Genomic DNA, 83955 nt, shown 5'->3' on the forward strand with positions numbered 1-83955 from the left:
TTGATAGAGATAAAAATGCAAGTATAAATTTATACAACTATGGTAAATCAATAGCTTAATCATCTAAACGATACTATTGATATGTACCGATACGTTAGTCGGGAATTTACGCCTTTGGAAAAGTAGAGAACCAAAATCTTAGATTTTGTGTGAATCACTTTTAGCTTTTAAGCTAGTATTATATCAAATGTGAGTAGTAATAGAATTTTCTATTATCAAAGCAGATACATTGAAAAAGGAATGAAACATAAGATTTTATAATTTTTTATAGATTTTTATAAGTTTTCAGTAACGGTTATTCTAGTGATAACAGTAAGGAAAATTAAATTACTCAAAAAGTTAAAAAAGATTTTAGTGCTTCTTTAAAAAATGGTTTAGCAAAAGGCGAGAGAAATGCAATCAATTATAAAAGAACATTTCCATTAATGACTAGAGGAAGAGATTTGAAATTTAGATATTCTGATGATGGAAAGGAAATATTAATAGGTTGGGTAAATAAAATACAGTTTAAATGTGTTTTAGGAGATCATAAAAATAGAAGTGAACTTGAACACACTTTAAGAAAAGTAATAAATAAAGAGTATAATGATAAGCCCTTTAGCAATGCGAAAGGGCTTTTTTAAATTGTGATTTAAATAAAAATATAGTAAATGTAACAGCTAAGAAATCAGCAATAGGCTCAGCTAAATATACCGCATATGTTTGATTACTTGTATAAATATGTGGCAATATAAAAATAAGTGGTAGTAATAAAACAAACTTTCTCATAATTGCTACAATGATAGAAGCTTTAGCGTAGCCTATTGAGGTAAATGTCATTTGACAAGCTATTTGAATTCCAAATAAGAAAATTGAAGCCATATATATACGTAATGCTTTTTGCGCAAAAGTAATAAGTGTAATATCTGAAGTAAACATTTTAACAAATATTTGAGGGAATAACATTACTAGAGCCCATAATATTATTGAAAATGTTAAATTTGCTTTTAGAAGAAGTTTAAAAGTTTCCTTAACACGACCTGCATTCTTCGCACCATAATTATAGCTTATAATAGGTTGTGCACCTTGACCTAAACCTTGTAATGGCAACATTGCAAATTGCATAACACTAGTTAATATAGTCATTGCTCCTACTGCAATATCTCCACCATATTTTAACAAAGATGAATTGAAGCATACAGATATTATACTTTCACTAGCTTGCATTACAAATGTTGATACACCAAGAGCTAAACAAGGCAATATTATTTTGCTTTCTAATTTTAAGTTGGTTAATTTTATTTTTATAAATGTTTTTTGGCCAAATAGGAAAGTAAGAATCCAAATACATGAAATTGCTTGAGATACTATAGTTGCTAGTGCAGCACCTTGGACACCCATATCAAAAATAAATATAAATATTGGATCTAAAATTATATTACATATTGCTCCTATTAGGACAGATAACATACCAGTTTTGGCAAATCCTTGAGCTGTTATAAACATATTCATTCCTAAAGTTAGTTGCACAAATATAGTACCAATTGCATATATATTCATATAATTAGTAGCATAATCTATGGTATTTTTACTGCCACCAAATATAAGTAACATATCTCTATTAAATATTAATAAAATTGCAGTAAGTATAATAGATATTATAATTTGAAGAGTAAAACAATTACCTAAAGTCTTTTCGGCACTTTGTATATCATTTTTTCCCATAAATATAGAGGCACGTGGACCACCACCACTACCAATTAATGCTGCAAAAGCTGATACTATCATAATTATTGGAAGACAAATTCCTACACCTGTTAATGCAAGAGAACCAATTTCTTTTATGTGGCCTATATATATACGATCTATTATGTTATATAACATATTTATAATTTGAGCTGTTAATGTTGGAATAGCTAGTCTAAATAGAAGTTTTTTTATTGGATCTTTTCCTAAAAAATCTTTATCTTGTGTCATATGTAAATATCCTTTCTATATATTTTAATTACGATATAAATTATATTATTTATAATATTTATGGTCAAGAAAACAAGGTAATAAGCAGTATTAATGGTAAAGTTAAGGGAATGTTTACTTTGAGTTAATGTAATATACACCTTGACTTTATATAATAAATTTAAACAAGGGATTATATAAGAAGTGAGGGATGACTTATGGAAAATGTATATACGTTAGAACAAGTTGAAGAAAATCTTAAAATAAAATTTCCAGAATTATTTCATAAAATTTATGATAAAGGTGTAATGGATTATTTAAAACATTCAGATGAATGGATAGAAAATAATAAAGAGAGTTTAAAAAATAGCCCAGAAGCATTCTTTTACAATATTACGGCAGAATATGAACCTTTACCATTTTGCGATATAAATGATGAAATTGAATATTTTGAAGATTTATTAAACTATGATGATGATTATTCTAATGGATTGTGTAAAATAAATCCTACATATAGATTTATACCATTTGGGACAGAAGGTGGAGGAGATATTTTCTGTTTTATGTTTACTGAAGGAAAAGTAGAAGTTCCTATAGTTGTATATGAACATGATACAGGTAATATGAAGATATATGCAAAGGATTATGAAGAATTTATTTTCTTACAATTGGCTTTGGCAGCATTAGAATGGGATCAACCAATTGATTTAAAGAGTTTTGAATTACATTTACAATATATATCTGAAGAACATAGAAGAATGTTTGTTAATAAAGATAGAAAAAGTATACGAGATAAAATAGAAATATTGGGGCATATGGAAAATGTAGATTTTTTAGTATGTACTTGTTAGCTTTAATCGGTTATAGATAATGCTAGAATATATAAGGCTAACAAGTTTAAAATCTATAAAATATTATCGAAAATACACTATATATAAGGCTTGAATTCATACTTTGTTTTAATTTTTAAATGAATACTATAATTAGAAATACTTATAAAGTAAGATATATAGGGCGTTAGAAGGATTTTTAAATGTGTAAACTGTTTACAATAACAAATAAACTTGGTTTTAAAAAAATCTTACAACTAAGGACATAAAATTGTAACAACTGTTTTGTATAATAAAGCTATAGAAAACGTAGATGTAATAAGATATTTGAGGTTTAATACATATGAAAGGATGGGGTGATTAAGATGACATTGTTAAGTAAGAATAATGATTCTATATATGAAAAAAATTACAACAAGAAAAAGAAACAATACAATAAGAAAGATAACATAGTATCAATAGAAGTTAAACATATATATTTTGCAAAAAAGATGTTAATTATCTCAGCCATATTAATTGTACTTAGTGGAATTTTCATTTTTAGCAAAATATGAGTAAGATATTAGAAGCACTTAAATAAGTGCTTCTTTTTTGCTTTATAGTACATTAGATAAAATAGCTAGGCAAAATCTAAAGTTTCAGAATTGCTTTAATGATTTTATAAGGAATATAAGAAAAAACACTTAATTGAAAATTATTTTCAATTAAGTGTTGACAAAGTAGGAAATAATATGTATTATAATACTTGAGAATAGTTATCAAGTAAAAAATTTCACAAACTTCTGATTATAGATATTAAGGATATTAATTATAATTTTAAATAACTAGCAACCTCAAATAAAATTATGATATTACATCAAATTAACCAAATATCAACTTCCTAAATTGTTTGTGAAAAGTGAAAATTTCCTGTTTAAAGAGACTGTCTTTTAGATTGTATCTAAGAGGCAGTTTCTTTTGCTTATAGGAAGTTGATAGTATAATTTTTAAGAGGTAAATAACATTTTGTAATATAGATATTACTTAGAAAAGGAATATAACAATAATAGGGAGAAAAATGATAATTAATTTCAATTAGGTGTTGACAAAAGATACAAAAATATGTATTATAATACTTGAGAATAGTTCTCAAGTAAAAATTTCACAAACTTATTATTAAGATATTAATTATAATTTTAAATAACTAGCAACCTCAAATAAAATTATGATATATTACATCAATTATAGATATTACATCAATTTACACAATATCAACTTCCTAAATTGTTTGTGAAAGTGAAAATTTCCTGTTTAAAGAAACTGTCTTTTAGATTGTATCTAAGAGGCAGTTTTTTTGACTTACAGAAAATTATATTAAATATAAATCTAGCAAAAAGTAGCATAACTTATAAGTAATTAAAATATAAATGGCTTATCAGAGTTAAGAAAGAAAATTAATAGCAAGATTAGTGGTTGGGTACTCGTTTATTAATAATATGTTCATGAATATATTGAGAATACATAATATAATATATTAATATAAACATATTATTCCTTAGGTACTTAAGCATAATAAAAATATTTATCACATATTATAATCTATAGCAACTAAAAAGGGGGAGGTAATGTGAGAAATGCTTTAAAAAAGTTTAGTGAAGCATTTAAGGAACATAAAATATTTTATATGTTAGTATTGTTATTTTTTTGCATAGGAGTAGTTATAGGAGTATATACTGTTATGTATATGAATGAAGTAGACAGAAAGGATGTTACTTCTTATTTTAGTACTTTTGTTTCTTCTGTATGCGAAAAAAAAATTAGTTATGGTAAATTACTACTGAGTGTATTAAAAAAGAATTTATTGTTAATAATACCTATTGTGCTTATTAGTTTTACTTTTCTAGGTAGTCCTATTATATTGTTTATTGATTTGATAAAAGGATTTGTAATAGGATATACTTTTGCATTTATTTTTAACAGTTTTGAAGGCAGAGGTTTACTTATGGCTATTGTTTCAATTATACCTCAGAATCTTATATATATTCCTTGTATAATTATCCTTAGTGTACTTGGATTAAATATATCATTAGGTATAGTTAAGAATAAGATACAGAAGAATCAGAATAATTATAGAATAGAATTTATAAGAGAGAGAGGAGGAGTATATTTTTTAACATTATGTTTATTAGTAGTGGGAATTTTATTTGAAACATATATTTCACCCAGTATAATAAGATTAATTGTCACTAAGTTTTATATATAGAATATGAGCTCTACTGATTAATAAGATATAGACATCTTATAGAGACACTTTGAGGAAGAAAAATTTTATAAATATATCTAATAATTAATGACTAGGAGAGAGAAATATGGTAGAGATAATTAATAATTATAGAGATTACTTGTTACGCAATGACAAGAGTGAGAATACAGTTTATGCTTATGTAACAGATGTTAACCTATATTACAAGTATGTGATGGCAAAAGAAATGGATTTATATAGAAGCGATAATGTGGCAATAATGTCTTATATTCAACATTTATTAGATGAAGGTAAATCAGAGAGATCTATTAATAGAATTGTAATTAGCTTAAGAAGTTTTTATGGTTTCTTAAAGAGTAAAGAAATTATTAAAGAGATTCCTAAGATTACTTATAAGAGTAATAGATTAGAGAAAAAGTTACCAGAGATTTTAACAATAGAAGAAGTTGATAAGATTATAAAGTCAGTAGATAAAGATGGAGCTAAGGGAATAAGGGATACAGCTCTTCTTGAACTTATGTATGCAACTGGTATGAAAGTATCAGAACTTATAAATCTTAAGGTTTCAGACGTGAACTTTGATTTATCATTTGTAAGATGTACAGATAATAAACATTATGAGAGGCTTATTCCAATTGGTAGAAGTGCATGTAGGGCTATTGAAGAATACTTATCTATAAGAAGTACACTTGCAGAAATTGGTGTGGATAATTTATTTGTAAATCTAAACGGTAATAAACTAACAAGGCAAGGAATATGGCGAATTGTAAAAGAATATTCTCATAAAGCTGGTATTAGTAAAGATGTAAACCTAAACACTTTTAGACACTCTTTTGCAGTTCATATGTTGCAAAATGGTGCAAATGTTAGGGCAGTACAAAAATTATTAGGTAATCAGGTATTAACTTATATGGATACTTACTACGAAATAATTAATAGTGATAAAATAAATTTAATTTATAGAAAAACTCATCCAAGAGCATAAATTTATAATTTATAAACAAAATTGAAGATGAAAGGAGATAATTTAGATGAGTAAAAGATGTATTTTAATAGTTTTAGATAGTGTTGGAATTGGTGAAATGCCAGATGCAAAACAATATGGAGATGAAGGAAGTAATACCTTAGGGAATATATATAAGGTTTGTGGTGGTATGGATATACCAAATCTTATTTCTCTTGGTTTAGGTAATATAGAAGGTGGAGAGATATTAGGACATACAACATCTCCTAAAGCTTCTTATGGAAAGGCTAAAGAATTATCTAAAGGAAAAGATACAGTAACAGGTCATTGGGAGATATCGGGAGTAGTACTAAAGACTCCGCTTACTACTTATCCAAATGGATTTCCAGAAGATATAATAGTAGATTTTAAGAAACGAGCTAATGTAGCAGGAATATTAGGTAATAAAGTAGCTTCAGGAACTAAAATAATAGAAGAATTAGGAGAAGAACATATAAAGACAGGATATCCTATAATATACACTTCTGCAGATAGTGTTTTTCAGATAGCAGCTCATGAGGAAGTAATAAAGTTAGACGATTTATATAATATGTGCAAGGCCGCTAGAGAGCTTCTAGTAGGAGATAGAACTGTAGGGCGAGTTATTGCTAGACCATTTATAACAGAGAATGGTAAGTTCAAGAGAACTGCGAATAGAAGAGATTATGCTTTAGACCCATTTGGAAAAACTATATTAGAATATATAAGTGAAGATAATAAGCATGTAGCATGTGTTGGAAAAATAGAAGATATTTTTAACAAAAAAGGTGTTACAGAAGCTATTCATATAAAAGATAATATGGATGGTGTAGATAAAACAATTGAATATATGAATAATATAGATAATGGACTTATATTTACTAATTTAGTTGATTTTGATATGCTTTACGGACATAGAAATGATCCAGAAGGTTATAAAAAAGCATTAGAAGATTTTGATAGGAGACTTCCTGAAATTATTGATAACTTAAAAGAAGAAGATATGCTTATAATAACAGCAGATCATGGATGCGATCCAACAACAGCAAGTACAGATCATTCAAGGGAGTATATTCCTATTTTGGTTTATGGAACAAATATCAAAAGTGTTTCTTTAGGAATTAGAGATACTTTTAGTGATATAGGAAAAACTATTTTAGATTATTTAGAAATAGATAATGAATTAGAGAATGGAACATCATTCTTGTCAGAGATAAAATAATAATATATACGAAAGGAAAAAGCTATTCCTATTAAATAATAATGTTTTGTAGGTAAAATATAGCTAATGGTGTGAATTTATGAGAATGATCGATATTATATTAAAGAAGAGAAAAGGATTAGAATTAAGTACACAAGAAATAGATTTCTTTGTTCAAGGTTTTACCAAGGGAGAAATACCTGATTATCAAGTATCAGCATTGCTTATGGCAATATATTTTAATAAGATGAATGCAAGAGAAACAGCTGATTTGACTATGTCTATGGTTAATTCAGGAGAAAAATTATCACTAGCAGATATAAAAGGCATAAAGGTTGATAAGCATTCCACTGGTGGAGTAGGAGATAAAACAACTATACTTCTTGCACCTATGGTGGCTGCATGTGGTGCCCCTGTTGCCAAGATGTCTGGAAGAGGCTTAGGCCATACAGGAGGAACTATAGATAAGTTAGAAGCATTTGAAGGCTTCTCTGTAGAAATTCCTAAAGAACAATTCATAAAAAATGTAAATGATATCGGAATAGCATTAGCTTCACAGAGTGGACATTTAGCACCAGCTGATAAGAAGATATATGCTTTGCGAGATGTTACTGGAACTGTAGAGAATATGTCTTTAATTGCATCAAGTATAATGAGCAAAAAAATTGCATCAGGTGCAGATGCAATTGTATTAGATGTTAAGGTTGGAGATGGAGCTTTTATGAAAAACATAGAAGATGCTACAGCTTTAGCAGAAGAGATGGTTAATATAGGAAAGAGTGTTAATAGAGATACTATTGCAGTTATTTCTGATATGGATCAACCTTTAGGATATGCTATAGGAAATTCATTAGAATTGATAGAGGCTATAGAAACATTAAAAGGTAATGGGCCTAAAGATTTATATGAATTATGTATGGTACTAGGTAGTAATATGCTATTGTTATCCCATGTTGTTTCTAGTGTGGAAGAAGGAAGAAGATTATTACAAGAAAACTTAGAAAATGGTAAAGCATTAGAAAAATTAAAAGAATTTGTAGCAGCTCAAGGAGGAGATACATCTTTAATAGATGATACTAATAATTTCAAAAAAGCAAAATATATAGTTGAAGTAAAGGCTAAAAAGTCTGGATATATTAATAAAATTCATGCAGAAGCATTAGGAATTATTGCTATGAAGTTAGGTGCAGGTAGAGCAACTAAGGATAGCATAATAGATTTATCTGTAGGAATAGTATTATCTAAAAAAAGAGGAGATAAGGTAGAATGTGGGGATGTATTAGCTACAATTCATGCAAATGATATAGATAAAGTTAAAGAAGCTACTAATGATCTATTACAAAATATAGACATATCAGAAAAATTCAATAATGATATTCCTCTTATATATAAAATAATAAAATAAATAATTTATTTGGTGAATACTTTCAGGGTTATTTGTAAATAATAACTCTGAAGGGAGCTGAAGATGATGATTAGATTTAAGAAACAGATGATATCGATGACTTTATTGTTGTTATTAGTATTCTTTGTATCTATGCCTGCTCTAAGTGTTTATGCAGAAGATAAGGCAGGTACAGTTGACAATATTGAAGCAAGATCAGCGTTATTAATGGAACCTATTTCAGGGAAGATTATATATGAGAAGAATATTGATGAACAGTTTGCACCAGCATCTGTTACTAAGGTCATGACTATGTTGTTAGCAATGGAAGCTGTAGATAGTGGTAAGATAACATTACAAGATAAGGTAACCTGTAGTGAGAATGCTAAGAATATGGGTGGAAGCACTATGCTTTTAGACACAGGTGAAGTTAGAACTATGGAGGACTTACTTAAAGGAGTTGCTATTGCATCAGGTAATGATGCTGCAGTAGCTATAGCTGAATATTTAGGAGGCACTGAAGGCGATTTTGTAGTTATGATGAATAAACGTGCCAAGGAGCTTGGAATGAAGAATACTACATTTAAGAATTGCAACGGATTGCCTGCAGAAGGGCATGTATCAACTGCAAGAGATATAGCTATTATGTCTCAAGAGTTATTAAGACATCCAACTATTTTAAAATATTCTGGAACGTATATGGAAACAATATCTGAAGGCAGAAAAGAACCTATTGAATTAGTCAATCACAATAAATTAGTAAGATTCTTTGAAGGATGTGACGGCCTTAAGACTGGCTTTACTAATGAAGCAAAATATTGTATATCGGCAACAGCAAAACGTGATGGAGTAAGAATGCTAGCAGTTATTATGGGTGCTCCTACATACAAGATAAGGAATAGAGATGCAGGTATTCTTATGAACTATGGTTTCTCGAAATTCCAAGGTAAGACTTTAGTTAAAAAGGATGAACAAGTAGATAAAGTTTATATGGGTGAGAAGACTGATAGATACTTTATAGCTAAAGCAAAAGAGAATCTAGATGTAGTTATTCCGAAAGGTGCTGATGGCGAGTTTAATAAGAAGATAGTTATTAAGGAGATAAAAGATAGTTATAAAAAAGGTGATACTGTTGGTAAATGTGAAGTATATTTAGGTAAAGAAAAAGTAGGAGAAGTAGTGATATATAGTGACAGAGATATAGAAAAGGGCGGAATGTTAGAAAGTATAAAATATAATATTAAACATATTTTTGATTAGAGATAATAGAGTTGTAGTATATATTTATTATAATACTGCAACTCTTTTTAATGTGTTGTAAAGTATAATTTCAATTCTTATTTATTTTTGTTTTGTGAAGTTAGGAGTTATGATATAATGGTGTAGAATTGTTATAATTAGAGGTGGAATATATGGAATTTCCGAAGATAAAGGTTGCAGATTTTGAAGGACCTTTTGATTTATTATTGCATTTAATTCGTAAAAATAAAATGGATATATATAATGTTGAGATATACAAAGTTACTAGTCAGTATTTAGAATACTTGGATAGGATGAAAGAAATGGACCTAGAAGTCACATCAGAATTCATTGTAGTAGCTGCAACACTTATAGAGATTAAATCAAAAACACTATTGCCTAAACCTAAAGTAGAGGAAGAGGAAGATGAAGAAGATATAGAGAAGAAGCTTATTGAAAAGCTTATTTTATATAAAAAGATAAAAGAAGCAACATCATTTTTTAAGGATAAGTATGTTGCAGCAGGTGACATTTATACTAAGAAACCTGAGATAATAGAAGAGGTAAAGACAAAAGAATCTAATGAAGATTTGTTATTAAATGTAACGTTAATAGATTTATACAATATGTATAATAACTTATTAGAAGTGTATTTAAATAAACAAAATAAAGCTAATGTTATACAAAAGAAAATTTATGTAGATAAATATAAAATAGAAGATAAATTCGATTACTTATCTAGTAAGTTAGAAGTTGGACATGTATGTGAATTTTCAGATATAATTAGTGAATGTGAATGTAAAATAGAATGTGTTGTAACATTTTTAGCACTTTTAGAAATGATTAAACAAAAAGTGGTTAAAGTATATCAAAATGATAGTTTTGGAGAGATACTTATAGAAAAGTTGGAGGAAAAACATGAAGAAGGATCAGGAGATAGAAGTGGGACAATTTGAATTTAAAGGTGCTTCAAAAAAAGAAAAATTAAAACCTATAATAGAAGCAATGCTATTTGTTAGTGGAGAGCCTTTATCTCTAAGAGATATTGCAGTTAACTTAGAAGAAACACCTAAATATATTGAAGAAGTTCTAGCAGAAATGATGTTAGAATATGAAGTTGAAAATAGAGGAATAAAACTAATATCTATTAATGGAAATTATCAATTAGTTACAAAAGCCGAACATTCTGAATATATACAAAAGTTACTTAAGAAGAATAAGAGACAATCTCTATCACAAGCATCTCTAGAGAGTCTTGCAATAGTAGCTTATAAGCAACCAATAACAAGAGTTGATATAGATGAAATAAGAGGAGTTAAATCAGATAGTGCTATTCAGAGGCTTATAGAAAAAGAGCTTATAAGAGAAGTAGGTAGACTAGAAGTTCCAGGGAGACCTATACTATATGGTACAACTGAAAATTTCTTGAGGCAATTTGGGTTACAAGACCTTAAAGAATTACCATCTCTTGACCTTTTTGCAGTATCTGAAACTGACATAAAAGATGAACTTAATGAGTACGATGAAGATGATGAGTAAAAGTAAATTATAGATATAGTTGTTAATGAAAAAAGTAAGGCTAGAAATAGACTTACTTTTTTAAGTTGATAGAATTATCAGTGCTATCCATAGTTGATGAATTTGTTTTATTTTTCTCAGATGATTTATCTGAGAATTTTGAAATAGTGTTTTTTATTGTTTCAATAAAGTTAGGTATAGATTCAAAAAGCTTGTCATAGGTTCCATCAAACTCCACAGGTAATAATTTAACACTATCATTATGAATAACTAAAAATGCTACTGGCTTGACAGAAATACCAGCTCCACAACCACCTCCAAAAGGGTATTTTAAGTCTTTTAAGTTATGTTCGCTAGGAAACTCACTTCCGCCAGATGCAAAACCTAAGCTGACTTTTGATATAGGAATTATTAATGTTCCATCATCAGTTCTAACTGTATCTCCAATTATTGTATTAGCATCTACCATACTTTTGATTTTTTCCATTGAGTTATTAAGTAAATCATTCATAGGATTATCAATTGTCATATATAGCCTCCTCATAATTAATAAATGTATTGAATAAAACACATATCATATATATAATTTGCCCAAGAGAAACAAAAATTATACATCGTAATTTTAAATTAATTATTAAGTTATCTCTGTACAAAGGTTTAATAGAAATCTCTTTTTTCATAATGTGAAATAATATTTTAAAGATTCTATCTATAAAAGGTATAAAAGAATATAGACAGCCATACATAATTGCATCTATTGCGGGATCTTTTAATGAATAGGCTAAAGAACCTTTTATTAATATAATAGGTTTAAATTTTAAATTATCTATAGAATATATTAGCTTTAAATAAGGAATTTTTTTCTTAGTAATTTTCTTTTTTTTAGGTGATTTATTTATATTAATTTTAAAATTAAATAATTTAATATAATAATTTTCAGGAGAAAAGTAAATACTAGTTATAAGTGGAATGGGGAATAAAAAAATCAATATAATTATTAAAATACACTTCATAGGAAACCTCCATTCATTGTTTTCTAACAATAATGATTATTGCCATAAGTCATAAAAATAATACAATTACAAAATAAATTAGATAAAAAATAGAAGGTGAAATATATGAAATTAAAAAGATTTATCAATATATTTTTATTATGTAGTATTTTAACTAGTATAACTTTCGGAGTTACCCAAGCTTCAGAAATTAATAAAGTAACCAATAACGATATAAGGGTCGATGCAAGAAGTGCAATAGCAATAGATGGAGAAACAGGAGAAGTACTATTTGAGCAAAATGGATATGAGTTAGTTCCTATGGCTAGTACTACTAAGATACTTACAGCTTATATCGCAATAGAACGAGAGGATTTAGATACAATATTTACAGTTACCAAGAATGCAACTGCAGTTAGAGGTTCTAAGGTGGGCTATAGTGAAGGGGAAAAGGTTACAGTGAGAGAATTATTATATGGATTAATGTATAGATCTGGTAATGATGCAGCTATAACAATTGCTGAAAATATATCAGGATCTATTGAAGAATTTTCAAACCTAATGAATCATTATGCAAAATCATTAGGTATCATAGATTCACATTTTGAATCTCCTCATGGCTTAGATTCTCAGAACCATTATTCTACAGCTTATGATTTGGCAATGTTAACTAAAACATGTATGAAGAATAAAATATTTAGAGAAATAGTAGGTACTAAGGAAATATCTAGGGATAAATATGGATTTACAAGAGATTATTCTAATATTAACAAAATCTTATATAAAATCCCTAATGCAAATGGTGTAAAAACTGGATATACAGGGCAAGCTGGCAAATGTTTGGTTTCATCTGTTAATAAGAATGGTAGAGATATAATAATAGTAGTATTGAATTGTTATGATAGATGGAATGTAACGGAGAGTATATACAATCATATAATAGAAACTGTAGCTTTTCAAATGAATGAAAGTCAGTATTGCTGATTGCAATTAACTATGAAGGATTATTTCTTATAGCAAAAGAGCATCTAAATAATTAGGTGCTCTTTTACTATAAAATAAAAAGACCTCTCTAAATTATTAATGTTAGATAGGTCTTTTTATTTAGGTTATTGAGGAGTAAAAGTCTAAGATAATCAATAACAAAACATAAAAATGAAAATCTTAAGACTATATAATGAATAACTTCATATTTTTATATTACATGAAAAGTGTGTCAGTGATGTGTCGATTATTAAGAAAATATTATCTAAAAACATGTAATTTAATTGCTTGTTTAAAAAGATGTAAACTAAAAAAAAACAGTCTATAAAAGTACACGAAAACCCAGTGTTCAAGCCGTTTATAAATGTTTACGAATTAGTGCTAATGTTTACTGTATGTTAACTGAAATTAGCATTTTTAGGTGGTATCATAAAAGTATCAAGAAGATACATAAAACAAACATAAAAATTTAAGTAAGGAGAGTGTGGTACATATGAAAGGTAAAATAGTTACAAAAAGAAAAGTTATTGATTTAATACTTACAGGCGTAGTTATATTTCTAGCAGTTAGCATTATTGGATTAGAATACAAGTCATATTATAGTGATGATAATTCACCTAAATATGTTGCTAGCTCTGCAGCAACTAATGATAAAGCAAAAGAATCTAAAGAAAAATCTACAGATAAAAAAGATGCTTCAAAAGAAAAAGACGCAGAGAAAAAGGAAGAAACTAAAAAAGATGAATCAGAAAATAAGGCAGAGGCTAATAAAGCTGCTGAATCACAACAAGCTACTAAAGAACAAGTAGCACAACAACAACAGGTAGCACAACAACAAGCAGCAGCTCAGCAACAACAAGCTCAACAAGTAGCTCAGCAGCAACAAGCAGTTCAACAACAACAAGCTCAACAAGCTGCACAACAACAGCAACAAGCAGCAGCACCTACATCAGTAGGACGTGTTAATATTAATGGTAATGTTTCAGTGGATAGAGCAACTTATTTAAATAATGTTTTTTCTAGTATGCCAGGTAAATTACAAAATGCTTTCGATACTATAGGATTCAAACTTGAAATAGGAAATTATGGACAAGGTTGGGCAGGATTATTTAGTAGTAGTAGAGGATATATATATGTTGATAATAGTACTTCAATGGATTTAACTTATGTTGTATCTCATGAATTAGGACATTTCGTTGATTTATTAGGATATAATGCAAGTAGTGCAACTGAGTTTCAAGATATATATAATAGTGAAAGATTGAATTTAGCTCCACGTTATTCTGGTAATTATAATTATTATACATCTGATATAAGAGAATATTTCGCAGAGTGCTTTAGCCAATATTTATTAAATAGTGGAACTCTTGCAGCAAATAATCCAAGAAGTTATGAATATGTTGGTAGAATATACAATAATATATCTAGTTCATCAATAAACCAAATAAGTTCAATGCTACACAGAGCATGGGGAAGATAAAAGACTAAAATATAATGTTTGTTAGTGATTTTTAAGTATATATAGTTTATAAATATAATGTTAATTCCCTATAGAAATAAAAAAGGTCAAGGAAAATAATTAATCCTTGACCTTTTTTTGTAATACAAATAATAATATTAAAAGAGAGATTATCTTAAGTATAAGCTAGAAATATTACAGTTTTATGTCAATATGGCAAAAAAGTAAAAAAAATATTATAATATACTAGAGTTAATGGAAAAAATGATTAAATATGCTTATGGATAGGAGAAATAATATGATTTTTAAATGTGTAAATTGTGGAGGAAATGTTGTTTATAGTCCTGAAAAGCAAGTTATGTTCTGCCCATATTGTGAAGGAGAAGAAAGTCAAAAGGAAATAGATCAAGATAATTGTACATGTTGTGTGAATTGTGGTGCTGAAATAAATGTTAAAGAATTTACATCTGCTACAAAATGTGATCATTGTGATACTTATGTAATTATGGATAATAAGATTTCAGGAAAATATAAACCAGACCTAGTACTGCCTTTTACTATATCTAAAGAGAAAGCTAGAGATATTTTAAAAAACAAGTTTAAAACTGCAATTATTGTTCCATCAGATTTTTTAGCTACTAAAACTTTAGAAAATTTTAAAGGTTTTTATGTGCCGTATTGGTTGTATGATTATGACACTAAAGTAAATTATAGGGGGATTGGTGTAAAGGTTAAACATTGGAATTCTGGAGGATATGAATATACAGAAACTACAAAATATATGGTTCATAGAAATTTTGAAGTAAATTATGAAAAGGTTCCAGTAGATGCTTCAAATGATATGGACAATATTACAATGAACGAAGTAGAACCATTTAATTATGTTGATTTAATAGATTTTGATCCTAAATTTTTATCTGGATTTTATTCTGAAGTTTATAATCAAAGTGCAGAAGAACTACAGCCATTAGCACAAAAGAAGGCAAATTTATTTACAGATCAATGGATAAACTCTACAACAAGTGAGTACACTAGAATTGAAAATGAGCAAAAAGAAATTAATAATATAGAACTTAAAAACAGTTTTGCATTGTTACCAGTATGGGTATACACATACAAATATGCAGGAAAAAATTATACTTATTATGTTAATGGACAAACAGGTGAAGCAATAGGTAAGGTCCCAATAAGTATAGCAAGAGCTATTAAGTATACAATACTAGTTTTTGCTTTGATATTTTTGGCACTAGTATCAATAATTAGTTTCTTGGAGGTTTTATAGGATGAATAAGAAATTTAAGAACTTTGTAATAATAGCTGTAATTGTTATTGTTGTGTTTTTTGGACTGACAACAGCAATAAAGATTATAAGAAAGACTAGCAAATATAATAGAACCAATACTCAATGTTTAACTGAAGAAAGAGTATTTGATTATGCGGATGTATTGACAGACGAAGAAGAAAATAAATTAAGAGATTTAATAAAAAAAGATGAAAATAAAATAGGTTGTGATATTGTTATAGTAACTACTAATGAATACATATCTAGTATGATGAACTATGCAGATGACTATTATGATGAAAATAAATTTGGATATAATAAACCATGTGGAGACGGAGTATTACTTCTTGATAATTGGTATTCTGAGGAGATGTGGGTGTCTACAACTGGAAAAGTTATAAAAAGGTATAATACAAATTCAAAGATGGATAGGTTACTTGATGAAATTTGTGATGGTATTAAAACAAGTCCTTATGAAGGCTATAAAACATATGTTGAATGTGTAACTCGTGATATGCAAGATTCAAAAAGGTTTGATTCTTATGTTACTACTAGAGTTGCTTTTTGGTTTGCATTAATTTCTGCAGGAATATTTCTTGTTGTTAACTTAATTAATAAAGGTGATGAAATAAAACCTGAGAAAAACACATATGCCAAGGGATTAGGAATAAATATGAAAGAAAAAGAGGATAGTTTTTTATCGACAAATACAACTAAAAGAAAAATTCAAAGTTCATCTAGTGGTAGCCATCATAGTGGTGGAACTCATAGATCTAGTAGCGGAACATCACATGGGGGCGGTGGAAGACACCACTAAACAATTTTAATATTAAAGGTATATTTGCTAACCTAAATGAACAACATATTTTTAAGGAGGAAATATAATTATGAACAATGAAGAGATTTTAAGTAGAGTTGATCATACTTTATTACAAGGTAGATACTACATGGGAAGATATAAGAGAATTGTGTGATGATGGAATAAAATACAATGTAGCTTCTGTATGTATACCAGCAAGCTTTGTAAAAAGAGCAAAAGAATATGTTGGAGAAAAGCTTAAAATATGTACAGTAATAGGATTCCCCAATGGATATAGTACTACTAGAGTAAAAGTTTTTGAAGCTAGTGATGCTGTTTCAAATGGTGCTGATGAAATAGACATGGTAATAAATATTGGGGATCTTAAAGACAAGAATTACACTAATATATTAAAAGAGATAAATGAAATAAAAGATGCATGTAATGGTAAAATTCTTAAGGTTATAATTGAAACTTGTTTATTAACTCAAGAAGAAAAGATTCAAATGTGCAAGATAGTATCTGATTCAGATGCTGATTATATAAAAACATCTACAGGATTTAGCACTGGAGGTGCAACTAGAGAAGACATTGAATTATTTAAAGAAAATGTCTATAATAACACCAAAATAAAAGCAGCAGGTGGAGTTAGGGATTTATCTACGGCTGAAGATTTTATTAATTTAGGTGCAGATAGACTTGGAACTAGTTCCATAGTTAAGATAATAAAGGGACTAGAGGTATCGGATTATTAAAATTAGTTATGAAATAAAATTTTTAAGATGATTATGAAGTTTTAGATTTTGTTTAGTCATTATTACAGAATTTAAAACTTTTCGTGTGTTCTGTAATGGCATTTATAGAGTAAAAAACTATTGTAATTTATATTTTGAGTAGTATAATAGAGATAAAAAAAGATGAAAATAAAGGGGAGCTTATTTAAAGTAGGCTGAGAGGAAACTGGTATTGTTTCGACCCATAACCTGATTTGGATAATGCCAACGTAGGACGACAGATATAATAGTTAATTATTTGCGGATATGTTATAGGCATATCCGCATTATTTTTTGGAGGGGATACAGATGCGAAACTATTCAACACAGATGGAAGCTGCTAGAAAAGGAATAATTACAGAAGAATTAAAAAAGGTTGCTAAAAAAGAAAATTTTGATGTGGAAGAACTTAGACAATTAGTGGCAGAAGGAAAAGTGGTAATATGTGCTAACAAGAATCATAAATGTATAGATCCAGAAGGAATAGGATCTATGTTAAGAACTAAGATAAATGTTAATTTAGGTATTTCAAAAGATTGCAAAGATTATGATATAGAGATGGAAAAGGTTAATGAGGCTGTAAAGATGGGAGCAGAAGCTATAATGGATTTATCATCTCATGGTAATACCATTCCTTTTCGTAGAAAATTAACATCAGAATGTAAAGCAATGATAGGAACTGTACCTGTATATGATTCAGTTATACATTATCAAAGAGATTTAAGTACATTAACAGCTAAAGATTTTATTGATGTTGTAAGATTGCATGCTGAAGATGGTGTGGATTTCGTAACTCTTCATTGTGGTATTACAAGAAAAACTATAGATCAAATTAAAAATCATAAAAGAGAGATGAACATAGTTTCAAGAGGTGGTTCTTTGGTTTTTGCATGGATGTGTATGACAGGAGAAGAAAACCCATTCTATGAATATTATGATGAAATATTAGATATATGTAGAGAATATGATGTAACTATATCATTAGGAGATGCTTGTAGACCAGGATGTTTAAAAGATGCATCAGATGTATGTCAAATAGAAGAGTTAGTTAGGTTAGGAGAGCTTACTAAGAGAGCTTGGGCAAAAGATGTACAAGTAATGGTAGAAGGGCCTGGTCATATGCCAATGGATCAAATAGCTGCTAATATGAAGATTCAACAAACAATATGTCAAGGTGCACCTTTTTATGTGTTAGGACCATTAGTAACTGATATAGCACCAGGTTATGATCATATTACATCAGCAATTGGAGGTGCAATAGCAGCAGCATCAGGAGCAGCATTTTTATGTTATGTAACTCCTGCTGAACATTTAGCATTACCTAATGTAGATGATGTTAAGCAAGGAATAATTGCATCTAAAATCGCAGCTCATGCAGCAGATATTGCGAAGGGAATAAAAGGTGCTAGAGATATTGATGATAAGATGGCTCAGGCAAGAAGAAAACTTGATTGGGAAGCACAGTGGGAATGTGCATTAGATCCTGAAACTGCACGAAAAATAAGAGATGATAGAAAACCTGAACATGAAGATACTTGTTCAATGTGTGGAAAATTCTGTGCTGTAAGAAGTATGAATAAGGCATTAAATGGAGAATATATAGATATACTTTAATTATAATAAGCTTGCAATTATGCTATATTTTTCTGTGTGAATTTTTATTTTACATTTATTTAGATATTTTAGTCTTTTCCATGAAAATGTTGATGCATAGGTATAGAGCTTTTGACTATTATTATGTATACTAGTTATTGTAAAAAGTATCAACATTCTTAGGGAAAAGACAGCAAGCATTATGAGAAATTAACTGTTTGCGTAAATTTATAATATTGTTAAGAATTTCTAAATATAATAAATGTAATTCTGTGGGGAGAAAACAATGGAAGAAAAAAATAGATATGAGAAGTTACTAGAAAAAATAATAGAAGAAAATGAATATTGCAATATGCTTGGAATAGAAGTAATTGAAGTAAAAGAAGGCTATTCAAAGGGAAGAATGAAATTTGACAAAAAATTATGTAATCCTTATGGATATATTCATGGAGGTTGTTTATATTCATTTGCTGATGTAATATCTGGAATTGCTTCTTGTAGTTATGGTAATTATGTATGTACTATAAGTGGTAATATGAATTATTTAAAACCAGCTATTAACACTAATTATTTATATTGTGAGGCTGAAGTTATTAAACATGGTAAATCAATTTCATATTGTAATATTACAATTACAAATGACGATGGTGATATAATAGATAATGGAACTTTTAATTTGTATGTATTACCTCAAAAGGTGGAGTAGGATTACATATAATAACATTACGTATTTCAACATTTATATGGAAAAGACCACAATATAACAAAAGAACTACTTTTCTTTTAAAGTAGTTCTTTTGTTATCACAATGTTATTTTAGTAAGTAAGTACTTCAGGACCATCTTCAGTTATTAAAACAGTATATTCCCATTGAGCTGATGGATATCCATCTTCAGTAAGTGCAGTCCAATCATTATCTTCATCTATAAATATATGTTTAGTTCCCATATTAACCATTGGTTCTATTGTAAATACCATTCCAGGAACCAATAATAGTCCAGTGCCTTTAGTTCCAACATGAGCAACAAATGGATCTTCGTGGAATTCTAATCCGACTCCATGACCACCAAATTCTCTTACTATAGAGTATCCATTTTTAGTTGCATGTTCATTTATTACAGCTCCAATATCACCAAGAGTTGCATATGGTTGTGCAGCTTTTAATCCTAAATCTAAGCATTCTTTAGTTACTGTAACTAGCTTGTGTAGGTCTTCGTGCACATTACCTATTTCAAACATTCTAGATGCATCAGAGAAATATCCGTTATATATTGTTGAAACATCAACATTAATAATGTCTCCATCTTCAAGTATTATGTTTTCATCAGGAATACCATGACAGACTTCATCATTTATAGATGTGCAACATGATTTTGGAAAGCCTTCATAGTTAAGTGGGGCTGGAATAGCTCCTTGAGAAACAGTAAAGTCATGTACAAGTTTATCAATTTCAGCAGTTGACATGCCTGCCTTTATATTTTGTGCAACTAAATCTAATACAGCAGTATTGATTTTTGCACTTGCTTTTATACCTTCTATTTGTTCTGGTGTCTTTATATAGCTATGGTCAGGTACCATAAATCCTTTTAATCTGTAAGATTCTAATTTTTCGTCAAAAGCCATGTGGCACTTCTTGTATTTTTTACCGCTGCCACACCAACAGACATCATTTCTACCTAAATTCATTTTTATTATTATCTCCCTTCAAGTATATATAAAATATTATATATCTATTGATATTAATTAGGCAAATTATTAATAAGTAAGTATTTCATAACCTGTTTCAGTAATAAGTATGGTATGTTCAACTTGAGCTGATGGTAAGCCATCTTTTGTAGTAACTGTCCAACCATTTTTAGGATCAACCTTAACATACCTTTTACCCATATTAACCATTGGTTCAATTGTAAAAGTCATACCTGGAACAAGTAACATTCCAGTTCCTTTTTTGCCTACATGATGAACATCTGGTAGATCATGAAACTTCTTACCTACACCATGTCCTATGAATTCACGTACAATTGTGTATCCATTTTCTTTGGCATGCTTATATATTACTTCTCCTATATCACCAATAAATCCCCAAGGTTTACATTCATTTATTCCTAGTTCAAGACATTCCTTGGTAACCTTAACTAACTTCTTAACTTCCTCTGGTACATTGCCAATCATAAAAGTTCTAGAAGCATCAGAATAATATCCTTCATAGATTGTAGATACATCAACATTAATAATATCTCCATCCTTTAATATAATATTCTTATTAGGAATTCCATGACACACTTCATTATTAATTGAGGTACAAACACTTTTAGGAAAACCTCCATAATTAAGTGGTGCGGGAATTGCACCATTTGAAATAGTTGTGTTATGTACTATTTCATTGATTTCTTCAGTAGACATACCTTCTTTTATATTAGCAGCAACTGTGTCTAGTACTAGAGTATTTATCTTAGAACTTTTTCTTATACCAGCTATATCTTCAGGGGTATTTATTAGTCTAGCAGGTGGAACTACGTGTCCTAATTTTTTATAATATAATATTTTATCTTTTATATCTTTGTCTAAATTATTGTATAAGTTATTAACCTTCATAAAATTTCACATCCTTAATAGCACTAGTAATATTATAATACAAATCATCATAAATTGTATAATAAAATCTAAATTGTAGATATGCAATTATTATCATTAAATGCATATTCTATTTTAGAGAATATTAGCTAAGAGGTGTAGCTTTTGAAAAAAGAAAAAATGGATTGTATAGATTGTGGTACTGAATATTGTCCTTGCAAACTCGCAGAATCAGGAGAGTGTATTATATGTTCTCAGCTTCAAGGAGAATGTTTTTGTGATTGTTTAAACTGGAAAGGTGTATGTATACTTCAAGAATTCTACAATAATGGAAATAAGGCTAAAGAAGGGAGAAAAACATATAACTGTAGAGTTAATTACAAAGAAGAGATAGAAAAAGGATTAACAGTTTTAAAGTTTAAGGCACCTCACAAATTAGTATTAGACTTAAATAAGCCAGGCAGTTTTTTATTTATTAGGACTGATAATAATAAGTTTTTTGACATACCAATATCAATAATGGATTCAGATCCGGAGAGCGATACTATAACTGTTGTGGTAGAAATAAGAGGAGTTAAAACAAAACGAATTAATAATATAATTGAAGGAGAAAACATAGAAATAAGAGGACCATATTTTAATGGAGTATTCGGATTAGATAATATATATAAATCACATAATAAGAATGTATTAGTATTAGCAAGAGGAATAGGTATGGCACCAATGCTGCCAGTTATAAAAAAATTAATATCTAATGAAAACGAAGTAGATGTTTATGTTGATACAGCACCTTTTGCAGTTAATTATAGCAAAGATTATCTAAATAGATATGATTTATCTCTCAAGGAAACTAATTTACTGACAAAAGGTCAATTATCAGAAGAAGGTAGATTTATTATATCTAATTCTATTAAAGACAAAGGTATATCACTTATACATTTAGCTGGAGCAGATATCTTGACTTATAGTGTTATTGAATATTTAGATGAAATAGGCAGAAAAGATATATTATTGTCATGTTGTAACAATTTCAAGATGTGTTGTGGAGAAGGTGTATGTGGAGCATGTACTGCTAGATTCTCAGGACATAGAGTTAAGCGATTCTGTAAAATGCAACAAGATCCAAGAAGTATATTTGAAGGGAGAAGATTCATATGAAAATTGTTATAGTTGGTGGCGGATGGTCAGGTGTTGCAGCTGCTATTAGTGCAAAAAAAGCTGGAGCAGAAGTTCATTTATATGAGAAAACAGACCTTTTATTAGGATTGGGAAATGTAGGCGGAATAATGAGAAACAATGGAAGATATACAGCTACAGAAGAACTTATTGCATTAGGTGGAGGGGATCTTTTTAATTTAACTGATAAACATTCAACTCACAAGAATATATCCTTCCCAGGACATGAACATGCTTTTTTATATAATGTAAATACTATAGAAGGTGTTGTAAGAGATTATTTAGTTAATATGGGGGTACATCTCCATATGGAAAGTAGAGTAAGAGATGTTAAAGTGATTAAGCATAGAATTCAGGGAATATATTTAGCTGATGATACTTATGTAGAAGGGGATGTATTCATAGAGACAACAGGAACAACAGGACCTATGGGAAATTGTTTAAGATATGGTAACGGATGTTCAATGTGTATATTAAGATGTCCTGCATTTGGGCCAAGAATAAGTATAAGTGAAAGATGTGGTGTGCCTGATTTACAAGGTGAAAGGGCAGGAGATGGTTTAGGGGCATTTTCAGGATCTTGTAAATTATCTAAAGAAAGTTTATCAGATTCAATTCGACAAGAATTAGATGAAAAAGGGGTTGTTGTACTTAAGATTCCAGAAGAGGATGTTAATTATGATAAATTGAAATCTAAGGTATGTCAACAATATGCATTAAAGGAATTTGCAGAGAATATAGTTCTGTTAGATACAGGCCATGCGAAATTAATGACTACTTATTATCCATTAGAAAAACTACGTAAGATAAAAGGATTAGAGCATGCAAAATATATAGATCCATATGCAGGTAGTAAAGGCAATTCAATAAGATACTTATCAGTTGCACCTAGAACTAATGATCTAAAGGTAATTGGAGTAGATAATTTATTCTGTGGTGGTGAAAAATCGGGACTTTTTGTAGGGCATACAGAAGCAATTTGGTCTAAATTGACATCTTTTTAAGTTACTAATATCGTCAATTAGTTTTTTTTTACATTAAATTTCAGATGAAATTTCTTACCATCATAAATAATAGATTCTAATAAATCATTTAATGCTATTTTTTTAGTATCAAAATCTAAATCATCATAAACACTATTAAAATTATCAAGTCTATTAATAATATTCATTATTTCAGCTTGAGTTAATACTATTTCAGATTGTTTATCTACTGCAATAGATTTTTTCTTTTCTAAATATTTAATCTTATCTTTTAATGATTTAATTTCAGTTAATATAATTTTAGAAACTTCTTCATCATCTATTAATGATAATTTGGATAATAATTTTTTGATAGAATCATTAGTAGTATTTATATCATTATCTATATTTGAAATTCCCATATCATCCTCTATTTTTTTAGATTCATTTAGAACATCTGTTAATGATTTAATTAAAGTATCTTTATTATAGGTTTTAAGATATTCAATTAATTTATTTTCTAACAATTCTCCATTAATATTTTTAGCATTACATCTAGATCCTGAAGAATTAACTTTCATAGTACAAAGATAATAATGTGACTTAGTACCATCTTTTCTAGGTCTACCATATCTAACTTGCATACCAGCTCCACATTTACATTTTAATAAACCAGTTAATAATGCTTGTTTAGATTTACCTATACTTGGAGCTTTCTCACTATTAGATTTAATTATTTGTTGGACTTCTAACCAAGTATCTGCATCAATAACACCTTTATGTGCAGCAGTGGCAATTATTTTTTCATCATCTTTAGCATATCTTAATAATCCGTTTCCGTTAGCTTTGCCACACACTTCATAACCTTCGTTTTTAAGATATGAAAATACATTATCATTAGATTTTACGTATACTGGATTTTGTAATATAACATTAATGGCAGATTTATCTATATTGCCACCATTTTTACCTTTAAAATTATTAATTAATGACCATTTACCAACTTGAGATAATGATTTTTCTTCAATATATTTTTTATATATTAATTTAACAATTTTAAGTTCTTCAGTATTTGGTTTTAATTTTGTTACAGATCTTTCTTTTCCACTTTCATCTATATAATATTCTCTAGTACCATTATATCCAAGGGGACATTGACCGCCAAGCCATCTACCCATTTTAGCAAGAGTATACATATTGTCTTTAACACGTTCAGCAAGCTGTTCACGCTCTAGTTGTGCAAGACTAGCTAATATACCTATAATAGCTCTACCAAAGCTAGTGGAACTATCAAATCCTTCTGTAGCACTATAAATAACACATCCTAAATCTTCACACATTTGCATAGTGTTATGAATATCTCTAGCATTTCTACCAAGTCTATTAAGTTGATATATAACTACTTTATCAATTTCTTTATTTTTAATTTTTTGAAGCATGTCTTGATATCTAGGTCTATTTTCATTTTTACCTGAAAATCCTTCATCAATAAATATTTCTACATCATCTGGAGTAACTTCAAATTTGAATTGAATAAATTGTTTACATTTTAAAATCTGATTTTCTATAGATTCACCTTTACCAGTAAATTTACTTTTTCTGCTATAAATTGCTATTTTATTCATGCTTTTACCTCCATTTTGACTTATGACTTATAACGTGACTTAAAACTCGTAAGTCACCCTCTAAGCATTGATATTACTAGGTTTAATGTGAAATTTCACACAAAAAAGTGACTTATAATATATATAAATTCTTATATTATATACTATTTATTTTTTTTATTTAGTTTATATAAAAGAAGTTAAAAAAATGTAAGACACGTAAGTCACAAGTGCTTTAATACGTTGGTATCACTTGCTTAATAGGTGTCTTACGAGTGACTTTTTTTGACTTTTTTGACTTACGCATTATTTTATTATTTTTAAATGACTTTGAATTTTATATACATCTTCTTCAGTAGAATTAAGTTTGTGCTTTACAAAACCAAGGTCTGTTTTAATATCATCTATTTGACTTGAAATTCCTTCAGCAATATCTTTGGACACTAGATTGCTTATATCAGAAGTAAGCTCATCAAATCTTTTATTCATAGTATTTTCTAGATTATCTACTTTGTTCTCTAAATTATCTACCTTAGTTTCCACATTATCAATCCTATTATTGATAGAAGAAAAACCTTCTTTCATTTCAGTATACATTTTAGTTATAAGATCTATTAAATCATTATTATTTTCCATAAAATCAACTCCTATTTGATAATTTTTAAATGGTCTTGAATAACAAATACATCTTCCTCGGTATCTTGTACCTTGCGTTTAACAAATCTAATATCTTGCTTAATTGATTGAATATTACCAGTTGTAGTGGTAGTAAATTCAGTTAAGTTGGCAGTTTGGTCAAATACTCCATCAAGTTTCTTTTCCATTCTTTGTTGACCATCTTTTAATGTATTAATATCGCTTTTCATAGAAGTAATATCATCTTGCATTGATGTAATATCATTTTTCATAGAAGTAACATCACTTTGTATTAATTTCAATAATTCTAATATTTCATTATCCATCTATATCAACTCCTTTAGCTATGTACTAATTTAATTTCACCATATGTTTTGCCTATGATATATCAAGAACTCTGTTAAATTATTAAGTTCTTTAATGGAGTTCTCATGTGCAATAGCATTTTCTTCGCCAGCACCATATCTAATATGATATAGTTCGTGTAATAGTTTCTTTAAATTATATTCAAGTGAATATCTTGAATTGAGTATTATTAAATTTTGGTTATTCTTGCAAAGACTAGCCCCAGTAAATGAAACATCTAAGTCTCGAAACACAATTCTTAAATCTCCACTTTGGGTTTGCTTAATTGCATAGTTTAGCATATCATCCAAAGCCTCATCCCCTTATAATGTATTAATCTTGTGTTTCATCCTCGAAAGTTTCTATTATCTTTAGGAGCTGCTTTTTAGCAGTATCATTTAAATTTTCATATTTAGAAAAAAATAATTTATCTTGTTCTGTATATTTATTAATCTTATCTTCAGCTTTTTGTAGTTCGGTATCAGTATCCAAACCTAGTAAGTAATCTAAAGATATATCAAAAAACCTTGCTAATATTCTCGCATATTCCATAGATGGCTCAGCTTTATCGTTTTCCCATCTTGATATCATAGATTTTGAGGGATTTACACCGTATGATTTTAGTCTATCTGCCATTTCATCCATTGTTAATCCTGTCTTTTCTCTTAACTCTTTTATTATTGTTCCAGTTGTTTTCAATTTATATCCCTCCTTTTTTTTTTTGAACTAATTAGATTATATCATATAATTGTAATAATTCCAAATACGGAACAAAAAATTCAAATATATTTCAAAAAGTTGTTGACATAGGAACAAAAGAGTATTAATATTAAACTTGTAAAGTTGCTAAAAAGGAACAAAGGAGGTGCGAAATGGCGGGATATCCAAAAGTAAAGGGATATCTAGTTGAACATGGTATAAAACAAAAAGATGTTGCAAAATTACTAGGAATAACAATAACTACAGTCAATAACAAGCTTAATGGAGTTGGTGATTTTTCAATGGAAGAAGTTAGAATTATGTGCAGAAAACTAGGTATCAATAGTGAATTTTTTTTTACACACAATGTTCCTAAAAAGGAACTAAAAACACGCGAGAAAGGAGATGAAATCAATGAGTTCTGAAGAGTATTTAATAAATCGCATAAAACAACTTGAAGTTGAAAACATATTATTGAAAAATCAAGTTAAAGAGCTTAAGAGAAATACATTTGGTTGGGACAATTTGCTTCATTTAATAAATGATAAATTGAAAATTCTTAATTTAAAAGAAAATAGACCATATGGAAATTTTGAAGGAAAATTAACAGATTCAATAAGTCAAATAATAAGAATAACTTTTAATTTGAAATTTATTAAAAATTTAGATTCTGAACATTATGATAAAGCTAAAGAAATTACTGAAACAGTTCTGAATTTTGCTATTGATAATTTTGTTAAAGATGAATTTTGGGCATCAAAATTTAGAAAGGAGAATGATTAAAAATGTTTCTTAAGATATTGTTTATAACCATTTTAATAATAACAGTAGTACTAAGTTTTACATTCTATTGCTCAACTTTGGGATTGCTTTATTATTTAGCAGATAAGCACAATGATTATTTATCATCAAAAAAAGCCCAAGAACTTACTTCAATGGCTATGAAGAAAACCATTAAAGAGTTCTTTGGGGAAAATTAATATCCGAGTTGTTTGTTAATTATTTGGTTTAATACACCGGTTGATATTTTAACTAATACATCAAGAGAAGTTGAACCAATTTTACTTGCAACTGATTTAACATCATTCCAAATGCTATCTGCACGCACATTAGCAAGGAATTCATGACCAGTTGGAGATAGAAAACTTGCTGAACACGAATCGTCTTTATACCATTTTACATTGAATAACAAATTAGACAGTTCACACTGCTTAAGGTGATATAGGACTTCGTCAATGCTGTATTTTTTCAATAATTCGTAGTCGTTGTGTTTATCACAACATGGGTGACTTTCGTTATAAAAAAGAAAATGATTTCTTAAATCGGTTTCTAGTTCTACAGTTAGTAAGATATCTCTAATACAATCAGGATTTAATTTCATAAAAACACCACCTTTCTTATCAAATTTCAGCTCGCAAAGCTGATAAGTAAATTATAGGTGGGAAATCATAACAAATCAAATAAGGAGGAAAAATTAATGAGATATTATATCGGAAATAAAGAAAGAATAGGATTGGATTTTTATTGTGACATAGCTATAAACATTGTTGATAAAAGAAAAAAATTAAATTTAACTCAAGGAGAATTAGCTAAAAAATCAGGAATAAATTTGAATAGATTACGTAACATTGAAAATGTTAAAACTCGTATAAAGCTTATTGAAATTGAAAGTATTGCAAGAGTATTAGATGTAACTGTAAATAATTTAATAAACGCACAATTAGATACGCAAGTTACAGATACATTAGGTAATATACGTGATTGCTTATATACCATTTGTATTGGAGAAGAAGAAAAAGATATTTTTAAAATATACCAAGAAGCTACTAGTAAAAGAATGGCTTTATTAAAACTTGAACAAAAAGTTAACGCTATTGGAAGTTCGCTTTTTAGTAATGCTAGAAGTAGATGTATTGTCGAATTAGTTGGCGTACCTATGACTAATCAAGAATTAAAAGATAAACTTCCAAAATATAAAGAAGATTTAGAAGCAGAATAAGGGAGGAATAAAAATGTTTCTCAAGATACTAGGAGGGAATAAATGAATAATCAAATTGAAATTTTTAAGAGTGAAGAATTTGGAGAAGTTAGAACTTTGGTAATTAATAATGAACCTTATTTTGTAGGAAGAGATGTTGCTGAAATTTTAGGTTACGATAAAGCATATTCGGATGTAATAAAACAACATTGCGATGAAGAAGATTATTATTTACTTGATAAAACTCATCACCAAAATGGGGTTGAGTTAGATTATAAACAATTAGGGCAACGTGGTGGTTATTTAATTAATGAATCTGGACTTTATAGTTTAATTTTATCTTCAAAATTACCAACTGCAAAGAAATTCAAAAGATGGGTAACTTCAGAGGTGTTACCTTCTATCAGAAAACACGGAACTTATATGACAGAAGACACATTAGAAAAAGCCTTAACTAGTCCAGATTTTCTTATAAAGCTAGCAACTGAATTAAAAACAGAAAAAGAGCAAAGGCAAGCTTTAGAAGAAGAAAAGAAGGTTAATGCTCCGAAAGTTATATTTGCAGATGCAGTAAGCACAAGTAAGACAAGTATTTTAGTAGGAGAATTAGCAAAGATATTAAAACAAAATGGTGTACAAACTGGTCAGAATAAATTGTTTGCGTGGCTTAGAGATAATAAATATTTAATTAAAAGATCAGGTAATGATTACAATATGCCTACTCAAAAATCAATGGAACTTGGTTTATTTGAAATAAAAGAAACTTCAATTACTCATTCAGACGGGCATGTAACAGTTACTAAAACACCAAAAGTTACAGGTAAAGGTCAACAATATTTTATCAATAAATTTTTAAATAAATAAAAATAAGTTTTCTGAATAAATTAAGAAAGATTAAAAATGTACAAGCACAAAGACATATAAATAAGAATAATCTAATTATTATGGGAGGGATTTTAAATGAAACAAGATTTTGAATTTGTTATTGATGTTCCACCAGATGATTATTGTATTGAAAAATTTAACATTACATTGGCACGTGGACTTATAAAAAAGTACGGTGTTGAAAATATTAAAAAAATTTTAGAAACAATTGAAAAGCAGGCTGAATAGCCTTAAATTAATCAACTTAACATAAGGAAGTGATAAATATGAAAGAAGGTATTATCGCAGGAGAAATAGTTTTTGTAATTGAAATAGCTGCAATGATTATTGTAGATATTAGATTAAAAAAACGTATAAGAGAAGAAGAAGGTGAATAATAATGCTATTTATGGAAGAAGTAGAGAAAGAACGTTTTATGAAACGTATTAGAGCAGAACGTAAAAGGAAAGAATATCAAAGAAAGTTAATATTTAAAGCTAAGGTACTTAGTGCAATATTAATAATTTTATTAGCGGTAATAGGAGTAATGATATGAATTGTATAAATTTATTACCACATCAAAAAGAAGCCTTACAACTTACAAAATCACATAATAAAACAGCATATTATTATGATATGGGTTTAGGAAAGACATTTATTGGATCAGAAAAATTAAAAGCACTCAATGCCAAACACAATTTGATAATCTGCCAAAAATCAAAAATACAAGATTGGTATGAGCACTTTAAAAATTATTACTCACAGTATAACACTAAAATTTATAAAAATGCAAATGATTTAAAAGCTGATGTAATAATTATCAATTATGACCTTGTATGGAGAAGATCAGAATTATTAAATTTAAAAGATCTTACGTTGATGCTTGATGAATCATCATATATAAAAAATGAAAAATCTAAGAGATCAAAATTTATTCTTAAGATGAAACCAACTAATGTGATTTTACTATCTGGTACACCTTGTAGTGGAAAATATGAAGAATTATATAGTCAGTGTAAATTACTTGGATGGAACATTTCAAAGAAAGCATTTTGGGACACTTACATTAAAACTAAAAACATGGAACTTAATGGTTTTAAGATTCCAATAGTAATTGGCTATAAAAATGTAGATAGACTAAAAGATAAGTTAAGAGAGCATGGAGCTATATTTAAGAAAACTGAAGAAGTTTTAACACTTCCAGAGCAGATAGATAACATAATAAAAGTTAATTGTATTCCGGCTTATAAGAAGTTTAAGAAGAATAGGCTTGTAACTATATGTGGTGTTGAGCTTGTTGGAGATACAACGCTTACTAATATGCTTTATCAAAGACAGTTAGCTGCTATGTATAACAAGAATAAATATGAAGTATTACAAGACTTACTTACTAGTACAGAAGATAGATTATTAATATTTTATAACTTTGATTATGAATTAAAAGAAATCAAGAAAATGTGTGAGAAATTAGATAAACCAACATCCGTTGTAAATGGAAAAACCAAGGATTTACGCAACTATGAAAATAAAGATAATAGTATAACATTACTTCAATATCAAGCTGGGGCCATGGGATTAAATCTTCAGTTAAGTAATAAGATTATATATTTCAGTTTACCACTTAGTTCAGAGTTATTTGAACAGAGTAAGAAGAGAACTCATAGAATGGGACAGAAGAAGACTTGCATTTATTATTACTTAATTACTGAAGGCACTATAGAAGAAAAGATATTTAATATATTAGGACAACGTAGGGATTTTACAAATAAGTTGTTTGAGGAGGAAAACTAAAGATGGAAAATTTAAAAACAGTAGAAGAATATAGTCAAGAAATGACTAGGAGGGAATTTGACAGATTTACTGAAGATAATGAGTTATGTCCTAGACATTTTGGATTAAATGATACTTTCGTTGATGATAAATGTTCAATAACAATGTGTAAAGAGTGTTATGATAAAGCACTTGTGGGCATTAAATTTAAAGAATCATTGCTAGTGTTACCAGAGGAAAATATGCCAGTAATAGAACAAATACAAAATTTAGAGATTAAGGCTAAGGAAATAAAAGAGAAGGAAGAAGAATTAAAAGCAATTTTATTAAAAGCTATGGAAGATAACAATATAAAAAAATGGGAAAATGATGTATTAACAATTAGTTATATAGCTCCAACTATTAGAAATAGCATTGATAGTACTAAATTAAAAAAAGATATGCCAGAAGTTGCTGAGAAATATACTAAAACTTCAAATGTTAAATCGAGTATAAGAATTAAATTAAAGGAGAGTAAATAATGGAGACAGGCTACACAATAGATTTTATTGAAAACAATGATGTTATTTATAAAAGTTTATTAGAAAATGGTTTTTTACCAGTAGAGGATGAAGAACACTATGGCAGCAGAGAAACAATTTGAAAATAAGATAAAAAAATTTTTAGATGGATTACCTAATACTTATTATTTTAAATATTGGGCTGGTCCATATAGTAAGTCAGGAATACCTGATATTATCGCATGTATTAATGGACATTTTGTAGGAATAGAAGTAAAGGCAGAGACTGGACATCCTAGTGAGCTACAGAAACGCAATATAAGGCTTATACAGAGTGCTAAAGGTTATGCTCGTATAGTTTATCCTAAAGATTTTGAAAGCCTTAAAAATGAACTTAATGAGTTATTAAAGTAGTTATTTAAATTATATATGGTAAGAGCGTCAATAAAATAACTACTTTATATATAAATAAATTTTATTAGGGAGGAATAAACAAATGACAAAAGAAAAGTGGAATGAACTTGCAGATGAGTTAATTGACAACATATTAAATGTTAAGGAACAAATAAAAAATTTACAAGATGAATTAGATTCAGACAAAAGTGAATTAGTAGACTTACTTGAAGAACATGGCCAAACAGAATATAAAGGTCCAAATGGAAAAGCTAATTTTGTAGATTTTCAAAGAGAAGGGCTTGTTAAAGACGCAGTCGTAGAAACTGTAGATGATGTGAATAAAGGTAAAATAAACAAAATTAATATGAAAGATTTAACTAAGGAAATTAAAGTAACTTTTATCAATGTAAGGGGGAACTTATAGATGATAAAAGTAGAGAAAGTTAAAGACAACTTATTAGTAAGCTTTGATTATGATGCTGATATAGTTGATAAAATAAAATCTTTACCAACTAGAAAATATATAGCTGATATGAAATCATGGCAAATACCACAACATGAAATTAAAGATTTAATAAAGCTATTTGGGGATGATTTAGATATAGCTGAAGATGTAGATGTTAATTATGAAAAACCTAAATATGATTTTAAAACAGAATTAGATACTATTACTACACCACAACTTAAGGCGTTTGCTAAATGGTGTTTAGATGTGTTACCAGATTATTTTTATAAAGTACCTGCATCAAGTACTGGTAAATATCATCCTAAGTATGCTTTGGGTGATGGTGGATTAGTAAGACATACAATTGCTGCAGTTAGAATAGCAAATGAATTATTTAATAACCATACTATTCAAAACTTCACAGATGAAGAAAAAGACATAATAAGAGTTGCTCTATTAATACATGATGGAGTTAAACAAGGTGTTGATGGTACTGGTCATACAACAACTACGCACCCTTTAGAAGTAGTTGAGTATATAGAAGATAAGTATTACGAAGTACCTGAAGAAACACTTCCAGATGAAGTACTAGACCTTATGGAAGATAGATATCTTTGGGAAGACATAAGTAATTGTATTAAGTCTCATATGGGTGAATGGAATACGGACTATAAAACTAAAGAAGAAGTACTTCCAAAGCCTAAAACTGAAATGCAGAAATTTACTCACTTATGTGATTACTTAGCAAGTCGTAAAATGCTAGAAGTTAATTTTGATGTGGAAGGGTGATTAAATGAGATATAGTCACTCAAGAGTAGAATGTCATAATAATTGCCCTTATCAATATAAATTACGTTATGTGGACCATATTAAGACTATTTCAGCACCAGAGTCTAATGATGCATTAATATGTGGTAACACAATTCATAAAGGTGCTGAAACAAATTTAAAGACAGCCATAGAGTTCTATTACAGTAATTATCCAATAATAAATGATAATCACATAAATGAGGTCATAAAGTTTGAACATTTAATACCTAAAATTCATGAGATATTAGCTGATGTTAATGTTTATAAGAAAGAATTTAAAGTTAATACACCTAGATTTATTGGAATAGTTGATTTGATTACTAAAAATGATGATGGTTCAGTTGATGTATTTGATTATAAGTACAGTAATAATTATGAGCATTATAACCAGTCACCACAACTTCACTTATATAAATACTTCCTGGAGCAAATAGGATTTAAAGTTAGAAAGTTAGGATTTATATTTATTCCTAAGATTTCTATAAGGCAGAAACAAGAAGAAAATTTATATCAGTTTAGGAGACGATTAACTGAAGAATTAAAAAATTCAAAAATAAAGATTATGGAAGTTCAATATAATGCGGAAAAAGTAGCTAAATGGATGAATGACATAATAAATATTACTGAAGATGATGAATTTAAGAAAAATCCAACTAATTTATGTGGTTGGTGTGAATACCAAGAATATTGTTTAAAAGGAGAAGATTATATGTTATTACCAAAGAATGAAAGAAGAGAAAAGAAAATTGATAAAAATCCTGATTTATGGATTTATGCGCAAAGTTATGTAGGGAAAAGTACTTTTATAGATCAATATGATGATTTATTATTTCTAAATACTGATGGAAATACAGATAATACAACATCACCAGTAATACCAATTAAAGATGAAATAACTGTTACTGGTAGAATTACTAATAAAAAATTTGCATGGGAAGTATTTAAAGAAGCAATATCAGAACTTGAAAAGAAAGATAATGATTTTAAGAGAGTTGCTTTAGATTTAATTGAAGATCTATGGGAACATTGTAGATTATACATGTATGATAAAAATGGCTGGGAACATGAATCAGATGGTGGTTATGGAAAAGGCTGGGACATGATAAGAACTGAGTTCTTAAGTACCATGAAGAGATTAAAAGCATTAGGATATCAAATAATTTATATAAGTAAAGAAGTTGCTACAGAAGTAACTTTTAAAAATGGAACTAAATATACAACTTATAAACCGAATATAAATGATAAAGTTGCAAATGTATTAGCTGGTACAGTTGATTTAACAGTTAGAGCTTATGTAGATGGTGATAAAAGATATATTCAATTATCTAAAGATGAAAATGTATTTGGTGGAGGAAGATTTAACTTTACTGAAAAGAAATGTGAATTACACATGGAAGATTTCACTAGAGCATTAGTTGAAGCTCAACAGCTAGTTGGAAATGTTACTGATAAAGTGGATGAGTCTAAGCCTGAAAAAACAAGTAGAAGAAGTAGAAATAAAGTTGAAGAACCTAAAGAAGCTACTAATGAACCTCAAACTGATGATGTACAAGCTCCAGTTGAAGAAAATCAAGAAGATGATGAAGAAAAGTCTAAAGATGAAAAACCAGTAGAACCTAAAGAGGAAGAAAAACCTCGTACAAGAAGAACTAGAAGATCTGCAAGAGAAGAATAGTTAATTAGGTATGAGGGAGCCTTTAAAATCCCTCAAATAATCTAAAGATAAAATGGAGGAATTAATAATATGGCAAAAGAAATATGGGAAGAATTTGATGAAAAAATTGATACTGAAGGATTAGCAAAGGATGCTAAAGAAGCAGCAGAAAATGGTGGTAATTTTGAAACAGTACCACATGGAACATATGAAGTAGAAGTAAATAAGATGGAACTTAAAAAGTCTAAAAAGGGAGATCCAATGTTAAGCATATGGTTCAAGATAATTAATGGACCACATAAAGGAAGTTTAATTTTCTATAATCAAGTTCTTACAACTGGATTTGGATTGCACAATGCAAATGAAATGTTAAGATCTCTTGATTCAGGAGTTGAGATAGAATTTGTAAACTTTAAACAATATCACAATATGATTTTAGATGTTTATGAAGCAGTTAACGGACAACTTGAATATGCACTTAAGTATACTGAGAATGCTAAAAATAAAGATTTTAGTGACTATGAAATAACAGACGTGTTTGATGTTGAATAAATAATTATGGAGAGTGTAAAAGCTCTCCTATTTTAGAAAGTGAGTAACTTATGGATAAAATAAAAAGAATACCTAGCAAGATAGAAATAAAAGAATTTTTAATAACTTTTGATTATGAAACATGGAAGAGCCGTAAAAGGAAAACAGATCAGAGAAGGATAAAAAGTTTTGATTCAGAAAATGCAAAGAAACTATTCAAGAATTGGTCAAAAACAGTAAGAACAATGTCTAATGTAACAATCCTAGACATTAAAGAATTAGAAGAAAATAAACAAGAAATTGTTTTATAGTAACAAAAGTTCAATTCAATCAAATCCTCTGTAAACAGAGGTTGTCTAGTAATAAATAAATTAGCCATTTGTTTATTATCGAAAAAGCTATGAGTAAAGATGTAAAACGCACTCACTGGGGAGTACGCTCCGAAAGTTATAAATTAAGCCAGTAAAGTCACTCATGAAGAAACTTAATACCGTTTCCTAAATAGATCAGGCAATTTGATTTATTTAGGTGATTGGATTGAATAACAATGAATTAAAAATGCTACAAAGCTTACCTTTAAATGTAAAGGTGGGAAAAAGTATTTTAAGGATAAAAGAGTTTACAAGCTATTATGGAATTGATGGTGTGTATGTAAGTTTTAGTGGTGGTAAGGATAGTTCAGTTTTATTAGATATTGTATGTAAATTTTGTGTTCTTTATGGATATAAAAAGGTTTATGTAGCTTTTAGTGATACTGGATTGGAATTCCCAGAGTTAAAACAATTTGTAGGTAATTATGTTAAGTATCTAAGTCTTAAACATAAGATAGATGTAATTTTAGATAGAGTAAGACCTAATATGAGTTTTAAGCAAGTAGTAAGTAAATATGGTTATCCTGTAATAAGTAAAAAAGTTAGCAGATCACTACATGATTTACAAAACCCTACAGAAAGAAACAAAAACATAAGGAATTTATATTTAACTGGTATTACATCTGTGGGTAGAGAATGTAAAAGTAGAAAACTTGCAAAGAAGTATTATCCGTTAATTAATGCGGATTTTAGAATACACAACAGATGTTGTGACAAGATGAAAAAAGAGCCATTACACAAGTATGAGAAAGACACAAATAGAAAACCTATTATAGGAATGTTAGCAGAAGAAGGTGAAGAACGTAAAAAAGCTTATATGCAACATGGTTGCATAAATTGGAAAAAGGAAAGCTGTAATCCATTAGGGTTTTGGAAAGAACAAGATGTGTTGCAATATATATGGAAAAATAAAATACCGGTAGCATCAATATACGGAGAATTAATAATAATAGATGGTAAATTTAAATTTACTGGCGAACAAAGAACTGGGTGTATTTTCTGTATGTATGGATGCCATTTAGAAAAAGGTGAAAATAGAAGATTTATAAGGTTATCTAAGACACACCCACAATTATATAACTATTGCATTAATGGTGGTGAATATGACGAAGAAGGCAAGTGGGTACCAAGTAATAAAGGTTTGGGCTTGGGGCATGTTTTAGATCAAATAAATGTTGATTATACAGAAGGTGATTAAAATGAAAGATTATTTAAATTCAGATGAACGTAAAGAATTAATTACTATATTACACTTAATGAGTTCAGCACAACATTTAATTGATGGTAATACATTAACAAATGTTGAAAAAGGAAATATGAAAAGAGGTTTTAGTTTTACTAAAAATGCGATTGAAAGTTTAAAAGAAAGATTAAATGAAGTAGCACAAAAAGCATTTGCTAAAGATGCTAAAAAATCAACAGTTTATGTAGATATATATGGAGCAAGGGAAGAATTTGCTAAAAAAAAGAAAACAGAAATTGATGCTGCATATGAAGAAAATAAAGATTATTACAGATTAATTGAATTAATTTTATATTACAACTGCAGGAATTGTGAAAAGCATTGTACTGAATGTGAAATTTACAAAGAGTTTGAGGAACATTGTATACCAGAGTTCTCAGGTGCAAAAAACACTGGAGAATGTAGATATAGTTATAAAGAAGGTGATTAATTTTGAGACATTGGACTAAAGAAGAAACAGAGTATCTTGAAAATAACTGGGGAGTAATTTCTATCCCTGGTATTGCAAAGAAATTGAATAGAACCATTAATTCTATAAGACTTAAAGCTAATAAAATGGGATTAGGAAACTTTGTGAATCAAGGTGATTATGTAACATTTAATCAACTTATAAGTGTGATTGGATATAAAGGAGCATACAGTTATTTAGAAAAAAGATTAAGAAAATTACATTTTCCAATTAAAACTAAAAAAGTAGTTAACCAAAGAATAAAAATAGTTTATCTAGATGAATTTTGGGAATGGTCGGAAAAAAATAAACAAAGTATTAACTTTGCGAATTTCGAAAAGAATTCTCTAGGACTTGAACCTGCTTGGGTCAATGAAAAGAGAGAAATTGATAGAAAAAACTCAAGTAAATTAAATCACAATAGAAAATGGACAAAAGCCGATGATAATTTGTTAATCACATTAACAAAGAGTTACAAGTACACATATGAAGATTTAAAAAATCGTCTCAACAGAACTGAAAATGCAATAAAAAGAAGACTTTATACTTTAAAAGTACCTTATAGACCTGTACCAAGAAATAATCACACAAAGTGGACAGAAGAGGAAAACAGACAACTTGTTGAACTTTATAACAAAGGATATGATTCAAATGCAATATCTCAAATTCTTAACAAATCCCAATTGAGCATTAGCGACAGATTAAAGAAGGTGAATTAACATGCTATTCTACGATTTTGAAGTGTTTAAATATGACTGGTTAGTAGTTATTAAAGATACAGAAACACGAACTACAACTAATATTATTAATGATGCTGTATCTTTAAGAGAATTTTATAAAAAACATAAAGAAGATATATGGATTGGATTTAATAGCAGGTCTTATGACCAATACATTTTAAAAGGTATTTTACTAGGACTTGATCCAAAAGAAATAAATGACCACATTATAGTTAAGCATAAAGGTGGATGGGAATACAGTAGTTTGTTCAATAGAATACAACTTTACAATTATGACATTATGACAGATAGAAATAGAGGTCTTAAACAACTTGAAGCTTTTATGGGAAATGATATAAGAGAAACAACAGTTGATTTTGATATTGATAGAAAACTTACTAAAAAAGAAATAGAAGAAGTTTTATTTTATTGCAATCATGATGTTGAACAGACTATGTATGTATTTATGAATAGAAAAGAAGAATTTGAAAGTCAGATGGGATTAATTAAGACTTTTAAATTACCACTTAAATATATAAGTAAAACTAAAGCACAGTTATCAGCAATAATTTTAGAGACAGAAAGAGTTCACAATAGGAAGGATGAATTTAACATCACTTTAGTTGATAGTATTCACTTAAATAAGCACATTGACATATATAACTGGTATGAGAACACTAGAGATAATTTACTAGCTGATACAGACTTATTAGAGTCATTATACAAGGATGAAAGTAAAAAGCGAAAATGGTATAAATCTAATCAGTTAAATGTAGATATCATGGGAGTACCTCATACATTTGCATGGGGTGGTCTCCATGGTGCTAGAACTAATTATATTGGAACCGGAATATTTGTTAACTCAGATGTTACAAGTTTTTATCCAAGTTTAATGATTGAATATGGATTTTTAAGTCGTAATGTATCTGAACCTGAAAAGTTTAAAGAAATTTATGATATTAGAGTTGGACTTAAAAGAGAAGGCAAAAAGAAAGAGCAACAACCATATAAAATTGTACTTAATAGTACTTATGGAGCATCTAAAGATAAATACAACAATTTATATGATCCATTACAAGCTAATAATGTATGTATCAATGGGCAATTGTTACTCCTAGATTTAATTGAACACGTTGAAACTCAATTACCTGGAGTTGAATTAATACAAAGTAATACAGATGGTGTAATGTTTAAACTTCCAAATGAGGAAGCTTTAGAGAAATATAAAGAAATTGCTAATGAATGGTCAGAACGTACTAGAATGGGTTTAGACCATGACATTATAGAAAGAGTAGTACAAAAAGATGTTAACAACTATATCGTTGTAAAAAAAGGTGGAAAGATTAAATCTAAAGGTGCTTATGTTAAAGAACTTAATAACTTAGATTATGATTTGCCAATAGTAAATCAAGCTCTTATGGATTATTTTATTAAAGATGTTCCAGTTGAAGATACTATTAATAATTGTAATGCATTAATTCAATTTCAAATGGTAGTTAAAGCTTCAAGTAAATATAAATATGCCCTTCATGGTGATGAAATAATAAATGAAAAAATAAGTAGAGTGTTTGCTTCAAGATCTAGAAGAGATGGTGGCATATTTAAATTAAAAAATGATAAGAATAAGCCTGATAAAATGGCTGGAACACCATTACATGCTTTTATAGAAAATGGAGATATAAAAGATGTTAAAATACCACGCAAGTTAGATAAACAATGGTATATAGATGTTGCTAATAAAAGAATTAAGGATTTTATAGGAGGATAAATTAATGAATAAAGTAGAAAAACATAAAGTTATATGTGAAAAATTAAATGCTTTGTACGAGGCCAAGAATGCTGATTATGGCGATAGCTTTGGAAAGTCTTATAAAGAGTATGGACTAACAGTATCTTGTATAAGATTAGAGGATAAGCTTAATAGATTAAAAAACTTAAATTTAAGTAAATACGCAAAAGTAAAAGATGAAAGTATAGAAGACACATTAACGGACTTAGCCAACTATGCAATCATGACTTTAATAGAGTTGGAGGAGTGGGGATTACATGGAATGGATAGATGTTAATGATAAACTTCCACAGAAAAGAAGCAGGAATAACAGTTATAACAGCACATGGTTTAAGACATACACACGCATCATTATTATTGCTTAATGGTGTATCTGTTGCCAGTGTTGCTAAAAGATTGGGACATTCAAATATGACCACAACTCAGAAAACATATTTGCACATAGTTGAAGAATTAGAGAATAAAGATAAAAACTTAATAATGGTATCAATGGCAAATTTAAGTTTTTAGTAATTTAAGAAAATTACAAATAAAGGAGAGCAAAGAATAGATGAAATACAAAGTGGGAGATAAAGTAAAGGTAAGAGAAGATTTAGAGGTTGATAAAAAGTATGGAAATAAGGACTTTATTGATTTAATGGAGCAATATAAAGGAAAAATTGTTACAATAGCATCAATTGAATCAAATTATTATGTTATAGAAGAAGATAATGGAACTTGGGCATGGACAGATGAAATGCTAGAGTCAATAGAAAAAGGAGAAAAAAACAATATGAATATAGAAAAGTTAAATGAAGAATATAAAAATAAAATGGATGCATTAATGGAAGAGTATAAAACTAAGGTTAAAGAAGTAACAAAGAAAGAAGAACCTTATATAAATGAAGGACAGGATTATTTTTATGTGGATTATGATTTTGCAGTAGAAGAAGATCGTTATTGCAAAGGAGATGGCACAGATAATAGATTATTAAAATATGGTAACATGTACCCATATACAGATGAAAATAAAGAAGAAGTCAGGAAAGAAGTTGAATTGATAGCAGAGCGTAGAAAGTTACAAAGTGAAATGGAGTTGTTTGCTAGGTTAAATAATGATTGCGAAATTGATTGGAATGATTGCGAACAAGAAAAATGGTTTTTATGTATTAATTACAACAATAATGTAGTGGCAAGTTGTCACTCTGGTAGATATCCAAATGTTACTTATTATACTTCAAGAGAAGTAGCAGAAAAAGCACTAGAGAAGTTTGGTGATAGAATTAGGGAACTTTACTTAAAAGAAGGTGAAGAATAATGATAGAACCAATAACCAATATTAAAATATATGGTTTAAAAGATAGTGTTAGAAAAAGTAAATATCCAATGTCAGTAGATATAGAAACTTTAAACAATGATGTTACAGAAACAGTTAAGAAACTAGCAGGAAGTAGAAAAGGTGAAGGACATGATAATTTCTTGAATGGAATAATAGTACAATTTGATTTGACTTTTTCTATTAAAGCATGGGTTGAAGCAGAAAGATATCATTTTTTTGACTTTGTAAGTAGCCAATCTACTATGCACATGATTTCTAAAATGGATATAAGGGAACAATGTAATGAATATGTTACAGAAAGTACCATTAAGCATTTAGAAGAATTAAAAATGAATTATTTAGATGAACCTAATAGTAAGAATTATTTAAAGCTATTATATAATGTTCCAACTGGATTTAATCTTACAGCAGGTATGACAACTAATTATAGACAACTAAAGACTATTTATAGTCAAAGAAAGAATCATAGATTGCCAGAATGGAGATTGTTTTGTCAACAATTAGAAAAGTTTCCATGTAGTGAATTTATAATAGGAGGAATAACAGATGAAAATTAATGAATACCAAAGAAAAGCTTTAAGAACTGCTAGTACTGAGGATAAGGATAAATTATTACTTAACGGAGTTTTAGGCTTAAATGGTGAAAGTGGAGAAGTAGCTGACATAGTTAAGAAGAATTTATTTCAAGGACATTATTTAGATAAAGAACACGTAGCTAAAGAGTTAGGAGATGTGTGTTGGTATATAGCAATAACTGCAGAAGCTATTGGATATGATTTAGAAACTATTATGAGAATGAATGTAGAAAAGTTAGAGAAGAGGTATCCAAATGGCTTTGAGACAGATAGAAGTATAAATAGAAGTAAAAGTGATATTTAAATACTAAAAAGGAGTTAAATTTTTAGCTCCTTTTAATAAGAGGAGTGAGAAAATGATTAACTTATTTAAAGGTTATATACCTACAGGAGGAAAAGACGGTAAGCGCCCCATAGAGGAGTATAAAAATAGAACGACATTTTATACATTAGAAGAAGTAAAACCTCTTAAATCGTACGGTGGTGTGCTTAAAGACGATATTATTCAAATAGATATAGATGATTATGAAGAATCAGAAACAGTATTTAAAATTATTAATGATTTAAAAATTAACTGTCCTATATTAAAAACCACTAGAGGTAAACATTTTTATTTTAAAAATACTAATGTAGAAAAACGTAAACAAGGATGGAGCACTCCAATAGGAGTAAAAATAGATACTGGATTAGGTAATCAAAATGCAGTTATACCATTAAAAATAAATGGTGAAATGAGAGAATGGTTGTCAACTAGTGAAGAAATAGATTTGTTACCTGCGTTTTTATATCCAGTATCACGAACATCATATATTGATTTTAGTAAATTAGAGGAAGGTGATGGACGTAATTCAATATTATTTCCATATATTTTAATATTACAGCAAGCTGGACTTACAAAAGAGCAAATAAGAGAATCAATACACATATTAAATAAATATATAATAAAAGAACCAGTAACCGATTCGGAATTAGATACTATATTGAGAGATGAAGCATTTAAGAAGGAATGTTTTTATATAAAAAATAAGCTTCAATATGAAAAGTTAGCTAGATATTTAATATCAGATGAATATGTAATTAAAATAAATAATAGTTTACACATTTATGCAGATGGTGTTTATAACAATGATTTAAGAAGTATAGAGAAAACTTTATTAAGATATATAAATAATTCTAAATCAGCAGAAAGAACAGAAGTAATTAAATATTTAGATATACTTGCAGAAAACAAATTTCAAACTACTCCAAAAACAATTGCAGTAGCTAATGGATTATATGATATAGAAACTAAACATCTAAATGTATTTGATCCTAAGATAATTATTAAAAATAAAATTCCAATAAATTATAATCCTACAGCATATAACAAGAATATGGACAAGACATTGAATAAAATATGTTGTAATAATAAACAATTGCGCATGCTTATAGAAGAAATGATTGGATATTGTTTATTTAGAAGAAATGAACTTGGTAAATGTTTTATACTTACTGGAGCAGGTTCAAATGGTAAATCTACTTTGTTAGATGTTATTAAGCGATTACTTGGTGAAAATAATATATCATCTGTAGCGCTAGAAGATTTAAATGACAGATTTAAAACATTCCAACTAGAAGGAAAACTTGCAAATATAGGTGATGATATTAGTAATAAATATATCGATAACAATGCTACTTTTAAGAAGTTGGTTACTGGTGAAACAGTAAATGTTGAAAGAAAGGGTAAGGATCCATTTGATTTTACTAATTACAGTAAGTTGATTTTTAGCTGCAACGATATGCCTAGAATTAATGATTTATCAGATGGACTTAAGAGACGTATTATATTAATACCATTCAATGCAAAATTTAGCAAGCAAGATAAAGATTATGATCCATTCATTATAGATAAATTATTAGAGCCAACAGCACTTGAATATCTATTAAATTTAGCATTAGCTGGGCTTGATAGAATTTTATATAATAGAGCTTTTACAACATCAAAACTTATAACTGAAGCATGGAATGAATATGAGAAAACTAATAATCCAATGCTTGGTTTCCTTGAAGAAGCTAAAGTTGATAATGAACTTATAACTGATGTTTATCTACAATACCAAAAATACTGTAGTGAAAGTGGTTTAAAACATTTATCTAAAACAGTGTTTTTAAAAGAAATTTGTAATCATGGTTATACTAGAAAGCAAATTAGACTTGATGGTAAAAGGCCATATATTTTTATTAAAAATTAAGCAATTTTCAAAAAAAGTCAAAAAAGACAGAAAAAAGACAGAAAAAAGACACCCACTAGCCCAGTAATATCAACGGTTAGAGGGGTGTTTGACTTACGTGACTTACGTTTTTTAAATTTCTTTTACTATTTTTATAAAAAAAATAAATAGTATATATATATATAAGAAATATATATATATATAAGTCACTTTTTTAGGTAAATTTTAATGCTAAAATGTGATTATAACTAGCCTGAAGGGTGTCTTTTTTGTCTTAAGTCAACAAAAAAGACATGAGTCATTTTTAACAGATATTAGGATAAAATGAGGTGAAATTTATGAATATAGATAAAAATGATTATAGGAAGGTTGAAGGACTTTTATATAATTATACAAGCATCAAAATAAAAATAGAGAATAGATTGATAGATTTAGATGAATTAGAAAATGATTATAAAGGGATAAATGCCCAGGGATATAATGAATATACTCAAAATACAAATGCGTTTCATTCCAATGTAGAAGACGAAATAATTAAACGTGATGAAAAAATAATTAAACTTAGAAATGATATAAAAATAATGCAAAATCAAATATTAAGAATTGATAATGCTATGAAAAAACTAAAAGATTATGAAAGGTCCTTGATTGAAATGAAATATTTTAAAGAATATGATCATACAAAGATAGCAGATGAATTAGGTTTTGAAGTTGAAAGCATTGCAAAAATTAAGTGTAGAATAATTAATAAACTTATTCCACTAATTTATTGATATGTTATGTATTAAATATACATTTTATGTTAATGTTATATACATTCTAGTATTATAAAATTAGCATTATAATAGTAATATAGCCAAAGAAGGAGAGAATTTGTCGAGGTTCTCTCTTTTTTTAGTTAAGGAGGATTGCTTATGAATATAATCACAAAAGAACAGAGCGAAATGATAGATTTAATCCTCTTAGGGCACAGTATTACTGATATCGCAAAAAATACATTAAAGTTACATCCAAGTACATTATATGCTTGGTTACACAAAGATACGGTTGTTGCTGAGTTAGAGGAACGTAGAAAAGCACTAAGAAAAGCTGCAAGAGATAAAATTACTGGTAATGTTAATAAGTGTTTAGATAATATGTTAGATTTAGCTAATAATAGCAGTGATACACGTATTAGATTCCAAGCTAATAAATATATCCTAGATCAAGCTATAGGTATTCCTAAGGCTTTAATAGAGTCAAATGATAAGGATATAAAAGACAAAGAAAAGGATACTAATACTTTAAAGAAGGAAATAGACGACATTAAGAGATTAAGAGTTGCTAAATAGAAAGTGTTTATGATACGTGGACATTACACTTACATAATTTTTAAAATAGCAATGCCAAAAGCTTAAAAGCGTTGATATAACTAAGTTTGAAGTATATTAAAAACTTCGCATAAAATAAAGATTATGTGCGAAGTTTTAATTTTGCCGTTTAATTCATTGGTGCTTTTTTGAGAAGGTGGGTAGGTTCTAATTTGGCTTTTCGCTCAGAGGCCGTCGCTTAGTTACACAATTTTTGCACCAAATTTTAAAAGTCAAAGAGGAATTTTAACTCCGTTTGTAGAATATTGAATTTTATGGAAGGGAGTTGTTGCAAATGTTAGAAAACTATGCCACACAAATACAAAAAACTATTGAATTAGCAATGGAAATAGAAACTTGTAGGAATAAAATAGATCCATCTTCTATTCCAAAACAAATAAGTGATTTTGAAAAATTCGAAAAAACTGAAGCAGTAAAAATTTTGAATTCGCACATTGACAAGCTTGAAAAATACTTAAAAACTTTAAGTTTAGAAGAATTAAAGGTAATAAAAGTTGTAATGTATATAGGTAGAGATTATAAAAATAATAATTTACCTCCAGTAAAAAAATATGAAATAGAAAGAAAGTATTGGGATAAGAAAGGTTGTAAATCTAAAGATTTGGAAATACAAACTTTACTTGAAAAAAGACCACTCTTAAAATATTTGCAAAGTGGTTGTGAATTATTACAAATAAATTTAAATTAAAAAGGAAGGTGATAAAGTGAACATACCTTATGAGTTTCCAAGTGATGAAGCACGTAACAAGTGGTTGCTTTATCACTTCTTAAAAAAATCTTATACTGATATAGGTATAGATGATAATAAAGCTGAAGAATTAACTGAAAATAGAATATTAGAAAACTCTAAGAACTTGTTTGGGTTCCATGGATTAGCATGGCAACTAGGACAAATTTCTTTAGAGTTTTTTTGTTTGTATTTTTTACAAGATACTTATTTACCTAAAGAAGATAATGCTGCGGCTCCAATAGCTGATGTTCATGAGGAATTGTGGCATGATATCCAGGAAAGTATTATCGGTAATGGTCCTGAACAATTAGGACGTGTTTTATCAAGAGGTACTGGTAAAAGTGCATTTGGTACTTTAGGTCCAAGTATATGGGTTATGGTCTATAAACATAAAACTTATGTTTTAATATGTTCTGATATAGGATCTACTGCAGAAAAATTCATTAAAGACATTAAAGATAATGTTATAGAAAACATTTATATTGAAAATGCATTTGGAAAGTTACTTGATGATGGTAATAAAGATTATAAATGCAATGCTACTCAATTAGAATTTACTAATAGAACTTTTGTAGAAGCTATTTCAAGTACCTCCCCCATGAGGGGACGTAAGTATAGAAACGTACGTCCCGACCTAATAATTTTGGATAGACATAATTGTCCCGTATGCTAGTAATAGCATAATGAAAATCGACCAAAATCGGTGGAAATCTCATGTTATTTTATAATTAAATATGGTACAATTAATATATGGGATAGATAAGGAAGTCGCGAGCCTTATCGATAAGAAATTTCCGAGATTTCTTCCCTGATTTAAAATTGAATATCTCGGAAAAAGAATTACGCTATCGGAGGTGTTTTTGTTATGTCTAAAAAACTTACTATTGAAGAAGTTAAAGAATACGTTGAAAATAATTCAGAATGTGAATTGTTATCTACTGTATATGTTAAGGCTAGAGATAAATTAAAATTTAGATGTAAATGTGGAAAAGAATTTGAACGTAGTTTTGATAATTTCAAAAGAAAAAAGACTACATTATGTCAATCATGTTCTAATAAAAAACCTTTCCCATTGCAGGGTAAAATTAAGAACTCTAAATATAGACAAAAACCTATAGAAGAAGTTTTGAAGGTTGTAGAAACTGAAATGAAATGCAAATTTATCAAAAGATATACTAAACCTAACACTAGGTCAACAGTTATAGTTTTTGAATGTCCTATCCATGGTCTTCAAAAAGCTTATTGGACTAACTTAGTTAAGCGTAAGGGTTGTCCTCTTTGCAATGAACATAATAAACAAAATTCAAAAGGTATGATTAAAGTAGAAGAATGGTTAAATGATAATAACATATCATTTAAGAAAGAATATAAATTTGATAAATGCAGAGATAAAAGGAAACTTCCTTTTGACTATTATCTTCCTGATAAAAACATATGTATAGAGGTTGATGGTAGACAACATTTTGAAAAAGCGTACTTTGGTGGGATTGATGAAAATAAAGCTAACAAATTATTAGAATATACTAAAAGACATGATAAAATCAAAAATGAATTTTGCAATGATAATAATATAAAATTAATCAGAATACCATATTTTGAAATTAATAATATAGATAATATTTTAAAGAGTGCTTTATAGTGCTCTTTTTTTATTGAGATAATACCGAGGTAAAGCACATTTTAAAAGGTGTGGCTCACCGTAGAGCATAGGGATTGAAACTACAATGTAGAATAAAATATCCCCACGAGTGGTTGACAACCTTATAGGTTGAAAATATATGCCGAACTTACTGGTGACAGTAAGAAGTTAGGATAAAAAGCCTAACGATAACAAAATGGATTATCAATCAGAAGATGACGTCCGAACCGAAGAGGCTAGGGAGAAAAAGTGGAAACGTTACAGTGATGATGTTAAGTTTGCAAAGCAGAGAGCTGTAAAACGTAATGGTAAGATAGTTAAAAAAGGTACTGTTATGATGGCATGGGGAACTCAACAGCATAAAGAGTGTTTTTATTCTAGATTACTTAAATCTCCTACGTGGAAATTTAAAAAATATCGTGGAGTTGACATTGACAATGTTGATGAATATTTCAATAGTGGCTTGTGGTTGGGGTTTAAAAACATTCTTAAAAATTTTAAGAATCCTGATCATTTAGAAGATGCTAAAGAGTTTTATTATGCACATGAAAAAGAAATGCAGTTTGGTAAATTGTGGCCTGAGTTTTGGGATTGCTTAGATTTAGCTCTTGATTATTATGAAAATCCTAATTCATTTAAGCAAGAGGTACAAGGGGATGTTGATGCAATAGGCGAAAAGTGGTTTAAATCTATGGCAACAGAAACTAGAGAAGAAATTGAAAGTCATAATTTTATTGCTAGTATGCTTATAGTAGACCCTGCTGCAAGTAGTGGAAGAAAAAATGATTATTCTTCATATATGGTTGGTGGAAAAACAGATAGATTTAAATATTGTAGAAGAGGTGAATTAGCAAAAATTAATGCTAGACAAGAATTTGATAAATATATAGACCATATGATTGATTTACTGGTCATGTATCCAGATATAACACATGTATCTATTGAAAAAAATACTTTTAATGGTGCCGATGCAAATCAACTTGAAAATAGAATACATGAACATCCACAGTTAAGATTTAGAAATATTACAATTATCAATGAATCTCAAAGAAAAAATAAAGATGATAAGATATCAACTATAATTCCTTACGTAAATCGTGGGGAATTTATTTTTTGTAGTGAAGATGAAGAATTTAATAAGCAGATTATGGACTTTGCTGGTCAAAAATACTCAGTTCATGATGATGCACCTGATACTGCATCTGAATTTTGGATAAGAATTGATGAAATAAAAGTAACTCATGATTTTTCAATAATTTATAGATAAAGGTGGTGATAAAGTGAATTTGGAATTAGTACAAAAATGCTACAATGACTTCTTAAGTGTTAGAGGTCATTATAATAAAATAAACCGATATTATTATGGTGATACAGATAGTTTAAAAAACTATAAGCCCATGGAAGGTAGAAGCAATCTAATAGTTAAAACTAATTTTGTTCAAAAACTTGTTGATGAAGAAGCTCAATATAGCTTTGCAAATGATGTTACTTATACAAGTGTTGATGGAAACACTGAGGTTATTAAAGATATAGCTTATAATTTGGCTAACAATGATGAAGATCATGATGTTAATTTAGGAATAGAATTAGTCAAGTATGGTGTATGTTATGAAGTTTCTTATATGATAGAAGATAAACCTAAAGAGTTTAGTTTTCATAACATGATAGTTAGTGCATTAGATGGTTATGCTTACATCGAAGATAATGAGATAGTGTATTTTTTAAGGAGCTTTAAAAAACAATTAGATAATACTAATTATATTGATGTTTATACTAAAGAAGGTGTATATCATTATAATGATAGTTGGTCTGAGGTTGAACCTATGACACCTAATTATTTCGGCTTTGTACCAATTGGAATAGGTATTATTGGAGGAGTACAATATAACACTAAAAGAGGTTATAAAGAGGGAGACAAGACTATATTTGCAACCATAAAGGATATTCAAGATGCTTATGAAACGAACTGGAGTGATATGGTATCTGAAATAAGTGACTTTAGAAATGCAATAATGAAATTATATGGAGTTAAAACAAAAACTAAAAAAGATGCTGCAGGTAAGGAAATACTTGATTCTAATGGAGATCCAATAAAAGAAACTCCAGTGATAAGAGATAATTGTATACTGGCATTTGAAGATAAGTCAACGCAAGATGCAGAATGGCTTATAAAGAACATTAATGATACATTTATTAAAAATACCAGGGATGATCTTAAGGATTTAATTTATACATTAACATCACATGTAGATACTAATGAGAAAATGCAAAGTAATTTATCAGGAATTGCCCTTCGTAGTAGGTTACAGTCATTAGAGAGTAAATGTGCTATGAATGAAAAGGCTATGATAAATATTTTAAAGACTAGATTGAAATGTTTATTTAGATTTTTAAACCTTACACAAAGTAAACAATATGATACTAATATAATAAAAATTAAGTTTACTCCTAAAGTACCTCAAGATATTACAAGTATTGCAGATGTTATTTCCAAGATACCACACGAAGTATTAAGTAATAAATCTAAGCGTGAAATGCTTCCTAATATCAACAATTCAGATAGTGAACAAGATCAAATTGATAAGGAAGTTAAAGCTGCAGAACCTCAAGTTAATTTAGATAACATAACTCATACTGGCGGTGGGATAGATGAATAAAGATGATGAATTTATAGATAGTCTTTATAATGAGGCTGATAAGCAACTTAATGATACTTATAAAAAGAAAAAAGAGTCCAGGGATGAATTATTAAAAGCCATTGCAATGATACTTTTAACCTATACCATTGTAGATAACGTTCTGAGCCTTTCTGAGAAGGATTATAATAAAGAGTATAGTTTATTGGGTGCATTAATAATAAAGCTCTCAAGGGGCAATATAAAGCAAGAAACGAGTAATACAACGAGCATATTGAAAAATACCATTAAAAATACTTATAAACATTATTCCTATAACCATAATCTTAAAGATGTTGAGAAGATTATAAATGACAACTTCAAGGGTAAACATTTCAGTGATAGAGTGTGGGAAAATGAACAAGAAGTTGCAAAAAAACTTACGCAACAATGTCAGGACTTCCTTAGAGGTAAGATTAATGTTAATCAGATAGCAAAGGAAATCAAGGACACTTATAATACATCTGCCTATAATGCAAAAAGATTAGCAGAAACAGAAGTTTCAAGATGTCATAGTGCTGCGTTTGATAGATTTTGCAAAGAAACTGGAGTTAAAAAAGTTAAATATAATGCTAGGAAATGTAACACCTGCGCCAGATGTATGGATGATGATGGAAAAATATTTGATTTAAAAAATAAACCTGAGCTTCCAAGACATCCTATGTGCAAGTGTTATTATGATATTGTTGATGATGAAAACAAAGTAAATGTTAATTGGCGCAGCAACGCAGAGTTGTTGGATGTACAAAAACAAACAGGTGGTAAATACGTTAAAGGTCATATTGAATGGGTCGATAGGAGAGAAACGGAAGCAAAAGATTATTATGATTTAATTAGAAATAGAAGTGATGATATAAAAATAATATCTAAAAATACTGGATTTTCAGAAAAAGTGATATCCAAAATAAAAAATCATATTTTTTATAATGATAAACACATATTGTTTGATGGAATAAGGCGACTTGATCCTGATTATGATATGTCAGTTGCATGGCAAAGATTAATAAATGGTAATTTTGAAGATAGAGATATTTTATTGTTAAAACATGAATATCTTGAAAGTGGACTTGAAAAGAGATATAATTTAACTAATAAACAGGCACATAATATAGCAACAAAAAAATATGATTGGTATGGAAAATTAAAATTTGAGAAAGGAGAATTTGGAGAAGATGATTGTCTTACTGAAATTATTAGAAAAAAATAATGATTATGTGATTTATGAATATGGATATGATGAAGATAATCTTGATGGTAAGATAGAAGTTTCTTTAAATAATCCAAATAAATATAAATTACTTAAGGAATCAAATGATAAACACATTGGTAAAAAAGGTACACTTATAGCTATAAACAAGGTTATAAAGGCTGTAAAAAACAATGAGATTAGAGAATTATTAAGTTATCAATCTTAATAAGCACTTACTTAGAAGGTGGGTGCTATTTTTATACCTAAAATTAAGGAAGTGGAAAATTTATGGATAGAGTAAGAATTGCTAAATTTAAAAGTGGTAGAGAAATAGCTTATATATCAGTAAATGGAGTAAAGCTAGATAGTTGTACTAATTACAAAATTGAGAAAGAACATAATGAGCCTGCTAAAGTTATAATTGAATTAGATGCAGATATTGAAATAGTAAATTGTGAAAACATGAATTTAACAGAATTAAAGGAATTTATGAATAGATGATTAAATTAAGAAAGTAAAATCTAAAATGAAAAACTAAAATATTTAAGTTAATTAAGTCTTAGGAAACTAAGGCTTTTTATTATGTCTTTGAGCACTAGACATTAAACAGGCTTATTTTTTATACAAAAAATTAATTGTTCTAGTGCCAAGTGGTGTTAGAGTAAGGAGGATTAATTATGGCAATAGAAAATGTAAGCGAAATTACAGAGTATATTAATAAAAATCAAGAAAGCGAAGAAGTAAAAGGCTTAATTAAGTCTTTTCAAGAGCCTTTAACTCGTGATGCAGTAGAGAACTGGTGCAAAGATGGAGAAGGTAGAAGTTGGAGAGACAGTATTTGTGATATTTATTCACAAAAAGCAGTTGAAACTGCAAGAACTAATGCATTAGAAAAATTCAAAAAAGAAGAACTTCCAAAATTACAGGAAGATTACTACAAGTCTAAAATGGGCGAGGGAATGACAGAAGAGCAAAAACAAATAAAGGAACTTAATGATAAGCTCGCTGCAATGGAAGCTGAGAAAAAGGAAAATGAAAGAATACAACAAAATGCTATTAAGCTTAAAGAAAAAGGTCTTGATGAAGGTCTAGCAAAATACATTAAAGCTGATGAAGATGTAGATTTCTTTGAAAAGCTAATAAATAATATTGTTGATTCTAAAGTTAAAGAAAAATTAGGTGACAGTGCATATAAACCACCTGCTTCACAAGGGGCCAATTCTTTAACTAAAGAAGATTTTGATAAAATGTCATACAATGAAAAACTTAAATTGTTTAGAGAAAATAAAGAATTATATGATAAATTAAAATAGAGAGGAAATGATGTGAAATGTCAAATTTAACAAAATTAGAAGATTTAATAAATCCAGAAGTAATGGCAGATATGATTTCTGCAAAGATTCCAAATAAAATAGTAGTTGCTCCATTTGCTAAAGTTGATGAAACATTAGTTGGTCAACCAGGAGATACAATTACAATACCTCAATATGCATACATTGGGGATGCAGTAGATGTTGCTGAAGGTGTAGAAGCTGAAACTGTAAAACTTACTGCAAGTACTACAAAGGTAACTATTAAGAAAGCTATGAAAGCAGTTGAATTAACCGATGAAGCTGTTTTAAGTAGTTATGGTAATCCGGTGGGAGAAGCTAATAATCAATTGGCCAAATCAATAGCATCTAAAGTTGATAATGATTGTATGGATGCACTATATAATGCTCAATTATTCTATGATGGTTCAGCAACACAAATTGCATATACTGGAATAGTTGATGCTATCGATGTATTTAATGAAGAAGTTAATACAGAAAAGGTAATGTTTGTAAATCCTAAACAAGTTACAAGACTTAGAAAAGATAGCGACTTTACAAGCGCAGATAAATATGGTGTTGGTATGAATGTAATAATGACAGGTGAAATTGGTAGAATTGCTAATACTAGAATTGTTCCATCAAGAAAAGTTAAAGAATTTTCAACTTGGTATTCACCATGTGAAAGCGGAGACAGTGATGCATTAACCATAGTTGCAACAAGTGCTACGGCTAAACAAGTTAATTTAGCTGATGTTACTCTATCATTACCAAATGCAAAAGTTGGTGATACAGTTAAGAAATCTACTACAAAAGTATATTTCAATCCTATTGTTAAGTTACAAAATGATAATGAAACAGAAGATGATGCTCCAGCATTAACTATTTGCTTAAAGAGAAATGTTAATGTAGAAACTTCTAGAGTATCTCTTGCAAGAAAGACTGATATTTCTGCTGATGAACATTATGCTACAGCTTTAAGCAACTCTAGTAAAGTTGTACTTGCTAAGATTAAAGCATAGTGAGGTGATAAGATGGCTACATATACTGATCAGGAACTAAACGAGATGGCGGTATTAGCCATCTTTAATTATTACAATGGATATTATTCAAAAGAGTATATTCAGGATAATTTCGGTTTGGCATTAAAAGTATTAACAGAAAATATAAGGACCAGTGTTACTAAACCACAAGGAATTAAATCTGTAAGCCAGAATGGAATTTCAGTAACTTATAATGAAGGTGCTGGATTTAATGCTTATCTTACAGAAGAAGTACTTGCTTTACTTCCTAATAAAAGTGGATTTTATGCATGGTAGGTGATAATTATGGTTTTATTTCAAAATGCAGATATAACAGTTTATAGGCTTAATAAAGACCAGTCTTATACAAGAATTAATATTAAAAATGTTAACTGGAATAGTAAAAGAAATGCTGGTGTTGATGGAAAAGGTGTAAATGTTTATTACACTACAATGATAGTTATTCCTGGAGAATATGAGTTAACTACTGGTGATAAAGTGGTTAAAGGTACTCTTGACATTGATATTAGCAGATTAAGTGATTTAAAAGAATATGAAGTTGTTACAGTTGTTGGAGTACAATACAACGACATATTTGATTCATATTCTATTGAATGTAAGTAGGTGATACTATGGCAACAGTAAGATTAAGATTAGATCCAACACAAAAAATATTATTAAAGCGAAGTCTTAATAAAAACGGTAGAGGGCAAGTCTTTTTTACTAAAGAATGTGCCAAAGAGTTTAATAATTATGTTCCTTTTAAGACTGGAAGGCTTAAGGATATGGATATTGAATTAAAGACAGATAAGATTATTTATAAGGCTCCATATGCAAAGAAGCAATACTACGGTAATGCTGGTAATGGAATTGATGGTACTAACAAAGGTGGTCTTAGAGGTAAGAGATGGGATAAAAGATGTTGGATTAACAAAGGTTCTGAAATAGTAGAAAGGACTGCTAGATTTTGTGGGGTGAGAAGTGGTAGATGAAGATAATTGAAGCAATTAGGGATTATATAAGTAGTTTAGAGTGTATGAAAACATTTGATAATGCCATTAATGTTAATTATTTAGATTCTGAGACAGATAATTTTTCTATAGAAGAAATTCCTTGTAATCCAATTATAAAAAAATATGTGGATGAAAGTACAATAAGGCAATTTCAATTTGCTTTTTGCAGTAGGGAACCTTATGGAGCTGAAATTATACAGAATATTGATAATAGTAGTTTTTATGAAGATTTCGCAAATGAAATAGAGGATAAAAATAATAAAGGTATATTGCCATTATTGGCAGATGTAGAAGTTAGAAGCTTAGAAGTAACTAGCAGTGCTTATGCTGTTAGTGTTACAGAAGATACAGCAATGTATCAAATAAATTTGAATTTAAAGTATTTTAAAGGAGTGAATTAAATGAGTCAAACAGTACAAAGATATATGATTGGAGATTATTTAGATGTCTCTGAAAAAAGTGGCACAGAAGAATATGAATTAATGGGTGCAGGATTCAATACTTTAGATGAATCTCCAAGTGCTAAAACAGATTCAAAAACATATATTAATGACAAAACATCTACAACTACAATTCAAGGATATGAAACAGTTTTTGGTTTTGAGTCTGATATGATCGCTAGTGAAAAGGCAGTAATGTCTTTATATAAAGTTGGTAGAGATCATTTAACTGGTTCTGATGCACAAAAGAATTATGTAAGAGTAGATTTATACCATCCAACAGAAAAAGAAAATGTATATCCAGCAAGAAAGTTTTTAGTTGCAGTAGAAGTAAGTGATTTTAAAGGTAATGGTGGAGAAACAGTTGTTGTTAGTGGTAATTTAAATGCTGTTGGAGATTTTACAGAAGGATATTTTGATACTACAACTAAAAAATTTACTACAGAATTACCAGCATAGGAGGGATAGATAATGGGATATCAATTTGGTGATAATGATATAAAACTAGATATAGCTGGAGAGAAATTTACAGTTGTATATGGTGCATCTCTTTTAAATAGAGTTAAGGACTTAGGAGAACAAAATGCAGAACTAAAAAGTGATTCAAATAATGTTGAAAAAACTATTATTCTCTTAGAAAAAGCTATTGATACAATATGTGGAGAAGGCGCTGTTAAAAAGATATTTAAAGATAGAGAGATAAATTATTATGATTTGGTAGATATTGTTGAGTATATAAGTAAAGAAATTTCTGATTTCCAAGTACAAAAAAATAAAAAATATAGCTTAAATAGAGTTGTAAGATAATGAATATTTTAATTGATTTAATTCCTAAATTTGTAGAAATAGATGAAATTGAATATGAAATTAGAACAGACTTTAGAATTTCTATGCTTTTTGAAATGATGATGCAGGATGAAGAGTTAGAAGATAATGAAAAAGTAATACGAGCTCTTAATTTATATTATCCAATTATTCCTCCAGATAGAAATAAAGCAATTAGTAAAATAATATGGTTTTATAGATGCGGAAAAGATACGGTTAAATCAAGTAACAATAATAGTAAAGGTGAGGGCGTTAAAATTTATGATTATGAATATGATGATGATTATATCTATTCTGCATTTTTAAGCCAATATGGAGTTGATTTGCAAGATATAAAGTATTTGCATTGGTGGAAGTTTAAAGCTATGTTTAAAAGTCTAAATGAAGATAATAAGATAGTTAAAATAATGCAATATAGAAGTATGGATTTAAGTGAAATTAAAGATAAAGAACAAAATGCATACTATAGAAAAATGAAAAAGTTATATGAAATTCCAAGAAGTACAGGAGAAGTTGAAAAAATTAGAGCAATTGAAGATGCTCTGATGAAAGGTGAGAGCATAAAGCACTTATTATAGTGCTTATTTTTTTATTTTTAGGAAGGTGGTGAGGATATGGCAGACGGAACTATTACTATTGATACTAGCATTGATAATTCAGGAGCAGAAAGTGGACTTAGTAAACTTGGGAGTGTTGCAAGTAAAGGATTTAAAGCAATTAGTGCTAGTGTAGCGGTTGCAACTACTGCAGTAGGGGTATTAACTAAATCTTGTATTGAGCAGTATGCCACTTATGAACAAATGACCGGCGGAGTAGAGACGTTATTTAAAGATTCAAGTAGCAAAGTAATGGAATATGCTAATAGTGCTTATGAAACAGCAGGTCTTAGCGCTAACGAATATATGGATACTGTTACAAGTTTCAGTGCTAGTTTATTACAAGGATTGGGTGGAGACACAGAAAAGGCGGCAGAGATAGGAAATAAAGCTGTTATTGATATGAGTGATAATGCGAATAAGTTTGGTACAGATATGCAAAGTATTCAAAATGCTTATCAGGGTTTCGCAAAGCAAAACTACACTATGCTGGATAACCTGAAATTAGGGTATGGTGGAACTAAAGAAGAAATGCAAAGACTTTTATCAGATGCTGAAAAATTAACAGGAATCCATTATGATATTAGTAATTTTAGTGATGTCATTGAAGCAATTCATGCTGTTCAGGAAAATATGGATATCACAGGAACCACAGCAAAGGAAGCAGCAACAACTATAGAAGGCTCTCTTAATATGACCAAAGCTGCATGGACTAATCTTATGACTGGAATTTCTAGTGGTAGTGATAATTTTGATATGCTAATTAACAATCTTGTTACTAGTATTACTTATTTAGAAGGTAATTTAGAAGGTAGACTTATAACTACTGTAGATAATATAAGTAGAATGATAGATAGTTTAGTACCAGTAGTTGTGGAAAGAATACCACCACTAATTGAAAGTGTTTTGCCTCGATTAATAGAATGTGGAATAAAACTAGTAACAAGTCTTGTTAATGGTGTTGAACAAATGCTACCAACTTTAATGCCATTAGTAGTACAAATTATTACAACACTTGTAACTGCTATAATGCAAATGCTACCACAACTATTAGAAATGGGAATACAAATTATAGTAAGTTTAACGAATGGAATAGCTCAACAACTTCCAACATTAATTCCTGCAGCTATACAATGTGTGATGCAATTAATTAACACGTTAATAGAAAATCTTCCACTCATTTTAGATGCGGGCATGCAGTTATTACAAGGACTAATAGAGGGAATAGTTAATGCTATTCCAGACTTAATATCAATGTTGCCAACTATAATAGAAACTATAGTAAATTTTTTAGTTAGTTCATTGCCAGAAATATTGCAACAGGGATGTGAAATATTATTGGCACTTATAAATGGACTTGTGGAAGCTATACCACAATTAATAAATATGTTGCCACAAATCATAGAGACTATAATTAACTTTATTACTAATAACTTACCCCAAATTTTACAAATGGGTATTAAGGTGCTAATAGCACTTATAAACGGAGTGATTAATGCGATTCCACAGCTTGTGGCAATGCTGCCACAAATAATTAACACTATAATAAACACTCTTACAGCTCATTTGCCTGAGATAATTATGGCTGGAATACAAATTTTAGTAGCACTTGCAAAAGGACTTATACAGGCCATACCACAATTAATATCACAGATTCCTAAGGTGATTAAGTCTATTAATAAGGCTTTTAAAGATGTGAATTGGGCAGACATTGGTGTAAATATAATAAAAGGAATAGGGAAAGGCATAGGACAAATGGCTAGTTGGTTGTGGGAAAAAGCTAAAGAAGTAGTAGGTAATGTTAAAGATAAGGTCTGTGATTTCTTAGGAATACATTCTCCTTCTAGGTTATTTAGGGATGTAGTTGGAATAAACATTGTTAAAGGTATTGGAGTTGGAATGGACAAAGAAAGCCCAGAATTAAATAAATTAGCGGTAGGAAATATGGAGGACTTATATAGAGAGTTGCGAGGTACTGTAGATATAGAAACTGCTAAAACAACAGCAAGTATGGTTGGAAGTACTAATATTAACACCTCAAAAGTAGTAAATAATGATAATGGAATTACTCAAAATGTAACAATAGTTAATCCTGAACGTTCTCCAAGTGAAAATGCAAGGGCTCTTAAGAAAGCAGGGAGGGATTTAGTATTTGGATAGATATATAAATTTAAAATTGATACAAGAGACTAGATCTCTTGAATTGAATAATATAAATTACAAAATAATAAGCATAGATGGAATTGATTATCCAGAGCTTGATATAAGTACAACTTCTAATGCTCATTATGATGGCAGTTATATTAATAGTAATAGAGCTGATAAAAGAACAATAACGATACAAGCAGAATATCAATTTGCAGATATTGAAAATGAGAGGGACAAATTACTCTCTTTTTTTAATTTCAAAAATACAGGAACATTGGTTATAGATTACTCTAAAAGAAAAAAATCTATTCAATATAATATATCTGATTTTAAAAGCAAAATTGATAATGTTAATGATAAATTAAATTTTGAAGTTGAATTATTATGTACAGAGCCTTATTTAAGAGATGTTGCAGAAAGTAAGCTGGATATTGCATTGTGGAGAGGTGCTTTTCATTTTCCACTAATATGCAATTCTGATAATAAGATTATTATGGGAGTTAAAGAACCAAGTTTAATAGCTAATATAAATAATACTGGCGATGTAGAAACTGGCATGATAATAGAATTTAGAGCACTAGGTTCAGTTAAGAATCCTAGTCTTTTTAATATTAATACTAGGGAATTTATTAAAATTAACACAACAATGAGTGCTGGCGAAACGATAAAAGTTAATACAAATGTAGGTCGTAAAAGCATCATTAAAATAAATAATGATGCCGAAACTAAAATAATGAATTTACTAGATATAGACAGTACATTCTTGCAGTTATCTGTAGGAGATAATTTATTTAGACATAATGCTGATGATGGATTTAACTTCATGGAAGTAAGTATATACTTTAATCCAAGTTATTTAGGAGTGTGATGTCTATGGAATTATATATACTAGATAAGAATTTAGATTTATTAGGAGTTATAGATAATTTTGAAACTCTTATATGGACTAGAAAATATACAGAGCCTGGGAAGTTCCAATTAAACCTCCCTGCAACAGAAGATAATATTAGTCTGATGAAAGATGAAAATATCGTTTATAAGAAAGATGATGTTGAAGGTGGAATAATTAAACATATTGAATACAGTGTATCTGATAAAGGAGAGAAGAGTTTAGTGGTAAATGGAAACCTTACTACTTCTTATTTATCTAGAAGAATTAACTGGGGAACAATAAAACACTCTGGAAGAGTTGATTTGTTAATGCAGAAAATTGTTAAAGATAACTGTATATCTCCGAACAACTCTAATAGAATAATTCCTACACTAGAAATAATATCTACTAATTACACAGATGCTATTTCAAAACAAGATAGCTATAGTAATCTTACAGATTTGTTAACAGATATATGTAACACTAAAAACTTTGGGTATAGAGTAAGAATAAACACTAGGGAAGGGGCAAGGTACTTAGCATTTGAGGTTTATAAAGGTATAGACAGAAGTGTTAATCAAAGTGCCATATCTCCAACAATATTCTCTTTAGATATGGAGAATATACTTACAGAAGATTATATAAAAGATAACTCTAATTTTAAAAATACAACTCTTATAGCAGGAGCTGGAGAAGGCAATGCTAGAAAAACTACTATTGTTGGAAATAATTATAAAGAACTAGATAGATTTGAAATATACACTGATGCGCGAGATATACAAGATACAGAACAACAAGAAGTAATGGATGACGAAGGTAATACAACAACAGAGGATGTTGAAATCCCGTGGAGTGAATATGAGCCTTTATTATTGCAACGTGGTAACGAGAAATTGGCTGAATATGAGAAAATTGAAACTTTTGAAGGAACAATTAATACAGATGCTAATAATGTGTACAAGGTTGATTATGATTTGGGAGATATAGTTACTATAGTAGATAAAGATTTAGGAATAAAGTTAGATACTAGAATAACTGAAATAGAAGAAACATATGAAAAAGGTAAGGTAGAAATTGTACCTACCTTTGGGAATAATATTCCTAATTTATTAACAAAGCTAAAACAATTAGAAAGGAGATAAACTTATGGAGAAAAGTAGTTTTTTTAATTCTGTACAAGCCTCAGACGGCTCTTATGATAGAGAATACTTAGCTGAAGACTTTGCTAAATACTTTTCAAGTTTTATTGGAAATGGAGTGTTTCCTAATCCAAGTAGCAATTTGCAAGTGCTTAGTAACAACGATATGACTATAAGCATAGATGTTGGTAAAGCCTATATAAATGGTTATTACTACGAAAATACAACTAAATTAGTTAAGACAATAGCTGTAGCTGATGGGGTACTTAATAGAGTAGATTTAATAGTTTTAAGATTGGATTTTACCAATCGAGAAATTAAAACTTATGTAAAAAAAGGTACATTTGCTAGTAGTCCCAAAGCAGAAACATTGCAAAGGGATAGTGATATGTATGAGTTAGGAATAGCACAAGTTTATATAGGAGCTGGAGCAACAACTATTACTCAGGGAGACATAACAGATTTAAGATTAAATAATGATTATTGTGGAGTTGTGCATGGAGTAGTAGACCAAGTGGATACTACTACAATATTTAATCAATTTGAAGCTTGGCTAAATGAAAACAAAGAGAAATATAATAAAGATATTACAGAATGGACAGAAGAAAAACAAAATGAATTTACTAGGTGGACAGAAGAAAAGCAAGAAGAGTTTATAAAATGGTATGACACTAATACAACAGCTTTTTTAAATAAATTTAATACTTGGTTTGGAACTAATACAAATGATTGGAGTACTGAATTTACAAATTGGTTTAACCATATAAAAGACCAACTAAGTACTGATGCTGCTGGGAATTTACAAAATCAAATTGATAGTGTTAAAAATACTATGAACAGCGAGTTAAGTAAAAGAAAAATAATAGACAAAACCACTAACAATGAATTTAAGTGGGGGATAGAAAATGGAAATTTATTTTTAGAAAGGATAGGTGATTAGATGGCAGAAAAATTTTATTTAAATGCTACTATGGACTATAAGGGTGATAGTTATTTTCCTGTTATGGATAAGGAGATTAATCTTGAAGATTATTGTTACACACAAGAAAATATTGTTAAGATTTTTGATTATGATGAAAACAATATTTTATGTATTGGTTCAACAAAGGTCTTTGTTGTAAACAAAATAAATATGAGTATAGAAAAAACAATTAATACAACGCATGACACTAATGGGGTATGTTACGATTATGAGAGTACAGTGTTGTACTATATATGCAAAACAGATATGGCATTATATAAATATGATTTTTCAACTGATGAAAATGTAAAAATGGATGTTGATTTTGGAAGTATAAGATTGAGTAGTTCTTACACAAAACTGATGGATAAAACAGGAAACTGTATATATATAGTTAACGATAATAGATTGATAAAAATATCAGTAGAAGATAGAACTGTTACTTCAACTCTTTTATTTAACTCGATATATACAGCTAATGATAGATGTGTTTATGCCCTGTCATCTTCGTCGTCTACTTTGACTGTAAGCATTGTTAATAAAGAAGAGTTTACTAAAGAATCATTTAATGTAACTCTTAATGTGGAAGCAAAATCTCAAAACTGTTTGTGCTCTAATAAATTTATTTTTTTTGTGGGGCCTTCCAACCGTCTAATTATTATAGATTTAGAGAATAGATGTCTAATAAATAAATCTAATTCTAAATATGTCTCAATTTTGTTATATAAAGAAAACATTATAGGAATACGTGACAATACAATCTATAAAATTGTGGTATCTTCTGAAAGTTGTGACAAAAAAATAGCAACAGTAAATGATAATGTGGATTTAACAGGTATTTCTAGCTGTTATTGTATTGATGACACTTTTTATATTGCGTTCCAAAATGGGATATACAATACAATAACAGAATATAAAAAATCAGATCATTATAAAAAGTTGGAGGTGTAATTAATGCTAGCAATATATGATGATAACGGAAATTTAATAAATGAAACTTCAAGCAAGGCTGCCATAGTTGGTAGCCTTTATTCTTTAGAAGTAACAGTACCAGATAACAAAGTTTTAGACCATATCGATACTTCTAGTGCAGACCACATAGCAGTGTTTAGAGATAAGCCCAAAACAGAGTTAGAACAATTACAAGACACAGTAAGTTCAAGCTTAATGATGTTTGTTATGAAAGATATGGACCACGATACAGAGATATCTAAATTAAAATTAGAAATAAATAAAATAAATGCATTATTAATGAAAGGAAATGATACAAATGAGTAATAACTGTAAATATTATAAATTATTCTATGATATGAAAATCGCAACTAAGGAAGACTTGAAAAAATTAGTTAAATATGGTGTACTAACAGAATCTGAATTTAAATTTATTACTGGAGAAGATTATAAGTAGGTGGGCATATGAAAATAGACATTACTTTAATAATAGCGATTGTAGGTTGCCTAGTAGGTGTTTTAGGTTTTGCTAGGAACAAGAGAAAAGACAACGAGGGAGAGGGCTCTTTGAAGGCGGATATTAAATATATACAACGTGGAGTAGATGATATTAGGGTAGATAATAAAGAAACTAATAGAAAGTTATCTACATTAAATGACAGAGTAATTAAGCTTGAGGAAAGTACTAAGTCAGCTCATCACAGAATTGATACTTTAGAGAAAAGGAGTGTTGATTAAATGATAAAATCTATTTTAAAAAGACTAAATAACAAAGGTACAATAATAAGTTTAGCGGCATTAATAGTTAGTTTATTAGTACAATTTGGATTAAATATAGATTCCGATAAGGTTATTGGAATAGTACAAACTATATGTAGCATTTTAATTTTATTGGGATTGCTTAATGATCCAACAGAAAGTACAACAGGATATATTCCTGGAGTATATGATAAGTTAAAGGATAAAGAGTAGGTGTAATGCCTACTCTTATTGTTTTAGGAGATGATTAATAATGAACGGAATAGATGTAAGTATGTACCAAAAGGATATTGAATTTAGTAAGATACCAGATGTTATAAAATATATTTATATAAAAGCTACAGAAGGAGTAAATTATGTAGATCCATCATTTATAGCTCTTTATAATAAAGTAAAAACTACTAATAAACTTTATGGATTCTATCACTTTATGTCAGAAAAAACAGATCCATCACAACAAGCTATAGATTTCTATAATGCTATAAAGGATAAGAGTTATATTTTAATTCCAGTATTAGATATAGAGAGTAACACACTAGGTAGAAGTAAAACACAAGTAACAGATAGAGCTTTACAGTTTCTTAGAAAGTTCAAGGAATTAAGTAATATAGATTGTATTGTGTATACTTATACTTCATTTGCCAATAGTTATTTAGATAAAAGATTGAGCAGTTATAAATGTTGGATTGCAGATTATAACAAATCTCAAACTGTTAAACCTAATTATGTATGGAGTAATTTCGTAGGACATCAATATACAGGTACAGGAAAAATAGAAGGGTATAATGGGCAAATAGACTTAAATAACTTTACAAGCAGTGTAGAGCTTAATAGCAAGGCTACAGTTAATACTAATGTAGCTACTACTAACAAAGCTAATAAAATAGTATTTAATACACATTTAAGAGATTTTCAAAGTGCATATAATAAATCATACAATAAAAATATTCTTGTAGATGGCTTATGGGGAGTACAAAGCAACAATGCAGTAAATAGTGTCATATTAAAAAACGGAAGTAGAAATGACTTAGTGGCTTGGGTGCAAATTCGTATTGGTAAATGTACAGTAGATGGAATATTTGGACCTTCCACTAAACAAGCAGTAATGGAATATCAAAAATCGCATAATCTAAGTGTAGATGGGATAGTTGGAGCTAATACTCTAAAAGCTATTTTAAAACAGTATGGGGTTAATACATAATACCAAGAAATGGACCAGGAGTGTAAGTGCTCCTGGTCTTTTTAGACACTTTATAAAGTTTACACAATTGGATACGAAATATTACTTAAGAGAGGTGATAGGTATGCAATGTCCAAAGTGTGGAAGTAATAACGTAAATGTACAGGCAGTATCTATAGTAAAAAATAAACATCACGGAGTAATATATTGGCTTTGTTTTGGTTGGTTTATAGATTTAATGTTATGGGTATTCCTAACTATTCCAAAATTAATAGTAGCAATATTTAAACCTAAGAAGGTAAAAACAAAAGTTAAAAGCTTTGCTGTTTGCCAAAATTGTGGCCATAAGTGGAAAGTATAAAAGGCTAGAGTTTTTCTAGTCTTTTATAAATGGCAATTTTAATTTGATATTTCTCATCTCTCCATCTTTCTATTGTAGAACTATGAACACATAACAATGTGGATAATTTTTTAATTCCATATTTATTAATCAATTTTTTTATATTATAACCTTGATTTAAAATGAAATTACAATAATCATCACATAAAATATTTTTATCTAATACAGTTAATAGTTTTTTTAATGTAGATAATGCAAAATCTTTTTTACCAAAATCATTTATTGTAGATCGACTTAATCCAGTTAATTTACACAATTCTTTTTGAGTTAATCCAGATAATAATTTAGCTTTTTGGTATCTATCATATAGTGTATTACAGTTAATATCAGAATAAAATAAAGTATTCATATTGATGTCAAACTCGAATATCGAGCAGAAGCAATTTGCACTGGAACCTTAGCAGGACATAATGCTGTTAGACTTGCAATGGGATTATCGCTTCTTATTTTACCTACATCTATTGCAATTGGAGACATTATTTCTTATGAAAATACTCAGTCAAAAACTAGTGAAGGTAAAAAGAAGAGATATACCTTTGCTGGATCAGTATATTTTAATCGAATGAAGGAACTAGGCTTATATTCAATGGATATAAAAGATATAAGAAAAAAAATAACAAGATTAAACCTAGATGGAATATTTGATCAAAGGTTATGCTAAAATTGTATAGAAAATAAGCAGGAGTTTTGGTGTAATGAAAAAATCCAATGTTATTTTATAATGTAATATTATAATTTCGTAAATTAGTAACTATAATATTAATTAAAATAACATTGGATGTTTCTTTTATTTATACCATATGAAAGTGATAATAATTATTTAAATATAGATTATATTAAAAATCTACTTTAGTACCATAATAAGTACATTCAAATAATTTTTCCATAGTTTTATCATCTATAGTTCTTGGGTTAGAGCCTGTACAAGCATCTAATATAGCATTATGTGCTATAAATTCTAGATTAGCTTTAAAGTCAGCTTCTTCAATACCATATTCTTTCATAGTATGAGGTATATTTAACGCTGTATTCATATCGTTAATTTTTGCAATTAATGAATCTGTTAGTTCAGCATCAGTTGAACCAGCTAGATTGATAGAACGAGCAATGTCTGCATATCTACTCTCACAAGCTTTTCTGTTATATTGAATAACATATGGTAAGAAGATTGCATTAGCACATCCATGAGGAATATGGAATACTGCACCTGTCTTATGTGCCATTGAATGAACTATTCCAAGAAGAGCATTTGAGAATGCCATTCCAGCTAAACATTGAGCTTGATGCATTAAATCACGTGATTCAACATCTCCATTATATGATTTTATTAATTCAGCATTTACCATTTGGATAGCTTTTATAGCTAAAGGATCAGTAAAGTTAGAGTTAGCAGTTGATACATATGCTTCTATTGCATGAGTTAATGCGTCCATTCCTGTATGAGCAGTTAATTTAGGTGGCATAGTTTCTGCAAGAGCAGGATCAACTATTGCTATATCTGGAGTTATGTTAAAGTCAGCTAATGGATATTTAATCTTCTCTGTATAGTTAGTTATAACTGAGAATGCAGTTACTTCTGTTGCTGTACCACTTGTTGATGGTATTGCTACAAATTTAGCTTTTTGTCTAAGTTCAGGAAGTCCAAAAGGAACTACTGCTTGCTCAAATGTAAAATCAGGATATTCATAGAAAATCCACATAGCTTTTGCAGCATCTATAGGAGAACCTCCACCCATTGCAACTATTAAATCAGGTTCAAATTGTCTCATAGCTTCTGCACCTTTCATAACAGTTTCAACTGATGGATCTGGTTCAACACCTTCAAATAATTGAACTTCTATTCCTGCTTCTTTTAGATAATCTTCTACTTTTTGAAGAAAACCAAATTTCTTCATAGATCCACCACCTACAACTACAAAGGCTTTTTTACCTTTTATAGTTTTTAGTGTTTCTAATGAATCCTTTCCATAATAAATATCTCTTGGTAATGTAAATCTTGCCATAATCAAACCTCCCTAAAATACACATTTTATAGTATATGTTAAAATTCTAGTTTTATTCAAGTAATCCTTTTAAAAAATAGTTAACAAATAGTAAACTTTAGTTATTTAATCGTTATGGCGACTTTAATTTCAACTATTTATTTCATTAATTATTTTAAATGTTATTTGGAAAATAATAATAATGTACAAAGAATTGTAAACCGAAGATATTGATATAGGTTGACAATTAAAAACATTTTTAGTATACTCCTTTTAAAAGTTATTTTTGTAATAAATATCTATAATGATGGAATAAGTAATAAAAATTAAAAAATAAAAGAGGTTAAAAAAATGTCTATAGTAAAAGAACTAAAAGAAAAAGTATTAAGTGGTTATGAAGTAAGCAAGGAAGATGCAATGAAACTTGTAGAAGCACCTTTAGAAGAATTATGCAAAGCAGCAGATGAAATAAGAGAACATTTTTGTTCTAATAAGTTTGATATATGCACAATAATTAATGGTAAAAGCGGAAGATGCTCTGAGAATTGTAAATTCTGTGCTCAGTCATCTTTTTATCAAACAAACTCTCCTAAATATTCATTATTAGGAGGAGAAGAGATATTAAAGGAAGGTAAGTATAATGAATCTAAGGGAGTACCTAGATATTCTATAGTTACTTCAGGTAAGAGATTGAATGAAGATGAAGTTGATGAAGTTTGCAAGAGTATAGAAAAATTAAAAAAAGAAACTAAATTATCTATATGTGCATCATTTGGCTTATTAGATGAAAAACAATATTCTAAGTTAAGAGATGCAGGACTTACAAGAGTACATAATAATTTAGAGACATCTAAGAGAAATTTTGCAAATGTTTGTACAACACATACAATACAAGATAAAATTGAAGCCATAAAAGCTGCAAAAAGGGCAGGACTTCAAGTATGTAGTGGTGGAATTATGGGTATTGGTGAAACTATGGAAGACAGAATAGACATGGTTCTAGAAGTAAGAAATTTAGGCGTAAAATCTATACCTGTTAATATGCTTAATCCAATTAAAGGAACACCTATGGAAAATAATAAAGTCTTAACAAATGACGAAATGTGTAGGATAGTTGCAATATTTAGATTTTTAATACCAGATAGTGCAATAAGACTTGCAGGTGGTAGAGGTTTACTAGAAGATAAGGGTAGAAAATGTTTTAAGTCAGGAGCTAATGCAGCTATATCTGGAGATATGACAACAACAACAGGTATATCAATAGATGATGATATGGAAATATTAAAAGAACTAGGTTACGAAGTAGCACTTTTAAGCTAGATGATCCTTAGAATAATCAAAAATAATGTTTAATTACTTCAATATATGTTAAAATATATATTGAAATTGTAAGAAATAATTATAATAATCATAATTTTTGGTGAGGGAATAAGGATGAAAAGAAGAGATAAGATAAATTATTATTTAGACCTTGCAGAGGTAGTATCACAAAGAGGAACATGCCTTAGAAGACATTATGGAGCAGTAGTGGTAAAAAATGATGAAGTAATATCAACAGGCTATACAGGCGCACCTAGAGGAAGAAAAAATTGTTCAGATATAGGAACATGTGTAAGACAGAAGTTAAATATTCCTAGAGGTGAGAGATATGAATTATGTAGAAGCGTACATGCTGAAGTAAATGCTATAATAAGTGCAGCTAGAGAAGAACTTATAGGTGGCACAATATATTTAGTTGGTAAGGAAGTTTCAACAGGAGAATACATAAAGAATTCTAATAGTTGTTCTATGTGTAAGAGAATAATTATTAATGCAGGGATTGAACAAGTAGTAATAAGAGATACTAAAGATGATTATAGAGTTATAAATGTATCACAATGGATAGATGATGATGAATCATTAGAAGGTGTTTTTGGATATTAAGTTAATAAAATATAAGGTCTTTTCCATAATCGTGTTGAAATTTTTATTGGATAACATCATATATTATAATTTCAACATTTTCATGGAAAAGACCTTATAAATATTTTAAAGGCAAAAATAAAAATTAAGTTAGCTAGATATTGTTGATTAACCAAGGTTTGGTATAGTACAATATTAATGATAACTTAATTTTTTTTAAGTTAAGCTTTTATTCAATGTGATTAATAATCCAATTATATATATCTGTATATATTACAGCCCTATCTATTTCATTTAATATTTCATGTCTATCATCTTCGTATAAGTTTAATGTAACATCAATTATTCCTGAATCTTTATAAGCCTTAAGAGCTTTATTAACTCCTTTTCCATACTTGCCAATAGGATCTTCTTGCCCTGACATTAGAAGAATTGGAAATTTAATAGGAATGTTGTTTATGGTTGCTATATCTTCACAACGCAAAATTGAATTTAATAATGTTATAAATCCGTTAGTTGTAAATATAAAATTACATAATGGATCTTTTTCATATTTTGCTACATTTTCAGGATTTACAGATAACCATGAGAATTGAGAAGGTGTATCTATTTTTTTGTTTAAATTTCCCAATATCATTTTGTTTAAGAATTTACTTCTATATCTTGGTCCACGAAGTAATCTAATAGCTTTTACAAAAAATAAATCTGTTTTTATTGCAAGGTTTGTTTTTGCACCTGTTCCAATTAGAATTGCACCTGTTACATCTTTAACATAATAAGATATATATGATCGTACTAAAAATGATCCCATACCATGTCCTATTACAAAGTAAGGTAGGTTATTAAATTTTGCTTTAACAATAGAATAGGCAGTATAAATATCTTCAATCATATCTGTACTACCATCTACATTAAAATAATAGCCTAAATCATTTGGATTGTTAACTGATTTACCATGGGCCAAGTTATCTTGTATAATGACAATAAAACCATTTAATGACAAGAATTTAGAGAATTCATCGTATCTATCGCTATATTCACACATACCGTGAACTATTTGTATGATTCCTTTTATATTTGCTTGAGGAATGTATATTTTTCCATGAATATTATTAATCATATCGTGTGATTTAAAATTAAATTGATCAATTTTCATAATATTACCTCATTTGTATTTTTTAATATGAACTAATTGTAATTTTTTATTCTATAAGTGTCAAGATATTAAGTGAGCGACATTGAATAGTAAAAACGAGAAAATAAAAGAAATAAGTAGAATATAAAAGATATTTTTAAAATTTAGATATATTCATAAATAGAAATAGAAAAGTATTCAAAACTTAACTTTGACTTTCTTTGACTTATAAAATATAATAAACTCATAAAGTAAATCAAAGGAAGGCGATTTGTATGTTACAAGTAATACCATTTAGTAACAAAGTAGGATTTTTTAATGAAGGAAGTGCATTAGATAAGTTATTTAATGATTTCTTCAATGATGATTTTGGTTTCTCAGAAATGAATAATGTAATGAATGTTGATGTAAGAGAAAACGAAAAAGAATATTTGATTTCTGCTGAATTGCCAGGTGTAAATAAAGAAAACATATCATTAGAATATGATAATAATAACTTGACAATTACTGCAACTAGAGAAAATACTATTAATGATGATAGTAATGAAAATTATATTAGAAGAGAACGAAATTATGGAACATTTAGTAGAAGTTTATATCTAGAAAATATTGATAGAGAGAGCATTATGGCCAAGTTTGAAAATGGTGAATTGAAGATAATTGCACCAAAGAAAGAAGTGGAAAAATCTAATAATAGAATTTTTATAAAATAGGAATTAGAAAATAATAAGAATAAAATTGAATAATTTCATTAAGAACTGTGAAATATAAAAAAGTTAAGTTAGCTAAATGTTGTAAAATTACAAAAGCTTATGTAAATGCAACATTTAAAAGCTAGCTTAATTTTTTTTAATCTTTAGGAATTATATTAAGAAGAGTTTCTTTATTAATATAAAATATGCTTGTATAATGAAATAAGATAATAATTTTTAATGAGGTGTTAAGTTATGAATATTGATGTTGAAAATAGCAAATATGCTCAAAAAGCAATGGAGATTATGAAAGAAGGATATAATTGTGCACAATCTGTTTTTTTAGCATTTGAAGATAAATATGATATTGATCATAATATTGCTCTTAAGTTAAGTTCATCCTTTGGTGGTGGAATGGGCAGATTAAGAGAAGTATGCGGAGCAGTAAGTGGAATGTTTATGGTTGCAGGAATTTTATATGGATATGATTCTCCAACAGACATGGCTGCAAAAACAGAACATTATAAAAGAATACAGGAATTGGCAAAAGAATTTGAGGATATAAATGGTTCTATTGTATGTAGGGAGCTATTAGGGTTATCTAAAGGAAAAGATTCACCTATTCCAGAAGCAAGAACAGAAGCTTATTATAAGAAGAGACCATGTGTTGAACTTGTTGGAATTGCTGCTGCCATAATGGAAGATTACATAAATAAGCATTAAAATGTTAAGATTATTTCATAAAAAAATTAAGGACAAGGGAAGTATAGGAGAAAAAATAGTATCAAAAAAACTAAAGAAATTAGATAACAAATATTATGTAATAAATGATTTATTACTTGCTACAGAAAAAGTAACTAGTCAAATAGATCATGTAGTTATTTCTATTTATGGAATATTTGTTATAGAAACCAAAAATTATAGTGGTACTATATATGGAAATGACGTTAATTATAATTGGCAGCAGAAAATAGGTAATAAATATAATAAATTTAGAAATCCTATAAAACAGAATTATTCACATATAAAAGCTATTCAATATATTTTACCTGAACTTAAAGATAAAGATTTTTTATCAATTATTGTTTTTAATAGGGGAGCGAGCCTTAAGATTAACACTAAATATAATGTAATAAAGGTAAGAAAGTTAAAGAAAACTATAAAAAAGCATAAAGATATATTATTAGAAGCTACTGAAGTTGAATATATTTATGAAACTTTATTAAAAGCTAATATTAGATCTAATAGAATGAAGCGTAAGCATGTAAAAAATATAGAAAAGTCTATAAAGAAAACAAATAAGAAAATAAATAAAAAGAGATGTCCAAGGTGTAATGGAAAATTAAAAAAGATAAAGGGGGTAAATGGATATTTTTATGGATGCAAGAATTATCCTAAATGTAGGTTTACAAAAGAAATAGATTGATTTGTTTAATTGATAGTGTCAAATTAATTATATAAGAATAATATAGAATATATAATTATTTTAGGTGATAATGTGGATTGTTATGACAATTTATCTAATATGATTGATACTTTAAAGAAGGAAAATGAACAAAATCCTAAATGTACTATAGATTGTTCAGCAGGAGCAGATACTAATTGTTGTAGATTTTATAATCTAGATGTAAGTTATGGCTTTCAAGATGTTAGTCCTATGCTATTTGTTGTTGTAGGTGAAATTATAGCAAATATATTATCAGGAAGTCTTCCTATAAATGTAGCTAATTCAATAGCAAATGTTATGAATCTAGCAGGACAAATTATAGAAACTTATTCTGCACAACAAGCATATCAACAATTTGGTCCAGGAAGATTGTATAGTCCTATATATAAAAATGTAGCTAATCCATTTTGTAAAGATAATAGTACAAGTGCTGGAGAAGAAAAAATCATAAATGTCTTAGAAGAGATGCTAAGGTGTATAAAAGATGAGAATATTAAGGTGCAAAGTTCTATTGATAATATAGAAAAAAAGTTGAAGGAATAGAAAGGTGATAATATAGACTATTATGGAAGATAATTTACAGAATATTTTAGATGAGTTATGTAGTTGTATGAATATAGATATGACTGCAGGTGCAAAAGATAATGAATGTAGGTTCTGTAATTTAGATATGATAGGTGGATTTCAAGATGTTAGTCCTATGTTTTTATCTGTAATATTAGAAGTTATTAGTAATGTAGTAGCAGGAAATATTCCTTCAAATGTATCTAATGCAATAGGTAACTGGCTTCAGTTGATTTCAACTCAGATGACGTTATATATAGGACAACAACAATATCTAGAATCAGGTCCTGGGAGATTGTATAATCCTGTGTATAAAAATATATCGAATCCTTTTTGTAAAATTGATAAATCAAGTAGTTCAAAATATAAAAAGGAAATTAAAGAACTTAATAAATCAATAAGTGAATTGAAAGTTCAAATTAAAGATATGAGAGAAGAAATAAATACATTGAAAAATAAAATGCAAGTATAAAATCTTGTGTTTTATTTTTCGTATTAAGAAAATTTTTTTGGGATTTGTCAATATATATGTTAAAATGTAATTATAAATTGTAGGAAAAAGAAAGCACCTTTAACAATATGTTACGTAATTTAACAAGAAGTAAAGGGTTTAAAGATGTTTTTAAAACAGGCAGTTCAAGATATATGCATTATTGAATAGGAAAGGAGATTGTTACTGTAAAATAAATTTTAAAAATGTATTAAATAATAGATATAAGGTATATTTTTAAGATTTTCAGTACATAATTTAAGATATGAAGATAAAGATGCCTAGAAAGTTTGACTTAAAGTCATCATTGAAGATATGTATTCAATTAGATAAAACAAAAGATGATAAAGAGTATTTGTTTGATTATAGCAGTATAAGATCTGTAGAACCTTTTGCATTATTACTGATTTCTTCAAAGATAAGAGAATTTCAGCGTAAACATAATGATTCAAGGATTTTAGTTAAAGGATGTAAAGATATGCCTTATGCATTTACTATGGGATATTTTAAGAGTATAGGAGAAAAGTTCAGCAATGAACCTGAAAGTGATACTGATGATATATACTTTCCTATGGAAGAATTTAATATAGTAGAACTTAAGAAAAAAGCTAAAGAACAATTTGATAATAATATGGAGAATTGTATTAAGTCTTTAATTACAGAACCTATAGTTGATTTATTGAAGATACCTAATACAAAAATTTCTTCTGGATTGGAAGACTTGATTCAAGAAGCTATAAATAATTCAATTGAACATAGTAATAGTGAAACATTTTGGGTGTGTGCATTATATTGGAAAGAGAGAGAATGTTTCGAAATAGCAATATTAGATGAAGGTATAGGAATAGAAAATTCATTAAATAATAATAAAAAAATAAAAATAAATAACAATAAAGATTCTCTAAAAATCGCATTACAACCAGGTGGTACTGGTATGGTTAAGAAACTATTTAAGAAAAGTACAAGAGATGCACGTGGTGTTGGATTATATATAAATAGTAATGTATTTGGTATTCTTGGTGATTATGTAATATGTAGTGATAATATGTGTCTTATAAGAAAAGATAATTTTTATTCATTTGAGAAGACTGCATTTAATGGTACAATAACAAGAATGAGAATTGATACAAGTAAAATAGATTCATTATTAAAAACTAAAGCTATAGTTGAAGATGAGGCTAATGTAGCTCAGGCTAAGGTTTCAAAACTAAAAGAAATAAATATAGATTCATTAAGTAATACTGTTACTAATCAACTTGTTGAAGAAGATATATTTGCTATTATGGGTGAGGATACTGAAGAATGAGAAAACTATTTAAGATATCAGTCAGAAATCTAGTAGAACTTGTTATGAGGCATGGTAGTATAGATAATAGATATATGAGCAATGCAAAAGCAATAGAAGGAATAATAGGACATCAGAAAGTTCAAAATTCATATGGTGATAATTACGAAAAGGAAGTTATTGTAAAACACCAATTGGCTTATGAAGATATAGATATTCAGATAGAAGGACGAATAGATGGAATACTAAAAGAAGAAGATAAATATATTATAGATGAAATAAAAACAACAACAAAAGAATTATTGTTTATTGATGAGAATTATAACCCGTTACATTTTGCACAAGCTAAGTGTTATGGGTATATTTTTTGTTATGATAATAATCTACCTGAGATAGAGATACAATTAACATATTTTAATATAGATACTGAAAATACAAGAATAATAAGAAAAAAATATTCTTTTGATGAATTAAAAAAAGATTTTATGGAGATAATAAATATATATGTGGATCAATGTGTGGGTAGTCAGAAGTGGATTGAAAACAGGAATAATTCTCTTAAACAGTTAATATTCCCTTATGATAGATATAGAATTGGGCAGAGAGAACTTGCTGTAAGAGTTTATAAGGCTATTGAGATGCAGAAGAAGTGTTTAGCACAAGCTCCAACAGGAACAGGTAAGACAATATCTACTATATTTCCTAGTTTAAAGGCTATGGGGAATAATCTTACTTCCAAGATATTTTATCTTACTGCGAAGACTGTTACTAGAGAGTTAGCTGAAGAGGCTATAAGATTACTTAAGAAGCAACACATTACCTTGCGATATGTAACTATTAGTGCCAAGGATAAAGTATGCATGATGGAAGAAACTAATTGTAATCCTGATTATTGTCCTTATGCAAGAGATTATTATGATAGATTAGATGATGCACTTAGGATTATATTAGAAGAAGAATCGAATTTTAGTACAGAGAATATACTTAAGTTTAGTGAGAATTATAAGCTATGTCCTTTTGAGTTATCATTAGAACTAGCTCTATATTCTGACATAATTATTTGTGATTATAACTATATTTTTGATGCTAGAGTATTTCTTAGGCGATTTTTTCAAGATAATAATAACAATTATACTTTTTTGATAGATGAAGCACATAATTTAATAGATAGAGTTAGAGATATGTATACTGCAGAAGTATCACAAGAGAAGGTAGAGAATGTCAAGAAAATATATGGCAGAAAAAACAGAAAACTTAATAATTCTATAAAGAATTTATTATTATTTATGCAACAGAAAAGCAACGAATATGAGTATAGAAAAACTACATTAGTTAAAGAAAAACAAAATGATCTTATAGATTTATTAAATAATTTTATGAAATGTACAGATGCATATCTTGCAAGATCAAATGAAGAAAATACAGAATTAATAGAATTATATTTTGATTTTTATGCTTTTACAACAATATATGAGTATTATAATGAGGAGAACTTTATAAATATATATAGTTATAACAAAGAATTAACTATAAGGAATTATTGTTTTAATCCCAAGGCTATTATTAAAGATAAGATTAGTTTAAGTAAATCAACAACGTTATTTTCTGCAACAATGCTTCCGCTTAATTATTTTAAAGACATGTATGGATATGAAGAAGGCGATTATATAGTCAATCTTAATAATCCTTTTGATGAAAAAAATAGATTAGTAATGATAGCTGGTAATATAAGTACAACATATAATAATAGAGAAAAAACAGTAAAGGATATAGTATTATATATAAGACAACTTGTATTAGCAAAGACAGGGAATTATATAGTTTTTTTCCCTTCCTATAAGTACATGAATTTAGTATATGAAGCTATATTAGAAGATGAAGATTTATATAATATATATATGCAAGATAATAATATGACAGAAGAGGATAAAGAAGATTTTTTACAGATCTTTAAAAATGGAGTAGTAGGTAAGAGTAATGTAGGGTTATGCGTTATGGGAAGTCACTTTTCTGAAGGTATAGATTTAGTTGAAGATAAACTTATAGGAGTGATTGTTGTAGGAGTTGGTATGCCAAGTATATGTTTGGAACGAGATATTATCAAAGATAATATTAACTCAAAAGGCGAAGGATTTAATTATGCATATATATATCCAGGCATAATTAAAGTTATACAAGCAGCAGGTAGATGTATTAGAAGTGAAAGAGATAGGGGAGTTATATTACTTATAGATAGTAGATATTGTAGTCCCCAATACAAGAATTTATTACCATACAGAATTACATCAGAAACATATATACAAAGTGTTGATGATTTAGTTAGCAAAGTGACTTGCTTTTGGAATGAAAAGATATAAAATGCTTACGGCGTGTTTTTTAGGATGATAATAAAAACATACAAAATAATAGTGATTAAAATAATTTAAAATAATATATATTAGTGTATAGATTATTTTGGAGGAATTTTTAAATGAATAGCTGCAAACAATTAATGAAGAAGCGAAAGAAGATCATAAGAACTAATATTGCTTTAGCTGTTGTTTTAGTAGTTTTTTTGGCATTATGTTTTTGGAATTTAATTTTTTCAATTCCTTTTATAATTACAGCGCTTATTATTGCGAATAATGAGAATAGAATTTCAAGAGTTGATGAAGAGATTGGACAGATAGAAGTAAAGAGAGAAGATGATAGTTACTACAATAATTAAGGGTGCTTAGTGCACCCTTGTTTTTGCTATTTATCAGTATGAATATCTAATTGAGGATATGGAATTGATATATCTTCTTCATCAAATTTAATTTTAGTTTTTTCTAATAAATAATAATATACTGACCAATAGTTCTCAGTATTAGTCCATACTCTAACAATGAAGTTAACAGAACTAGCTGCATGCTCATCAATATTAATAAATGGTTCAGGATCCTTTAGAATTAAGTCATTGCTATTAATTACAGAACTTATAGCATTTTTTACTTTTGAGACGTCTTCATCATATCCAACCCCAAATACCAAATCAACTCTTCTTGTGTTTTTCTTGCTGTAATTCACTAAACTTCCATTTGCGAGAATTCCGTTTGGAATCATGATAGATTTATTATCAGGAGTAACTAAGTGAGTATAGAACATATCTATTCTTTCAACATTTCCTGAATGTCCTTGAGCTTCTATGTAATCCCCAACTTTAAAGGGTCTCATAATAAGTATAATAACACCACCAGCAAAGTTAGAAAGGCTTCCTTGAAGTGCTAATCCTATTGCAAGAGTAGAAGAAGCAAATATAGCAGCGATTCCAGTTACTTGTATGCCTACAAAATTTAATGTAAATAATATCAAAAGTGCTTTAAGTGATAGGTCGATGAATGCATTTAAAAAAGACTGAAGTGTAGGATCAAATTGACGTTTGTGACCAATTTTAGTTAAAATACTTCTTAGTTTTTTTATTAATTTCCAACAAACAAGAAATATAATTAATCCTAGAACTAGCCTTACACCATTTCGTTCACACCATAAAATTATTTTTTCTAATATTCGTTCTAAATTCATAAAAAATTGTTATTGAAGTGTTGATATTCAATAACTTAACTCCTTTCTTATATAAAATTATATCTAATATAAATATTCAGATATATTCTTTTTTTATAATACTATAATTAGTATTATGTAAACAACATGAATATTATTCATGTTTATAATAGAAAAATATAAAATGTAATCAAAATAATTTTAAGTGTTAATTGAAAAAAATACAACTAATATTGAATAAAAACAGCGGTAAAGATTAAATAATTTTCGAGATAATAATCTCCATATTTACAGTAACTATGAAAAATGTTTTGGGAATATTTAGTATGAATAAAATGAGAAGGGATTTTAACACTGAAGGCTATAAATAAATTTAATCTTTACCGCTGGGAACCTTATTTTTGTATTCGTAAAATATATAAAAATATGATATAATTACTTTATTTTCTAAATTTTATAAAAGTAAACATAGGAAAAAATATAAACTGGGGTGAATAGTGTGAGTGTAGGAATAGAAGACATTAATATTTATTCGGGGGAATTATATATTGATGTAAAATATATATTTAAAAACAGAAATTTAAATATGGAAAGATATGATAATTTGATGATGGAAGAAAAATCGGTAGGATTGTCATGTGAAGATGTAGTAACTAATGGCGTAAATGCAGCAAAGCCTATAATTGATAAACTAAGTGATGAAGAAAGGAATTCTATAGAATTATTAATTACATCTTCAGAATCTGGAATTGACTTTGGAAAGTCAATAAGTACATATATTCATAAGTATTTAGGATTAAATAAAAATTGTTGTATATTTGAAGTTAAGTAGGCTTGTTTTGGTGGTACAGCAGCTTTGCAGATGGCAGTATCATATATAAAATCAAAATCATTTAAGGGAGCACATAGAAAAATGATGAGACAGTTTTCTAGTTTGAAAACAAAAGCTATTGAAGAAGATTTCAATAGAAGAGTTGGACCTTCAATAGAATATTGTAAAAGAATTGGTAATGTATATTCGGCAACTGCATATGTAGTTTGATTGATAATAGTGAAGAAATAGCAATTAAAACTAATATGGAAGTATTTTCTAATAAAAAAGCATTAGATAAAATAGAACAATTTATTACAAATAATAAATTATGTTAATTAATAATTAATCAGGGGGAAAAATATGATGGTAGAAGTTAAAAATGTCAGTAAAACATATAAAACAGCTGACATTGAATTTAAAGCATTAAAAAATGTTAGTTTTACATTAGAGGAAGGTAAGATTATGACTATACTTGGTCCGTCAGGATCTGGAAAGTCAACACTTCTTAATATTTTAGGGGGGATTGATTTAGTTAGTGAAGGAAGTGTTGTTGTTGATAACAAAGAGATCACTAATTTAAATGAGGAAAAATTATGCGAATATAGAAAAAAATCAATAGGATTTGTTTTTCAATTTTATAATTTAATATCTAATTTAACTGTTTATGAAAACGTAGAAGTTGTAGCTAATATAACTAAAAATCCACTCGATATTAATGAGATTTTAAGAGCAGTTGGAATGGAAAATATGAAAGATAGATTTCCTAAAGAATTGAGTGGAGGACAACAACAAAGAGTTGCTATAGCTAGAGCATTAGTAAAAAAACCAAAAGTATTATTATGTGATGAACCTACTGGTGCTTTGGATTTTGAAACATCAAAAGAAATTTTAAAATTAATTGATGAAATTAACAAAAAATATAATACAACAGTAATAATTATTACACATAATGAAGCTATTTCTTCAATCTCTCATAGAGTTATTAGATTAAAGAGTGGTTTAATAGAAGAAGATAAGAATAATAATGAAATTAATTCAGTAGAAGGGATTGATTGGTAGTATGATAGCAATAAATCGAAAAATAAAAAGGGTTATGCTAGAACAAAAATCAAAATATATTGGATATATAATGTTGATTTTTATAAGTAGTATGTTTTTTACTGCAATGAACAATGCTTCAATCAATCTAAAATCGAATATAAAAGATTATAAGGAAGAGACCAATGTTGAAGATGCATATTTTATGTTGAATAATGAATTGACTGATAAAGAAGCATTAGAAAAAGAATTTGATGTAGTAATTGAAGAAAAAGGATCTAGTGATTTTCAATATAAAGAAGATTCTACCTTAAGAATATTAAAGAAAACAGAAAAAATTGATCAGATTGAAATTGTAGAAGGAAATGACATTTCAAAGACTGGTGATATTTTGATAGATAAAGGATATGCAAAAGAATACAGTATAGATTTAAACTCTAAAATAAATATCTTTGATAAAGAATACACTGTTACAGGTTATTTTATTAGTCCTGATTATATATATCCTTTAAATTCAGAATCGGATATATTAGTATCTTCTAAAGATTTTGGTATTGCTACGTTATCTAAAGAAGATTTTGATCAAATAAAACAGAAAAATTTATATTATGTTATTAAATATAACAAAGATAATGAAAAAGAATTTGTCAATAAGCTAAAAGAGAATAATTTAATACTTAAATATGTATCAGCTGAAGATAATCAGAGAATAGCATTCATTGATGGTGATATGAATACATTTTCTATAGTAGCTAAAGTTGTGCCAATATTTATTCTTGTATTTACATGTATATTTATGGCAATAGTATTTAGTAGATTTTTAAAATCCGAATTTGTACAAATAGGTACTTTATATTCATTAGGATACGACAAGAAAAGTATATTAAAACATTATTTGTTATATCCTATTACTGTTGCAACTATTGGAGGAGTATTAGGTACAATTGCTGGTTTATTTATGTCAAGTGTTTTATGTGAAGCAATGACGACAAGATATAAATTAAATGTATTAGATATAAAAATACAGTATGTTTATGTTATTATAAGTTTAATATTACCATTTGTTTTTGTTTTGCCTACTTGTACTAATATTATAAAAAAAGCATTGAAGTTGCCTGCATTTTCATTACTGAAAGGCTACGATAAGACTAAGGTTGGCAAATTAGAAAAAAAAGTTAAATTGGATAGATTTAACTTTGATGCAAAATTTAGAATAAGAGAAATTATAAGAAATGTTCCAAGAACATTAACATTAATAATCGGTATTATTTTTGCTTCTATGTTAGTAATGTTTGGATTTGTTGCTAATGATTCAATTAGTAATTTAATAAGTAATGGTTATGAAAAAATATATCAATATGAGTATAATTATACATTTACTAGTATCCAAAATAAAGAAATAGACGGTGAAAAAGTTAATGTTTTAAATTTTACAACTAAAGATGCTGATGATAAAGATATAAATATTATTGTTTATGGAATTTATGAAAATGCTAAATTAATTAATCTTAATGATGAAAATGATAATAGATTAACTTTTGATAAAACCATAATAACAAAATCATTAGCTGATAAACTAGATTTAGAAGTTGGAGGAAAACTATCATTATATAGTGATATCGTTAATTCACAAAAATCTAATAAAGATAAATATGAAGTTGATGTTGATAATATTGCTAATGCTTCTATTGGATATTATGTATATATGCCAATAGAAAAATTTAATGAATTATTTGGTTATCCAAAAGGAAGTTATATTCAGTTGCTTACAAAAGAAAAAATGGATATTCTTGAAAGTGATTTGTTATCATGTACAACAAAAAATCAGTTATGTAATGGATTAGTTACTTTGCTTGATATGATAAGAATGGTAATTGGTATAATTACAGTAATTTCATTTTTATTAGGGTTGTTAGTTATATATGTAATAACTTCATTAGTAATAGAAGAAAATAGGGGAAGTATATCATTATTAAAAATATTAGGATATAGTAATAAGAAAATATGTTCTTTATTATTAAATACTAATATTATTATGGTGGTTATAGGATTTATAGCAGCAATTCCACTAATAAAACTTATGTGCGATAATTTGTTTAAAAGTGTTACATCAAGTATGAATTTAAATATACCAATAAGTGTTAATATATTAAGTTATGTAATAAGTTTTGTTATAGTTATTGTGACATATCTAGTAGCAAATCATTTTAGTAAAAAGAGTATATTTAGCGTTTCAATGGTTGAAAGTCTAAAAAATAGATCAGAGTAATATAATTTCTGTTAGGAGTATTTTAGTATGAAAGAGATTAATAATGACGTTGTTGCTATTGTGGGAATGGCATGCAGATTACCAAAGGCTGACAATTATAATGAATATTGGGAAAATATAGTAAATAGCAAGGATTATATAAGTGAAATCCCTGTCACTAGATGGGATATATCAAAGTATTGGTGTTAGTATAAAGTAGTGGACACATTAAATCAAACTAAGTAAAATATTATTTAGTTTGATTTAATGTGTCCATTATGGGAAAGGGCAGAAGATATGATCAAGATTATAAGGATATGATAGTAGATTTATTTAAATCAGGAATGAATGTATCTGAAATAAGTAGCGAATATGGCATTGCAAAATCAACAATCAATGGTTGGATTAAAGATGTAAAAGAAATTAAGGTAGATGAAAATGAAGTTATGACATTAAAGGAAGTTAAACAATTAAAAAAAGAAATGGCAAGAATTAAGGAGGAAAATGAAATATTACACCAAAGGCGGGCAAAGCCAAAAAATACTTAGTATAGAAGGTTTTAATGTATCATTAAAGCGTGTTCAGAGAAAGATGAATGAACTTAGGTTATGTGCAGTAACTGTAAAAAAATACAAGCCTCATTCAAATAAAAAGGTTATAGAGGGATTAGAAAACGTTTTAAAAAGAGATTTTACAACTACTTCGATTAATGAAAAATGGGTGGGAGATATTACTTATATTCATACTATTAAAGATGGTTGGTGTTATTTAGCTTCAGTTCTTGACTT

Annotated in this window: 102 protein-coding genes, 5 pseudogenes and 1 riboswitch; of the genes and pseudogenes, 93 read left to right on the forward strand and 14 right to left on the reverse strand. The window is 28.3% G+C overall.

Annotated features, from left to right (window positions below; translation table 11 throughout):
* Positions 1 to 443 precede the first annotated feature (443 nt).
* Complete coding sequence (locus tag KQI77_RS02110) at positions 444 to 623, forward strand: hypothetical protein (RefSeq protein ID WP_216387868.1); 180 nt, start codon at positions 444 to 446, stop codon at positions 621 to 623.
* On the opposite strand, the gene KQI77_RS02115 is transcribed toward KQI77_RS02110, so the two are convergent.
* On the reverse strand, positions 598 to 1956 hold the full coding sequence (locus KQI77_RS02115) for an MATE family efflux transporter (RefSeq protein WP_216387871.1): 1359 nt from the start codon (positions 1954 to 1956) through the stop codon (positions 598 to 600). The genes KQI77_RS02110 and KQI77_RS02115 overlap by 26 nt on opposite strands.
* A gap of 197 nt (positions 1957 to 2153) precedes the next feature.
* Between KQI77_RS02115 and KQI77_RS02120 the strand changes: the two genes are divergently transcribed.
* From KQI77_RS02120 to scpB, 9 genes are all read left to right on the forward strand, one after another.
* A complete protein-coding gene (locus tag KQI77_RS02120; RefSeq protein WP_216387874.1) occupies positions 2154 to 2786 on the forward strand; it encodes an SMI1/KNR4 family protein in 633 nt (210 codons plus the stop codon).
* A gap of 344 nt (positions 2787 to 3130) precedes the next feature.
* Positions 3131 to 3319 (forward strand): hypothetical protein, encoded by a 189-nt coding sequence (locus KQI77_RS02125; protein ID WP_216387876.1) that lies wholly within the window; start codon positions 3131 to 3133, stop codon positions 3317 to 3319.
* A 1052-nt stretch (positions 3320 to 4371) separates the two neighbouring features.
* Positions 4372 to 5007, forward strand: coding sequence for a stage II sporulation protein M (gene spoIIM, locus KQI77_RS02130; protein WP_216387879.1), 636 nt, complete (start codon positions 4372 to 4374; stop codon positions 5005 to 5007).
* 106 nt (positions 5008 to 5113) lie between these two features.
* On the forward strand, positions 5114 to 5992 hold the full coding sequence (locus tag KQI77_RS02135; protein WP_216387882.1) for a tyrosine-type recombinase/integrase: 879 nt from the start codon (positions 5114 to 5116) through the stop codon (positions 5990 to 5992).
* 46 nt (positions 5993 to 6038) lie between these two features.
* Positions 6039 to 7211: a phosphopentomutase gene (locus tag KQI77_RS02140; RefSeq protein WP_216387885.1), complete on the forward strand. Its 1173-nt coding sequence runs from the start codon at positions 6039 to 6041 to the stop codon at positions 7209 to 7211.
* Between the two features lie 79 nt (positions 7212 to 7290).
* On the forward strand, positions 7291 to 8595 hold the full coding sequence (locus KQI77_RS02145) for a pyrimidine-nucleoside phosphorylase (RefSeq protein ID WP_216387888.1): 1305 nt from the start codon (positions 7291 to 7293) through the stop codon (positions 8593 to 8595).
* A 66-nt stretch (positions 8596 to 8661) separates the two neighbouring features.
* Entirely contained in the window at positions 8662 to 9834 is a 1173-nt protein-coding gene (locus KQI77_RS02150; protein WP_216388081.1) for a D-alanyl-D-alanine carboxypeptidase family protein, read from the forward strand.
* A 152-nt stretch (positions 9835 to 9986) separates the two neighbouring features.
* Positions 9987 to 10769 (forward strand): segregation/condensation protein A, encoded by a 783-nt coding sequence (locus KQI77_RS02155; RefSeq protein ID WP_216387891.1) that lies wholly within the window; start codon positions 9987 to 9989, stop codon positions 10767 to 10769.
* Entirely contained in the window at positions 10732 to 11352 is a 621-nt protein-coding gene (gene scpB / locus KQI77_RS02160) for an SMC-Scp complex subunit ScpB (protein ID WP_216387894.1), read from the forward strand. Before KQI77_RS02155 ends, scpB begins: the two co-directional genes overlap by 38 nt.
* A gap of 52 nt (positions 11353 to 11404) precedes the next feature.
* Here the strand turns inward: scpB and ytfJ are convergent, their stop codons facing one another.
* On the reverse strand, positions 11405 to 11860 hold the full coding sequence (ytfJ, locus tag KQI77_RS02165) for a GerW family sporulation protein (protein WP_216387897.1): 456 nt from the start codon (positions 11858 to 11860) through the stop codon (positions 11405 to 11407).
* A gap of 589 nt (positions 11861 to 12449) precedes the next feature.
* Here ytfJ and KQI77_RS02170 point away from each other — a divergent pair.
* The 7 genes and pseudogenes from KQI77_RS02170 (at position 12450) to KQI77_RS02200 (ending at position 19919) form a co-directional block, all read left to right on the forward strand.
* A complete protein-coding gene (locus tag KQI77_RS02170) occupies positions 12450 to 13307 on the forward strand; it encodes a D-alanyl-D-alanine carboxypeptidase family protein (RefSeq protein ID WP_216387900.1) in 858 nt (285 codons plus the stop codon).
* A 493-nt stretch (positions 13308 to 13800) separates the two neighbouring features.
* Complete coding sequence (locus KQI77_RS02175) at positions 13801 to 14787, forward strand: hypothetical protein (protein ID WP_216387903.1); 987 nt, start codon at positions 13801 to 13803, stop codon at positions 14785 to 14787.
* A gap of 277 nt (positions 14788 to 15064) precedes the next feature.
* Complete coding sequence (locus KQI77_RS02180) at positions 15065 to 16048, forward strand: hypothetical protein (protein WP_216387906.1); 984 nt, start codon at positions 15065 to 15067, stop codon at positions 16046 to 16048.
* A gap of 1 nt (position 16049) precedes the next feature.
* A complete protein-coding gene (locus tag KQI77_RS02185; RefSeq protein ID WP_216387909.1) occupies positions 16050 to 16865 on the forward strand; it encodes a TPM domain-containing protein in 816 nt (271 codons plus the stop codon).
* Positions 16866 to 16935: 70 nt separating this feature from the next.
* Positions 16936 to 17602, forward strand: a pseudogene (gene deoC, locus KQI77_RS02190) (deoxyribose-phosphate aldolase).
* A gap of 162 nt (positions 17603 to 17764) precedes the next feature.
* Positions 17765 to 17875: riboswitch (TPP riboswitch) on the forward strand.
* Between the two features lie 54 nt (positions 17876 to 17929).
* Positions 17930 to 19234: a phosphomethylpyrimidine synthase ThiC gene (thiC, locus tag KQI77_RS02195; RefSeq protein WP_216387912.1), complete on the forward strand. Its 1305-nt coding sequence runs from the start codon at positions 17930 to 17932 to the stop codon at positions 19232 to 19234.
* 265 nt (positions 19235 to 19499) lie between these two features.
* Positions 19500 to 19919 carry a PaaI family thioesterase gene (locus tag KQI77_RS02200; RefSeq protein WP_216387914.1) on the forward strand — a complete coding sequence of 140 codons (420 nt, stop codon included), beginning with the start codon at positions 19500 to 19502 and terminating at the stop codon, positions 19917 to 19919.
* 110 nt (positions 19920 to 20029) lie between these two features.
* On the opposite strand, the gene KQI77_RS02205 is transcribed toward KQI77_RS02200, so the two are convergent.
* Together KQI77_RS02205 and map are read right to left on the reverse strand one after the other, a co-directional pair.
* Positions 20030 to 20899, reverse strand: coding sequence for a methionyl aminopeptidase (locus tag KQI77_RS02205; protein ID WP_216387917.1), 870 nt, complete (start codon positions 20897 to 20899; stop codon positions 20030 to 20032).
* A gap of 69 nt (positions 20900 to 20968) precedes the next feature.
* A complete protein-coding gene (gene map / locus KQI77_RS02210) occupies positions 20969 to 21808 on the reverse strand; it encodes a type I methionyl aminopeptidase (protein ID WP_216387920.1) in 840 nt (279 codons plus the stop codon).
* Positions 21809 to 21952: 144 nt separating this feature from the next.
* On the opposite strand from map, the gene KQI77_RS02215 reads away from it, so the two are divergent.
* The gene (locus KQI77_RS02215; RefSeq protein WP_216387923.1) at positions 21953 to 22945 is read left to right on the forward strand and encodes a sulfide/dihydroorotate dehydrogenase-like FAD/NAD-binding protein; all 993 of its coding nucleotides are present in this window, start codon (positions 21953 to 21955) and stop codon (positions 22943 to 22945) included.
* Positions 22942 to 23943: pseudogene (locus KQI77_RS02220) on the forward strand (FAD-dependent oxidoreductase); the annotation flags it as partial. The gene KQI77_RS02215 and the pseudogene KQI77_RS02220, both read left to right, overlap by 4 nt.
* A 41-nt stretch (positions 23944 to 23984) precedes the next feature.
* Here the strand turns inward: KQI77_RS02220 and KQI77_RS02225 are convergent.
* From KQI77_RS02225 to KQI77_RS02245, 5 genes are all read right to left on the reverse strand, one after another.
* Complete coding sequence (locus KQI77_RS02225) at positions 23985 to 25550, reverse strand: recombinase family protein (protein WP_216387926.1); 1566 nt, start codon at positions 25548 to 25550, stop codon at positions 23985 to 23987.
* A 285-nt stretch (positions 25551 to 25835) separates the two neighbouring features.
* Complete coding sequence (locus KQI77_RS02230; protein WP_216387929.1) at positions 25836 to 26165, reverse strand: hypothetical protein; 330 nt, start codon at positions 26163 to 26165, stop codon at positions 25836 to 25838.
* Between the two features lie 11 nt (positions 26166 to 26176).
* Positions 26177 to 26491: a hypothetical protein gene (locus KQI77_RS02235; RefSeq protein ID WP_216387932.1), complete on the reverse strand. Its 315-nt coding sequence runs from the start codon at positions 26489 to 26491 to the stop codon at positions 26177 to 26179.
* A gap of 36 nt (positions 26492 to 26527) precedes the next feature.
* On the reverse strand, positions 26528 to 26821 hold the full coding sequence (locus tag KQI77_RS02240; protein WP_216387935.1) for a hypothetical protein: 294 nt from the start codon (positions 26819 to 26821) through the stop codon (positions 26528 to 26530).
* A gap of 22 nt (positions 26822 to 26843) precedes the next feature.
* Entirely contained in the window at positions 26844 to 27209 is a 366-nt protein-coding gene (locus tag KQI77_RS02245) for a helix-turn-helix domain-containing protein (RefSeq protein WP_216387938.1), read from the reverse strand.
* Between the two features lie 173 nt (positions 27210 to 27382).
* Here KQI77_RS02245 and KQI77_RS02250 point away from each other — a divergent pair, with 173 nt between their 5' ends.
* Genes KQI77_RS02250 through KQI77_RS02260 form a run of 3 tightly spaced genes read left to right on the forward strand, consistent with a single transcriptional unit; the run spans position 27383 to position 28189 of the window.
* Positions 27383 to 27634 (forward strand): helix-turn-helix transcriptional regulator, encoded by a 252-nt coding sequence (locus tag KQI77_RS02250; RefSeq protein ID WP_216387941.1) that lies wholly within the window; start codon positions 27383 to 27385, stop codon positions 27632 to 27634.
* A complete protein-coding gene (locus KQI77_RS02255; RefSeq protein WP_216387944.1) occupies positions 27624 to 27992 on the forward strand; it encodes a hypothetical protein in 369 nt (122 codons plus the stop codon). The genes KQI77_RS02250 and KQI77_RS02255 overlap by 11 nt, the downstream gene beginning before the upstream one ends.
* 2 nt (positions 27993 to 27994) lie before the next feature.
* Positions 27995 to 28189 (forward strand): hypothetical protein, encoded by a 195-nt coding sequence (locus tag KQI77_RS02260; RefSeq protein ID WP_216387947.1) that lies wholly within the window; start codon positions 27995 to 27997, stop codon positions 28187 to 28189.
* On the opposite strand, the gene KQI77_RS02265 is transcribed toward KQI77_RS02260, so the two are convergent.
* Positions 28186 to 28590, reverse strand: a complete 405-nt coding sequence (locus KQI77_RS02265; protein ID WP_216387950.1) for a DUF2513 domain-containing protein — start codon at positions 28588 to 28590, stop codon at positions 28186 to 28188. The genes KQI77_RS02260 and KQI77_RS02265 overlap by 4 nt on opposite strands.
* 96 nt (positions 28591 to 28686) lie before the next feature.
* Here KQI77_RS02265 and KQI77_RS02270 point away from each other — a divergent pair, with 96 nt between their 5' ends.
* From KQI77_RS02270 to KQI77_RS02525, 53 genes and pseudogenes are all read left to right on the forward strand, one after another.
* Complete coding sequence (locus KQI77_RS02270) at positions 28687 to 29208, forward strand: helix-turn-helix domain-containing protein (RefSeq protein ID WP_216387953.1); 522 nt, start codon at positions 28687 to 28689, stop codon at positions 29206 to 29208.
* Positions 29209 to 29250: 42 nt separating this feature from the next.
* Positions 29251 to 30051, forward strand: coding sequence for a phage antirepressor KilAC domain-containing protein (locus KQI77_RS02275; RefSeq protein WP_216387955.1), 801 nt, complete (start codon positions 29251 to 29253; stop codon positions 30049 to 30051).
* Between the two features lie 96 nt (positions 30052 to 30147).
* Positions 30148 to 30300, forward strand: a complete 153-nt coding sequence (locus KQI77_RS02280) for a hypothetical protein (protein ID WP_216387957.1) — start codon at positions 30148 to 30150, stop codon at positions 30298 to 30300.
* 151 nt (positions 30301 to 30451) lie between these two features.
* Entirely contained in the window at positions 30452 to 30607 is a 156-nt protein-coding gene (locus KQI77_RS02285; RefSeq protein WP_216387959.1) for a hypothetical protein, read from the forward strand.
* The gene (locus tag KQI77_RS02290) at positions 30604 to 31842 is read left to right on the forward strand and encodes a DEAD/DEAH box helicase (protein ID WP_216387961.1); all 1239 of its coding nucleotides are present in this window, start codon (positions 30604 to 30606) and stop codon (positions 31840 to 31842) included. Before KQI77_RS02285 ends, KQI77_RS02290 begins: the two co-directional genes overlap by 4 nt.
* Before the next feature lie 2 nt (positions 31843 to 31844).
* Entirely contained in the window at positions 31845 to 32342 is a 498-nt protein-coding gene (locus KQI77_RS02295) for a hypothetical protein (protein ID WP_216387963.1), read from the forward strand.
* Positions 32342 to 32464 carry a hypothetical protein gene (locus KQI77_RS13140; protein ID WP_301281670.1) on the forward strand — a complete coding sequence of 41 codons (123 nt, stop codon included), beginning with the start codon at positions 32342 to 32344 and terminating at the stop codon, positions 32462 to 32464. Before KQI77_RS02295 ends, KQI77_RS13140 begins: the two co-directional genes overlap by 1 nt.
* Complete coding sequence (locus tag KQI77_RS02300; protein ID WP_216387964.1) at positions 32442 to 32735, forward strand: VRR-NUC domain-containing protein; 294 nt, start codon at positions 32442 to 32444, stop codon at positions 32733 to 32735. Before KQI77_RS13140 ends, KQI77_RS02300 begins: the two co-directional genes overlap by 23 nt.
* 82 nt (positions 32736 to 32817) lie before the next feature.
* The gene (locus KQI77_RS02305; protein WP_216387966.1) at positions 32818 to 33141 is read left to right on the forward strand and encodes a hypothetical protein; all 324 of its coding nucleotides are present in this window, start codon (positions 32818 to 32820) and stop codon (positions 33139 to 33141) included.
* A complete protein-coding gene (locus KQI77_RS02310; protein WP_253289307.1) occupies positions 33142 to 33951 on the forward strand; it encodes an HD domain-containing protein in 810 nt (269 codons plus the stop codon).
* A gap of 4 nt (positions 33952 to 33955) precedes the next feature.
* Positions 33956 to 35647: an AAA family ATPase gene (locus tag KQI77_RS02315; RefSeq protein ID WP_216387968.1), complete on the forward strand. Its 1692-nt coding sequence runs from the start codon at positions 33956 to 33958 to the stop codon at positions 35645 to 35647.
* A 69-nt stretch (positions 35648 to 35716) separates the two neighbouring features.
* Complete coding sequence (locus KQI77_RS02320; RefSeq protein WP_216387970.1) at positions 35717 to 36178, forward strand: DUF669 domain-containing protein; 462 nt, start codon at positions 35717 to 35719, stop codon at positions 36176 to 36178.
* Between the two features lie 50 nt (positions 36179 to 36228).
* The gene (locus KQI77_RS02325) at positions 36229 to 36468 is read left to right on the forward strand and encodes a hypothetical protein (RefSeq protein ID WP_216387972.1); all 240 of its coding nucleotides are present in this window, start codon (positions 36229 to 36231) and stop codon (positions 36466 to 36468) included.
* Positions 36469 to 36694: 226 nt separating this feature from the next.
* A complete protein-coding gene (locus KQI77_RS02330) occupies positions 36695 to 37726 on the forward strand; it encodes a phosphoadenosine phosphosulfate reductase family protein (protein WP_216387974.1) in 1032 nt (343 codons plus the stop codon).
* Position 37727: 1 nt separating this feature from the next.
* Positions 37728 to 38201 carry a DUF5651 domain-containing protein gene (locus KQI77_RS02335; protein WP_216387976.1) on the forward strand — a complete coding sequence of 158 codons (474 nt, stop codon included), beginning with the start codon at positions 37728 to 37730 and terminating at the stop codon, positions 38199 to 38201.
* Positions 38202 to 38203: 2 nt separating this feature from the next.
* Complete coding sequence (locus KQI77_RS02340; protein ID WP_216387978.1) at positions 38204 to 38938, forward strand: hypothetical protein; 735 nt, start codon at positions 38204 to 38206, stop codon at positions 38936 to 38938.
* A gap of 1 nt (position 38939) precedes the next feature.
* Positions 38940 to 40706: a hypothetical protein gene (locus KQI77_RS02345; protein ID WP_216387980.1), complete on the forward strand. Its 1767-nt coding sequence runs from the start codon at positions 38940 to 38942 to the stop codon at positions 40704 to 40706.
* 4 nt (positions 40707 to 40710) lie between these two features.
* A complete protein-coding gene (locus KQI77_RS02350; protein WP_216387982.1) occupies positions 40711 to 41004 on the forward strand; it encodes a DUF1599 domain-containing protein in 294 nt (97 codons plus the stop codon).
* A gap of 26 nt (positions 41005 to 41030) precedes the next feature.
* Positions 41031 to 41237 (forward strand): annotated as a pseudogene (locus KQI77_RS02355) (tyrosine-type recombinase/integrase); the annotation flags it as partial.
* A 40-nt stretch (positions 41238 to 41277) separates the two neighbouring features.
* Entirely contained in the window at positions 41278 to 42024 is a 747-nt protein-coding gene (locus tag KQI77_RS02360; RefSeq protein WP_216387986.1) for a hypothetical protein, read from the forward strand.
* Positions 42024 to 42602, forward strand: a complete 579-nt coding sequence (locus KQI77_RS02365; RefSeq protein WP_216387988.1) for a hypothetical protein — start codon at positions 42024 to 42026, stop codon at positions 42600 to 42602. The genes KQI77_RS02360 and KQI77_RS02365 overlap by 1 nt, the downstream gene beginning before the upstream one ends.
* Positions 42592 to 42924: a nucleoside triphosphate pyrophosphohydrolase family protein gene (locus KQI77_RS02370; protein ID WP_216387990.1), complete on the forward strand. Its 333-nt coding sequence runs from the start codon at positions 42592 to 42594 to the stop codon at positions 42922 to 42924. Before KQI77_RS02365 ends, KQI77_RS02370 begins: the two co-directional genes overlap by 11 nt.
* A 52-nt stretch (positions 42925 to 42976) precedes the next feature.
* Positions 42977 to 44851, forward strand: coding sequence for a phage/plasmid primase, P4 family (locus tag KQI77_RS02375; protein ID WP_216387992.1), 1875 nt, complete (start codon positions 42977 to 42979; stop codon positions 44849 to 44851).
* A 317-nt stretch (positions 44852 to 45168) separates the two neighbouring features.
* Complete coding sequence (locus KQI77_RS02380) at positions 45169 to 45603, forward strand: hypothetical protein (protein ID WP_216387994.1); 435 nt, start codon at positions 45169 to 45171, stop codon at positions 45601 to 45603.
* Between the two features lie 141 nt (positions 45604 to 45744).
* Entirely contained in the window at positions 45745 to 46161 is a 417-nt protein-coding gene (locus KQI77_RS02385) for an IS630 transposase-related protein (RefSeq protein WP_216387996.1), read from the forward strand.
* A 313-nt stretch (positions 46162 to 46474) separates the two neighbouring features.
* A complete protein-coding gene (locus tag KQI77_RS02390; protein WP_216387998.1) occupies positions 46475 to 46888 on the forward strand; it encodes a DUF3775 domain-containing protein in 414 nt (137 codons plus the stop codon).
* 16 nt (positions 46889 to 46904) lie between these two features.
* Positions 46905 to 47603, forward strand: coding sequence for a hypothetical protein (locus tag KQI77_RS02395; protein WP_367397265.1), 699 nt, complete (start codon positions 46905 to 46907; stop codon positions 47601 to 47603).
* Positions 47604 to 47795: 192 nt separating this feature from the next.
* Positions 47796 to 48569, forward strand: coding sequence for an endonuclease domain-containing protein (locus KQI77_RS02400; RefSeq protein ID WP_216388000.1), 774 nt, complete (start codon positions 47796 to 47798; stop codon positions 48567 to 48569).
* Between the two features lie 196 nt (positions 48570 to 48765).
* Positions 48766 to 49836 carry a hypothetical protein gene (locus KQI77_RS02405; protein ID WP_367397266.1) on the forward strand — a complete coding sequence of 357 codons (1071 nt, stop codon included), beginning with the start codon at positions 48766 to 48768 and terminating at the stop codon, positions 49834 to 49836.
* Positions 49837 to 49849: 13 nt separating this feature from the next.
* Positions 49850 to 51226 (forward strand): phage portal protein, encoded by a 1377-nt coding sequence (locus KQI77_RS02410; protein ID WP_367397267.1) that lies wholly within the window; start codon positions 49850 to 49852, stop codon positions 51224 to 51226.
* On the forward strand, positions 51219 to 52451 hold the full coding sequence (locus KQI77_RS12925; RefSeq protein ID WP_253289308.1) for a phage head morphogenesis protein: 1233 nt from the start codon (positions 51219 to 51221) through the stop codon (positions 52449 to 52451). Before KQI77_RS02410 ends, KQI77_RS12925 begins: the two co-directional genes overlap by 8 nt.
* Complete coding sequence (locus KQI77_RS02420; RefSeq protein ID WP_216388002.1) at positions 52417 to 52659, forward strand: hypothetical protein; 243 nt, start codon at positions 52417 to 52419, stop codon at positions 52657 to 52659. Before KQI77_RS12925 ends, KQI77_RS02420 begins: the two co-directional genes overlap by 35 nt.
* Before the next feature lie 62 nt (positions 52660 to 52721).
* Positions 52722 to 52934 (forward strand): hypothetical protein, encoded by a 213-nt coding sequence (locus KQI77_RS02425; protein WP_216388004.1) that lies wholly within the window; start codon positions 52722 to 52724, stop codon positions 52932 to 52934.
* 176 nt (positions 52935 to 53110) lie between these two features.
* Positions 53111 to 53746: a DUF4355 domain-containing protein gene (locus KQI77_RS02430; RefSeq protein ID WP_216388006.1), complete on the forward strand. Its 636-nt coding sequence runs from the start codon at positions 53111 to 53113 to the stop codon at positions 53744 to 53746.
* A 17-nt stretch (positions 53747 to 53763) separates the two neighbouring features.
* The gene (locus KQI77_RS02435; protein ID WP_216388008.1) at positions 53764 to 54765 is read left to right on the forward strand and encodes a N4-gp56 family major capsid protein; all 1002 of its coding nucleotides are present in this window, start codon (positions 53764 to 53766) and stop codon (positions 54763 to 54765) included.
* A gap of 12 nt (positions 54766 to 54777) precedes the next feature.
* Entirely contained in the window at positions 54778 to 55062 is a 285-nt protein-coding gene (locus KQI77_RS02440; protein WP_216388010.1) for a hypothetical protein, read from the forward strand.
* A 9-nt stretch (positions 55063 to 55071) separates the two neighbouring features.
* Positions 55072 to 55389 (forward strand): DUF6751 family protein, encoded by a 318-nt coding sequence (locus KQI77_RS02445; protein WP_216388012.1) that lies wholly within the window; start codon positions 55072 to 55074, stop codon positions 55387 to 55389.
* A gap of 8 nt (positions 55390 to 55397) precedes the next feature.
* Complete coding sequence (locus KQI77_RS02450) at positions 55398 to 55757, forward strand: minor capsid protein (protein ID WP_216388014.1); 360 nt, start codon at positions 55398 to 55400, stop codon at positions 55755 to 55757.
* Entirely contained in the window at positions 55754 to 56179 is a 426-nt protein-coding gene (locus KQI77_RS02455; RefSeq protein WP_216388016.1) for a chloramphenicol resistance protein, read from the forward strand. Before KQI77_RS02450 ends, KQI77_RS02455 begins: the two co-directional genes overlap by 4 nt.
* Entirely contained in the window at positions 56180 to 56677 is a 498-nt protein-coding gene (locus KQI77_RS02460; protein ID WP_216388018.1) for a hypothetical protein, read from the forward strand.
* Positions 56678 to 56689: 12 nt separating this feature from the next.
* A complete protein-coding gene (locus tag KQI77_RS02465; RefSeq protein WP_216388020.1) occupies positions 56690 to 57025 on the forward strand; it encodes a hypothetical protein in 336 nt (111 codons plus the stop codon).
* A complete protein-coding gene (locus KQI77_RS02470) occupies positions 57025 to 57621 on the forward strand; it encodes a bacteriophage Gp15 family protein (RefSeq protein ID WP_216388022.1) in 597 nt (198 codons plus the stop codon). Before KQI77_RS02465 ends, KQI77_RS02470 begins: the two co-directional genes overlap by 1 nt.
* Before the next feature lie 36 nt (positions 57622 to 57657).
* Complete coding sequence (locus KQI77_RS02475) at positions 57658 to 59799, forward strand: phage tail protein (RefSeq protein WP_216388024.1); 2142 nt, start codon at positions 57658 to 57660, stop codon at positions 59797 to 59799.
* Positions 59792 to 60655, forward strand: coding sequence for a phage tail family protein (locus KQI77_RS02480; RefSeq protein ID WP_253289309.1), 864 nt, complete (start codon positions 59792 to 59794; stop codon positions 60653 to 60655). The genes KQI77_RS02475 and KQI77_RS02480 overlap by 8 nt, the downstream gene beginning before the upstream one ends.
* A 5-nt stretch (positions 60656 to 60660) precedes the next feature.
* On the forward strand, positions 60661 to 61800 hold the full coding sequence (locus KQI77_RS02485) for a siphovirus ReqiPepy6 Gp37-like family protein (RefSeq protein WP_216388026.1): 1140 nt from the start codon (positions 60661 to 60663) through the stop codon (positions 61798 to 61800).
* 4 nt (positions 61801 to 61804) lie between these two features.
* Entirely contained in the window at positions 61805 to 62737 is a 933-nt protein-coding gene (locus KQI77_RS02490; RefSeq protein WP_216388028.1) for a hypothetical protein, read from the forward strand.
* The gene (locus KQI77_RS02495) at positions 62738 to 63709 is read left to right on the forward strand and encodes a hypothetical protein (protein ID WP_216388030.1); all 972 of its coding nucleotides are present in this window, start codon (positions 62738 to 62740) and stop codon (positions 63707 to 63709) included. It begins immediately after the preceding gene.
* A 3-nt stretch (positions 63710 to 63712) separates the two neighbouring features.
* Entirely contained in the window at positions 63713 to 64036 is a 324-nt protein-coding gene (locus KQI77_RS02500) for a hypothetical protein (RefSeq protein ID WP_216388032.1), read from the forward strand.
* On the forward strand, positions 64029 to 64166 hold the full coding sequence (locus tag KQI77_RS02505) for an XkdX family protein (protein WP_216388034.1): 138 nt from the start codon (positions 64029 to 64031) through the stop codon (positions 64164 to 64166). The genes KQI77_RS02500 and KQI77_RS02505 overlap by 8 nt, the downstream gene beginning before the upstream one ends.
* 8 nt (positions 64167 to 64174) lie before the next feature.
* A complete protein-coding gene (locus KQI77_RS02510; protein WP_216388036.1) occupies positions 64175 to 64447 on the forward strand; it encodes a hypothetical protein in 273 nt (90 codons plus the stop codon).
* On the forward strand, positions 64448 to 64681 hold the full coding sequence (locus tag KQI77_RS02515) for a hypothetical protein (RefSeq protein WP_216388038.1): 234 nt from the start codon (positions 64448 to 64450) through the stop codon (positions 64679 to 64681). It begins immediately after the preceding gene.
* Positions 64682 to 64721: 40 nt separating this feature from the next.
* The gene (locus KQI77_RS02520; RefSeq protein WP_216388040.1) at positions 64722 to 65669 is read left to right on the forward strand and encodes a GH25 family lysozyme; all 948 of its coding nucleotides are present in this window, start codon (positions 64722 to 64724) and stop codon (positions 65667 to 65669) included.
* Between the two features lie 103 nt (positions 65670 to 65772).
* Positions 65773 to 66009 carry a hypothetical protein gene (locus KQI77_RS02525; protein WP_216388041.1) on the forward strand — a complete coding sequence of 79 codons (237 nt, stop codon included), beginning with the start codon at positions 65773 to 65775 and terminating at the stop codon, positions 66007 to 66009.
* Positions 66010 to 66013: 4 nt separating this feature from the next.
* Here the strand turns inward: KQI77_RS02525 and KQI77_RS02530 are convergent, their stop codons facing one another.
* Positions 66014 to 66397, reverse strand: coding sequence for a helix-turn-helix domain-containing protein (locus tag KQI77_RS02530; protein WP_216388043.1), 384 nt, complete (start codon positions 66395 to 66397; stop codon positions 66014 to 66016).
* A 27-nt stretch (positions 66398 to 66424) separates the two neighbouring features.
* Here KQI77_RS02530 and KQI77_RS02535 point away from each other — a divergent pair.
* A pseudogene (locus KQI77_RS02535) lies at positions 66425 to 66709 on the forward strand (FAD-dependent oxidoreductase); the annotation flags it as partial.
* A gap of 175 nt (positions 66710 to 66884) precedes the next feature.
* On the opposite strand, the gene KQI77_RS02540 reads toward KQI77_RS02535, so the two are convergent.
* Positions 66885 to 68051: an iron-containing alcohol dehydrogenase gene (locus tag KQI77_RS02540; protein WP_216388047.1), complete on the reverse strand. Its 1167-nt coding sequence runs from the start codon at positions 68049 to 68051 to the stop codon at positions 66885 to 66887.
* Positions 68052 to 68381: 330 nt separating this feature from the next.
* Between KQI77_RS02540 and bioB the strand changes: the two genes are divergently transcribed.
* Entirely contained in the window at positions 68382 to 69350 is a 969-nt protein-coding gene (bioB, locus tag KQI77_RS02545) for a biotin synthase BioB (protein WP_216388049.1), read from the forward strand.
* A gap of 114 nt (positions 69351 to 69464) precedes the next feature.
* Positions 69465 to 69953 (forward strand): deaminase, encoded by a 489-nt coding sequence (locus KQI77_RS02550; protein ID WP_216388051.1) that lies wholly within the window; start codon positions 69465 to 69467, stop codon positions 69951 to 69953.
* 208 nt (positions 69954 to 70161) lie between these two features.
* Here the strand turns inward: KQI77_RS02550 and KQI77_RS02555 are convergent, their stop codons facing one another.
* Complete coding sequence (locus KQI77_RS02555; protein WP_216388053.1) at positions 70162 to 71088, reverse strand: alpha/beta fold hydrolase; 927 nt, start codon at positions 71086 to 71088, stop codon at positions 70162 to 70164.
* Between the two features lie 254 nt (positions 71089 to 71342).
* On the opposite strand from KQI77_RS02555, the gene KQI77_RS02560 reads away from it, so the two are divergent.
* The 8 genes from KQI77_RS02560 (at position 71343) to KQI77_RS02595 (ending at position 78252) form a co-directional block, all read left to right on the forward strand.
* Positions 71343 to 71780 carry an Hsp20/alpha crystallin family protein gene (locus KQI77_RS02560; protein WP_216388055.1) on the forward strand — a complete coding sequence of 146 codons (438 nt, stop codon included), beginning with the start codon at positions 71343 to 71345 and terminating at the stop codon, positions 71778 to 71780.
* A gap of 234 nt (positions 71781 to 72014) precedes the next feature.
* Positions 72015 to 72482 carry a C-GCAxxG-C-C family protein gene (locus tag KQI77_RS02565; RefSeq protein WP_216388057.1) on the forward strand — a complete coding sequence of 156 codons (468 nt, stop codon included), beginning with the start codon at positions 72015 to 72017 and terminating at the stop codon, positions 72480 to 72482.
* 1 nt (position 72483) lies between these two features.
* The gene (locus KQI77_RS12930) at positions 72484 to 73185 is read left to right on the forward strand and encodes an NERD domain-containing protein (RefSeq protein ID WP_253289310.1); all 702 of its coding nucleotides are present in this window, start codon (positions 72484 to 72486) and stop codon (positions 73183 to 73185) included.
* A 72-nt stretch (positions 73186 to 73257) separates the two neighbouring features.
* The gene (locus tag KQI77_RS02575; protein WP_216388059.1) at positions 73258 to 73749 is read left to right on the forward strand and encodes a hypothetical protein; all 492 of its coding nucleotides are present in this window, start codon (positions 73258 to 73260) and stop codon (positions 73747 to 73749) included.
* 22 nt (positions 73750 to 73771) lie between these two features.
* Entirely contained in the window at positions 73772 to 74242 is a 471-nt protein-coding gene (locus KQI77_RS02580; protein ID WP_216388062.1) for a hypothetical protein, read from the forward strand.
* Positions 74243 to 74537: 295 nt separating this feature from the next.
* Positions 74538 to 75566 (forward strand): ATP-binding protein, encoded by a 1029-nt coding sequence (locus KQI77_RS02585; protein WP_216388064.1) that lies wholly within the window; start codon positions 74538 to 74540, stop codon positions 75564 to 75566.
* Positions 75563 to 77902 carry an ATP-dependent DNA helicase gene (locus KQI77_RS02590; protein WP_216388066.1) on the forward strand — a complete coding sequence of 780 codons (2340 nt, stop codon included), beginning with the start codon at positions 75563 to 75565 and terminating at the stop codon, positions 77900 to 77902. The genes KQI77_RS02585 and KQI77_RS02590 overlap by 4 nt, the downstream gene beginning before the upstream one ends.
* 113 nt (positions 77903 to 78015) lie before the next feature.
* On the forward strand, positions 78016 to 78252 hold the full coding sequence (locus tag KQI77_RS02595; RefSeq protein WP_216388068.1) for a hypothetical protein: 237 nt from the start codon (positions 78016 to 78018) through the stop codon (positions 78250 to 78252).
* A 26-nt stretch (positions 78253 to 78278) separates the two neighbouring features.
* Here the strand turns inward: KQI77_RS02595 and KQI77_RS02600 are convergent, their stop codons facing one another.
* A complete protein-coding gene (locus KQI77_RS02600) occupies positions 78279 to 79088 on the reverse strand; it encodes a mechanosensitive ion channel family protein (RefSeq protein ID WP_216388070.1) in 810 nt (269 codons plus the stop codon).
* Positions 79089 to 79566: 478 nt separating this feature from the next.
* On the opposite strand from KQI77_RS02600, the gene KQI77_RS02605 reads away from it, so the two are divergent.
* From KQI77_RS02605 to KQI77_RS12935, 7 genes and pseudogenes are all read left to right on the forward strand, one after another.
* The gene (locus tag KQI77_RS02605) at positions 79567 to 79899 is read left to right on the forward strand and encodes a hypothetical protein (protein ID WP_216388071.1); all 333 of its coding nucleotides are present in this window, start codon (positions 79567 to 79569) and stop codon (positions 79897 to 79899) included.
* 30 nt (positions 79900 to 79929) lie between these two features.
* A complete protein-coding gene (locus tag KQI77_RS13145; RefSeq protein ID WP_216388073.1) occupies positions 79930 to 80109 on the forward strand; it encodes a hypothetical protein in 180 nt (59 codons plus the stop codon).
* A 132-nt stretch (positions 80110 to 80241) separates the two neighbouring features.
* Complete coding sequence (locus tag KQI77_RS02615) at positions 80242 to 80940, forward strand: ABC transporter ATP-binding protein (RefSeq protein WP_216388075.1); 699 nt, start codon at positions 80242 to 80244, stop codon at positions 80938 to 80940.
* 1 nt (position 80941) lies between these two features.
* Positions 80942 to 83188: an ABC transporter permease gene (locus tag KQI77_RS02620; RefSeq protein WP_216388076.1), complete on the forward strand. Its 2247-nt coding sequence runs from the start codon at positions 80942 to 80944 to the stop codon at positions 83186 to 83188.
* Positions 83189 to 83215: 27 nt separating this feature from the next.
* Positions 83216 to 83377: a beta-ketoacyl synthase N-terminal-like domain-containing protein gene (locus tag KQI77_RS02625; RefSeq protein ID WP_216388077.1), complete on the forward strand. Its 162-nt coding sequence runs from the start codon at positions 83216 to 83218 to the stop codon at positions 83375 to 83377.
* A gap of 68 nt (positions 83378 to 83445) precedes the next feature.
* A complete protein-coding gene (locus KQI77_RS02630; RefSeq protein WP_216388079.1) occupies positions 83446 to 83715 on the forward strand; it encodes a transposase in 270 nt (89 codons plus the stop codon).
* Between the two features lie 121 nt (positions 83716 to 83836).
* Positions 83837 to 83955, forward strand: a pseudogene (locus KQI77_RS12935) (IS3 family transposase); the annotation flags it as partial.

The sequence above is a fragment of the Clostridium sp. MSJ-8 genome (genome assembly GCF_018918325.1).
In the GTDB taxonomy this organism is placed as follows: Bacteria; Bacillota; Clostridia; order Clostridiales; family Clostridiaceae; genus Clostridium.

Excerpts from the sequence above, each read along its gene's own strand:
- KQI77_RS02175 (WP_216387903.1), top strand. The coding sequence starts at position 13,801 with ATGAAAGGTAAAATAGTTACAAAAAGAAAAGTTATTGATTTAATACTT.
- KQI77_RS02485 (WP_216388026.1), top strand. The coding sequence starts at position 60,661 with ATGGAATTATATATACTAGATAAGAATTTAGATTTATTAGGAGTTATA.
- KQI77_RS13145 (WP_216388073.1), top strand. The coding sequence starts at position 79,930 with ATGGCAGTATCATATATAAAATCAAAATCATTTAAGGGAGCACATAGA.
- KQI77_RS02405 (WP_367397266.1), top strand. The coding sequence starts at position 48,766 with ATGGATTATCAATCAGAAGATGACGTCCGAACCGAAGAGGCTAGGGAG.
- KQI77_RS02490 (WP_216388028.1), top strand. The coding sequence starts at position 61,805 with ATGGAGAAAAGTAGTTTTTTTAATTCTGTACAAGCCTCAGACGGCTCT.
- KQI77_RS02260 (WP_216387947.1), top strand. The coding sequence starts at position 27,995 with ATGTTTCTTAAGATATTGTTTATAACCATTTTAATAATAACAGTAGTA.
- KQI77_RS02185 (WP_216387909.1), top strand. The coding sequence starts at position 16,050 with ATGAATAAGAAATTTAAGAACTTTGTAATAATAGCTGTAATTGTTATT.
- bioB (WP_216388049.1), top strand. The coding sequence starts at position 68,382 with ATGTCTATAGTAAAAGAACTAAAAGAAAAAGTATTAAGTGGTTATGAA.
- KQI77_RS02370 (WP_216387990.1), top strand. The coding sequence starts at position 42,592 with ATGAAAATTAATGAATACCAAAGAAAAGCTTTAAGAACTGCTAGTACT.
- KQI77_RS02460 (WP_216388018.1), top strand. The coding sequence starts at position 56,180 with ATGAGTCAAACAGTACAAAGATATATGATTGGAGATTATTTAGATGTC.
- KQI77_RS02255 (WP_216387944.1), top strand. The coding sequence starts at position 27,624 with ATGAGTTCTGAAGAGTATTTAATAAATCGCATAAAACAACTTGAAGTT.
- KQI77_RS02385 (WP_216387996.1), top strand. The coding sequence starts at position 45,745 with ATGAATATAATCACAAAAGAACAGAGCGAAATGATAGATTTAATCCTC.
- KQI77_RS02135 (WP_216387882.1), top strand. The coding sequence starts at position 5,114 with ATGGTAGAGATAATTAATAATTATAGAGATTACTTGTTACGCAATGAC.
- KQI77_RS02515 (WP_216388038.1), top strand. The coding sequence starts at position 64,448 with ATGATAAAATCTATTTTAAAAAGACTAAATAACAAAGGTACAATAATA.
- KQI77_RS02335 (WP_216387976.1), top strand. The coding sequence starts at position 37,728 with ATGAAAGATTATTTAAATTCAGATGAACGTAAAGAATTAATTACTATA.
- KQI77_RS02275 (WP_216387955.1), top strand. The coding sequence starts at position 29,251 with ATGAATAATCAAATTGAAATTTTTAAGAGTGAAGAATTTGGAGAAGTT.
- KQI77_RS02495 (WP_216388030.1), top strand. The coding sequence starts at position 62,738 with ATGGCAGAAAAATTTTATTTAAATGCTACTATGGACTATAAGGGTGAT.
- KQI77_RS02315 (WP_216387968.1), top strand. The coding sequence starts at position 33,956 with ATGAGATATAGTCACTCAAGAGTAGAATGTCATAATAATTGCCCTTAT.
- KQI77_RS02450 (WP_216388014.1), top strand. The coding sequence starts at position 55,398 with ATGGCAACAGTAAGATTAAGATTAGATCCAACACAAAAAATATTATTA.
- KQI77_RS02560 (WP_216388055.1), top strand. The coding sequence starts at position 71,343 with ATGTTACAAGTAATACCATTTAGTAACAAAGTAGGATTTTTTAATGAA.
- KQI77_RS02520 (WP_216388040.1), top strand. The coding sequence starts at position 64,722 with ATGAACGGAATAGATGTAAGTATGTACCAAAAGGATATTGAATTTAGT.
- KQI77_RS02325 (WP_216387972.1), top strand. The coding sequence starts at position 36,229 with ATGGATAAAATAAAAAGAATACCTAGCAAGATAGAAATAAAAGAATTT.
- KQI77_RS02230 (WP_216387929.1), bottom strand. The coding sequence starts at position 26,165 with ATGGAAAATAATAATGATTTAATAGATCTTATAACTAAAATGTATACT.
- KQI77_RS02360 (WP_216387986.1), top strand. The coding sequence starts at position 41,278 with ATGAAATACAAAGTGGGAGATAAAGTAAAGGTAAGAGAAGATTTAGAG.
- KQI77_RS02225 (WP_216387926.1), bottom strand. The coding sequence starts at position 25,550 with ATGAATAAAATAGCAATTTATAGCAGAAAAAGTAAATTTACTGGTAAA.
- KQI77_RS02585 (WP_216388064.1), top strand. The coding sequence starts at position 74,538 with ATGCCTAGAAAGTTTGACTTAAAGTCATCATTGAAGATATGTATTCAA.
- KQI77_RS02120 (WP_216387874.1), top strand. The coding sequence starts at position 2,154 with ATGGAAAATGTATATACGTTAGAACAAGTTGAAGAAAATCTTAAAATA.
- KQI77_RS02525 (WP_216388041.1), top strand. The coding sequence starts at position 65,773 with ATGCAATGTCCAAAGTGTGGAAGTAATAACGTAAATGTACAGGCAGTA.
- KQI77_RS02345 (WP_216387980.1), top strand. The coding sequence starts at position 38,940 with ATGCTATTCTACGATTTTGAAGTGTTTAAATATGACTGGTTAGTAGTT.
- KQI77_RS02125 (WP_216387876.1), top strand. The coding sequence starts at position 3,131 with ATGACATTGTTAAGTAAGAATAATGATTCTATATATGAAAAAAATTAC.
- KQI77_RS02170 (WP_216387900.1), top strand. The coding sequence starts at position 12,450 with ATGAAATTAAAAAGATTTATCAATATATTTTTATTATGTAGTATTTTA.
- KQI77_RS02375 (WP_216387992.1), top strand. The coding sequence starts at position 42,977 with ATGATTAACTTATTTAAAGGTTATATACCTACAGGAGGAAAAGACGGT.
- KQI77_RS02510 (WP_216388036.1), top strand. The coding sequence starts at position 64,175 with ATGAAAATAGACATTACTTTAATAATAGCGATTGTAGGTTGCCTAGTA.
- KQI77_RS02310 (WP_253289307.1), top strand. The coding sequence starts at position 33,142 with ATGATAAAAGTAGAGAAAGTTAAAGACAACTTATTAGTAAGCTTTGAT.
- KQI77_RS02280 (WP_216387957.1), top strand. The coding sequence starts at position 30,148 with ATGAAACAAGATTTTGAATTTGTTATTGATGTTCCACCAGATGATTAT.
- KQI77_RS02625 (WP_216388077.1), top strand. The coding sequence starts at position 83,216 with ATGAAAGAGATTAATAATGACGTTGTTGCTATTGTGGGAATGGCATGC.
- KQI77_RS02420 (WP_216388002.1), top strand. The coding sequence starts at position 52,417 with ATGATTGTCTTACTGAAATTATTAGAAAAAAATAATGATTATGTGATT.
- KQI77_RS02200 (WP_216387914.1), top strand. The coding sequence starts at position 19,500 with ATGGAAGAAAAAAATAGATATGAGAAGTTACTAGAAAAAATAATAGAA.
- thiC (WP_216387912.1), top strand. The coding sequence starts at position 17,930 with ATGCGAAACTATTCAACACAGATGGAAGCTGCTAGAAAAGGAATAATT.
- KQI77_RS02475 (WP_216388024.1), top strand. The coding sequence starts at position 57,658 with ATGGCAGACGGAACTATTACTATTGATACTAGCATTGATAATTCAGGA.
- KQI77_RS02115 (WP_216387871.1), bottom strand. The coding sequence starts at position 1,956 with ATGACACAAGATAAAGATTTTTTAGGAAAAGATCCAATAAAAAAACTT.
- KQI77_RS02505 (WP_216388034.1), top strand. The coding sequence starts at position 64,029 with ATGAGTAATAACTGTAAATATTATAAATTATTCTATGATATGAAAATC.
- KQI77_RS12930 (WP_253289310.1), top strand. The coding sequence starts at position 72,484 with ATGTTAAGATTATTTCATAAAAAAATTAAGGACAAGGGAAGTATAGGA.
- KQI77_RS02590 (WP_216388066.1), top strand. The coding sequence starts at position 75,563 with ATGAGAAAACTATTTAAGATATCAGTCAGAAATCTAGTAGAACTTGTT.
- KQI77_RS02205 (WP_216387917.1), bottom strand. The coding sequence starts at position 20,899 with ATGAATTTAGGTAGAAATGATGTCTGTTGGTGTGGCAGCGGTAAAAAA.
- KQI77_RS12925 (WP_253289308.1), top strand. The coding sequence starts at position 51,219 with ATGAATAAAGATGATGAATTTATAGATAGTCTTTATAATGAGGCTGAT.
- KQI77_RS02145 (WP_216387888.1), top strand. The coding sequence starts at position 7,291 with ATGAGAATGATCGATATTATATTAAAGAAGAGAAAAGGATTAGAATTA.
- KQI77_RS02350 (WP_216387982.1), top strand. The coding sequence starts at position 40,711 with ATGAATAAAGTAGAAAAACATAAAGTTATATGTGAAAAATTAAATGCT.
- KQI77_RS02150 (WP_216388081.1), top strand. The coding sequence starts at position 8,662 with ATGATTAGATTTAAGAAACAGATGATATCGATGACTTTATTGTTGTTA.
- KQI77_RS02265 (WP_216387950.1), bottom strand. The coding sequence starts at position 28,590 with ATGAAATTAAATCCTGATTGTATTAGAGATATCTTACTAACTGTAGAA.
- map (WP_216387920.1), bottom strand. The coding sequence starts at position 21,808 with ATGAAGGTTAATAACTTATACAATAATTTAGACAAAGATATAAAAGAT.
- KQI77_RS02630 (WP_216388079.1), top strand. The coding sequence starts at position 83,446 with ATGGGAAAGGGCAGAAGATATGATCAAGATTATAAGGATATGATAGTA.
- KQI77_RS02425 (WP_216388004.1), top strand. The coding sequence starts at position 52,722 with ATGGATAGAGTAAGAATTGCTAAATTTAAAAGTGGTAGAGAAATAGCT.
- scpB (WP_216387894.1), top strand. The coding sequence starts at position 10,732 with ATGAAGAAGGATCAGGAGATAGAAGTGGGACAATTTGAATTTAAAGGT.
- KQI77_RS02565 (WP_216388057.1), top strand. The coding sequence starts at position 72,015 with ATGAATATTGATGTTGAAAATAGCAAATATGCTCAAAAAGCAATGGAG.
- KQI77_RS02620 (WP_216388076.1), top strand. The coding sequence starts at position 80,942 with ATGATAGCAATAAATCGAAAAATAAAAAGGGTTATGCTAGAACAAAAA.
- KQI77_RS02430 (WP_216388006.1), top strand. The coding sequence starts at position 53,111 with ATGGCAATAGAAAATGTAAGCGAAATTACAGAGTATATTAATAAAAAT.
- KQI77_RS02270 (WP_216387953.1), top strand. The coding sequence starts at position 28,687 with ATGAGATATTATATCGGAAATAAAGAAAGAATAGGATTGGATTTTTAT.
- KQI77_RS02235 (WP_216387932.1), bottom strand. The coding sequence starts at position 26,491 with ATGGATAATGAAATATTAGAATTATTGAAATTAATACAAAGTGATGTT.
- KQI77_RS02465 (WP_216388020.1), top strand. The coding sequence starts at position 56,690 with ATGGGATATCAATTTGGTGATAATGATATAAAACTAGATATAGCTGGA.
- KQI77_RS02400 (WP_216388000.1), top strand. The coding sequence starts at position 47,796 with ATGTCTAAAAAACTTACTATTGAAGAAGTTAAAGAATACGTTGAAAAT.
- KQI77_RS02550 (WP_216388051.1), top strand. The coding sequence starts at position 69,465 with ATGAAAAGAAGAGATAAGATAAATTATTATTTAGACCTTGCAGAGGTA.
- KQI77_RS02285 (WP_216387959.1), top strand. The coding sequence starts at position 30,452 with ATGCTATTTATGGAAGAAGTAGAGAAAGAACGTTTTATGAAACGTATT.
- KQI77_RS02155 (WP_216387891.1), top strand. The coding sequence starts at position 9,987 with ATGGAATTTCCGAAGATAAAGGTTGCAGATTTTGAAGGACCTTTTGAT.
- KQI77_RS13140 (WP_301281670.1), top strand. The coding sequence starts at position 32,342 with ATGGAGACAGGCTACACAATAGATTTTATTGAAAACAATGATGTTATT.
- KQI77_RS02435 (WP_216388008.1), top strand. The coding sequence starts at position 53,764 with ATGTCAAATTTAACAAAATTAGAAGATTTAATAAATCCAGAAGTAATG.
- KQI77_RS02300 (WP_216387964.1), top strand. The coding sequence starts at position 32,442 with ATGGCAGCAGAGAAACAATTTGAAAATAAGATAAAAAAATTTTTAGAT.
- KQI77_RS02305 (WP_216387966.1), top strand. The coding sequence starts at position 32,818 with ATGACAAAAGAAAAGTGGAATGAACTTGCAGATGAGTTAATTGACAAC.
- KQI77_RS02615 (WP_216388075.1), top strand. The coding sequence starts at position 80,242 with ATGATGGTAGAAGTTAAAAATGTCAGTAAAACATATAAAACAGCTGAC.
- KQI77_RS02295 (WP_216387963.1), top strand. The coding sequence starts at position 31,845 with ATGGAAAATTTAAAAACAGTAGAAGAATATAGTCAAGAAATGACTAGG.
- KQI77_RS02390 (WP_216387998.1), top strand. The coding sequence starts at position 46,475 with ATGTTAGAAAACTATGCCACACAAATACAAAAAACTATTGAATTAGCA.
- KQI77_RS02290 (WP_216387961.1), top strand. The coding sequence starts at position 30,604 with ATGAATTGTATAAATTTATTACCACATCAAAAAGAAGCCTTACAACTT.
- KQI77_RS02445 (WP_216388012.1), top strand. The coding sequence starts at position 55,072 with ATGGTTTTATTTCAAAATGCAGATATAACAGTTTATAGGCTTAATAAA.
- KQI77_RS02540 (WP_216388047.1), bottom strand. The coding sequence starts at position 68,051 with ATGGCAAGATTTACATTACCAAGAGATATTTATTATGGAAAGGATTCA.
- KQI77_RS02140 (WP_216387885.1), top strand. The coding sequence starts at position 6,039 with ATGAGTAAAAGATGTATTTTAATAGTTTTAGATAGTGTTGGAATTGGT.
- KQI77_RS02600 (WP_216388070.1), bottom strand. The coding sequence starts at position 79,088 with ATGAATTTAGAACGAATATTAGAAAAAATAATTTTATGGTGTGAACGA.
- KQI77_RS02470 (WP_216388022.1), top strand. The coding sequence starts at position 57,025 with ATGAATATTTTAATTGATTTAATTCCTAAATTTGTAGAAATAGATGAA.
- KQI77_RS02365 (WP_216387988.1), top strand. The coding sequence starts at position 42,024 with ATGATAGAACCAATAACCAATATTAAAATATATGGTTTAAAAGATAGT.
- KQI77_RS02530 (WP_216388043.1), bottom strand. The coding sequence starts at position 66,397 with ATGAATACTTTATTTTATTCTGATATTAACTGTAATACACTATATGAT.
- KQI77_RS02320 (WP_216387970.1), top strand. The coding sequence starts at position 35,717 with ATGGCAAAAGAAATATGGGAAGAATTTGATGAAAAAATTGATACTGAA.
- KQI77_RS02180 (WP_216387906.1), top strand. The coding sequence starts at position 15,065 with ATGATTTTTAAATGTGTAAATTGTGGAGGAAATGTTGTTTATAGTCCT.
- KQI77_RS02250 (WP_216387941.1), top strand. The coding sequence starts at position 27,383 with ATGGCGGGATATCCAAAAGTAAAGGGATATCTAGTTGAACATGGTATA.
- ytfJ (WP_216387897.1), bottom strand. The coding sequence starts at position 11,860 with ATGACAATTGATAATCCTATGAATGATTTACTTAATAACTCAATGGAA.
- KQI77_RS02500 (WP_216388032.1), top strand. The coding sequence starts at position 63,713 with ATGCTAGCAATATATGATGATAACGGAAATTTAATAAATGAAACTTCA.
- KQI77_RS02440 (WP_216388010.1), top strand. The coding sequence starts at position 54,778 with ATGGCTACATATACTGATCAGGAACTAAACGAGATGGCGGTATTAGCC.
- KQI77_RS02595 (WP_216388068.1), top strand. The coding sequence starts at position 78,016 with ATGAATAGCTGCAAACAATTAATGAAGAAGCGAAAGAAGATCATAAGA.
- KQI77_RS02580 (WP_216388062.1), top strand. The coding sequence starts at position 73,772 with ATGGAAGATAATTTACAGAATATTTTAGATGAGTTATGTAGTTGTATG.
- KQI77_RS02455 (WP_216388016.1), top strand. The coding sequence starts at position 55,754 with ATGAAGATAATTGAAGCAATTAGGGATTATATAAGTAGTTTAGAGTGT.
- KQI77_RS02555 (WP_216388053.1), bottom strand. The coding sequence starts at position 71,088 with ATGAAAATTGATCAATTTAATTTTAAATCACACGATATGATTAATAAT.
- KQI77_RS02380 (WP_216387994.1), top strand. The coding sequence starts at position 45,169 with ATGAATATAGATAAAAATGATTATAGGAAGGTTGAAGGACTTTTATAT.